This window comes from Micromonospora sp. bgisy143, assembly GCF_057708145.1.
The window spans coordinates 56,172-171,514 of sequence record NZ_JBYIRN010000005.1; the positions used below are offsets into that span (position 1 = coordinate 56,172).

Annotated in this window: 91 protein-coding genes and 1 pseudogene (2 of these 92 cut by a window edge); 44 read left to right on the forward strand and 48 right to left on the reverse strand. The window is 72.1% G+C overall.

All coding sequences use genetic code 11. From position 1 onward, the window contains the following. The 11 genes from AC3EN4_RS09660 to AC3EN4_RS09710 form a co-directional block, all read left to right on the forward strand. On the forward strand, positions 1-50 hold the final stretch of the coding sequence (locus AC3EN4_RS09660) for a sugar transferase (RefSeq protein ID WP_435205573.1). 1,081 nt of this gene lie to the left of the window's left edge; 50 of the gene's 1,131 nt are visible here — the last part of the coding sequence; its start codon lies off the left edge, out of view; the stop codon is at positions 48-50. Next, positions 43-1,608 carry a lipopolysaccharide biosynthesis protein gene (locus AC3EN4_RS09665; RefSeq protein ID WP_435205574.1) on the forward strand — a complete coding sequence of 522 codons (1,566 nt, stop codon included), beginning with the start codon at positions 43-45 and terminating at the stop codon, positions 1,606-1,608. The genes AC3EN4_RS09660 and AC3EN4_RS09665 overlap by 8 nt, the downstream gene beginning before the upstream one ends. Before the next feature lie 29 nt (positions 1,609-1,637). Then, positions 1,638-2,456 (forward strand): class I SAM-dependent methyltransferase, encoded by an 819-nt coding sequence (locus AC3EN4_RS09670; protein ID WP_435205575.1) that lies wholly within the window; start codon positions 1,638-1,640, stop codon positions 2,454-2,456. Further along, positions 2,453-3,304 carry a class I SAM-dependent methyltransferase gene (locus AC3EN4_RS09675; protein WP_435205576.1) on the forward strand — a complete coding sequence of 284 codons (852 nt, stop codon included), beginning with the start codon at positions 2,453-2,455 and terminating at the stop codon, positions 3,302-3,304. Before AC3EN4_RS09670 ends, AC3EN4_RS09675 begins: the two co-directional genes overlap by 4 nt. After that, on the forward strand, positions 3,304-4,611 hold the full coding sequence (locus AC3EN4_RS09680) for a glycosyltransferase family 2 protein (RefSeq protein ID WP_435205577.1): 1,308 nt from the start codon (positions 3,304-3,306) through the stop codon (positions 4,609-4,611). Before AC3EN4_RS09675 ends, AC3EN4_RS09680 begins: the two co-directional genes overlap by 1 nt. Then, positions 4,604-5,764 (forward strand): glycosyltransferase, encoded by a 1,161-nt coding sequence (locus AC3EN4_RS09685; RefSeq protein ID WP_435205578.1) that lies wholly within the window; start codon positions 4,604-4,606, stop codon positions 5,762-5,764. The genes AC3EN4_RS09680 and AC3EN4_RS09685 overlap by 8 nt, the downstream gene beginning before the upstream one ends. After that, positions 5,761-7,077 (forward strand): hypothetical protein, encoded by a 1,317-nt coding sequence (locus tag AC3EN4_RS09690; protein WP_435205579.1) that lies wholly within the window; start codon positions 5,761-5,763, stop codon positions 7,075-7,077. Before AC3EN4_RS09685 ends, AC3EN4_RS09690 begins: the two co-directional genes overlap by 4 nt. Further along, a complete protein-coding gene (locus AC3EN4_RS09695) occupies positions 7,074-8,021 on the forward strand; it encodes a glycosyltransferase family 2 protein (RefSeq protein WP_435205580.1) in 948 nt (315 codons plus the stop codon). Before AC3EN4_RS09690 ends, AC3EN4_RS09695 begins: the two co-directional genes overlap by 4 nt. Further along, positions 8,021-9,220: a glycosyltransferase family 4 protein gene (locus AC3EN4_RS09700; RefSeq protein ID WP_435205581.1), complete on the forward strand. Its 1,200-nt coding sequence runs from the start codon at positions 8,021-8,023 to the stop codon at positions 9,218-9,220. The genes AC3EN4_RS09695 and AC3EN4_RS09700 overlap by 1 nt, the downstream gene beginning before the upstream one ends. Next, the gene (locus AC3EN4_RS09705) at positions 9,220-11,145 is read left to right on the forward strand and encodes a hypothetical protein (RefSeq protein ID WP_435205582.1); all 1,926 of its coding nucleotides are present in this window, start codon (positions 9,220-9,222) and stop codon (positions 11,143-11,145) included. The genes AC3EN4_RS09700 and AC3EN4_RS09705 overlap by 1 nt, the downstream gene beginning before the upstream one ends. A gap of 85 nt (positions 11,146-11,230) precedes the next feature. After that, entirely contained in the window at positions 11,231-12,094 is an 864-nt protein-coding gene (locus tag AC3EN4_RS09710; protein ID WP_435205583.1) for a TylF/MycF family methyltransferase, read from the forward strand. A gap of 315 nt (positions 12,095-12,409) precedes the next feature. On the opposite strand, the gene AC3EN4_RS09715 is transcribed toward AC3EN4_RS09710, so the two are convergent. Next, on the reverse strand, positions 12,410-13,405 hold the full coding sequence (locus tag AC3EN4_RS09715; protein WP_435205584.1) for an LCP family protein: 996 nt from the start codon (positions 13,403-13,405) through the stop codon (positions 12,410-12,412). A 246-nt stretch (positions 13,406-13,651) separates the two neighbouring features. Between AC3EN4_RS09715 and AC3EN4_RS09720 the strand changes: the two genes are divergently transcribed. The 6 genes from AC3EN4_RS09720 (at position 13,652) to AC3EN4_RS09745 (ending at position 19,511) form a co-directional block, all read left to right on the forward strand. Continuing rightward, positions 13,652-13,801, forward strand: coding sequence for a peptidase (locus AC3EN4_RS09720; RefSeq protein WP_421471411.1), 150 nt, complete (start codon positions 13,652-13,654; stop codon positions 13,799-13,801). Further along, positions 13,798-14,343, forward strand: coding sequence for a hypothetical protein (locus tag AC3EN4_RS09725; RefSeq protein ID WP_435205585.1), 546 nt, complete (start codon positions 13,798-13,800; stop codon positions 14,341-14,343). The genes AC3EN4_RS09720 and AC3EN4_RS09725 overlap by 4 nt, the downstream gene beginning before the upstream one ends. Then, positions 14,333-15,871: a glycosyltransferase gene (locus AC3EN4_RS09730; protein WP_435205586.1), complete on the forward strand. Its 1,539-nt coding sequence runs from the start codon at positions 14,333-14,335 to the stop codon at positions 15,869-15,871. Before AC3EN4_RS09725 ends, AC3EN4_RS09730 begins: the two co-directional genes overlap by 11 nt. 6 nt (positions 15,872-15,877) lie before the next feature. After that, the gene (locus AC3EN4_RS09735; RefSeq protein ID WP_435205587.1) at positions 15,878-16,741 is read left to right on the forward strand and encodes a choice-of-anchor P family protein; all 864 of its coding nucleotides are present in this window, start codon (positions 15,878-15,880) and stop codon (positions 16,739-16,741) included. A 6-nt stretch (positions 16,742-16,747) separates the two neighbouring features. Further along, the gene (gene wecB / locus AC3EN4_RS09740; RefSeq protein ID WP_435205588.1) at positions 16,748-17,908 is read left to right on the forward strand and encodes a non-hydrolyzing UDP-N-acetylglucosamine 2-epimerase; all 1,161 of its coding nucleotides are present in this window, start codon (positions 16,748-16,750) and stop codon (positions 17,906-17,908) included. Between the two features lie 130 nt (positions 17,909-18,038). Then, positions 18,039-19,511 carry an acyltransferase family protein gene (locus tag AC3EN4_RS09745; protein ID WP_435205589.1) on the forward strand — a complete coding sequence of 491 codons (1,473 nt, stop codon included), beginning with the start codon at positions 18,039-18,041 and terminating at the stop codon, positions 19,509-19,511. A 94-nt stretch (positions 19,512-19,605) separates the two neighbouring features. Here the strand turns inward: AC3EN4_RS09745 and AC3EN4_RS09750 are convergent, their stop codons facing one another. The 3 genes from AC3EN4_RS09750 to AC3EN4_RS09760 all read right to left on the reverse strand — a co-directional run bounded on the left by AC3EN4_RS09750 (position 19,606) and on the right by AC3EN4_RS09760 (position 23,214). Further along, positions 19,606-21,459, reverse strand: coding sequence for an adenylyl cyclase (locus AC3EN4_RS09750; protein WP_435205590.1), 1,854 nt, complete (start codon positions 21,457-21,459; stop codon positions 19,606-19,608). Between the two features lie 203 nt (positions 21,460-21,662). Continuing rightward, positions 21,663-22,337, reverse strand: coding sequence for a maleylpyruvate isomerase N-terminal domain-containing protein (locus AC3EN4_RS09755; protein WP_435205591.1), 675 nt, complete (start codon positions 22,335-22,337; stop codon positions 21,663-21,665). A 73-nt stretch (positions 22,338-22,410) separates the two neighbouring features. Further along, positions 22,411-23,214 (reverse strand): alpha/beta fold hydrolase, encoded by an 804-nt coding sequence (locus AC3EN4_RS09760; RefSeq protein ID WP_435205592.1) that lies wholly within the window; start codon positions 23,212-23,214, stop codon positions 22,411-22,413. A 109-nt stretch (positions 23,215-23,323) separates the two neighbouring features. On the opposite strand from AC3EN4_RS09760, the gene AC3EN4_RS09765 reads away from it, so the two are divergent. Further along, entirely contained in the window at positions 23,324-26,368 is a 3,045-nt protein-coding gene (locus AC3EN4_RS09765; RefSeq protein WP_435205593.1) for an AfsR/SARP family transcriptional regulator, read from the forward strand. 11 nt (positions 26,369-26,379) lie between these two features. Here AC3EN4_RS09765 and AC3EN4_RS09770 read toward each other — a convergent pair whose 3' ends face one another. From AC3EN4_RS09770 to AC3EN4_RS09815, 10 genes are all read right to left on the reverse strand, one after another. Further along, complete coding sequence (locus AC3EN4_RS09770) at positions 26,380-26,934, reverse strand: dihydrofolate reductase family protein (RefSeq protein WP_435205595.1); 555 nt, start codon at positions 26,932-26,934, stop codon at positions 26,380-26,382. A gap of 73 nt (positions 26,935-27,007) precedes the next feature. Then, entirely contained in the window at positions 27,008-28,876 is a 1,869-nt protein-coding gene (locus AC3EN4_RS09775) for a S9 family peptidase (RefSeq protein ID WP_435205596.1), read from the reverse strand. Continuing rightward, positions 28,877-30,655, reverse strand: a complete 1,779-nt coding sequence (locus AC3EN4_RS09780; RefSeq protein ID WP_435205597.1) for an N-acetylglutaminylglutamine amidotransferase — start codon at positions 30,653-30,655, stop codon at positions 28,877-28,879. 98 nt (positions 30,656-30,753) lie between these two features. Beyond that, positions 30,754-33,423 carry a glutamate--cysteine ligase gene (locus AC3EN4_RS09785; protein ID WP_435205598.1) on the reverse strand — a complete coding sequence of 890 codons (2,670 nt, stop codon included), beginning with the start codon at positions 33,421-33,423 and terminating at the stop codon, positions 30,754-30,756. A gap of 244 nt (positions 33,424-33,667) precedes the next feature. Continuing rightward, positions 33,668-35,038 (reverse strand): cellulase family glycosylhydrolase, encoded by a 1,371-nt coding sequence (locus AC3EN4_RS09790; protein WP_435205599.1) that lies wholly within the window; start codon positions 35,036-35,038, stop codon positions 33,668-33,670. A gap of 96 nt (positions 35,039-35,134) precedes the next feature. Beyond that, the gene (locus AC3EN4_RS09795; protein WP_435205600.1) at positions 35,135-35,986 is read right to left on the reverse strand and encodes a hypothetical protein; all 852 of its coding nucleotides are present in this window, start codon (positions 35,984-35,986) and stop codon (positions 35,135-35,137) included. A gap of 63 nt (positions 35,987-36,049) precedes the next feature. Then, on the reverse strand, positions 36,050-37,306 hold the full coding sequence (locus AC3EN4_RS09800) for a vWA domain-containing protein (RefSeq protein ID WP_435205601.1): 1,257 nt from the start codon (positions 37,304-37,306) through the stop codon (positions 36,050-36,052). After that, the gene (locus AC3EN4_RS09805) at positions 37,303-38,520 is read right to left on the reverse strand and encodes an AAA family ATPase (protein WP_435205602.1); all 1,218 of its coding nucleotides are present in this window, start codon (positions 38,518-38,520) and stop codon (positions 37,303-37,305) included. The genes AC3EN4_RS09800 and AC3EN4_RS09805 overlap by 4 nt, the downstream gene beginning before the upstream one ends. 71 nt (positions 38,521-38,591) lie before the next feature. After that, positions 38,592-39,956 carry a hypothetical protein gene (locus tag AC3EN4_RS09810; RefSeq protein WP_435205604.1) on the reverse strand — a complete coding sequence of 455 codons (1,365 nt, stop codon included), beginning with the start codon at positions 39,954-39,956 and terminating at the stop codon, positions 38,592-38,594. A 227-nt stretch (positions 39,957-40,183) separates the two neighbouring features. Beyond that, positions 40,184-40,786, reverse strand: a complete 603-nt coding sequence (locus tag AC3EN4_RS09815; RefSeq protein WP_435205605.1) for a dihydrofolate reductase family protein — start codon at positions 40,784-40,786, stop codon at positions 40,184-40,186. A 200-nt stretch (positions 40,787-40,986) separates the two neighbouring features. On the opposite strand from AC3EN4_RS09815, the gene AC3EN4_RS09820 reads away from it, so the two are divergent. Continuing rightward, positions 40,987-41,964 carry an aldo/keto reductase gene (locus AC3EN4_RS09820; protein ID WP_435205606.1) on the forward strand — a complete coding sequence of 326 codons (978 nt, stop codon included), beginning with the start codon at positions 40,987-40,989 and terminating at the stop codon, positions 41,962-41,964. 18 nt (positions 41,965-41,982) lie between these two features. Here AC3EN4_RS09820 and AC3EN4_RS09825 read toward each other — a convergent pair whose 3' ends face one another. Further along, positions 41,983-42,729, reverse strand: coding sequence for a YqjF family protein (locus AC3EN4_RS09825; RefSeq protein WP_435205607.1), 747 nt, complete (start codon positions 42,727-42,729; stop codon positions 41,983-41,985). Between the two features lie 170 nt (positions 42,730-42,899). On the opposite strand from AC3EN4_RS09825, the gene AC3EN4_RS09830 reads away from it, so the two are divergent. From AC3EN4_RS09830 to AC3EN4_RS09840, 3 genes are all read left to right on the forward strand, one after another. After that, a complete protein-coding gene (locus tag AC3EN4_RS09830; protein ID WP_435205608.1) occupies positions 42,900-43,823 on the forward strand; it encodes an RNA polymerase sigma factor in 924 nt (307 codons plus the stop codon). A 114-nt stretch (positions 43,824-43,937) separates the two neighbouring features. Then, positions 43,938-44,822 (forward strand): alpha/beta fold hydrolase, encoded by an 885-nt coding sequence (locus AC3EN4_RS09835; RefSeq protein ID WP_435205609.1) that lies wholly within the window; start codon positions 43,938-43,940, stop codon positions 44,820-44,822. Between the two features lie 114 nt (positions 44,823-44,936). Beyond that, a complete protein-coding gene (locus AC3EN4_RS09840; RefSeq protein WP_435205610.1) occupies positions 44,937-45,389 on the forward strand; it encodes a DUF5709 domain-containing protein in 453 nt (150 codons plus the stop codon). Between the two features lie 57 nt (positions 45,390-45,446). Here the strand turns inward: AC3EN4_RS09840 and AC3EN4_RS09845 are convergent, their stop codons facing one another. Further along, positions 45,447-47,027, reverse strand: a complete 1,581-nt coding sequence (locus AC3EN4_RS09845) for a DHA2 family efflux MFS transporter permease subunit (protein ID WP_422735179.1) — start codon at positions 47,025-47,027, stop codon at positions 45,447-45,449. A 297-nt stretch (positions 47,028-47,324) separates the two neighbouring features. Here AC3EN4_RS09845 and AC3EN4_RS09850 point away from each other — a divergent pair, with 297 nt between their 5' ends. After that, the gene (locus AC3EN4_RS09850) at positions 47,325-48,749 is read left to right on the forward strand and encodes an aldehyde dehydrogenase family protein (RefSeq protein ID WP_435205611.1); all 1,425 of its coding nucleotides are present in this window, start codon (positions 47,325-47,327) and stop codon (positions 48,747-48,749) included. Between the two features lie 116 nt (positions 48,750-48,865). Next, on the forward strand, positions 48,866-49,699 hold the full coding sequence (locus AC3EN4_RS09855) for a helix-turn-helix transcriptional regulator (RefSeq protein ID WP_435205612.1): 834 nt from the start codon (positions 48,866-48,868) through the stop codon (positions 49,697-49,699). Here AC3EN4_RS09855 and AC3EN4_RS09860 read toward each other — a convergent pair. Then, the gene (locus tag AC3EN4_RS09860; protein WP_435205613.1) at positions 49,677-50,504 is read right to left on the reverse strand and encodes a helix-turn-helix transcriptional regulator; all 828 of its coding nucleotides are present in this window, start codon (positions 50,502-50,504) and stop codon (positions 49,677-49,679) included. The genes AC3EN4_RS09855 and AC3EN4_RS09860 overlap by 23 nt on opposite strands. A 50-nt stretch (positions 50,505-50,554) precedes the next feature. On the opposite strand from AC3EN4_RS09860, the gene AC3EN4_RS09865 reads away from it, so the two are divergent. Next, entirely contained in the window at positions 50,555-50,977 is a 423-nt protein-coding gene (locus AC3EN4_RS09865) for a DUF2000 family protein (protein ID WP_435205614.1), read from the forward strand. 48 nt (positions 50,978-51,025) lie between these two features. On the opposite strand, the gene AC3EN4_RS09870 is transcribed toward AC3EN4_RS09865, so the two are convergent. Together AC3EN4_RS09870 and AC3EN4_RS09875 are read right to left on the reverse strand one after the other, a co-directional pair. Then, the gene (locus tag AC3EN4_RS09870; protein ID WP_435205615.1) at positions 51,026-53,560 is read right to left on the reverse strand and encodes an FtsX-like permease family protein; all 2,535 of its coding nucleotides are present in this window, start codon (positions 53,558-53,560) and stop codon (positions 51,026-51,028) included. Beyond that, the gene (locus AC3EN4_RS09875) at positions 53,557-54,315 is read right to left on the reverse strand and encodes an ABC transporter ATP-binding protein (RefSeq protein WP_435205616.1); all 759 of its coding nucleotides are present in this window, start codon (positions 54,313-54,315) and stop codon (positions 53,557-53,559) included. Before AC3EN4_RS09875 ends, AC3EN4_RS09870 begins: the two co-directional genes overlap by 4 nt. 147 nt (positions 54,316-54,462) lie before the next feature. On the opposite strand from AC3EN4_RS09875, the gene AC3EN4_RS09880 reads away from it, so the two are divergent. The 4 genes from AC3EN4_RS09880 to sthA all read left to right on the forward strand — a co-directional run bounded on the left by AC3EN4_RS09880 (position 54,463) and on the right by sthA (position 58,872). Beyond that, positions 54,463-55,665 (forward strand): sensor histidine kinase, encoded by a 1,203-nt coding sequence (locus AC3EN4_RS09880; protein WP_435205617.1) that lies wholly within the window; start codon positions 54,463-54,465, stop codon positions 55,663-55,665. Next, positions 55,662-56,300, forward strand: a complete 639-nt coding sequence (locus AC3EN4_RS09885; protein WP_435205618.1) for a response regulator — start codon at positions 55,662-55,664, stop codon at positions 56,298-56,300. The genes AC3EN4_RS09880 and AC3EN4_RS09885 overlap by 4 nt, the downstream gene beginning before the upstream one ends. Positions 56,301-56,389: 89 nt before the next feature. Next, on the forward strand, positions 56,390-57,415 hold the full coding sequence (locus AC3EN4_RS09890; protein WP_435205619.1) for a fibronectin type III domain-containing protein: 1,026 nt from the start codon (positions 56,390-56,392) through the stop codon (positions 57,413-57,415). A gap of 53 nt (positions 57,416-57,468) precedes the next feature. Then, the gene (gene sthA / locus AC3EN4_RS09895) at positions 57,469-58,872 is read left to right on the forward strand and encodes a Si-specific NAD(P)(+) transhydrogenase (protein WP_435205620.1); all 1,404 of its coding nucleotides are present in this window, start codon (positions 57,469-57,471) and stop codon (positions 58,870-58,872) included. A gap of 166 nt (positions 58,873-59,038) precedes the next feature. Here sthA and AC3EN4_RS09900 read toward each other — a convergent pair whose 3' ends face one another. Together AC3EN4_RS09900 and AC3EN4_RS09905 are read right to left on the reverse strand one after the other, a co-directional pair. Beyond that, positions 59,039-60,463 (reverse strand): glycoside hydrolase family 10 protein, encoded by a 1,425-nt coding sequence (locus AC3EN4_RS09900; RefSeq protein WP_435205621.1) that lies wholly within the window; start codon positions 60,461-60,463, stop codon positions 59,039-59,041. Positions 60,464-60,494: 31 nt separating this feature from the next. Further along, positions 60,495-61,880, reverse strand: a complete 1,386-nt coding sequence (locus AC3EN4_RS09905; RefSeq protein WP_435205622.1) for an extracellular catalytic domain type 1 short-chain-length polyhydroxyalkanoate depolymerase — start codon at positions 61,878-61,880, stop codon at positions 60,495-60,497. Between the two features lie 308 nt (positions 61,881-62,188). Between AC3EN4_RS09905 and manD the strand changes: the two genes are divergently transcribed. Then, positions 62,189-63,397 carry a D-mannonate dehydratase ManD gene (manD, locus tag AC3EN4_RS09910; protein ID WP_435205623.1) on the forward strand — a complete coding sequence of 403 codons (1,209 nt, stop codon included), beginning with the start codon at positions 62,189-62,191 and terminating at the stop codon, positions 63,395-63,397. A 10-nt stretch (positions 63,398-63,407) separates the two neighbouring features. Here the strand turns inward: manD and AC3EN4_RS09915 are convergent, their stop codons facing one another. From AC3EN4_RS09915 to AC3EN4_RS09940, 6 genes are all read right to left on the reverse strand, one after another. After that, positions 63,408-65,546 carry an alpha-glucuronidase gene (locus AC3EN4_RS09915; RefSeq protein WP_435205624.1) on the reverse strand — a complete coding sequence of 713 codons (2,139 nt, stop codon included), beginning with the start codon at positions 65,544-65,546 and terminating at the stop codon, positions 63,408-63,410. Further along, positions 65,543-66,232 carry a YesL family protein gene (locus tag AC3EN4_RS09920; RefSeq protein ID WP_435205625.1) on the reverse strand — a complete coding sequence of 230 codons (690 nt, stop codon included), beginning with the start codon at positions 66,230-66,232 and terminating at the stop codon, positions 65,543-65,545. Before AC3EN4_RS09920 ends, AC3EN4_RS09915 begins: the two co-directional genes overlap by 4 nt. A gap of 97 nt (positions 66,233-66,329) precedes the next feature. Then, positions 66,330-67,970 carry an ABC transporter substrate-binding protein gene (locus AC3EN4_RS09925; protein WP_435205626.1) on the reverse strand — a complete coding sequence of 547 codons (1,641 nt, stop codon included), beginning with the start codon at positions 67,968-67,970 and terminating at the stop codon, positions 66,330-66,332. A 45-nt stretch (positions 67,971-68,015) separates the two neighbouring features. Beyond that, positions 68,016-68,954, reverse strand: coding sequence for a carbohydrate ABC transporter permease (locus AC3EN4_RS09930; protein WP_435205627.1), 939 nt, complete (start codon positions 68,952-68,954; stop codon positions 68,016-68,018). Then, positions 68,951-69,943 carry an ABC transporter permease gene (locus AC3EN4_RS09935; RefSeq protein WP_435205628.1) on the reverse strand — a complete coding sequence of 331 codons (993 nt, stop codon included), beginning with the start codon at positions 69,941-69,943 and terminating at the stop codon, positions 68,951-68,953. Before AC3EN4_RS09935 ends, AC3EN4_RS09930 begins: the two co-directional genes overlap by 4 nt. A gap of 9 nt (positions 69,944-69,952) precedes the next feature. Beyond that, positions 69,953-72,334: a beta-xylosidase/alpha-l-arabinosidase gene (locus AC3EN4_RS09940; protein ID WP_435205629.1), complete on the reverse strand. Its 2,382-nt coding sequence runs from the start codon at positions 72,332-72,334 to the stop codon at positions 69,953-69,955. 247 nt (positions 72,335-72,581) lie between these two features. On the opposite strand from AC3EN4_RS09940, the gene AC3EN4_RS09945 reads away from it, so the two are divergent. The 3 genes from AC3EN4_RS09945 (at position 72,582) to AC3EN4_RS09955 (ending at position 75,946) form a co-directional block, all read left to right on the forward strand. Further along, complete coding sequence (locus AC3EN4_RS09945; protein WP_435205631.1) at positions 72,582-73,622, forward strand: LacI family DNA-binding transcriptional regulator; 1,041 nt, start codon at positions 72,582-72,584, stop codon at positions 73,620-73,622. Between the two features lie 15 nt (positions 73,623-73,637). Continuing rightward, a complete protein-coding gene (locus AC3EN4_RS09950; RefSeq protein WP_435205632.1) occupies positions 73,638-74,627 on the forward strand; it encodes an acetylxylan esterase in 990 nt (329 codons plus the stop codon). A gap of 131 nt (positions 74,628-74,758) precedes the next feature. Beyond that, positions 74,759-75,946, forward strand: a complete 1,188-nt coding sequence (locus tag AC3EN4_RS09955) for a cellulose binding domain-containing protein (protein ID WP_435205633.1) — start codon at positions 74,759-74,761, stop codon at positions 75,944-75,946. A gap of 70 nt (positions 75,947-76,016) precedes the next feature. Here the strand turns inward: AC3EN4_RS09955 and AC3EN4_RS09960 are convergent, their stop codons facing one another. After that, positions 76,017-76,550, reverse strand: coding sequence for a GNAT family N-acetyltransferase (locus AC3EN4_RS09960; RefSeq protein ID WP_435205635.1), 534 nt, complete (start codon positions 76,548-76,550; stop codon positions 76,017-76,019). A 54-nt stretch (positions 76,551-76,604) separates the two neighbouring features. Here AC3EN4_RS09960 and AC3EN4_RS09965 point away from each other — a divergent pair, with 54 nt between their 5' ends. Beyond that, positions 76,605-77,213: a TetR/AcrR family transcriptional regulator gene (locus AC3EN4_RS09965; RefSeq protein WP_435205636.1), complete on the forward strand. Its 609-nt coding sequence runs from the start codon at positions 76,605-76,607 to the stop codon at positions 77,211-77,213. Between the two features lie 177 nt (positions 77,214-77,390). After that, the gene (locus AC3EN4_RS09970; RefSeq protein WP_435205637.1) at positions 77,391-78,221 is read left to right on the forward strand and encodes a hypothetical protein; all 831 of its coding nucleotides are present in this window, start codon (positions 77,391-77,393) and stop codon (positions 78,219-78,221) included. A gap of 168 nt (positions 78,222-78,389) precedes the next feature. Here AC3EN4_RS09970 and AC3EN4_RS09975 read toward each other — a convergent pair whose 3' ends face one another. Beyond that, positions 78,390-79,133, reverse strand: coding sequence for an SDR family NAD(P)-dependent oxidoreductase (locus AC3EN4_RS09975; RefSeq protein ID WP_435205638.1), 744 nt, complete (start codon positions 79,131-79,133; stop codon positions 78,390-78,392). Positions 79,134-79,269: 136 nt separating this feature from the next. Here AC3EN4_RS09975 and AC3EN4_RS09980 point away from each other — a divergent pair, with 136 nt between their 5' ends. Further along, the gene (locus tag AC3EN4_RS09980; RefSeq protein ID WP_435205639.1) at positions 79,270-80,052 is read left to right on the forward strand and encodes a hypothetical protein; all 783 of its coding nucleotides are present in this window, start codon (positions 79,270-79,272) and stop codon (positions 80,050-80,052) included. A 68-nt stretch (positions 80,053-80,120) separates the two neighbouring features. Here AC3EN4_RS09980 and AC3EN4_RS09985 read toward each other — a convergent pair whose 3' ends face one another. The 10 genes from AC3EN4_RS09985 to AC3EN4_RS10030 form a co-directional block, all read right to left on the reverse strand. After that, positions 80,121-80,915 carry an SCO6745 family protein gene (locus tag AC3EN4_RS09985; protein WP_435205640.1) on the reverse strand — a complete coding sequence of 265 codons (795 nt, stop codon included), beginning with the start codon at positions 80,913-80,915 and terminating at the stop codon, positions 80,121-80,123. Between the two features lie 331 nt (positions 80,916-81,246). Then, the gene (locus AC3EN4_RS09990; RefSeq protein WP_422735208.1) at positions 81,247-81,711 is read right to left on the reverse strand and encodes a MaoC family dehydratase; all 465 of its coding nucleotides are present in this window, start codon (positions 81,709-81,711) and stop codon (positions 81,247-81,249) included. Between the two features lie 79 nt (positions 81,712-81,790). Then, entirely contained in the window at positions 81,791-84,577 is a 2,787-nt protein-coding gene (locus AC3EN4_RS09995) for a helix-turn-helix transcriptional regulator (RefSeq protein ID WP_435205641.1), read from the reverse strand. Positions 84,578-84,628: 51 nt separating this feature from the next. Further along, positions 84,629-85,240 carry a TetR/AcrR family transcriptional regulator gene (locus tag AC3EN4_RS10000; RefSeq protein ID WP_435205643.1) on the reverse strand — a complete coding sequence of 204 codons (612 nt, stop codon included), beginning with the start codon at positions 85,238-85,240 and terminating at the stop codon, positions 84,629-84,631. Positions 85,241-85,459: 219 nt separating this feature from the next. Further along, positions 85,460-86,746: an ABC transporter substrate-binding protein gene (locus tag AC3EN4_RS10005; protein WP_435205644.1), complete on the reverse strand. Its 1,287-nt coding sequence runs from the start codon at positions 86,744-86,746 to the stop codon at positions 85,460-85,462. 81 nt (positions 86,747-86,827) lie between these two features. Beyond that, on the reverse strand, positions 86,828-87,940 hold the full coding sequence (locus AC3EN4_RS10010) for a branched-chain amino acid ABC transporter permease (RefSeq protein WP_435205645.1): 1,113 nt from the start codon (positions 87,938-87,940) through the stop codon (positions 86,828-86,830). Next, entirely contained in the window at positions 87,937-88,815 is an 879-nt protein-coding gene (locus tag AC3EN4_RS10015) for a branched-chain amino acid ABC transporter permease (RefSeq protein WP_422735214.1), read from the reverse strand. Before AC3EN4_RS10015 ends, AC3EN4_RS10010 begins: the two co-directional genes overlap by 4 nt. Before the next feature lie 32 nt (positions 88,816-88,847). Further along, a complete protein-coding gene (locus AC3EN4_RS10020; RefSeq protein WP_435205646.1) occupies positions 88,848-89,570 on the reverse strand; it encodes an ABC transporter ATP-binding protein in 723 nt (240 codons plus the stop codon). Beyond that, the gene (locus AC3EN4_RS10025; protein WP_435205647.1) at positions 89,567-90,349 is read right to left on the reverse strand and encodes an ABC transporter ATP-binding protein; all 783 of its coding nucleotides are present in this window, start codon (positions 90,347-90,349) and stop codon (positions 89,567-89,569) included. The genes AC3EN4_RS10020 and AC3EN4_RS10025 overlap by 4 nt, the downstream gene beginning before the upstream one ends. 134 nt (positions 90,350-90,483) lie before the next feature. Further along, positions 90,484-91,383: an alpha/beta hydrolase family protein gene (locus AC3EN4_RS10030; RefSeq protein WP_435205648.1), complete on the reverse strand. Its 900-nt coding sequence runs from the start codon at positions 91,381-91,383 to the stop codon at positions 90,484-90,486. Positions 91,384-91,565: 182 nt separating this feature from the next. On the opposite strand from AC3EN4_RS10030, the gene AC3EN4_RS10035 reads away from it, so the two are divergent. Both AC3EN4_RS10035 and AC3EN4_RS10040 read left to right on the forward strand, forming a co-directional pair. Beyond that, the gene (locus AC3EN4_RS10035; protein WP_435205649.1) at positions 91,566-93,827 is read left to right on the forward strand and encodes a catalase; all 2,262 of its coding nucleotides are present in this window, start codon (positions 91,566-91,568) and stop codon (positions 93,825-93,827) included. A 102-nt stretch (positions 93,828-93,929) separates the two neighbouring features. Next, on the forward strand, positions 93,930-94,532 hold the full coding sequence (locus tag AC3EN4_RS10040; protein ID WP_435205650.1) for a hypothetical protein: 603 nt from the start codon (positions 93,930-93,932) through the stop codon (positions 94,530-94,532). Between the two features lie 5 nt (positions 94,533-94,537). Here AC3EN4_RS10040 and AC3EN4_RS10045 read toward each other — a convergent pair whose 3' ends face one another. Then, a complete protein-coding gene (locus AC3EN4_RS10045; protein ID WP_435205651.1) occupies positions 94,538-95,407 on the reverse strand; it encodes an LLM class F420-dependent oxidoreductase in 870 nt (289 codons plus the stop codon). Between the two features lie 159 nt (positions 95,408-95,566). On the opposite strand from AC3EN4_RS10045, the gene AC3EN4_RS10050 reads away from it, so the two are divergent. Genes AC3EN4_RS10050 through AC3EN4_RS10060 form a run of 3 tightly spaced genes read left to right on the forward strand, consistent with a single transcriptional unit; the run spans position 95,567 to position 98,846 of the window. Then, a complete protein-coding gene (locus AC3EN4_RS10050; protein WP_435205652.1) occupies positions 95,567-96,694 on the forward strand; it encodes an acyltransferase family protein in 1,128 nt (375 codons plus the stop codon). Then, positions 96,691-97,830 carry an alanine racemase gene (alr, locus tag AC3EN4_RS10055; RefSeq protein WP_435205654.1) on the forward strand — a complete coding sequence of 380 codons (1,140 nt, stop codon included), beginning with the start codon at positions 96,691-96,693 and terminating at the stop codon, positions 97,828-97,830. Before AC3EN4_RS10050 ends, alr begins: the two co-directional genes overlap by 4 nt. Then, positions 97,827-98,846, forward strand: coding sequence for a D-alanine--D-alanine ligase family protein (locus AC3EN4_RS10060; RefSeq protein ID WP_435205655.1), 1,020 nt, complete (start codon positions 97,827-97,829; stop codon positions 98,844-98,846). Before alr ends, AC3EN4_RS10060 begins: the two co-directional genes overlap by 4 nt. A gap of 16 nt (positions 98,847-98,862) precedes the next feature. Here the strand turns inward: AC3EN4_RS10060 and AC3EN4_RS10065 are convergent, their stop codons facing one another. From AC3EN4_RS10065 to AC3EN4_RS10080, 4 genes are read right to left on the reverse strand one after another with little or no spacing between them, the layout of a single operon-like run. Then, positions 98,863-99,354 carry a hypothetical protein gene (locus AC3EN4_RS10065; protein ID WP_435205656.1) on the reverse strand — a complete coding sequence of 164 codons (492 nt, stop codon included), beginning with the start codon at positions 99,352-99,354 and terminating at the stop codon, positions 98,863-98,865. Then, positions 99,351-100,817 carry an ATP-binding protein gene (locus AC3EN4_RS10070; RefSeq protein WP_435205657.1) on the reverse strand — a complete coding sequence of 489 codons (1,467 nt, stop codon included), beginning with the start codon at positions 100,815-100,817 and terminating at the stop codon, positions 99,351-99,353. Before AC3EN4_RS10070 ends, AC3EN4_RS10065 begins: the two co-directional genes overlap by 4 nt. Beyond that, positions 100,814-101,509 carry a response regulator gene (locus tag AC3EN4_RS10075; protein ID WP_435205658.1) on the reverse strand — a complete coding sequence of 232 codons (696 nt, stop codon included), beginning with the start codon at positions 101,507-101,509 and terminating at the stop codon, positions 100,814-100,816. The genes AC3EN4_RS10070 and AC3EN4_RS10075 overlap by 4 nt, the downstream gene beginning before the upstream one ends. A gap of 16 nt (positions 101,510-101,525) precedes the next feature. Continuing rightward, complete coding sequence (locus AC3EN4_RS10080; protein ID WP_435205659.1) at positions 101,526-102,506, reverse strand: phosphatase PAP2 family protein; 981 nt, start codon at positions 102,504-102,506, stop codon at positions 101,526-101,528. Between the two features lie 285 nt (positions 102,507-102,791). Here AC3EN4_RS10080 and AC3EN4_RS10085 point away from each other — a divergent pair, with 285 nt between their 5' ends. Then, a complete protein-coding gene (locus AC3EN4_RS10085) occupies positions 102,792-103,295 on the forward strand; it encodes a winged helix-turn-helix domain-containing protein (protein ID WP_435205660.1) in 504 nt (167 codons plus the stop codon). Positions 103,296-103,367: 72 nt separating this feature from the next. Here AC3EN4_RS10085 and AC3EN4_RS10090 read toward each other — a convergent pair whose 3' ends face one another. Further along, positions 103,368-107,732, reverse strand: a complete 4,365-nt coding sequence (locus AC3EN4_RS10090; protein WP_435205661.1) for a S8 family serine peptidase — start codon at positions 107,730-107,732, stop codon at positions 103,368-103,370. Positions 107,733-108,063: 331 nt separating this feature from the next. On the opposite strand from AC3EN4_RS10090, the gene AC3EN4_RS10095 reads away from it, so the two are divergent. Next, the gene (locus AC3EN4_RS10095; RefSeq protein WP_435205662.1) at positions 108,064-108,618 is read left to right on the forward strand and encodes a winged helix-turn-helix domain-containing protein; all 555 of its coding nucleotides are present in this window, start codon (positions 108,064-108,066) and stop codon (positions 108,616-108,618) included. 179 nt (positions 108,619-108,797) lie between these two features. After that, on the forward strand, positions 108,798-110,354 hold the full coding sequence (locus tag AC3EN4_RS10100; RefSeq protein WP_435205663.1) for an OFA family MFS transporter: 1,557 nt from the start codon (positions 108,798-108,800) through the stop codon (positions 110,352-110,354). A gap of 12 nt (positions 110,355-110,366) precedes the next feature. On the opposite strand, the gene nrfD is transcribed toward AC3EN4_RS10100, so the two are convergent. From nrfD to fdh, 3 genes and pseudogenes are all read right to left on the reverse strand, one after another. After that, a complete protein-coding gene (gene nrfD, locus AC3EN4_RS10105; protein WP_435205664.1) occupies positions 110,367-111,416 on the reverse strand; it encodes an NrfD/PsrC family molybdoenzyme membrane anchor subunit in 1,050 nt (349 codons plus the stop codon). Next, a complete protein-coding gene (locus AC3EN4_RS10110) occupies positions 111,413-112,456 on the reverse strand; it encodes a 4Fe-4S dicluster domain-containing protein (RefSeq protein ID WP_435205665.1) in 1,044 nt (347 codons plus the stop codon). Before AC3EN4_RS10110 ends, nrfD begins: the two co-directional genes overlap by 4 nt. Before the next feature lie 30 nt (positions 112,457-112,486). Beyond that, positions 112,487-115,343: pseudogene (gene fdh / locus AC3EN4_RS10115) on the reverse strand (formate dehydrogenase) (its annotated part continues 392 nt past the right edge of the window); the annotation flags it as partial.

Sequence of the window (115,343 nt, forward strand, 5' to 3'; positions counted from 1 at the left end):
TGCTGCTGCTGACCGTCGTCGAGCTGTTCCGGGGGTTCCCCCGTGGGTAGCGCCACCGACGCGGTCGACACCCAGGTCACCCGCAACACGGCCAGCATGCTGGGCGCGCGGGTGGTCATGGCGGTGTCCGGACTGGTCTCGGTGCCGGTCGTCTACCAGAGCCTCGGCCCCCGGGAGTTCGGCGTCTGGGTCGTGCTGACCGGCCTGCTGACGATGGCCGCGCTGATCGATCTCGGACTCGGCTCCGCGCTGGTACGCGAGGTGGCCAAGGCCGTGAACGCGACGGACCGTGACCTGGTACGCCGACTGCAGGGGCTCACGCTCGGTTGGGCAGTCCTGCTCGGTCTGCTCACCGTGGGCGCACTCGGCGTCTGCTGGCCGTGGGTCACCGGGCTGCTGCGGCTGGGCGACCTCGCCGACGAGGCGTGGCACGCGACGCTCTGGCTGGTTCTCGGTCTGGTGGCCGGCGCCGTCGAGCTGCCCTGGCGTGCCGTCCTCGAAGGCGGCCAGCGGTACGGGTCGCTCGCGGCGATCAGCGCCGGCACCGCCGTGCTCGGCACCGCGCTGACCATCCTGGTCGTACGCCTCGGTGGTGGCCTGGCGGCGCTGGCCGCCTCCGCCGCCGCCACCGGCGCGATCCGTAGCCTCCTGCTCGCCGGGGCCAGCCACCGGCAGCGTCCGGAGCTGTCACCGCGTTGGGGACGGCTGCGCCTGCGCGACGTGCGCCGCGTCGGCGGGTACGGCATGCGGGTGCAGGTGTCCGCCGGCGCCGGCATGGTCAACGTGGAACTCGACCGCCTCGTCCTCGGCGGCGTCTTCGGTCCCGCCGTCGCCGGCGACTTCGACCTGGGCAGCCGCCTGCTCAACCTGCTGCGCCTGCCGCCGGGGCTAGCCCTGGTCGTGCTGTTCCCCGCGGCGGTCGCCCGCTCGGTCAGCCGCGGCGCCGACTGGCTGGACCGGTTCCACCTGACGGCCACCCGGTACCTCGCCCTGTTCCTCGCGCCGGCCGCCGCGGCCCTGATGGTCAGCGCCGATCCGCTGGTCCGGCTCTGGCTGGGACACCCGGTCGCCTGGGCCACGGTGAACATCCTCGTGCTCACCCCCGCCTACGCCCTCAACCTGATCAGCGGAGCGACCACCGTGGTGGCCCGGGCCGAGGGCCGACCCGGCCTGGAGACCCGGTACGTGCTTCTCTCCGTCGTCCTCAACCTGGCCCTCACGGTGCCGCTGATCTGGCTCTGCGGACCGCTTGGCGTACCACTGTCGACCGCCGTGGCCGTGCTGCTCAGCACCGCGTACTTCCTGGTCGACTTCCACTCGGCGACGGCCCGACGGCTGACGCCGCTGGCCCGGGCGATCTGGCCGCCGGTCGCCGTGGCGGTCGCGGCCGGACTGGTCGCCGGCGCGGCAAGCCGGTACCTGCCGGACGGCCCGGGCCGACTCGACGCCGCCCTCGCCGTCAGCAGCCGGGCGGGTCTGACCCTGCTCGTCGCCGCCGTGTTGCTGGTCATCGGCGGACACGTCAGCGCGAGCGACCGGATGCGGCTGCACCGGCTGCTGCGCGCTCCCGCGGCCATCCTCGCGCCGCCGGCGGGCGGTCCGCGATGAGCGTGGACCGCAGTACCGCCCGGTGCCTCGTGTGTGGACCGCGGCAGGACCACCGGCCCGAACTCGGTGGGCTGCTGCGCCGCTGCGGGGCCTGCGGGTTCGCCTGGACCGCGCAGGAGCAGGCCGAGGCGGACGGCCGCTACGACGAGGACTACTTCGCCGACGGCGGCTACGACGACTACTTCCGGGCCGGGCCGCGCCGGTTCGAGGCGGGCCGCCGGCTGCGGTGGCTGCTCACCACCGCCCGCCCCACCACCCTGCTCGAAGCCGGCTGCGCCGGCGGCTACTTCCTCGAAGCCGCCCAACGAACCGGCATCAACGCCACCGGCATCGAAGTCAGCCACGCCGCCGCCACCTACGCCCGCGACCACCTCCACATGCCCGTACACCAGGGCTACTTCGAAACCATCGCACCCACCCTCACCGCCGACACCATCTGCGCCTTCCACGTCCTCGAACACGTCCAAGACCCCCGCGCCTTCCTGCACGCCGCCCACACCGCCCTCACCCCCGGCGGCTGGCTCGCCCTCGAAGTACCCAACATCGCCTCCGCCGCCGCCCACCGACTCGGCACCGACTGGCCAGGTCTGCAGCCGCGCTACCACCGCTGGCACTTCACCCCCGCCACGCTGGTCCGGCTCGTCACCGACGCCGGCTTCGAGGTGGTCCGACAGGACACCACCGTCTTCCGCTACTACATGCCGCTGCGGTACCGGCTGCGGCACGCGCGCCACCTGCTACCCGCCGACCTGATCGGGCTCCGCTCACCGCGGCTGACCCATCCGCGCCTCGGCGACCTGCTCCGGCTGATCGCCCGGACGCCACGACACCGACGGAGTACCCGATGAAACTGGATGGGATCGAGCTGGTCCGCTGCCGGCTCTGCGGCCGCGCCGGCGGACACTCGCCGACGCTCGGCGACCTGCTCTGGAGCTGCGCCGACTGCGGCTTCGTGTGGACGGCCGGTGACGCGCCGGCCCCGGAGGAGCTGTACGACGAGGCCTACTACACCACCGACGGGTACCAGGAGTACTTCTCCTCGGCCGGCCAGCGCCGGTTCGAGGCGGCCCGCCGGCTGCGGTGGCTGCTCACCACCGCCCGCCCCACCACCCTGCTCGAAGCCGGCTGCGCCGGCGGCTACTTCCTCGAAGCCGCCCAACGAACCGGCATCAACGCCACCGGCATCGAAGTCAGCCACGCCGCCGCCACCTACGCCCGCGACCACCTCCACATGCCCGTACACCAGGGCTACTTCGAAACCATCGCACCCACCCTCACCGCCGACACCATCTGCGCCTTCCACGTCCTCGAACACGTCCAAGACCCCCGCGCCTTCCTGCACGCCGCCCACACCGCCCTCACCCCCGGCGGCTGGCTCGCCCTCGAAGTACCCAACATCGCCTCCGCCGCCGCCCACCGACTCGGCGCCCACTGGCCCGCCATCGCTCCGGCGTATCACCGGTGGCACTTCACCCCGGACACGCTCAGCCGGCTGTTGGTGGAGAGCGGCTTCCGGGTCATCGCCCACGACACGGTCTTCTCGCGGTTCTACTGGCGACCGGCGGCCCGGTGGCGCAACGCGCGGAACCTCCTCGTCGCCGACGTCGCCGCCAGCGGTTCGCCCCGGGTGACGCACCCGCGCCAGGGCGACCTGCTGCGGATCTTCGCCCGCCGGGACGACCGGAGCGTGTCGTGATGGGCGCCCCGCTGCTCTCGGTCCTGCTGATCAGTTGGAACACGCGCGAGCAGACCCGGCAGTGCCTGGAGTCTCTGGCCGCGACCGCCCCGGCCGACCTGGACTACGAGGTGGTGGCCGTCGACAACGCCTCCTCGGACGGCTCCGCCGAGATGCTCGCCGAGCAGCCCCGGGTCCGCCTGATCCGCAACAGTCGCAACACCGGCTTCGCCGCCGCCGTGAACCAGGCGTACCGCCGGTCGACCGGGCAGTTGGTCCTGCTGCTCAACAGCGACGTCCGGTTCCACCCGAAGGCCCTGTCCCGGATGATCGACCATCTGCGCGAGCGGCCGGGCGTTGCCGGGGTCAGCCCGCTGTACCTCAACCCGGACAGCACGTTCCAGCAGCACTACGTCCAGCAGCCCAGTTTCGCGGCCTCCATCGCGCTCGTCACCGCGCTGCGCCGCCTGCCCGGGTTCCGGCAGGCGCTGCACCGGTTCGAGATGCGCGGCGAGGACTTCAGCCGCCCCCGGCAACTCGCCTCCGGTAGCTGCATGCTGCTGCGCCGCGCGGTGCTCGGACGGCAGACCATCTTCGACGAGACGTTCCCCGTCTACTGGAACGACGCCATCCTCGCCCGTCAACTCCAGCAGGCCGGCCACCAACTGTGGATGATCCCCGACGCGGTGGTGACCCACAGTCGGGGAGCGTCCTGCCGGTTGCTCGGACCAACCATCCGCTTCCGGCACCTCCTGGGCAGCATGGTCGGCTACCTGCGGACGACCCAACCCCGGCACCGGATGGCGATCTTCCGGGTCGTGCTGCTCGTCGACCACCTGGTCAAGCGGCTGTTCGGTCGACCCGTGCAGCTGGGAATGGCCGACCTGCTCGCCGCGCTGCGCGGCGATGTCGGCCCGCTGCCCGACGGCGACACCCGCGACTGGCTGGTGCTGTTCAGCCGCACCCGGTGGTCCGTCGACGGACATTCGACGGTGCTGCGCCAGTTGACGCCCGGGCAACGGCTGCTCATCGTCGACCCGCCGGCACGGCGTCCCCGCTGGCGTTGCGAGGTGACCCCGATCGGCTCGGCCGCCTGGCACGCGGTCGTCCCCACCGCACTGCCCTGGGGTGACGCACTGCCACTGATCAACTGGGTCAACCGCCGGATCGCGGCGAACGCGGTACGGAGCTGGCTGGACCGCCACGCCGGCGCGCGCCTGCTGCGCCTGGACGACGAGCGCGCCCGCCCGGTGCTCGGACGGTTGGGCGAGGACGAGGTGCTGCCCTCCGGAGGACCCCGCCCGATGCATCGGTCGAGCCGTGGCTGAGCGCACGCTCCGCCGACCGGCGCCGACCGTCGACACCACGGTCACCGGCGACCGGGACTGGGTGGTCGTCTTCAGCGGCACCCGCTGGGCCAACGGCGCCCACCGTCAGCACGCGCTGGCGCGCGAGTTGACCGTCGACCACCGGGTGCTCTTCGTCGATCCCGCCGGTCACCTCCCCCGCTGGCGGCTGCGCGTCCGCCAGGTGGCCGACGGCCTGTGGCAGTGCGCCGGGCCGGCGCTGCTGCCGTTCGGCCGGCACGTTCCACCGGTCAACCGGGTCAACCGTTGGTTCGCCGCGCTGCGGCTCCGTCGCTGGTTCCGTCGGCGCGCCGATTCGGTACGACTGCTGTGGCTGGACGAGGATCTGGCGGCGCCGGTCGCCGGCCGCCTGGACGCGTCCGCCGTGGTGTACGACGCCACCGACCTGGACTGGACGTTCACGAGACGCTGGAACCGTCGACACCTGCGCCGGGCGCTGGACTCGGCCGTCGGCGCGGCCGACCTGGTGCTCGCCTCGTCCAGCGCGCTGCCGGAACGGATGCCCGCCGTCGACCCCGCCCCGGTGGTCCTGGCCAACGGCTGCGATCCGGAGCACTTCTCGCCGGACGGCCCCGTCGCGCCCTGGTTGACGGGCCTGCGCCGGCCACTGATCGGCTACAGCGGGGCGGTCGACACCCGCGCCTTCGACGGCGACCTGGTCGCCGAGGTCGCCCGGGCGCATCCCGAGTGGACCTTCGTGCTGATCGGACCGTCCACCCGCGCCGGCCGGGCACCGCTGCTGCACCTGTCCAACGTGCAGATGGTGGACGCCGTCGACTTCGCCGAGGTGCCGAACATCCTGCGGGCCTGCGACGTCACCGTCATCCCGTACCGGTTCGGCAGCCTCGTCGACTACGTGCACCCGAAGAAGTGCTACGAGTACCTCGCCCTCGGCAAGCCTGTCGTCGCGACGCCGCTGCCGGCGTTGCGAGCGCTCGCCGACGTCATCGCGCTCGCCGACGACGCGGCCGGCTTCGCCGCCGCCATCGACGCCGCGCTGGACCACGCCGGCACGCCCGAACAGGTGGCCCGACGCCGGGCGGTCGCCGCCCGCAACAGCTGGTCGGTCCGGGGCGTACGGCTGCGCTCACTGCTGGCGGGACTGCCCCGATGAGAGTGCCGATCGTCGCACCGACCGTGCTCCTCGGCGGCGCCGGGCTGGGCGCCCTGGTCACCGTGGTCACCCTGCTGCCCGGGCCGGTCGGCCTGGCCGCCGCAGCCGGCGTGCTCGCCGTTGGCGTCTTCCTGCTCTGGCCCTGGGCGGTGCTGCCGGTCGGCATCATCGGCGGCGCAGTGCTCGGCGTCGTGCTCAGCGGCGGTGACGTCCGGGGATTCATCGCGGTGAAGGTGCTGCTGCTGGCCGCCGGCGGCGCCGCGCTGGCCGTACGGCACTGGCTGCGGGTGGAGGGTCCGACCCGGCGTACCCCCGCCGACGTCGGCATGCTGAGCCTCGTCGGGTTGACCGTCGTGGCCGCGATCTACGGCCTGGCCGTCGGCAACGTCCCCGAGGAGGTACTGGTCGCCGCGTACCAGATGGCCACGATCCCGGTGTACTTCTTCGTCGCGACCCACACCCTGACCACCGCCCGTCGAATCCTGGCGGCCGGGATCCTGTACGTGGTGCTGGCGGGCGCCTTCACCGCCCTCTCGGTCACCACGCCGGGGCGGCACGGCGGACTCATCACCCTCATGGCGGTCCCGCCGCTGATCTGGGCCGCCGGTCGACTGCGGGGGTGGCGTCGCAACGGGGTCCTCCTGCTCGCCGGGTTCTTCGCCGTCGACGTCGTGCTGGCGTCGTACCGGGGAATTTGGCTCGCCGCCGCGCTGACCCTGCTGATCATGCTGGTCCGCGGCGGGCGGGCCGTCCGCACCGGACTGGCCGCGACCGCCGCAGCCGCGGTCGCGGTGGCGGCGGTCCTCGCCCTGCAACCGGGGGTACGGGACCGGGCCGGCGAGATCGCCAAGGGTCTTCAGCAGTCCGCCGGCTACCGGGCCGTGGAGTCGTCGGTGGGTCTGGGCGTCTTCGCCGACCAGCCGCTGGTCGGCGCCGGCCTCGGACAGAGCACACCCGACGTCTACCTGTCCGGCTTCACCTTCACCGACGTCGGGCCGGTCTACCACGCCTTCTACGTCACGGTGCTGGCGAACCTCGGGCTGGTCGGCCTCCTGTTCGTCCTCTGGCCGATCCTGCGCAGCATCCGCGTCGGCCTGCGCGGACGGGACGGGATCACCCTGCCGTTCGCGGCGCTGTCCTGCGGCTTCCTGGCCGCCGCCGTCTTCGCGGCGCCGACCGACGGGCACTGGGAACTGGGCCTGTTGCCGGCGCTGACCCTGCTCACCGCAGAACAGGAAGGTAGGCCGCTCCGACGATTGGCAGGGGTGCCGCTCCTGCGTCGTCCGGTGCACTCCACGGGAGTTCCGGCATGAGTAACGCCGACGCCACCGCCGTGGTGGTGACCCACAACTCGGAGCGGCAGATCGTCGCCGCCCTGACCGCGCTACGGCGGGAAGGACTGCCGGTGCGGCTGGTGGACAACGCCTCCACCGACGGCACGGTCGCGCTCGTCCGACGCCGCTTCCCGGAGGTGACGGTCCTCGCCAGCACAGTCAACACCGGCTTCGCCAGCGCGGTGAATCGGGCCGCGGCGGGGATCGACACCGACGTCGTACTCCTGGTCAACCCGGACTGCGTGATCGGCCCCGGCATGGCCGCGGAACTGGTCCGGGTCATCCGGAGCCGGCCGTCGGTGGGCATCGCGGGACCGCGACTCGTCGACGCGCACGGCCGGATCGCGATCAGCGCGCACCGGTTCGAGTCCCTCGGCACGGTGCTGGCCAGCCGTTTCGGTGGGTCGCTGACGCCGATCGCACTGCGCCGGCTGCTCAGCTGCCGGCGGCGCCGGGCCGCCTACGACGCCTGCGCACGGGGATCGCAGCCGGTGGCGGTGGACTGGGTCTCCGGGGCGTGCCTGGCGGTGCGCACCGACCTGTTCGAATCGGTCGGCGGCCTCGACGAGGGCTACTTCCTGTACTACGAGGACGAGGAGCTGTGCCTCCAGGCCGCCCGGCGCGGCGCCGAGGTGCTGTACGTGCCGTCGGTGACCGCCCTGCACACCGGCGGCGCGAGCAGCTCCGACCCGGCATGGATCTGGCCCCACCTGTACCGCAGCATGCTGCGGTACTTCGCCCGACACCGCGCCGGCACCCTGCGCGCCGTACGCGGTGCCGTGCTGCTGCGCGCGCTGATCGGTATCGGTCTGGCCGGCGTGCGGATGCCCCTGCAACCGCGAGCCGGAACGGCACGGCTGCGGGCCTGGACCCGCATCGGTCGGATCGCGGTCACCCGAACAGAGACGGAAGGAGGAGCGTGATGCACGTCCTGATCACGGTCGTCGGCAAGCGGACCGAGCACTGGACGGACCTGTTCGACGTGCTGTGTGGACAGCCCGACGTCACCCTGACCGTGCTCGCCGCGGACGTCTCCCCGGTGACACGACGCGAGCTGGCCCGGCTCACCGGGCGACACCGTCGACTGCGGTACCACGTCGTGCCGCACCTGCTCGGCGAATCACTGACCGGGCACATGGCCTCGGTGCTGTTCCGGCTCCCCGGCAACCACGGCGTGACCACCAGCCGTCCCGACATCCTGCACGTCATCGGCGAGGCGGCCTATCTCACCACCTGGCAGGCCCTGCGGCTGCGCCAACGCTGCTGGGCCGGGGTGCCCACCACCCTCTACGCCGCGCAGAACGTGGTGACCCGGTTCCCGGTGCCGTTTCCCCGGATCGAGCGGCAGTCCTACCTGTCGGTGGACCACGCCTTCCCGATCACGCCCGCGGCGCTCAACGTGCTGCGCGTCAAGGGTTACCGGGGTCCGGCCACGATCGTGCCGCTCGGTGTGGACACCCGGACGTTCCGTCCGCTGCCCACCGATCCGGCGATGCGCCCGTTCACGGTCGGATTCGTCGGCCGGTTCGAGCCGCACAAGGGCGTCACGGACCTGCTGCGCGCCGCCGAGCTGATCGACTGCGACGTGTCGCTGGTCGGGGACGGCAGCCTGGGCGGCGAGATCGAACGGGCAGCCGCGCGACGGCCCGGCCGGGTGCACCGGCACGGCTGGGCCGGGCACTCCGAACTGCCCGCTCTGCTGAACCGGATGGACGCGTTGGCGATGCCGTCGGTCGAGGTGGTGCAGCGCAACACCCTGCCGTGGATCGGCATCCCGCTGCGCGAGCAGTTCGGCCGGGTGCTAGTCGAAGCCATGGCCTGTGGCGTACCGGTCGTGGGCAGCGACGTCGGCGAGATCCCCTACGTGGTGGGCGACGCCGGCCTGGTCTTTCCCGCCGGTGACGTACCCGCCTTGGCGGCCTGCCTCGCGCGACTGCGCGACGATCCCCCACTCGCCGGCCGGCTGGCCAACCAGGGGCTGCGCCGGGCCGACGCCGAGTTCGACTGGGAACGCATCGCCGACACCCTCTGCGCCACCTGGCGCGGGCTGCGGTTCCCCACTCGCCCCTTTCGCACACCGCCCGCCGAGGCCGGGCACCCAACAAGAGAGGCGATCGCCTGATGAGCGCGTCGATAGATGTCAAGGGCCTGCTCGGTGCCTCCTGGCGCCGCGTGGGCGTACCGCTGATCGGCCTGTGCGCGGGCCTGGCCGCCGCCCAGGGGGTCACCGAACTCCTCCCGGCCCGCTACGAGGCCGAGGCGTCCGTACTGGTCAGCGCTGAACAGACCGACGAGAGCCGACCCGCGGATCTGGCCCTCGCGCAGAACCTCACACCCACCATCGCTCGGCTCGTCGGTTCCCGGGAGGTGGCGATCGAGACGGCACGCACGCTGCGACTGCCCGAGCACGCGGTGCTCGGGCACGTCAGCGGTGAGTACGAACTCGGTCTGCAGATCATCACCGTGCACGCGAGCGCCGGTTCCGGAGCCCAGGCCGCCGCTATCGCGAACGCGGCGTCCCGCGCCGCCAGCGAACGCCTGAGCAAACTGGAGATGGGCGGCTCGACCAGCATCAGCGCCCGGGTGCTCGACACCGCGAGCGCGCCGACCACTCCCGCCTTTCCGAAGCCACTGTTGAACGGGGTGCTCGGTGCCCTGGCCGGACTGCTGGCCGGCTGGGGCGCGACGCTCCTGCGCGACCGGTTCGACAGCCGACTCCGTGACGTCGGGCAGGTCGAGGCGCGCCTGGGCCTGCCGGTCCTCGGCGTGCTGCCGAAGCTGCCGCGCCGCTTCTCCCGCCACCACGCGAGCGCGCTCTACGCGCGCACCGACGTCGTCGACGCCGTACGTGCCACGATCTCGACGCTCAGTGTGCTCACCGCTCCGCTGCCGCGCCGGAGGCTGCTGGTCACCAGCGCCCACGACGACGACGGCAAGGCGCTGGTGACCGCGCTGCTGGGTCTCGGTCTGGCCGACGAGCACTGCCGGGCCACCCTGGTGGACGGGGCGGTACGGGACCCGGTGTTGTCCGGCCACTTCCCGGAGGCGCCGCACACCTGGCAACAGGTCCTCACGCAGAAGCGCTCTCCGGTGCGCCTGGTCGACTTCCCCACCCTGACCGTCCTGCCGGCCGAACCCCGCGAGGGCGCCGACACGCAGGCCCTGCACGACCTGGGCGGACTTCTCAACGCGTTGGGCGAGGACGAGGACTGCGTGCTCGTACACGCGCCGCCGATCCTGGCGGGACGGGAGATCTCCGCCTTCGCCCAGCACACGGACGGGGTGCTGCTGGTCATCCGGGCCGGCCGGACGAACCTCGACGACGGTACGCGGGCCGCCCGGCTCGTGCAGCGCCTCGGGCTTCCCCTGGCCGGTGTCGTGGTCATCGGCGCGGAGGCGCGTAGCGACCACCGGGTGGCCGGTCAGCAACCGACTCCGACACCGGACTCGGTGCACGACACCCTGTCGGTGCCGGCGGCGAGGTCGGGCGCCGTCATCCGGGAACTGGTCAGCGCGCTCGTCGAGGACTCCTCCGGCAGCACGGGCGGGCGGCACCGCCGGGACCCGGGTGGATCGACGCGCACCTCCGCGAGCGGCAGGACGGTCGACGGCACCGCCGTCGAGCGGCCGACGCCGACCGAGCGGGCGGCTCCGGTCGAGCGGGCTGCGGGCGAGGCGAATGGCCGCCTGCCTCGAACGCCGGTCCGGCCGACCCGCATCGAGGATGCCATCACCGAGCCCAACCCGGTGGTGACCGACATTCCGCCCGGTCCCGAGCCCGCGTCTGGCTCGTCCGTCCGGGGCGGCGGGCCCGGCGTCAGCGTGCTCGGACGGCCACTGGCCCGGCCCGAGGCGACCTGGCGGTCGGCGACGGCCGAGGCCGTGACGCCGCCGTCGCCCGCACAGACGCCCATCCCCGACCCGACGGGCCGGTGGTCGACCTACGGGCAGGAACTCCTGCCCGCTGGACGACTCGGTACGGAACGACTCTCTTCCACGTCCATCGTGCTGCGTCGCGCGGTCGCCGTCGGCGACGTCGAACGCTGACGCCGGCACACCAGGGGACGGCTGCTCACACGGTCCGGGACGGTCCGCCAGCAGCCGACCAGAGACACCGATAAGGAGATTGCCGATGAGTGAGATGTTGGCGCCCGCCCAGTCGTCCGACCCGATGCTGGACGATCCCCGCGCGCTCTACTGCGACCTGTTGAAGAAGGCGCTGACCAGATACATCTTCCGCGAGACGTGGATGCCCTACCAGCCACGCCGGGGTTCCCTGCACGGGGAGCTCTTCCAGCGCGGCCGGCACCTGCTGCACCGCAAGGGGCTGGAGCTGGTGCTCCAGTTCCCGTTCGACGCGGAGGCACGGGCCAACGGTCGGGACTGGCCACCGGAGGCCGACACGATGATCGGGCTGCGCCGGCTGGACAATCTGGAGCGGTGCATCGCGGACGTGCTGGACCGGGGCGTGCCCGGCGACCTGATCGAGACCGGCGTCTGGCGGGGCGGCGCGACCATCTTCATGCGTGGGATGCTGCGCGCCTACGGTGACCGGGACCGCACGGTGTGGGTCGCGGACTCGTTCCGCGGTTTGCCGAAGCCGGACCCCAGACGGGTCGAGGACGTCGAGGACGCGCTGTGGCAGGTGCCCTTCCTGGCCGTGTCGCAGGAGCAGGTGCAGGCCAACTTCGAACGGTACGGGCTCCTCGACGACCAGGTCCGCTTCCTCAAGGGCTGGTTCTCGGACACCCTGCCCACTGCACCGGTGGAGCGCCTGTCGGTGATGCGTCTGGACGGGGACCTTTACGACTCGACCATGGTGGCGCTGCGCTCGCTCTACCCGAAGCTGTCGGTCGGTGGGTACGTGATCATCGACGACTACCACGCCGTACGCGGGTGCAAGCAGGCCGTCGACGACTTCCGTGCCGAGCACGGCATCGACGACGAGCTGCACCAGGTCGACTGGACGTGCCGCTACTGGCAGCGGTCGCGCTGAACGAGCGCGCCGGCCGTTCGGTCGGCTGCACGCCGTGCCGACGTGCCGGTGAGCGGTATGCCGCAGAGTCATCGTGATGCCTCTGCGGCATACCGCTCATGCCCGTGTCCACCCGGCGTGATCAGCGACTCCGCCAGCGCAAGAGCCTCGTCGCTGAGACGGCCGAAGCGTCGAGCAGCGTGGCCCAGGCACAGGCCGGCCAGCCCGAGCAGAGGGCTTCCCGGAACAGCCCGCGTTCCGACCTCCCTGCACCAGCGCTCGACGACATCCCCGTACCCCGTTGGTTTTGTCGTGCCGCGCGGCGGGCGGCACGGCTCAGTTGGCCGGCGCCGTCTGCGGGTTGGCCGCGAGCCACTGCGCGACACGGTCCTCGCGTACGGCCGCGAAGAGAGCCGGGGCCTTCACCTCGTCCAGCCGTACCGCGGATCCGGCCGGGGTCTGGAGGTTGGCGTCGCTGAAGGGGGCGGTGACGAACTGGACGGTCTCGGGCCTGACCCGGCGCACCGCGAGGGCGAGGTCGGCCAGGTCCAGGTCACGGTCGACGACGAGCGACTCGGCCGCCGTGGTGAGTACCCGGTCAAGTCGTGTCGGGTTGGTGAGCAGACTCGTCGAGCTGATCCGTTCGGCGAGGGCGCGGACCACTAGCTGCTGGTCGTAGATGCGCCCGAAGTCGCCGCCGGGCACCCCGTGCCGCTGCCGCATCAGGTCGTCGGCCGCCCTGCCGTCCAGGTCGTGGCAGCCGGCGGTCCAGGTGACCTTCGTGTCCGAGGAGGTGACCGTGTACGGCAGGCAGACGTTGATGTTGCCCACCGCGTCCACGAGTTTGCGGACGGCGGCGAAGTTGGCCACCAGCACCCCGTCCAGGGGGAGACCGGTGAGCTTGGCGACCGTCTCGGCGGCCAGCGCGGCGCCGCCGAAGGCGAACGCAGCGTTGATCTTGTTGAGTCCGCCGGACCACACCGATCCGGCCGCGGGAACGTCGACGTAGCTGTCCCGGGGAATCGAGACGACGGTGGCCGCGTCCCGGGCGGCGTTGATGTGCACCAGCATGATGGTGTCCGAGCGCTGCCCCGGGTAGAGGGCCTGATCGGGCTCACCGTCGCGGGAGTCCGACCCGAGGAGCAGCAGGTTCAGGGGCCCCGACTTCCACCGACGCTCGTCGCGGGGACCGGTGCCCTGACCGAGGATGTCCTCGCGCTGCACCCGGCCCTCGTATCGGTGCTTCAGACCGAAGCCGACCGTGACGACGCCCGCGCAGAGCACCGCGAAGACCACGGTCAGCGCGACCATGGCCTTCTGCCAGCGGGCCATGGCGCGCCATCGGGACGTTGCCGCCGGGCCCGTCCTGCGGGGGTATCCGGTCACCATCTTGACCACCTCTGGACCACGTCTCGGGGCTTCGAATCTGTTGCGGCGCAAGGGATGCCGGTAGATCGGCGGCCCCCGCCCCTCCGCAAGGGGTATTTAATCACTCTTTAGGGTTTCTGTGGGTTTTTATCCTGTTTGCCCGATTCTACCGATGCCATCCTGACCTTCGAGTTCACGAGGGGGTTGGCCATGTACGGAAGACCTACCAAGGGTCCACACATCGGCGGAGGGTTGGCGGCAACCGGCGTCGCCATCCAGTCGTGGTTGCTGGTCGGCATCGGCCTGGTCGTGCTCGGCCTGGCGCTGTGGTTCGTCGCCATGCTGGGCCGTGAGCGATGACAGGTTCCTCCACCTGGGGAGCATGGCTACGCGCGACGACCGGCATCCTGTTCGGCGTCGCCGTGGCCGCCGCGACCCTGTGGCGCTGGCACGACATCGCCAGCGGCGAGGCCTGGTTGAACGCCCGCCTCGTTGACGCCGTCGGCCTGGCGCACGCCAGGTCGATCGGCGCGGCGGTCATCTTCCCGCTCGACGAGCGCTGGGTCGGCTTCATGGTCTCCAGTGGATGCTCGGTCGCCATGTTGCTGATACCGCCGATCGTGCTGGCCTCGACGCTCGTCGGGTTCCGGCGCATCTCGGTGTCCCGGGGACTGAACGCCCTGGGAATCGCCACCCTGCTGCTGATCACGGTGAACCAGGTGCGCCTCGCCGCGGTGGTGGTCTCGATGCAGACCTGGGGTTTCCGGCTCGGCTACGAGCGCAGCCACGTGCTGATCGGATCCGTGATCACGACGGCCGGCCTGATCGCCGTGGCCATCCTGTTCGTCGTCCTGGTGAGCCGTACCAAGCGCATGCGGGGGGCGATCGCCGGTGTCCGCTGAGACGCAGACCCTCGCGCTGCTCAACACAGCGGCGTTCCTGCTGTGCGTCAGCTTCTGCGCGTACGTGCTGAGCATCCTGGTCTTCCACCTGAAGACCCGACGTACCCGGGGCGGCAGCCCGGACGGCTTCGACTGGCACATCATCGTGCCGTGCCGTAACGAGGCGTCCGTCATCGGCGGCACGCTGCGGCGGCTGCTCGGCGACTTCCCGCAGGTGACCGTCTGGTGCGTGGACGACGCCTCCGACGACGGCACGCTCGCCGAACTGACCGCGTTCGCCGATGAGCCCCGGGTGCACGTCGTCCGGCGTCAGCTACCGGACGCGCGGCAGGGCAAGGGCGCCGCGCTGAACGCCGCCTGGCGGTGCATCGAGCAGTCGCTGCCGGCCGACGTCGACCGCAGCCGGGTAATCGTCGGCGTCCTGGACGCGGACAGCCGGCTCGACCCACAGGGGGCCGTCGCCCTGTCCGGCCGGCAGTACTTCGGCGCGGCGGACGTCGGCGCCGTGCAGGTGGAGGTGCGCATGCTCCAGTGCGCGCCGCGTCGGTACGCCCCGGCGACCGAGGTCAGCCGCTGGGGACGGCTGCTCATCCGGCTCCAGGACATGGAGTTCCGCGCGCCGATCGCCGCCATGCAGTCCCTGCGTCGGCACACCGGCAGCGTGGCGATGGGCGGCAACGGCCAGTTCACCCGCCTGTCGCTGCTCAACGACATCGCCGCCGAGCACGGCACCCCATGGCACGGCGCCCTGCTCGAGGACTTCGAGCTGGGCCTGCACATCCTGCTGGCCGGCGGACGCACCGAGTACTGCGCGGAGAGCTGGGTGGCCCAGGAGGCGCTGACCCGGATCGGACCGCTGGTGCGGCAGCGGACCCGCTGGGCTCAGGGCTCGATGCAGTGTGGCCGCTATCTGGGCCGGGTGCTGCGCTCCCCCCGGATCAGGAACTCCGCGACGCTGGAGATCGCCCACTTCCTGGCCGCGCCGTGGACCCAACTCCTCGGCACGCCGATCTACGCCGCCTGCCTGGCGGTGATGATCTGGTACGTCGACCGCACCGCCGGCGGGTTGGCCGGCTGGTGGAACAGCGGCGGGTGGGGCGTACCACCGTTGGTGCTCGTCTTCGGCGTCGGGCCGTTCGCCCTGTGGGGGATCGTCTACCGGATTCGCTGTGAGCCGCAGTTGTCGGTGGGCAAGGCTCTGCTGCTCGGCGTCTGCCACTGGCTCTACAGCTACGCCCAGTCGCTCGCGGTCTGGCTGGCCTTCGCCCGCATGGTGACCGCCCGCACCGACTGGCAGAAGACCGCCCGCGCCGCCGACCCCAAGCCACAACCGGCTCCGGTCCGGGCCATCGGACGAGTGGCCGTGGCCGTACCGGCCCAGCCCCAGCCACGGCGGGCGCATCCGGCGCGCGGTTCGAGCCGTGTCGCCGGACCTCGCTCGATAAGACCGCCACGGCACCTGGTCCACCTCACGCACCTCACCACCCCCACCACAGACCGCCCCACAACCGCCCACGTCAGAAAGTAGACATCTATGCCACGAGTCAGATCCGGTCTCGCCCGTACCGCTGCGGTGCTGGCCGGTGGCCTCGCCATGGCCGTCCTGGCGGCCTCCCCGGCGTTGGCCGACACATCCCAGTCCTCGGCCTCCGCGCTACAGATCAGCCTGCTCGGTGGAGGTCTCGCGAGTTCCGGCACCGCGTCGGCGACGAACGACGGCACCACCGAATCGATCTCCGGTAACCAGAACCCGCCGTTGGCGGTGCTCGGCGGTCAGACCGTCATCACCGCCGGGGTGTTGGCGCAGAACGTCCGTGCCTTCAACGACGGCACCTCGGCGGCCTGCGCCGGCGTGCTCGGCGTAGGGGGCACGGTGTCCATCGGCGCGGGTGGCTCATGCCTCGTCACGCCCGGCGCGGCGGTGACGCTGAACCTCGGCACCAACGGTCTCGCCACGATCGCCCTGGTCGCCGATGCCATCTACTCGTCCTGCACCGCCACCAGCAGCCCGTCCGCGACCGGCACGACCACCCTGGTCAACGCCCGCATCACCTCCACCCTGCTGGGCGTCGAGACGACGCTGCTCAACCTGCCGGCCAACCCGGCACCGAACACCGGGCTGAGCGTGCCGGGGCTGATCGACCTCACCCTCAACGGCCAGAGCAGCTCGGGCGTCGGTCAGCTCAGCGTCACCGCGCTGAACCTCACGGCTCTCGGCGGGGCGCTGGCGGGCGTCACCATCGGCACGTCGAACTGCGGGGCCAACGCGGTCGCGCCGCCCATCCCGGTGATCCCGCTCGCCGGGGCACCACTCGCACTCGGTATCGGCGCGCTCGCGGCGGGCACCGTCGGCGGGTTCTCGCTCCACCGGCGTCGCCGCGCGACCGCCAGGAGCTGACCCACCATGTGTGCGAGCAGGTCGTCGACACGAGAGGTTCTGATCCTCGCCGGCACCAGGCCGGAGGGGGTGAAGACCGCGCCTCTGATCCGCCGTCTCCTCGATGCTCCGAGGTTCACGGTGCGGGTGGCGGACACCGGCCAACAACCGGGACGCGTCGCCGAGGCACTCCTCCCGTTCGGCCTCCGCCCCGAGGTGAGCCTGTGCCCACAACGGCGCAGCGGCTCGCTCGCGGAGTTGGCGGCGGCCCTCATCACGGGGGTCGACGACCTGCTCGCACACGACCGTCCGGCGGCGGTCGTGGTGCAGGGGGACACCACGACCGCCCTGGCCGGCGGGACGGCCGCCTTCTGGCGACGCATCCCGATCGTCCACCTGGAAGCCGGCCTGCGGACCAACGACCTGGACCGGCCGTTCCCGGAGGAGGCGAACCGCGCGATGCTCGCCCGGATCGCCGCCCTGCACCTCGCGCCCACGGAAGCCGCCAGGGCGAACCTCCTGCATGAGGGCATCGCCTCCGAGGCGATCACGGTGACCGGAAACACCGTCGTGGACGCGCTCGAGGACCTCGTCGAGCGCGGCGCGGCCCGGCCACCGGCCTGGGTCGAACCGACCCGCAAGCTGGTGGTGGCGACGGTGCACCGCCGGGAGAACTGGGGCCAGGGAGTGGCGGACACGATAGACGGGCTGCGCCGCCTGGCACGGCAGCGCCCCGACGTCCAGGTCGTCATGGTCGCCCACCCGAATCCCCGACTCAGCGCCGAGGTCAGCGCGGGCCTGGCGGGCATCGCCAACACGCGGGTCACCCCGCCGCTGCCCTACCCGCAGATGGTCGGGCTGCTGCGGATGGCAGACCTGGTCGTCACGGACTCGGGCGGCCTGCAGGAGGAGGCGGCCACCCTGGGAGTACCGCTGCTGGTCACCAGGGACGCCACGGAACGTCCGGAGGCCCTGGCAGCGGGGCGGGGCGAGTTGGTCGGCACCGACCCGGAGTTGCTGCTGTCGGCCGGCCTCCGGCACCTCGCCACCGAACGCGCGCCGATGGCCGGCTCACCGTTCGGCGATGGACGGGCCGCCGAGCGGTGCGTCGCCGCCATAGCGCGGCTCCTGAACGTGTCGGACCGGCGCGTCACGCAGGTTCGTCGAACGATCGGCGCCCCCGTCTGACGGCACCGTCAATTCGGACAATCATCCGGTTTGTCGGACAAAAATACCCATAGCGCCTGATAATTGGCCCATCGATCGGCAGCGTTTCGAGCCGAGATCGTCACAGTTCAGTGATCGAAGGAGTCGTCAGGTGCAGGCGTTGGTCAACGGGCAGCAGTCCCCGACTCTGCAGGACAGGTTCTCCGCCCAGCACAACGCCTTTGGCGTACTTCGCCTGGCGATGGCCTGCGGCGTGATCATCGCGCACGCCGGGCCACTGGGCTTCGGTCGGGCGAACATCGGCGCGGCGACGTTCGGTCGACAGAGCGACCTCGGCACCATGTGCCTGTACGGCTTCTTCCTGATCTCCGGCTTCCTCATCACCGACAGTGCCCTGCGCTCCACCCTGCGCCAGTACGTCCGCGCCCGGGCGCTGCGGGTCTTTCCCGGGTTGTGGGTCTGCCTGCTGGTCACCGCGTTCGTGTTCGCCCCGCTGGCGGCGCTGTACGAGAACGGCAACCTCGACGGGTTCTGGGGGCACCCGGACGGCCCGTTCGCCTACGTCACGACGAACGTCCTCGCCTCGATGGAGCAGTTCCCCATCGCGGGGCTCCTGGCCGACACCCCGTACGGACAACTCGTCGGCGGACCGAGCGCCTTCGACGGGTCACTGTGGACACTTCGGTACGACCTGGCGCTCTATGCCGTCGTCGGCATCCTCATGGTGACCTCGGTGCTGCAGCGCGCTCCTCGCGCGGTGCTCGTGCTGACCGGCGGTTGCTACGCCCTGATCCTGGCGGACTTCTTCGCGGCGCCCGACTGGAGCTCCCGGCCGCCCCAGCACGGCGCGGTCGGGCCGTTCCCGCTGATCGGGGCATTCGCCGCGGACTGGACGTTGATACTCAGCTTCCTGTTCCTGGTGGGAGCCGCCGCACGTCTCTACGCCCGCCGGGTCCCGATGAACTCCACGCTGGCCGTGCTGGCCGCCGTCACGCTGGTCGGCTCGCTGTGGCTGGGCGGATTCTTCGCGGTCGGTCTTCCGGCGTTCGCCTACCTGGTGCTGTTCGCGGCGGTCGCGTTGCCCAGGAGGTGGTCCCGCGTCAGCCGCCGGAACGACTACACGTACGGGATCTACATCTACGGGTTCCCGGTGCAGCAGATGGTCGCCCTGCTCGGCGGCACCCGGTTCGGGATCATCGGCTACATCGCGCTGAGCCTGCTCGGCAGCGTCCTGTTCGCCGCCCTCTCCTGGCACCTGGTGGAGCGCCCCGCACTCGGGTTCAAGACCGGCAGCGGTCGCGCGCGGCACCGGGTCGTCAAGCAGGCCGCCCGGCAACGCCCACAGCGCGCTGCCGGGCCGGTGGGCGCCGGCAGGGCCGCGGCCCGCCCGTCGACGGGACGGCACCAGGCCGGCACACGGCACGGCCGTCCGACGCAGCAGATTCCGAAGACGGGGGTCGCGCTGCGCCGCGCCGGCCGGTCCCGTACGCCGGACCTGACGTTCCTCGTCCCGCCGGGCCGGGCCACGACGGCAACCGCGTCGGGTAGCACCATACCGGGCATCCCGGCCATGACCCCGCCGTCCGGGCGCGCGCAGACCACCGCCACGACGTCGCCTGAGTGACACCGCCGGGGCCGCAGCCGGTGGCTCCGGCCCGACGCGGGAGGGCCGGAGCCGTACGTCGGCTCCGGCCCCTCCTTTGGTACGCCTTGAAGCGTTACGACACCGGGTACTGCGCGAGGTAGACCGGCACGCCGACCTTCGTCATGTCGGCCGCGTCGCCGACACCGTTGACGACGTGGTCGATCGTGCCCGCGCTCAGGTTGACGGTCATGATGTGGTGCAGCCGCACACCCGGCCGGTTCGGCGCCTCGAAGCCGTTCTCGGTGTGGATCGACGGGTTGTTCTGGTTGAACACGTACACCCCACCGCCGTAGAGGTCGTGGTGGCGTACCCGGTCGCCGACCTTGTAGCCGGCGTACCCCTCGACCGGGCCGTTCATCCAGTCGGCCTGCGTCGGCGGGTCGTACGGCAGCTCGTTCTGGTAGAGGACCGTGGTGCCGTGCTCGCCGTTCCACACGGTGTTGTAGCGCTGGAAGTGCTCGACGAACAGGCCGGTGGCGGTCACGTGATCGCCGTTGATGACCGCGCCGTACCGTCCGGTGTTGGTGCGCCAGCGGTCGGTGTCGCCGTTGACGCCCTCGGTGAAGCCCTCGACGCCGTGGTCGCCGCGCCACACCCAGGTGTGGTCGATGAGCACGTTGTCGCTGTTGACCTCCAGCGCGGTGTTCGTCCGGCCGATGTGCGGGCCGCCGACCCGGAAGTACACGTCGGACAGCGTCGTCGGGTTGGCCGGGCTGCTGGCGTCGTGGCCGTGCTGCCGGCCCACCCGCAGCAGCACCGGCGACTCGACCGTACCGGCGTCGATCGTGACGCCGGCGACGATGACACCCGGCACGTTGGCGACGTCCAGCGGGACGGCGCCGTTCACGGCGGTGAGGGTGGCGTGGCCGATGCCGAGCACCACCGTGTTGGCCCGGCGGATCTCGATGCTCCGGGCGATGTCGTAGACGCCGGGGGTGAGCAGCAGGTGCTTGCCGCGGGCGAGCTGCGCGTTGATCACACGGACCGGGTCGGACGGCTTCGCGATGAAGAAGTCGTCGATCCCGATGGTCCGTCCGGGGGTCATGCCGTTCGCCCAGGAGACGCCCCGGGTGTCGCGCTGCGCCGCCGGCACCCGCACGTTGTAGCGGCCCTTGGCGTCCACGAACAGGTACGGCTTCTCCCGGCTCACCGGGGTCGTGTCGAGGGTCGTGTACGGCGGGTCGGGGAAGGTGGCGTCGTCCGGCGCACCCTCGACGCCCGCGAACACCTGGTTCCACACCGCGTTCGACCACCCGGCGACCTCGCTGTTGCGGGTCAGCCACTGCTGCTGCGAGCCGTTGGTGGTTGCCGGCAGCCGCGAGTCGGCGATGAAACCGCCGCTGGCGTACTGCGGGCCGGCCGTACAGTAGTCCATCAGGGACAGCCCACCGCCGGTGATGTTGAGCCGGCGCATCGAGACCGCCTGGGACACCGCCCAGAAGTTCGCCGTCGAGCGGCAGCCGTCCTGGCCGGCGGCGTTGACGGTGAGCGACAGGTTCGACAGGGTGCGCCAGAAGTTGACAAGCGCGAGGCAGTTGCCGGTGCCACCGTCGGCGAGGCACCGGTTGTAGACCTCGATCTTGCCGTTGACGGCGACGTCGGTGGGGGACGCGCCGAGGCCGGCGACCTCGGTGTAGTAGCCGACCTTGGCCTGCAACGGCTGCTCGGCGGTGCCGTAGCTGCCCGGCGTGAAGAGGTACGCGTGCCGCGCGGTGCCCATCTCGTTGTCGACCTGGCGGGCGTGCGCGGCGTCGAGGGTCTGCTGGATCTGGGTGACCGGCATGGACGGGTCGAAGATGGTCACGTTCGGCCCGAAGTCGGGTGCGCGGTGCGTCGGGCGACCGGCGCTGGCCGCGGTGCCGCTGATGGCGACGGCGGTGGTCACCAGCAGGGCAAGGGTGAAGGTACGTCGGGACGGGCTCGTCATGTGGTTCGTCCTATCGACTGGGCGGACCATGGGCGCACTCGGCGGTGAGAGCGCTCTCTGACCCCGTTTCTACCCTCTGGACGCCCGGTACGCCATGCCCCCCGGCCCTTCCCCCGCGATCTTGCACTTTGTGTCGACGATTCGTGCCCTTGGATGGGCTTTGTCGCGACAGAAAGTGCAAGATCGCGGGGGGCGGGGGCGGGTCAACCCAGGGTCAGGGGGCGCAGGCCCAGACTCTTGAGGGCTTGGGCCTCGTCGGGGGTGACGGGGGCGCGGCCCGTTGCCCTGCGCAGGAGGGTGGTCGGGTTGGGGGCGATGGCTTGCGCTGTCGGCCACTGTGGGCCGAAGAGCAGGCGCAGCAGGTGTTCGGTGGCGGCCCGGGTGAGCCACGGCTCGCGGGCCACCGCGTCGGCGACGTCGAGGCCGTGCAGGGCCACCTCGACCAGGCGGGTGGTCAGGAAGTCGGACAGCAGCATGGCGTCGCCGTGCCTGGTCCGGACCACCCGGTCGACGGGCTCGTCGCGGCACACCTCGACGACGGCCCGCCCGGTGTCCGCGAGATCCCGCACGAGTGTGGCCGCGTCCGGGTCGGCCGCGCGGCGCTGCGCCGTCCGTACCCGCTCGTCGTTCGTGTCGTCGCTGAACCGCCCGTCCGCGCGGTAGTACTCCGCCGCGGTGGTCCCGGCCCGCCCGGGAGCGGGCGCCGCGACCATGTCCGGCACCCGCGAGAGTACGACGATGACGTGCCCCACCACGTCACGTACCCGCCACGGATCGCAGCGCGAAGGCTGCTCCCACCCCGCCGGCGGCATCTCGGCCAGGGCCCCGGTGAACGCGTCGATCTCGCCGGTCAGAACGGACAGGACATGCTCAGTCATGACCCCATCCTGCCCCGCCCTCCCCTCCCCCGCGATCTTGCACTTTGTGTCGACGTTGTGCGGCATTCGCGCGCTATGCCGCGACAGAAAGTGCAAGATCGCGGGGAGGAAGGGGGGCCGCCTCGGGGTCGTCGAGGAACTCGTCGATCATGGGGGCCAGCCAGTCGGCGCGGTGCGGGATCGTGGTGTGGGTGGTGCCGGGGAGGATGGCCAGGCGGCAGGCGGGCAGGCCGGTCAGGTCGCCGGGCACCGCGCCGCCGAGCAGCCGGAACATCCGTACCGCGTGCTCGGGCTGGACGATGTCCGAGTCGGCGAGCACGATCATGGTGGGTACGGGCAGGGCGGCGATCTGCTCGGGCGTCCACCGGGGCAGGTCCGCGTCCAGCACCTTCATCTTGGTCACCAGGTTGGCCCAGCCCGCCGGGTCCGGGGCGGTCCGCAGGTACTCGTCGTGGAACTCCGAGCCGTGCAGGTGCTCCGGTTGCAGGTCCTGGATGCCGTCGAGCAGCCCGGGGTGCAGGCCGGCGTCGTCGAAGCTCACCGAGGCGAGCACCAGCCGTCCGACCCGGTCGGCGTGATGGGTGCCCAGGCGCAGCGCCACCGCCGCGCCCATGCTCCACCCGTACATGTCCGCCCGGTCGACACCGAGGCGGTCGAGCAGTTCGACCACGTCGGCGGCGAAGTGCTCGACGGTCAGCGGACGGTCGACGTCCGGGGTGTGGCCGTGCCCCTGCAACTCGACCGCGATCACCCGCCGGGACCGGGCGAGGAGCGGCAGGATCGTGCCGAACGAGGTGCCGATGCCGGAGAGCGCGCCGTGGATGAGCACCAGCGGCCGGCCCTCGCCGTTGCCGTGAATCTCGTGGTAGATGTCCATGACGTCACGGTGCGCCCGCCCACTTACGGTCCGCTTCAGGTCGGCTTACCGGCGTTCGGAACTGTGCGAAACCGTTCGGTCCGACCGAGGACGGCGATACCGCCATAGGATGATCGCCGTGCAGTTCGGGGTGCTCGGGCCGCTCGCCGTCACCACCGATGCCGGCGAGCCCGTGGTGGTGCCCGGCACCAAGGTCCGCGCCCTGCTGGCCGACCTGCTGACCAACCGCAACCAGGTGGTCTCCGCCGACCGGCTCATCGACGACCTGTGGGGTGACGACTCCCCCGCCAATCCCACCGGCGCTCTCCAGGTGCGGGTGTCGCAGCTCCGCAAGGCGCTCAACGACGCCGAGCCGGGCGCCCGTGATCTGGTCGAGTCCCGCGCTCCCGGTTACCTGCTGCGGGCCGGCGCGGTCGACGCCGACCGGTTCGCCGAGTTGGCCCGGCACGCCGACGTCGGCCGGCTGACCGAAGCCCTCGCGCTGTGGCGGGGCGAGGCGTACGCCGACGTGGCCGACGCCGAGTTCGTCCGCGCCGAGGCGACCCGCCTCGCCGAGCAGCGGCTCGCCGTACACGAACGGCTGGCCGAGGCGCGGGTGGCCCGGGGCGAGCACGACCTGGCCGCCGCCGACCTGGCCGAACTGGTGGCCCGGCACCCCCTGCACGAGGGGCTGCGGGCGGTGCAGCTGCGCGCGCTGTACGCGGCCGGTCGCCAGTCCGAGGCGCTGGACAGCTACGCCGACCTGCGGGACCGGCTCGCCGACGAGTTGGGCCTCGACCCGAGCCCCGAACTGGTCGCCCTGCACCGCCGGATCCTCGAACAGGACGCCGGGCTGAGCGCGCCGCCGAAGGCCGCGATCATCCGCAACAGCCTGCCGGCGCAACTCGACGAGCTGGTCGGCCGGGCCGAGGCGTTGACCGAGCTGCGGACCCTGCTGCCCGCGCAGCGGCTGGTCACGCTGGTCGGGCCGGGCGGTGTCGGCAAGACCCGGCTGGCCACCGAGGCCGCCCGTACCCAGTCTCCGCCGGACGGCGTCCTGCTGGTCGAGCTGGCGTCGCTGCCGGCCGGCGACCCGGGCGTCGCCGAGCAGGTGCTCGGCGCGTTGGACGTGCGCGAGGCCGCCGGCGCCAGCCTGTCCCCCACCGACCGGCTCGTCACGGCGCTGCGACAGCGGCACCTGCTGCTGGTGCTGGACAACTGCGAACACGTCGTCGAGCCGGTCGCCGCGCTGGTCGCCCGGCTGCTGCGCGACGCGCCCGGGGTGAGCGTGCTCGCCACCAGCCGGGAACCCCTCGGGCTGACCGGGGAACTGCTCTGGGACGTACCCCCGCTGTCGTTGCCGTCGTTGGACGGCGACCCGGACGCGGTCCGGCGCTCCGCGGCGGCCCGGTTGTTCGCCGCCCGCGCCGCCGCCCAGCAGCGCGGGTTCCGCCTCGACGAGCGCACCGCGCCGGCCGTGGCCCAGCTCTGCCGTCGCCTGGACGGCCTGCCGCTGGCGTTGGAGCTGGCCGCCACCCGGGTCCGCGCGCTCGGCGTGCACGGCGTGGTGGAACGGCTCGACGACCGGTTCCGGCTGCTCAGCACGCAGCAACGCGACGTGCCGCCGCGCCAGCGGACGCTGACCGCGGTGATCGGCTGGAGCTGGGACCTGCTCGACGAGGCCGACCGGCGGGTGCTCGCCCGGCTCGCGGTGTTCCGCGACGGCTGCACGCCGGAGGCCGCCGAGCAGATCTGCCGGACCGACCTGGACGCCCTCGCCCGGCTGGTGGACCGGTCGCTGGTGGTGTTGGACGACTCGCCGGAGGGTCCGCGCTACCGGCTGCTCGAATCGGTGGCCGCGTTCTGCCTGGACCGTCTGGAGGACGCCGACGACGTCCGGACGCGGCACGCCGCCTACTACACCGCGCTGGCCGAACGCGCCGACCCGGAGTTGCGCGGGCCTGACCAGCGGCGGTGGCTGGCGGTGCTGGACGCCGAGACGGCGAACCTGCGCGCGGCGCTGGCCCACGGCGGCGGATTGCGGCTGGCGGTCGCGCTGAGCTGGTACTGGTATCTGCGCGGACGGCTCACCGAGGCGGGCCGAGCCCTAGCCGTTGGCGGCGACCCGGAACAGCAGCGGACCGCCGCGCCCTGGCGGGTCGGTTTCGCGCTGCTGCGCGGTGCCGCGGTCGCGGCGGCGGACGTCCGGGCGGCGGTCGCCGCGGAGCCGGCCGGCCGGGGCGCGTGGTTCGCCGCGAACGCGCTGATCGACAACAGTGACCTGACCCTGGCGGCGGAGTTGCTGCCCAGCACCGCGGCCGACACCTGGACCGAGGCGGCGGTGCTCGCCTCCCGGGCGAAGATCGCGCACGTCGCGGGCGACCAGGCGACCCTGGAACGGGCGGCGACCCGCAGCGCGGCGCTCTTCGCCGAGCTCGGCGACCGGTGGGGTCGGCTCCAGGCCACCGAGTGGGTGGGTGGACTGGCCGAACTGCGCGGCGACCACGAACGCGCCGCCGCGCTGCACGCCGAAGGGCTGCGCTGGGCCGAGGAGTTGCGGCTGTGGCCGCAGGTCGGCACCGAACTGTCCTGGCTGGCCTGGCTGGCGGTGCAGACCCGGGACTATCCGCAGGCCCGGGAGCTGGCCGAACGCGCGTACCACCTGGCGGTGGAGCAGGACGCCCCGGGCGCGCTCGTCTTCGCCGAGCTGAGCCTCGGACTGGCCGCCCGCCGCGACGGCAAGCTCGACCTGGCCGTCACCCACCTCGGCAACCTCGCCGAGCGGGGTCGCGCCGAGGCACAGCCCGCGCTGTACCTGCCGCCGGTCCTGGTCGAGCTGGGGCACGCCGTCGAACAGGGTGGCGACCCGGACGCGGCGCTGGCCCTGCACGTCGAGGCGTTCGAGACCGCCGAGGCGATGGCCGCGCCCCGGGACGCGATCTTCGCGCTGGAGGGGATGGCCTCGGCGGTACGCGTGCCGGAGGTCGCGGCCCGGCTGCTCGGCGCGGCGGCCGCCGCCCGGCTGGAATCGGAAGCGCCGTGCGCGCCCGCCGAACGCGACGAGGTCGACCGGGTGACCCAGCGGGTCCGGGCCGCCCTCGGGTCGGAGCGCTTCGACGCGCTTGTCAACGAGGGCGCGAAGCTGAGCCCGGGCGAGGCCCGGGCTCAGCTCTGAGGCGACGTCGATCAGGCGGCGGTCTTCGGCCGGTACGTCGCGACGATCACGCCGCTCTTGTGCACCTGGGTGTCGACCAGGTCGAACGATGCCGTGAAGCCCTCCAGCGGCGTCGTCACGCTCGACGCGCCCTGCAGGACGGGGTGGATCCAGAAGCGGACCTCGTCCACCAGGCCCGCGTCGACCAGTTGGGCGGTGACCGAGCCGAAGCCGTACTGGATGATGTTCTTGCCGTCCTGGGCCTTGAGCGCCCGGACCGCCTCCACCAGGTCGCCCTGGAGCACCTCCGTGTTGTTCCAGGTGGGGTCGGTGAGGGTGGTCGAGGCGACGTACTTCTTGACGTTGTTGAAGTAGGCCGCGCCGGTGGTCGGGTCGCTCTCGTCCTGCTGCGGCCAGGCGACGGACATGCCGTCGTAGGTGGCCCGGCCCATCAGCATCGCGTCGGCGGAGTCGGTCAGCTCGCCGGCGAGGCCGATAGCCTCCTCGTCGAAGTAGGGCGCGGTCCACATCGGGTTCTCGATGACGCCGTCGAGGGTGATGTAGGTCGAGTTGACGAGCTTGCGCATCGGTATCTCCTGGGTGTCGGTCGTGTGCTCCGGTGACACCCAGAACACTGCCGGCACCCGCTTACGATTCGCTTCAGGTGCCCTTGCGGGCGTCCGAAAGCAGCTCCACCAGCGGCAACGCCGGGGTGGCCGCCGCGAGGTGTCGGGTCAGCCAGGAGGTGGTGGCCGTACGCGCCGCCTCGGCGTTGTCCCGGGCCAGGAAATCGTGCCCCTCACCGGCGAGCACCAGGTGAGCGTGCGGCACGTCCCGGGCGGCGAGCGCCTGCGCCACCTGCGCCGACTCCCCCGCCGGCACGTTGGTGTCGTTCGCGCCGTGGATCAGCAGCACCGGCACGTCGAGCTGGTCGATCCGGGTCATCGGCGACAGGTCACGCAGCAGCTCCGCGTCGCGCACCGGGTCGCCGTACTTGCTGACGGCGGCGGCGGCGATCCACGGCTCGGTGCCGGCGTAGAAGGTGCGGAAGTCGGAGATGCCGCACTCGGCCACCCCGGCGGCGAACAGGCCGGGGAAGTTCACCAGCACCGCGAGCACCAGGTAGCCGCCGTAGGAGCGACCCAGGCAGCCGAGCTGGCCGGGGCGCGCGACACCGCTGTCGATGAGGTGGTCGGCGCAGGCCGCCACGTCGGCGATGGCCCCGTACCGGCCGGCCAGGTTGTCGGCGGCGACGAAGGAGCGGCCGAAGCCGGACGAGCCGCGCACGTTCGGCGCGAACACCGCGACGCCCTGCGCCACGAGGGCCTGGAACAGCGGGTTGTAGCCGGGCCGCTCCTGCGCCTCGGGGCCACCGTGCAGGCTGATCGCCGTCGGCCACGGGCCGGGGCCGGCCGGGCGGTAGAGCCACCCGGACAGCGGCAGCCCGTCGCGGGCGCGCAGGTCCACCAACTGCGGTGCGACACCCGCGCCGGTGCGCGCGGCGTCGGTGTCCGGCCGCAGCGGGCGCGGGGTACCGGTCGCCGGGTCGACCAGCCAGACCTCCCGGGGCTGCACCGGCCCCTGCGCGGTGACGCAGAGCAGGTCGCCGCCGTCGGCGAAGACGGCGTCGTCGAGCACCTCCCCGGGGGCGGTGACAGCCCGTGCGACGCCGGTGGCGAGGTCGTACAGGCTCAGCTCGCTGCGCCCGCCGTAGGTGTTCCACAGCAGCGCGGCCCGCTCCCGCCGGGCGTCGAGCGCGACGTACTCCAGCTCCGCGTCCGCCCGGGCCGCGACGCGCGTCGGGGCCGGTGTCGGTTCCGCGAGGTCGATGCGCACCAGCGCCGCCAGCTCCGAGAACGCGTCGGTACGCGCCAGCACGCTCGTCCCGCCCGGACCGAACCAGCCCTGGTCGGTGCTGCCCCGACCGGTGTCCGGCAGCAGGCGTACCCGGTCGCCGGTGGACACGTCGAGCAGTTCCAGCCAGCGGGCGTTGCGGGGACCCCGGCGCAGCAGGGCGGCGCGGGCATCGTCGGTGACGTCCAGGAGGGTGAGCAGGTCGTCCTCGGCGAGCACCCGCCGCTGCCCGGTGCCGGCGTCGACCAGCACGGCCGCGTTCCGCTCGGCGGTCTCGGTGACCGCCATCAGCGCGCCGCCGGGCAGCCACCGGGACAGGCTCGCGCTGTGCCGGCCGAAGCCGGCGACCTGGCGGCGTTCCGTGCCGTCCGGGCGCAGCACCCACAACTCGGTGCGGGGCGCACCACCGGGCGCGACGACGCAGGCCAGCCACTTCCCGTCCGGTGACCAGCTCACCGACAGGACCGGCTCGTCGCCGCCGGGCAGCGCGACGGCGTCGGCGGCGTCCACGTCGCGCACCCAGACGGTCGGGGTGCCGGACCGGTCGGACACGTACGCCACCCGCCGGCCGTCCGGCGACGGCGCGGGCGCGAAGTCCTCGCCGGGCGGCAGGATCACGGTCGGCCGGCGCCGCGCGGGACGGTTCCGGCGCGGCACCTCGGTCCGTACGCTCATCTAAACCCCGATCCGCTGCAACCAGAGCTCCAGCAGCCCGAGCTGCCAGAGCGCGTTGGCGCCCAACGTGGTCCGCCGGGCGTTCGGCGTGTCCAGCAACTCCTCCAGGTAGTCCTTGCGGAACAGGCCGCGCTCGCGCGCCGGGCGCGCGGTCAGCGCGTCCCGGACGTCGTCCAGCAGCGGGCCGGAGAGGTGCCGGATGGCGGGCACCGGGAAGTAGCCCTTGGGCCGGTCGATCACCTCGTCCGGGACGATGCCCCGGCTCGCGGCCTTGAGCACGCCCTTGCCGCCGTGGGCCAGCTTGAGCGCCGGTGGGCAGGCTGCGGCCAGCTCGACCACCTCGTGGTCGAGGAACGGCACCCGGGCCTCCAACCCCCACGCCATCGTCATGTTGTCGACCCGCTTGACCGGGTCGTCGACGAGCATCACCAGGCTGTCCTGGCGCAGCGCCGCGTCGAGCGCGGTGTCCGCGCCCGGCGCGCCGAAGTGGGCGGTGACGAACTCCAGGCTCGCGTCGTGGTCGAGCATCCACTCGGGCGCGAGGTGGCCGGCGAGGGCGTCGTGCCGACGATCGAAGAACACCCGGGCGTACGCCTCGACGGCGTCCGCGCGGGAGACGTTGGCCATCGGCGGGTACCAGTCGTAGCCGGCGAAGATCTCGTCCGCGCCCTGGCCGGACTGGACCACGGTGATCCGCTTCGAGACCTCCTCGGAGAGCAGGTGGAACGCCACGCAGTCGTGGCTGACCATCGGCTCGCTCATCGCGGCGACGGCGTCGTGCACGGCCGGTACGAAGCGGGCGGCGTCGATGCGGATCTGCTGGTGGTCGGTGGCGAAGTGACGGGCGATCAGGTCGGAGTAGTGGAACTCGTCGCCGGTCTCCCCCGCCGCCGCCTCGAAGCCGATGCTGAAGGTGGCCAGCCCGGTCTGGCCCTGCTCGGCGAGCAGGGCGACGATCAGGCTGGAGTCGAGGCCACCGGAGAGCAGCACGCCGACCGGCACGTCGGCGACCATCCGACGTCGGACGGCGGTGCGCAGCGCCGCCATAATCCGTTCCTGCCACTCCTCGGCGGACATGGCCGGCGCGGCGGCGCGGTTGAACTCGGGCCGCCAGTAGACGGTGTCGGTGCGGCGGCCGTCGGCGGTGATCACCCGTACGGTGGCGGGCGGCAGTTTGCGGACGCCGGCCAGGATGGTGCGCGGCGGCGGCACCACCGAGTGGAAGCTCATGTAGTGGTGCAGCGCCACCGGGTCCAGGTCGGTGTCCACGTCACCGGCGGCGAGCAGCGCCGGCAGCGTGGAGGCGAAGCGGATCCGGCCCGGCGTCTCGGCCAGGTAGAGGGGTTTGATGCCGAGCCGGTCGCGGGCCAGCACGAGGGTGTTCGTGGCCAGCTCGACCAGGGCGAACGCGAACATCCCGAACAGCCGCTCGACGCACGCCGTTCCCCACCGGTGGTACGCCTTGAGGATCACCTCGGTGTCCGAGGTGGACCGGAACGAGTAGCCGGTAGCGGTCAGCTCGTCGCGCAGCTCCCGGTAGTTGTAGATGCAGCCGTTGAAGACCAGGGCGAGGCCCAGCTCGGCGTCGACCATCGGCTGGGCGCCGGTGTCGGACAGGTCGATGATCCGCAGCCGGCGGTGCACCAGCGCCGCCGGACCGTGCTGCCACCGCCCCTCGCCGTCCGGACCGCGTGAGGACAGGACGGGGAGCATCCGCTCCAGGGCCGCCAGGTCCGGTGGCGCCCCGTCGAGGCGGAACTCGCCTCCGATACCGCACATGGCACACACCTCTCATCGGCTCGGTCCGCTCGGGCCGCTGACCGGTCCAGGCTTGGTGGACCGGGTTGCGTCCCGATGACATCCGCATCAAGCGTGGGTTACACCGAGGGTTCCCCGGCTCCGCCGAGCAGCCAGGTGTCCTTCGACCCACCTCCCCGCGACGAGTTGACGATCATGCTGCCGGCCGGCGCGACCCGGGTCAGGGCCACCGGCGCCACCTCCGCAGTCTCGCCGAGGAACACGAACGCGCGCAGGTCAACGTGGCGAGGCGCGAGCGCCGTACCGTCGAAGACCGGGTGGGTGGTGAGCGTGACCATCTCCTGGGCGATCCACCGGTGCGGGGCGGCGAGGATCTGCTCCCGGACGGCGTCCAACTCCTCCGCCTCGGCGCGCGGGCCGATCACCACCCGGTCGCCGCCATACCCGTCGACCGGCTTGAGCACCAGCTCGTCGAGCCGGCCCAGCACCTCGGCGCGCTGCTCGGGCAGCCCGCACAGGTACGTCGGCACGTCGCCGAGCAGCGCCTTCTCCCCGAGGTAGTACTCGATGAGCCGGGGCACGTACGCGTACAGCGCCTTGTCGTCGCCGACGCCGTTGCCGAGCGCGTTGGCCAGCGTGAGCCGCCCGGCGTGCACCGCCGCGAGCAGCGGCCAGCCCAGCGGCACCCCGTCCGCGCCCGGGGCGTGCAGCAGCGCCTCCTCGTCCATCCGCAGGTAGATCACGTCCACCGGGCTGCGGTGCCCCTCGGAGACCATGTGCACGCGGCCGTCCTGGACCAGCAGGTCACCGCTCTCGGTCAGCGGCACACCCATCTCGTCGGCGAGCAGCCGGTGCTCGAACCAGGCCGGGTCACCGGGGCCACTGCTGAGCACCACCACGGCGGGCTCGTCGGCGGCGGCCGGCGCGGCGGCGACCAACGCCCGGTGCAGCATCGCCGGTGTCTCGTCGGCGGGCAGCAGGTCGGCGGGGACCGGCAGCTCGGGCAGCACCGCCCGGGTGAGCCGCCGGTTCTGCACGGCGTAGCCGATGCCCGAGGGCACCCGCAGGTTGTCCTCCAGCACGTACCAGCCGCCGCCGGGGTCGCGGACGAGATCGGTTCCGGACACCTGGGCGCGGGTGCCGTGCCGCCCCATCAGCGCGCCGGTCGGGCGCAGCCCCGGCGAGGACTCCACCACCCAGGCCGGTACGACCCCGTCGGCCACCACGGCCCGGTCGGCGTACACGTCGCGCAGGAACGCGTCGAGCGCGCGGGCGCGCTGCACGAGGCCGGTACGCAGGGTCCGCCAGTCGTCGGCGGGTACCACCCGGGGCACCAGGTCGACCGGGAAGAGGCGGGTGCTGGCCTCGCCGGCCACGCTGAAGGTCACGCCCCGGGCCCGCTGCTCCTCGTCCCGGTCGTGCTCGCGCTGGCGCAGGCCGACCGCACCGAGGGAGCGCAGGGCGGCGAGCAACGGGCGGTATCCGGGCGTCGGCCCGGCCGGACCGAAGACCTCGTCGCCCGCGTCGGCGTACGTGGGCAGCGCGGGCGGTGGCGGCGCGCCGGGCAGCGGGGCACGTACCCGGCCCCGGGTCTCGTCGAGCAGCAGGTCGACCACGTCGGCCAGCCGGCCCCGCCGCTCGTACGCGCGCCGCTGCCGGGCGGCGGAGCTGCCCCGGTCGAGGGCGTACCGAATCAGCTCGCTGACCTGTTGCCAGTCCCCGGTCGCCTCGAGTTGCGGGCGCAGGTCGGTCACCAGGCGGCGGACCGCCTCGGCGGCCGGCACCGGCCGGGCCGAGCGGGGCAGGTCGAGCAGGTCGCCTTCGAGGCCGGAGCGGGCGGCCCGCCACACGGCGGCGCGCAGCACCGGCGGACGGACGGCGGTGCGCTCGACGCCGGCCCGCAGGGCGGCTACCTCGCGTCGCACGAGCGCCCGGAACAGGCCGGTGAGCAGGACGATCGTCTCGACGTCGGCGTTGGCGTCGGTGATCCGCAGCTCGACGGTGGGCACGTGCGCGGACGGCCGGACGTCGAAGTAGATCATCGCGGGGTCGGTGATGGTCTCGGAGGCGATCAGCTCGGCGACCAGGGCCTCGTGGTCGGCCGCGCTGGTCACCTCGCCCGGGTCACCGGCGGTGGGCCAGCGCTGCCAGACCAGCGAGCGGACGCTGGCGTAACCGCTGTCCTGGCCCATCCAGTACGGCGAGCTGGTGGAGAGGGCGAGCAGCACCGGCAGCCACGGCTGGACGCGGCGGGTGACGGCGACCGCCAGGTCCCGGTCGGAGACGCCGACGTGCACCTGCGCGCCGCAGATCAACTGCTCCCGGGCGAGCAACTGGTACTCGTCGACCATCCGCCGGTAGCGGGACGTGGGGGTGACGCTCGGGTCGCCGTCGGCGCGCAGCGGCACCGTGCCGGCCGCCACGATGCCCAGCCCGGCGCGGTCGGCGACCTGGACCGCCGCCTGCCGCAGCCGGGTCAGCTCGGCGCGGATCTCGTCCAGGGTGCGGCAGACGGCGGTGTTGGTCTCCACCACGCTGCGGTGCAGTTCGGCGGTGTACGACGTGGCCGGCAGCCGGTCGAGCAGTTCCCCGGCCCGGGGCACCAGCTCCCGGGTGTGCAGGTCGACGACGTGGAACTCCTCCTCGACACCGATGGTGGCGAGATCCGCCGGGTCGTCGTCGTACGCCGGCGGGGCCGGTGCGGGACGGGCCGTGGGCACGGCCCGGCCGTTGCCGGACCGGCCCACCGGCCCGTCGAACGTCGCCGCGTTCGTGGTGTTGTCGGCCATGGTCACCCCGGTTCGCGTGTCGGTGCTCTCGGCTGTCCGACGAGCGTTCCCAGGCTTGGTACCGGGGGTGTTTCCGGCGCGTTAAGGTGACGCGCCGTTCCGCCTCGTGGTCACCGAGTGACCGACGCACTCTGATCATTCTTGGACACCTGATCCCGCAATGGGATCGCCGATGTCGGGGCATCCCACTGGCTCGGATACCCCGACATCGGCGATCTGGAGTTGATCAAGCGCGCGGGCAGCGTCAGCGCATGTTGGCGACCACGAACGGCGCGTGGCCGTGCAGGTAGTTGTTCCATCCGCCGGTCACCGGCGCGCCCGGGCTGAGCAGGTTGGTGGTGTCGGTGCCGACGTCGAGTTTCCAGGCGGTCCAGGAGATGCCGTTCGCCCTCATCCAGTCGATCCAGGACTGCGCCTCGGGCAGGCAGGCCCGACCGTCGAGGCCACCGTCGGCGTTGCTGGCGCCCCACTCGGTGACGAACAGCGCCAGGCCGGCCCGGATCGCCGCGTCACCCTTGGCGCGCAGCGACGCGCCGTGGGTGCAGGAGTAGAAGTGCAGGGTGTACATGAGGTTGGTGCCGGACAGCGGGCTGGCCGCTGCGGCGTCCACGTCCTGCGACCACGTCGGCGTTCCGAGCACCACGATGTTGTCCGGGTCGGCGGCGCGGATCGCGGAGACCACCGCCTGGTGGTACGGCTTGATGACGCCGGTCCAGCTGAACTGCAACGGCTCGTTCCACGTCTCCCAGATCACGTTGGGCAGGTGACCGTAGCGGCGGGCCAGGTCACCGAAGAACGCCACCGCCTGGGACTGGTTGTTCTGCGCCTCGTGGGCGTGCCAGTCAACGATCACGTACACCCCGGCGCTGACCGCGTTGTTGATGATGGTCTCCACCTGCGCCCGCGCCCTGCCCGGATCGCTGAGGTACGCCCCGGCCGGCTCGACGCCCATCGCCGCGCGGATCACCTGGAGGTTCCAGTTGTCCCGCATCCACCGCAGCGCGGACAGGTTCTCGGCGTACGGGGCGGTCTCCCAGTTCAGCCACATGCTGCTGACGCCACGCAGTTGCACCCGGGCGCCGGTACGGTCGCACATCGTCGTGCCGCAGACCCGCAGTTGTCCGTACCGCTCGACCGGCGTGCCGGTGGTCGGCGGCGGGGTGGTGGGCGGTGGCGTGGTCGGGGGTGGCGTGGTGGGCGGCGGCGTGGTCGGGGGCGTGCCGCCGGAGCAGGACACGCCGGCGCCGTTGACGGTGCAGTTCACCGGGGTGCCCGAGCCGTTGACGAGGAAGCCGAACGACGTGGACGCGCCGGCCGCGAGGGCGCCGTTCCACGTCGTGTTGCTGAAGGTGTAGTGGCTGCCGGCGGTCACCTGCTGGGCGTTCCACGACTGGCTGATGCTCGTGCCGGCCGGGAGGTCGAACTCGACCCGCCAGCCGCTGATCGGCGCGGAGGTGTCGTTGGTGACCGTGACCTGGCCCTGATAGCCACTGCCCCAGCTGTTGGTCACGGAGAACGCGGCGGTCGCCGCGCTGGCCGGCGTGGCGATCGTCGCCACCGCTCCGGCCAGGAGGCCGGCGACGGCCAGCGACGTGACAAGTCTCAGTGTGCGCATGCGGAACCCGCTTCGGATCGACGGTGGTGGTCTGCGGCGGGGCGGCGCCTTCGCGCACAGTATCGATGGATGACGATTCCATGCAAGCCGGACGGGTCAGCGCCGCCAGCCCCAGCGACGCGAACCGGTCGTACCCTTCTCCCGGGCCAGCATCTCGGTCGCGATCCGCAACTTCTGGGCCGGCTCGGCGGCGGCCGGGCCCAGCGTCTCGACGAACCGATTGCCCATACTCAGCACGATGGCCGCCCGGTCCAGGTCACCGATCAGGACCAGGCACTGGGCGTACACCCCGTAGGTGTTGGCCATCTCCCAGAACGACAGCGGACGCGTCATGTCCAGCAGCCCCTGCCGCAGCTCACAGGCGCGCGACGCGGCCAACGCCGCCTCCTGGGCGCCCTCGGCCGACGACGGCCGGGTGAGGTGCCGGTGCAGCAGCGCCACCGCCTGATTGTGGTAGGCAGTCCCCATCGCCTCCCGGGTCCGCGGCCCGGCGGACGGCGGTTCCCCAGCACAGGTCAGGCCCACCGTCACGGCACGCTCCAACAGGTCCCGCCGGGTGGCGGGCTGGCCGGCGGCGAACGAGACCTCGGCCAGATCCACCAGCGCGGTGATCAGTTCGGCCAGGGCCTCGTCCCGGGGCGTGGCGAGCACACTCGCGAACTCGGCCGCCACGGCGTCGTACACCCGCTCGAAGACGACGACCGCCTCGCCGCCGGGCGCCATCGCGTCGGCGGCCCTGCCTCGCGCGGACAGCAGCATGCTGTGCCGCCACAGCGCCCGGGCCAACTGCTGCTGGTCCTCCCGCGCCGCCCGGCCGGGCTCCCGCACGGCCTCCCGGTACGCCTCGACCACCCGGACCCACAGCCGGTCGGCCTCCGCCCACGTCTGCTGTCGCGTCGAGCGCTCCCGCGCCTGCTCGAACAACCGTCGCCGCTCGTCCGGTCCCATGCCGCACCGCCCTTCGTGCCAGCCCCCAGCCCACACCAATAAAAGCAGTGAGCACTGTCGATTCTAAGTCGGACCGATGGTCACCACCCGCGCCCACGCCGGCGGTCGGGTCGGCACCCGGTCCACCTCCTCGCTCCACGACGCTCGGTGTCGGGGAAACAGCCCGACCACGGTCCGCGCCGACGGGCGCGTGGACGGCCAGGGCGTCTGCCCGTCGGTCAACGCCACGACGACGTCCGGTCGAGGCCGCACCCGCAGCGCTCGGGCGAACCCGGCACGCAGGTCCGTCCCGCCACCACCGATCAGCGGGATCTCCTCCGCGCGGCACAGCGGGTGCACGACCCGGGCCGCCGCGTCGCACGGCAACACGCTCACCAGGTCCCGTCGACCGCAGACGGCCCGGGAGATCGCCGCCACCTCGAGCAGCACGCTGCCCAACTCGGCGTCGCTGACCGACCCGGACGTGTCCACGATGACGCACACCGACGGGGGACGGCGGCGCAGGCTCGGCAGAACCACACCGGGTAGGCCGACCGACCGTCGGGACGGCCGCCCGTAGGTGTGGTCCGACCCGATCCCGGAGGCCACCGCCGCCGAGCGGACTGCCGCCCCCAGCAGGTCCCGCCACGGCTGCGGAGGGTGGAAAGCCTGCTCCGCCCAACGCCGCCACCCACGCGGAACGGAACCGGGATGCCCGGTGATGCCCTCCGCCACCCGGTGCCGCACCAGGTCACGCTCCTGCTCGCTGAGACCGTGCGCGCCCTCGGGCCCCAGGTCCCACCCCCTCGCCAGTCCGTCCGCGCCGCTGCCACAGTCCAGCCAGACCAGATCCTGGGTGCGCGGCCCCAACCCGAACTGGCGCAGGTAGTCCTCCATCAGCTCGCCGGGAGCGAGCCCGAGCGACGCCGGCTGGACGGCACCCGCCGGCATCACCAGACCGTCACCGAACACGTCGTCGTTGATCTCGCAGTCCGCGGCGATGTTCATCCGCAACCGCTCCCCACAACCGCTCAGCCCTCGCGCGCGGGCCACCCGGTCGCTCCTGCCGTGGTGGTCACGCAGCAGGTGCGACACCTCGTGCACCCACACCCCGGCAAGCTCCTCCAGCGGCGTACGGGCGACGAAGGCGGGCGAGACGTAGCAGCGCCAGTACCTGTCGACGGCCATCGTCGGCACCTGCCGTGACGCCACCGGTCGCAGGGCGAACAGCGCGGTGGCCAGGTAGGGGCGCACGCGGGCGGCGTGCAGTCGGGCGGCGTACAGCTTGTCGACGTCCAGCGGCACCGGGTCGCCCGCCGTCGTCGTACCTCCGCCGGTCATCGCGCGCCCGTCGCACCGGCCGCGATGCGCGCCGCCACCTGGTCGGCGCGGCGCGAGAGCGACACCGCCCCCGAGAGGCGTTCGATGGTGGCGGGCACCTCCCAGTCCTGGCGGCGCAGGGTGGCCAGGGTGGTCGCGGGAACCACCACCAGGTCGGGCGCGCCGGTCTCCACCGCGCGGGCCAGCAGCGCCCACGCGGCGTCCCACCGCGAGCGTTCGGGGCGGTTGCGGACCGCCGCGACCACGGCGTCCAACGTGGCCTGCCGCAGGTCACCGCGCTCGGGCAGCACCGCAGCCGCCGGGTCGGCCAGCAACTCCTCCGGGTCGGGCAGGTCCATCCTGTCCATGCTGGCCAGCAGTTCCAGACCGGGGCCGTCCCCGACCGTGCCCCGCACCAGCATCGACAGCACCTCGCGCGAGACGCCCGCGGCGGTCGCGAAGGCGGTCAACCGCAGCGCCATCTCCCAACTACGGGGCGACGGCCACGGCCCGCCGCGCGCCACCTCGGTGCTGGGCAGCCGGTGCACGAGATCCGGCCGCACGGAGAGCAGGCCGCACACCGCGCGCCGGGCGAAGGCGACGGCCTCCGGCAGCAGGGCCGGGTCGAGGCGGGGCAGCGTCGCGAGCGGCCAGGTCCCGCCGAGTCCACGGACGACGACCTCGTGGTCATGGGTCCACTGCAGGTGTACGAAGCGGTTCGCCAACGGTGGGCTCAACTCCCAGCCGTCGGCCGCCGACGAACGTGGATTGGCGGCGGCGACGATGCGGACGCCGGGTGGAAGCCGCAGCGCGCCGACGCGCCGCTCCAGCACGAGGCGCAGCAGGGCGGCCTGGACGGCGGGCGGCGCGGTGGACAACTCGTCGAGGAAGAGCAGGCCCCGGCCGGCCCGGACCAGGCGTACCGCCCAGTCCGGTGGGGCCATCGGAACGCCCTGGGTGGCCGGGTCGTCGCCCACGATGGGCAGTCCCGAGAAGTCGGACGGCTCGTGGACGCTGGCCACAACAGTGGTCAGCGGCAGGTCCAGGGTGGTCGCCAGGTTGGCCAGGGCGGCCGTCTTGCCGATGCCGGGCTCCCCCCAGAGCAGTACGGGCAGGTCGGCGGCCACGGCCAGGGTCAGGGCCGCCAGCTGGTTGTCCGGACGGGACTCGGTGGTGGTCGCGTTGAGCAGGGCGACCAGGTCGTCGGCGACGTCGAGCTGAGCAGATACGGGCATGAGTCATCACCTTGTGTGGGTTGTCGGCGGGTGGGAGAAGCCGCCATCTCGGAAGGGGCGGAAGGCGCGGGTCAGCGCGCGGTCGCGTGCCGCGAACGCCGGCGTCGCTCGCCGTGACGCCGGGGTCCCTCGATGGTCGGGCCCGGCCCGGCCCCGATGAGGCCGGCCCGGAACAGGCCATGGGTTATCCGCCGCTGCGCGGCGGTCTCGAGTTCGTCGCGCAGCGGGCCGTCCGGCAGGAGCGCGGCAGGCCCGAGCAGCGCCTCGACGGTGCCCAGCGCTCCGGCGGCGTCGCCGTGGTCCAGCCGTGCCCGCACGTCGGGTAGACACTCCGGATCTCGGTGCGCCTCGTCGATCGCCCGCAGGCAGGGCAGCGGAGTCCCGGTGAGCGCGCTCAGCAACTCCTCCCGGCGGATCTCCGCCGGATCGTGGTCCAGCGCGACGAGCACCCCGTCGACCAGGTCGATGCGATGGTGGGCGCCCCGGCAGGAGACCAGGCGCGGTAGCACGGGCCGGGCCGGCACCGTCGCACCGACGACCACCCGATGCTCCGGTACGAGCGCCGACGCCACCAGGGGATGGAGTTCGTCGGCCTCGATGAGCCCCGCACGCAGCAGCGCCAGGTCGGGCAGCACCCAGGTCGCCGCGTCGGGCAGCACCGGCGCTCGCCTGCCGTCCTCCGGCGCCACCAGGCGCGCGGTGGCAGGCGAACCGACCGCCTCCGCGCTGACGTGCAGGACGATCCGCCGTCGGACGCCGAGCCGCACCACGACGGGCCCGCTGGACCGACCCTCGGCGCGAAGCAGGAGCGCCGCCTCGGCCGTCCACCGGTCGATCGCGTACCCGGCCGGTCGCGCCTCCCTCGCGAGAACGTCGGAGACACCGTCGGGGGCGACGTCGGCGGCACACCGCTGCGCGCCGGATCGCGCCCCCAGCTCAGCGGCCCGACGCACGTCCCACAGGTGGCGGTGCAGGTCGAGCCGGAATCGCTGGTCGGGGTGCGGACCGGAGTCGGTCGCGTCCCACAACCCGAGGCTGATCCGCTGCCCGGCGTCGGCCCAGCCGGGCGGGGTCCGGGCCACCAACTGCACCGTCCCGGCACCGGGCGACCCCGGGTCGTACCGGGCCAGCGCCACGGTCGTGTCCGGACGCAGCAGACCGTCGGGGGCGATCCTCGGCAGGTGCCACCGCAGCAGGTCGGGTGCCAGGTGTCGGAGGTCGGCCCGGAGCCGGGCCGCCAGGTCGCGCCCGTGGCGGTTGGCGACCGTACGCAGGTTCACGTCGAGACCGATGCGCGCGGCGGCGCACGCCCCGGCACAGTCACCGACCAGGCGACGAGCGGTGGCACGTTCGATCATGGAGGGCGGCACGGCGAAATCGCGCACGCGACGCCAGAGGGAGAGTCGAGAATCCGCATTCGCGGCCCGGGAGCGCATCAGCACTCACCGTTCGCGGATCGGACCTCCAATCTGGGGCGAGAGGAAGTGATCATCACGCCGGAGCATACCGCCGGGACGTCGGCTCCGCCATGGCGGCAGCGCCACTCTGAGTTCCAGAACCTCGCCGCGCGGTTCCTGCGCGACGTGCCGGGTGGTCCGGGGACACCACGTTGCCGGGCCAGTCGAGGGGCCGGCCGGTGCGGGCCGGCCCCCGGGCCGGGCGGTCAGCCCGCCGGGCGTACGCGGTAGGCCAGGTGGGTGACGCCGTCGCCCTCGACGACGCGGAAGGGACCGTCGAGTTGCATCGGCGCAATGGTCAGGCCGGCGAAGAGCGGTATGCCGGCGCCGAGCACGACCGGAACGAGGTCGACGTGCACCTCGTCGAGCAGGCGGGCCTCGACGACCTGGGCCGCAATGGTGCCACCGTTGACGCCGACCTCCTTGTCCCCGGCGAGCGCCTTCGCGCGGTCGATGGCGCTGACGATGCCGTCGGTGACGAAGACGAAGGACTCGCTCTCCCGCTCCCAGCCCTCCGGCACGCTGTGTGTGACGACCACGACGGGCACGTCCATCGGGTGCCGGCCGCCCCACCCGTTGGTCATGTCGAACAGCCGCCGGCCGACGACCAGCGCGCCGGTACGTTCGTTGAGCTCCCGCAGATGATGGGCGCTCGCGGCGGACGTCCGGAACGTCATCTCGGGGTTCGCCGTCGGCGTCTCGACATCGCCGCTGCCGTACCACTGGAAAAGGTGCTCGAAGCCGCCGTGTGAGGCGTCCGCGATGTAGCCGTCCAACGACATCGTCGCCCCGGTCGTCACCTTCGTCATCGGTCCACTCCTTGGTTCGTGCGGTGTCAGCCTGCCGGTGGGGCCGGTCGTGCCCGGCCCTCAATCTCTGGTCGAAGCAGGCGCTGCGTCCTCGACATGGCCGCCGAACTTTTCTGGCCGGGTCGGACCGCCGCCGGTCACCCCTGGCCGAGTTGCACGGCGGTCGGCGGTCGGCGGTCGGCGGTCGTAGCGTGGGGGTCATGCGAAACACCACGCTGGGCAGTGCGGGGCCCGAGGTCGGCGTCATCGGTCTCGGGTGCATGGGCATGAGCCACGGATACGACATCACCGGCCCGCGCGACGACGACACCTCGATCGCGGTGATCCGGCAGGCGCTGGACCTGGGCGCCACGCTGATCGACACGTCCGATGTGTACGGGCCGTACACCAACGAGGAGCTGGTCGGGCGGGCGCTGGCCGGCGGCCACCGGGAGCGGGCCGTCCTGGCGACAAAGGTCGGGCTGGTCGCGGCGTCCGCGACTGGCGGCCCCGGCAACTCACCGAAGCTCGGCAACAACGGCCGGCCGGAGCACATCCGCGCGGCGATCGACGACAGCCTGCGCCGCCTCGGCACCGACCACGTCGACCTCTACCAACTGCACCGCGTCGATCCCGAGGTGCCCATCGAGGAGTCCTGGGGCGCGATGGCGGAGGTCGTCGCGGCGGGCAAGGCGCGACAGATCGGCCTGTCCGAGGTGACGGTGGCCCAGATCGTGCGGGCTCAGGCGGTGCATCCGGTGGCGTCGGTGCAGTCCGAGCTGTCGCTGTGGACCCGGGACCCGCTGACCGAGGTGCTGCCGTACTGCGTCGCGCAGGGCATCGCGTTCCTGCCGTTCTCGCCGCTGGGCCGCGGCTTCCTCACCGGACGGTTCGCGTCGTTCGACGACCTGCCGGCCGACGACTTCCGCCGTGGCCTGCCGCGCTTCCAGCAGGACGCGCTGCGCGCCAACCTCGCCATCGTCGGCCGGGTCCGGGAGATCGCCGACCGGGCCGGGGTCAGCCCCGCGCAGGTCGCGCTCGCGTGGGTGGTCGCCCAGGGCGACCGGGTGATCCCGATCCCCGGCACCAAGACGCCGAAATACCTGGTGGACAACTGCGCGGCCGGCGACGTGCGGCTCGGCGCGGAGGAACTCGCCGACCTCGACGCCCTGCCCGCTCCGCAGGGCGGTCGCTACTGAGCGACCGGCGGCCCGGCGTCATCCGCCGGGCCGCCGGAGCGCCACCGGCGGGCCGAACCGCACCCCGACGCCGGGCGAGTAGAGCACGCTGACCGGCGGTCCCACCGGTGCCGGCAGGCCGGCGGCGGCGACCAACCCGTCGTCCAGGCGCAGCAGTTCTGCCCGGTGCAACGGCCAGCGGGGATGCCAGTTCGGCAGGTGCAGCGTGCGACCGTACGCCCGGGTGTGCAGCCCCCAGCGGGCGGTGAGGAAGTGTTCGACGGGCGTGGGGTCGACGATCCGCTCCCCCACCCGCACCTCCATCCGGCTCGTCGTACCCGTCGGGCCGGGCCAGCGTCGCCGGCACCGGTAGGTGAGTCGGTCACCGTCGCGGTCCAGCCGCATCGACGACCAGAGGTACGGCAGGCGCAGCGTCGCCCGCGCGACGAGCACCGGCACCAGTCGGGACGCGTCGAGCGACCGGAACACGACGGCCCGCCGTCCGGTGTGGTCGACCGAGTAGAGCCGGACGTTCGTCTCGGCGAAGGTGCCGAAGTACGGCACCCCCGGCCCGCGACCGAACCCCAACCCGACCATCCGGAAGCCGATCAGCCCGACGAAGCACACGCCGTCCAGCGTGTCCGGACGGGTGCCGGCGGGCAGCAGCGGCGCGACCAGTTCCGGAGCGACGGTCCAGTGCAGGAAGGTGAGATCCTCCCAGCGCTGCCGCAGGACCGTCCGGCGGAACGCCTGCCGGGGTGCGCCGTCGACCGGTTCGATATCCACGCCCCTCATCCTGACGCAGCCGCCCGGCCCCACCGCACGGCCCGCCGACGGGGCGGGTAGCTGCGACGGATCGGCCGTGCGCTGCGCACCGCCCGCGGTGGCGGCCCGCCGGCCCGCCGTACGCTTGATCAACGGACGATCAGAACGGGCGATTCGGGGAGGAACGGGGCATGACGCTGGGTGACGTCGAACTGGTGACGCTCGCGCAGTCGGGCGACGCGGGGGCGCTCGGCGTGCTGTTGACCCGTCACGAGGCGGGCATGCGGGCGGTCGCGGTGAGCTTGCTCGGCTACGGACCGGACGCCGAGGACGCCGTGCAGGACGCCCTGGTGACGGCGCTGCGGCGGGTCGGCGAGATCCGCGACCCGGCCGCCGTCGGCCCGTGGCTGCGCGCGATCGTCCGTAACAACGCCCGGATGACCCTGCGCGCGCCACGGCCGACACCGGTCGCCGACCCGCACTGGTTCGCCCACCCCGGCACCGATCCCACCCCCGAGGAGGCCCTGGACGCCGGCGCGCTGCGCGACTGGGTGTGGCACGCCATCGGGGAGCTGTCCGAACCCGACCGCCTGGTCACCCTGCTGCGCTACTTCAGCGACGCCTCCTCGTACGAGCAGATCGCGGCCGTGTGCGGGGTCCCGGTCGGCACCGTCCGCAGCCGCCTCAGCCACGCCCGGCGGGCCCTCGCCGGCGGCCTACGCACGGCCGCGACCGCCGCGCACCCGGACGTGCGCGCGGCCGGCGACGCCCGGTGGCGCGAAGGCGCCGACGTGATCGCCACGGCGATGCGGGGCGACTTCGACCAGGTGGTGTACGACACCTGGTGGCCGGACGCCCAGATCGTCGTTGCGGGCGGACCTCGCGGTGACCGCGACCTCGCGATCCGCGGCATGACGGGCGATCTGCAAGCAGGGGTACGACAGCGTCTGCGCAACGTCGTGGCCAGCGGCGACGTGCTGATCTGGGAGACCGACCTGATCAGCCCGCCGGACGACCCGGAGCACTGCCCGCCCGCGGCCCTGTGGGTGCAGATGCTGCGCGAGGGACGGGTGCGTCAGCTCACCCTGTTCCACCCGGTCCCGGCGCGACTCTGAATAAACCTTCCCGCCAAGCGAACTTTCCCGGCGACCCACGCATCTGGTCCGTGTCCAGCCACCAGTTACCGTCGCGGCACCCCGCCGCACGGGTCACGGATCGGGAGACAGCTCATGGGTTCCACCCAGCACGACGTCGGCGCGCTCGCGCCCGGCGCCCACTCGTTCACCGTCGACGGAGTGCGGCAGGTCTACCACGTCGCCGGCACCGGCCCGGTGTGCGTGGCGCACTCGGGCGGGCCCGGCATCGAATGGTCGTACCTGCGGGCGCCGAGCCTCGAGGAACACTTCACGATGGTGTACGTCGAGCCGGTCGGCACCGGCGCGTCGGGACGACTCGACACTGCCGACGACTACCGGATGGCGACGTATGTCCGTTTCCTGGACGCGGTTGTCACGCACCTCGGCGAGCCCCGGGTGTACCTGCTCGGGCACTCGTACGGCGGTTTCGTCATCCAGCGGTACGCCCTGGAGCACCCGGACCGGGTCGCCGGGCTGGCCCTGTACGACACCTCACCGCGCACCGGCGCCGACTTCTGGGCCGACGCGATGGCCAACCTCGCCGCCTACCCGCAGCGGCACCCGGACCGGCCGGAGGCGGCGGAGATCCCGGCCGCTCTCCAGCAGGCTCTCTCCGCCACCGACGACGAGACGCTGAGCGCGGGCCTGGGCGCCGCACTGCCGGTCTACTTCGCGGACTTCTGGGCCCGGCAGGCCGAGTTCGCCCCGTTGCAGGCGGGTCTGCGGGCGTGGGCGACGCCGGCCGGCGCGCAGGATCCGGAGCCCTTCGACGTACGCGACCGGCTCGGTGAGATCACCGTGCCGGCCGTGGTGATCGTCGGGGCGCACGACTTCATCTGCGGCCCGCGCTACGCCGAGGAACTGCACGCGGGACTGAAGGACTCGCGGCTGGTGCTGCTCGACAAAAGCGGGCACTTCGGGCACATCGAGCAGCCGGCGGAGTTCACCGAGGCCGTGGTGGAGCTGCTGAAGCGGTGACACCCGCGCCGCCCGGGAGGTCCGTTCGTCACAGCGGGCAGTCCTGGGAGGCCGGCCGTGTTGCACGGTCTTAGGCTTGGCACTTCGCTGCGCCGTGACGAAGGAGAGACCGCCGTGAGCCAGACGGATTCCGTCGACGAGTGGAACGTGGTCGAGGACGACGGGGTGCTGGACGCCTCCGACACTCTCGACGACGACCGGGTCGGCGACCCCCTCGACACCGGCATCGTCGCCGCGGACCACTGGACGGCGGCGAACCGGTTCGGCACCACTCCCGCCGAGGAGCGGGCGGGTGAGTCGTTGGAGCAGTACCTCGCCCAGGAGGAGCCGGACGTCGACCCGTACGCCGAAGGTGGCGACGACGAGGACGAGCTGACCCGCCGGGGGTACGAGACTGAGCCGCGCGCGGGCCGACTCGTCGAGTACGACGAGGGTGTCCGCGAGGACGACGAGGCCGACTCGGTGGCCTGGGACGCGGGGATCGACGCGGGCGGCGCCAGCGCCGAGGAGGCCGCGGTGCACGTGGTCGACGACCCCGACGGCCCCGGCGACGGTCCCCTGCGCTGACCGGCACACCGCCGCGCTCGACCCCGTGACGGGTGTCGAGCGCGGCGGGCGCGTCGGTCAGTGGATGACGACCGGCGTCTTCGGCGCGTCGGTCTGCTCATCGCCGAGCGGCTGCGCGGGCGTACGCCGGCGCGGCAGCAGGGCGGCCGGAATGAAGGTGGCCAGCACGAGCGCGAACCCCACCCAGAACGTGTGGGCGAACGACTTCGCGGCGAAGTCGAGCCCGCGCTCGATGATCGACGGGTCGACCTGCTGGAGCAGCTCCGGCCGCTGCTGGGAGGCGATCGCCAGCCCGGCCTCGGTGACCGGCTTGCCGGTCTCCGGGTCCACCAGGCCGGGGATCGGCCGGGAGCCGTTCAGCTCGTTGGTCAGGATCACCGACATCACGGCGGCACCGACCGAGCCGCCGATCTGCTGCAGGATGTTGACCAGCGTGGAGCCGCGGGCGACCTCCTGCGCCTGCAACGTCCGCAGCGCCGAGGTCATGATGGGCATCATCGTGCCGCCCATGCCCAGGCCCATCACGAACAGCGACCCACCGAGCAGCCAGTACGACGTCTGCGGGTCGACCTGGGTGAAGCCGAAGAACCCGACGACGATCAGGGCCAGCGCGAACGGGACGGTACGGCCGATGGGCACCCGGTCGGCGAGCGTTCCGGCGATCGGCATGGTGATCATCGCGCCGATGCCCTGCGGGGCCATCAGCAGGCCGGCGGCGAGCGTGGACTCACCCCGCACCTGGAGGAAGTAGCTCGGGAAGAGCAGGCCGGCGCCCATGAACGCGATGATGAACACGAACAGCGTGGCCGCCGCGATGGTGAGGTTGCGGTTGCGGAACAGCCGCAGGTCGAGCAGCGGGTGCCGGGGCGTGAAGGAGTAGAGCACGAACGCCACCACCAGCGCGCCACCGACCAGCATCGGGGCCCAGACCTTGGTCGCGCCGAAGGTGCCCGCCTCGGGCAGCGACGAGACGCCGTAGAGGAAGAGCGCGAGGCCCGGGGAGAGCATCAGCATGCCGAGGAAGTCGAAGGACTCCGACGGTTCGGGCGCGTCCTTCGGAAGGGCGAACTGCGCGTAGATCAGGGCGATGACACCGATCGGCAGGTTGATCAGGAAGATCCAGTGCCAGCTCGCCGTGTCGATCAGCCAGCCGCCGAGGATCGGGCCGCCGATCGGGCCGAGGAGCATCGGGATGCCGAGGACGGCCATCAGCCGGCCGATCCGGTGCGGTCCGGCCGCCCGGGTCATGATCGTCATGCCGAGCGGCATGAGCATGCCGCCGCCGAGGCCCTGGAGGACGCGGTAGCCGATGAGCTGGCCGATCGAGTCGGCGGTGGCGCACAGCCCCGACCCGATGGTGAACAGGGCGAGCGCCACCATGTAGAGGCGCTTCGTGCCGAACCGGTCGGCCGCCCACCCGCTGAGCGGGATCACCGTGGCCAGGGCCAGCGTGTAGCCCGTCATCGTCCACGCCACCCGGGCGTAGGACGCGTCGAACTCGGTCTGGAACGTGGGCAGCGCGACGCTGACCACCGTCACGTCGAGGATCGACATGATCGCGCCAAGGACGACGACACCCGCCACCTTGAGCACCGCGGCGTCGAGCTTGTCCGATGTCGCGACGGATTGCTGTGTCACTAACTCTCCTGAAGTCGGTTGGTCCGGCGGATGGTGGGCGGTGGCGGCGGACGCCGCGCCGACCAGGCGCGGGACGCGACGTGCCGAGGCAGACTATCCGGGGACTGTGACAGGTCGCCGCCCGTTTTCGTCACCAGCGCGTGGCGGCGTCCGATCAGCTGACCGATTGGACCCGGTCGGCGGGGTGTCGGGTCGACGGCGGACCGACCGCCGGGTCCTCGACGCTCAGCCAGGGAGAGCCGGACCGGGGATGAACCGCACCTGGTTGGGCCTGTGCGCCGGTGCCACGGTCGGGGCATGACCACTTACCCGCACACCGTCACCGGCCACTGGATCGGTGGCGAGACCGTCGCCGGCTCGGCCGGCACGCTTGCTGTCGTCAACCCCGCCACCGGGGACGTCGTCGCCGAGACCCCGGCCGGTACCGCCGCCGACGTCGACCGCGCCGTCGCCGCCGCGCGCGCCGCCTTCCCCGCCTGGTCGGCCACCACCCCGGCGCACCGGGCGGACGTCCTGCGCCGCCTCGGCGCGGGGCTCGCCGCCCGTACGGAGGAGATCGCGTCGGCGATCACCGCCGAGATGGGCTCTCCGATCACGATGTCGCGTACGGCACAGGTCGGCTTCCCGGCGGCGGTGATCGACTCCTTCGCCGGCCTGGCGGACGGCTTCGCCTGGACCGAGGAGATCGGCAACTCGCTGGTCGTCCGGGAGCCGATCGGCGTCGTCGGTGCGATCACGCCCTGGAACTTCCCGCTCCAGCAGATCGTCTCCAAGCTGGCGCCGGCGCTGCTGGCCGGGAACACGATGGTGTTCAAGCCGTCGGAGAACGCCCCGTTGACCGCGCGGATCCTGGCCGAGGTCGCCGCCGAGGCGGGCGTACCGGCCGGTGTGTTCAACGTCGTGTACGGCACCGGCGCGGTCGTCGGCGAGGCGATCTCCGCCCACCCGGACATCGACATGATCTCGTTCACCGGCTCTACCCGGGCCGGGCAGCGGATCGCCGCGGTGGCGTCGGCGACGGTCAAGCGGGTGGCGCTGGAGTTGGGCGGCAAGGGCGCGAACATCATCCTGGACGACGCCGACCTGCCGAAGGCTGTCACCACCGGCCTGGCGATGGCGTTCTCCAACGGCGGGCAGGTCTGCGGCGCGTGGCCCCGGATGCTGGTGCCCGCCGCCCGCCAGGACGAGGTCGTCGCGCTGGCCGTGGGGGCGGCGCGGCAGTACACCGTCGGCGACCCGACCGACGAGGCCACCCGGGTCGGTCCGATGGCGTCGGAGGCGCACCGGCGCAAGGTGGTCGGATACATCGAGCGGGGCATCGCCGACGGGGCACGGCTCGTGTTCGGCGGCCCGGACCGGCCCGCCGAGCTGACGGACGGTGCCTACGTCCAGCCGACGATCTTCGCCGACGTGGACCCGACGTCCGCTATCGCCCAGGAGGAGATCTTCGGGCCGGTGCTCACGATCATCCCGTACGCCGACGAGGAGGAGGCCGTGTCCATCGCCAACGGCACGTCGTACGGGCTGACCAGCGGCGTCTTCGGTGCGCCGGAACACGCGCTGGCGGTCGCGCGGCGGCTGCGCGTGGGCCAGGTCGACGTGAACGCCGGCCGGTGGAACCCGCTCGCCCCGTTCGGCGGCTACAAGCAGTCCGGCAACGGCCGCGAGTTCGGCCGGCTGGGCCTGGAGGAATTCCTGGAGACCAAGTCCATCCAGCGTTGACGGGATGATCCGGCCGGACCGCTCACACCCTGGTCCGGCCGGAACACCTCCCCCCGTTACGCGTGTTGCAGCCAAGGTGCCGGCCGGCGCCGGCAGCCCACCGATCGGAGATCACCGTGAACCGCGCCCGAATGGCCAGCTTCCTGCGGACCCGCCGCGAGGCGCTCCAGCCCGAGGACGTCGGGTTGCCCCGGGGACCGCGCCGACGCACCGGTGGCCTGCGCCGCGAGGAAGTCGCCGCCTTGAGTGGTATGTCCACCGACTACTACAGCCGGCTGGAGCAGCAGCGCGGGTCGCACCCGTCGGAGCAGATGCTCGCCGCCCTGGCCCGCGGCCTCCGGCTCTCCCGGGCCGAACGGAACCACCTGTTCCAACTCGCCGGGTACGCCGTGCCCCACCGCGCCGTCCGGGCCGACCACGTCAACCCGGGGATGATGCGGATCCTCGACCGACTGCACGACACCCCGGCCCAGGTGGTGAACCACCTCGGCGAGACCCTGGCGCAGACCCCGCCGGCCGTCGCGCTGCTCGGCGACGAGACCCGGCACACCGGGCTGGCCCGCAGCGCGCACCACCGCTGGTTCACCGACCCGAGGGCGCGGGCGTTGCACCCGGTCGAGGACCACGAGACGCAGAGCAGGCTGCTGGTCGGGCACCTGCACGCGGCGTACACCCGGGACGGCCGGGGTTCGCGGGCGGCGACGCTCGTCGACGACCTGCTGGCCACGAGTACGGAGTTCACCCGGCTCTGGCAGGAGCACCCGGTGCCGGCCGGTTACTGCCCGCCGAAGCGGTTCCTGCACCCCGAGGTGGGGCCGGTGGAGCTGCACTGCCAGACGCTCGTCGACCCGGACGAGTCGCAGACGCTGCTGGTGTTCACCGCTGTGCCCGGCTCGGAGAGCGACGACAAGCTGCGGCTGCTCACCGTCATCGGTGGCCAGCTCGTCTGAGCCTCGACGCCGCCGGGTAGCGGGACGGAGTGACGCCGAGGAAGCGCCGGAAGTGCCGGGTCAGGTGGGCCTGGTCGAAGAACCCGGCGGCGGTGGCTGCCTCGGCGGGGCGCTGACCCGCGAGGAGCAGGCGACGCGCCAGCTCGACCCGGCGGCCGGTCAGGTACGAGTGCGGCGGCAGCCCGTGGGCACGGGTGAAGGCCCGCACGAGGTGGGTCGGGTGGGCGTGCAGCAGCTCGGCGGCCTCGCGCAGGGTGACCCCGTCGACGGTCCGCGCGTCCAGCAGCTCGCGGAGCCGGTCGGCGAGGCCGGACCCGGCGGGTACCGCACTGGCCGACGTCCGCTCGTGGAGTCGGACGCGCAGCCGGTCCAGGATGAGCGCGAGGCGGCTCTCGGCCTCGAACTCCTCGCCCGGGGCGGCGAGCACGTGGTGCAGGTGGTGGATCCGGTCCCGCAGCAGCGGATCGGCGAGGTCCGGCTCGTCCACCGCCCGACCGATCAGGTCGGGGGCGAGGGCCGAGGTGTCCAGGTACAGGACGCGTTTGCGGAAGCCGCTCGCCGTGGCGGAACGGCCGTCGTGCGGCACGTACGGCGGCAGCAGGGTGACCGACGTGCGCAGCGCGCCGTGCCGGTGCCGGTCGAGGTCGAAGCGGACCGCGCCGTCGTCGACGATCAGCAACGTCCACACGTCGTGGACGTGCCGTGGGTACGCGTGGTCCACGAAATGGGCGTGGAAAACCTCGGCGACCCCGGCGACGGCGGGTCGCCACGCGCTGACCTGCGAATCGGTCGGCCGGGCGGCCATGCTAAGAACGTACAAGACCGGGGGGCGCACGCGCCGGCAGGCTGACCGGCATGAGCGAACCGATCCGCTTGCCCACCAAGATCGCCGTGCTGCTCCGCGACGACCTCGTCGGCTGGCAACGCCTCAACGTCACCGCCTTTCTGGTCAGCGGCATCGCGCACGCCGAACCAGAGCTGCTCGGCGACGAGTACCGCGACGCGGACGGCACGGCGTACCTGCCGATGTTCCGCCAGCCGGTGCTGGTCTTCGCCGGCGACCGCGCGACCCTGAGCGACGCGCACTCGCGGGCTCTCGCGCGCGGACTGCGGCTCGCGGTCTTCACGTCCGAGCTGTTCGCCACCGGCAACGACCGGGACAACCGGGCCGCCGTGCAGGCGGTCGGCCGGGACAAGCTCGACCTGGTGGGGTTGGCCCTGCACGCCGGGCGCAACGTGGTGGACAAGGTCCTCAAGGGAGCGACCATGCACCCGTGACGGCGCCGGGGCGGGCCGGCGTCGAACCCCGGCCCGCCCCACCGGGTCTCAGCCCTCGACGCCCAGCGCCACCACCGGGCTGACCCGCGCGGCCCGCCGCGCCGGCAGCACGCCGGCCAGCGCGGTCAGCCCGACCAGCGCCGCGAAGAGCCCGACCAGCGGTAGCACCGGCAGCGTCAACGGCGCGTCGAGCCCCAACGCCCGCACCGCCAACCAGGCGTACGGGACGCCGAGCAGCAGCCCGAAGGTCGCGCCGATCACCCCGTAGAGGCCGGACTCTACGGTCAACATCGTGCGCAGGCCGGCCCGGGACAGGCCGACGGCGCGCAGCAGCCCGGACTCGCGTACCCGCTCCACGACCGAGAGCGCGGTCGTCGACCCCACCCCGACCACGGCGATCAGCACGGTGAGACCGACCAGCCCGGCGGTGATCCAAACCAGGGCGCTCAGCACCGCGTCGTTCCGGTCCCGCTCGTCGGCGAGCACGCTGATGTGCAGCCCGGAGGCGTTCCCGATCGCCTGCCGCAGCGCCCGCACCCCGGCGGTACGGCCGTCCTCGCCCGTCCGGGACGCGTCCGCCAGCAGACCGGTGTACGCGGTCGGTCCTCCGATCCGGTCCAGGTCGGCCCGGTTGGCGAGGATGCCCGCGTACAGGGGGCCACGGCCGGGCAGGACCGCCGCCACCCGCACCTCGACGGTCGACGTGTCGCGGCCGAGGGTGACCGTGTCGCCGGCCCGCAGCCCGGTGACGCGGGCGACCTGGTCGCCGAGCACGACCCGGCCGGGTCCCCGGTCGGCGAGGCTGCCCTGCGCCACGGGCAGGTCGGCGAGGGTCGGCAACGCCGACAGGTCCAGGTCGGTCGTCGAATACCCACCCGCGGCGTCGCCCAGGCGCTTCCCGTCGCGCGACAGCGCGACGTCGTGGACCATCCGGTACGGCACCACCCGGGCCAGCGCGGCGCTGGTCGTACGCGCCCGGGACAGGACGGCGACCGGCAGGGACGCGCCCTCGCTGGAGGCCACCTCGAAGTCGGCCGGCGCGGAGAGGGCCAGGTCGCGGTCGGCGACCACCCGCATGGACGCGCCACCGATGATCACCCCGGAGATCAGCGTCACCCCGAGCGCCACCACCACGGAGACGGCGGCGGCCCGGCGGGGCGTACCGCCGATCCCGCTGACCGCCAACCGCCCGAGGGCGCCGAGCTGACGCAGCGGCCAGCCCGCCACGGCCAGCACCGGCCGCACCAGCAGCGGCCCGAGGGCCACCAGGGCGAAGAACGCCAGCGCGCCCGAGGCGACCAGCAGGAGCAGCCCGGCCATCGGGTCGTAGGATTCCGCGTCCGGTGTCGGCATCCGGCGTACCGCCGCGACCCCGGCCAGCAGCGCACCGAGGACCAGCAGGACCCCGAAGACCAGGCGCGCCGGTCCGATGCCACGCCGCCCGGCGGTGACGCTCGACGCCCGCAACGCCTCCAGCGGCGACACCCGGGCAGCGGAGAACGCCGGGGCGAGGACCGCCGCCACGGTCAGGACGACCGCCCCGACCACCACCGCGACCGCCGCCGTCAGCGGCAGCCCCGGCGACGACACCACGGTGCCGAAGGCGCGCAGCAGCGGCGGGAGCGCCTGCCCGACGGCCAGGGCGGCGGCCACCCCGACGACACCGGCGACCAACCCGGTCAGGGCCCCCTCGGCGATGAGCGCGCCCACCAACGCGCCCCGACCCGCGCCGACCGCCCGCAACAGCGCGAGGTGCTGCATCCGCTGGGCGAAGACGATGCGGAAGGTGGAGGTGACCACCAGGGCGGCGGCCGCCACCGCGATCCCGACGAACATGCCGACCAGCGCGAACAGCCGCCCGACCTGCTCGGCCGCCGCGTCGGCCTCGGTGTCGCGGACCTCGGCCCCCGAGCGGACCGGCACCCCGGCGGGGACCGTCGTGGTCAGGCGCTGACGAACCGTCTGCGTCGCGCCCGGGGCGGCCCGCAGGTCGATCCGCTCCACGGTGCTCAGGTGAGCCCACCCGGTCACCACGTCGTCCGGCGCGTACGCGTTGGCGCCGTCGTCGGCGGGGGTGTCGACCACCCCGGTGACGGTGAGCGGCGTCTCGGTGCCGAGTTCGCCGCCCCTTCCGGTGGTCACGGTGCCGACCGTCAGCCCCATCCGTTCGACGGTCCGGGGGCTGACCGCGATCTCGCCGGGCCGGTCGGGGTAGCTGCCCTGGACCAGCCGGACCGTGGCCAGCGGGCCGGTACCCGGGTCCGCCTGGAGATTGACGTATCCCCCGCCGACCGAGACACCGATGGTCACCCGACCCACCGCCTCGACCACGCCGGGCACGGCCCGGACGGCGTGCAACGCGGTCAGGGCGGGCGGCGGCTGCTCGGGGTCACCGATCACCAGGTCGGTGGCGGCCGGTGTGTCGCTAAGGGTGTCCCGGGCGGTCCGTTCGGTGATGTCCTGCGCCAGCACCACGCCGAAGACGACGAACGACGCGACGAGGACGGCCAGGCCGGTGAGGATCAGCCGGCCCGGCCGTCGGGCCGCGGCGATCACCTGGGTACGCAGCACGGTCGCCCTCATGCCGCGACCGCCAGGGCACGCAGCGCGTCGGTGACCGAGCCCTGGTCCGGCTCGTGGACCTCGCCGGCGATCCGGCCGTCGGCGAGCAGCACCACCCGGTCGGCGTACGCGGCGGCGATCGGATCGTGGGTGACCATGACGACCGTCTGGCCCAGGTCCCGTACCGAGTCGCGCAGGATGGCGAGCACCTCCGCCCCGGAGCGGGAGTCGAGGTTGCCGGTCGGCTCGTCGGCGAAGACGACCTCGGGACGCGACACCAGAGCACGGGCCAGCGCCACCCGCTGCTGCTGGCCGCCGGAGAGCTCGCTGGGCCGGTGCCCGAGCCGCTGGCTGAGGCCCAGCACGTCGACGAGGTGCGCGAACAGGTCGCGGTCGACGTCCCGGCCGGCGAGGTCCAGCGGCAGGGTGATGTTCTGCGCGGCGGTGAGCTGCGGCAGCAGGTTGAACGACTGGAACACGAACCCGATCCGGTCGCGGCGTGCCCGGGTCAGCGTCCGGTCGGACTGACCGGTCAGTTCCGTACCGCCGAGCAGGACCCGACCGGACGTGGGCGTGTCCAGCCCGGCCAGGCAGTGCATCAGCGTCGACTTGCCGGAGCCGGACGAGCCCATGATCGCGGTGAACTCGGCCCGACCGAAGGCGACCGAGACCCCGTCGAGGGCACGGACGGCGGTGTCGCCGCCGCCGTACACCTTCACCAGGTCGACGGCCGCGACGGCCGCCTGCCCGATCTGCGGTGGGGCGTGGGTTGTCATGGGTTCCTCCAGTGGCTGCGGTGTGACCGGGGAAGCCTCGCCCGCGCCGGGCGGCGATCGCATCGGCCCGCGGTCGGGGAACGCGGGCGGCGGGTCTGTCTTTCGGCCGATCCGTCCCGGCCGCCCGCGTGGCTACGCTGGGTCACGATGAACGCGCCGATCTTCTCGACCTGGTGGGTACGCCTGGGTCAGCTCGCCGGACTGACGGCGCTGGCCCTGCTGTGTGCCTTCGACTTCCGGTACGGCATCGCCAGCGGGATGGGCATGCTCGATGCGCTGCGGGCCCTGGTGCAGGTGGGGTTGGCGGCGGCGACGGCGGTCATCTGGCTGCCCGTGCACCGGCAGGGCTCCCGGGCGTTGCCGGTCGCGGCGCTCGCGCTCGGTGTCGTCTCACTCAGCGTCACCGCGTTCTTCCTGTTGCTCAGCACGCGTGGGAGTTACCTGCTGGGCGGCACCTGGGGACTGGCCGAGTCCGCCGGGATGGTCGCGGTGGTGTTCGTGGTGAGCCGGTGGGGCGCGGCCCGGCTCGCCCCCTGGGCGGCGGTGGTCGCCGCGCTCGCCGCCGCCGCACTGCCGCTGCGCAGCGGCGTCGAACCCGTCTTGGTGATCTTCGGGCTGCTCCAGGCGCTCGGCGCGGTCGGCGCGGCCGCCGTCGGGATCTACCTGCGCGTCGTCGCCACCGGCCGGGAGCGGGCCATCGCGCTGGTACGCGCCGAGCAACGCGCCGAGTTCGCCCGCGACCTGCACGACTTCATCGCCCATCACGTCACCGGCATCGTGGTGCAGGCGCAGGGCGCCCGGTTCGTCGCCGAACAGGACCCGCAACGGGTGATCGTCGCCCTGGAGCAGATCGAACGGGCCGGCGCCGAGACGATGGCCTCGATGCGACGGATGGTCGGCGTACTCCGCAATCCGGATGCCCCGCCGGACGCCCCGCTGGCCCCGCTGGCCGGGGTGGCCGACCTCGCGCCGCTGCTGGAGGGGCACAACGGCACGACCGACGCGCCGGCCCGACTCTCGGTCGACGGCCCGCTCGACGGGCTGCCGGTCGAGGTCTCCACCTCGGCGTACCGGGTGGTGATGGAAGGGCTGACCAACGCCCGCCAACACGCGCCGGACGCCCGGTCGGTGGCGGTGTCGGTGCGGCGTACGCCGGACTGGCTGCTGGTCCGGGTCGCCGACGACGGCGCGACCCCGCGCACCGCGCCCATCCGGGGGCACGGCTTCGGCCTGGTCGGCCTCACCGAGCGGGTACGCGCCCTCGGCGGCACGGTCACCGCCGGACCGGGCGTCTCCGGCGGCTGGGTGCTCGACGCCGCGTTCCCCCTGCGCCCGGCGGTGCCCCGGTGATCCGGGTGCTGATCGCCGACGACCAGGCCATGGTCCGGACCGGCTTCGGCATGATCATCGGGGCGCAGCCGGACATGGCGGTGGTCGGTGAGGCCGCCGACGGGATCGCGGCCGTCGAGATGGCCCGTCGGTTGCGCCCGGACGTGGTGCTGCTGGACATCCGGATGCCCCGCCTCGACGGCCTGGAGGCGCTCCGGCTGCTCGCCGGGCCGGGCGTCGCCGACCCGGTGCGGGTGGTCGTGGTGACGACCTTCGACCTCGACGAGTACGTGCACACCGCGCTGTCCCACGGCGCCTGTGGCTTCCTGCTCAAGGACTCCGGCCCGGCGCTGCTCGTCGAGGCGGTCCGCGCCGCCGTCTCCGGCGACGCGCTGATCAGCCCATCCATCACCGTACGGCTGCTGGAACACCTCAGCTCGCCCACCGCGCCGAAGGACGACGCGGGCCTGTCCCCACGGGAACTGGACGTCGTGAAGCTCGTCGCCCGGGGCCTGACCAACGCCGAGATCGCCGGCCAGCTCTTCATCGCCGTCGGCACGGTCAAGACCCACCTGGCCAGCGTGCAGGCGAAGCTCCCGGCCCGGAACCGGGTGGAGATCGCCGCCTGGGCCTGGGAACGCCGCCTGGTCAGCTAGACGGGGCAACCTCAGATCGTCCGCTGTCCTAAAATCGACGGCAGTGAATCGCCGGCCCGCTGCGGACAACCGGAGGCGAGGGATTCATCGTGCACCCAATCCGACCATGGCCCCGCTCGCGGGCCGTCGCCCTGGCCGTCGCCGCGCTGGTGGCCGCCACCGCCGCGCTGGGCCCCGGTGGTCCGGCGTACGCCGCGGACGACACCGAGCGCCCCACCGCCCCTGGCCCGATCACGGTCACCGACATCGACACCACCTGGGTCGAGCTGACCTGGGCCGCGTCGACCGACAACGTGGGAGTGGTCGGTTACGCGGTCTCGGCGTTGTTCGAGGACACCGGCCGGGCGTACTCGACCGACACCACCAGCATCCGCATCACCGGCCTGCTTCCGTCCCGCACGTACACCCTCAGCGTCGCGGGGCTGGACGCGGCGGGCAACCGGTCGCTGTCGAACCCGACGCTGCGGCTGACCATGCCACCGGGTGACACCCAGCCGCCGAGCGCGCCCGGCCAGCCGGTCGCGTACGACGTCGCCGCGACCCTGGTGTGGCTGCGGTGGACCCCGTCGACCGACAACGTCGTGCTCGACCGGTACGAGGTGTACCGGGTCGACGCCGGCGGCGCGTTGACCCGGGTCAGCGAGGTCTATCAACACCCGCCGGGGCGTACCAGCACCCAGGTCAGCGGGTTGACACCGAACACGACGTACACCTTCGTGGTGCGCGCCCGCGACGAGGCGGGCAACTGGTCGGCGCTGTCCCCGCCGGTCACCGTGACCACCCTGCCGCCCCCGCCGAGCTGCGCGGTCCGCACCGTCGTCCGACAGTGGCCGGACGGCTTCGTGGCGTACCTCGCCGTCGAGAACACCGGCACGACGGCGGTGAACGGTTGGACGATGACCTGGCGGTTCTGGGCCAGCCAGGAGGTGCGGGCGCTGTGGGGCGCGCAGGTCGTCGACCGGCCGAACAACAGCTACCTACGGGTCCGCAACACCAGCCACAACGCGGTGATCAGACCCGGCGGCACGGTGTCGCTGGGCATCGTCGCCACCGGCACCCAACTGCCGGAGGAGGTCACGCTCAACGGCGGCGTCTGCGTGGCGGCAGACGAGTAACGCTCGCGTCCGGGGTCTGGTGTCGACGGCGACATCTTGCGACGCTAACGATCGTGTATGACTACGACCTGTTGGTGCTGGGCTCCGGACCCAGCGGTCAGAAGGCCGCGATCGCCGCCGCCAAGCTCGGCCGGCGGGTTGCCATCGTGGACCGCCGCGACATGCTCGGTGGGGTGTGCATCAACACCGGCACCGTCCCGTCCAAGACGCTGCGCGAAGCCGTGCTCTACCTGACCGGCCTGAGCCAGCGTGACCTGTACGGCAGCAGCTACCGGGTCAAGGAGGAGATCACGGTCAGCGACCTGGCCGCCCGGACCCAGCACGTCATCACCCGGCAGACCGACGTCATCCGCAACCAGCTCGCCCGCAACCGGATCGCGATGATCACCGGTACCGGCCGCTTCGCGGACGCGCACTCCATCTGGGTCGACGCGGGCTCCGGGCGGGAGTCGAAGGTGACCTTCGACAAGGCCGTCATCGCGGCCGGCACCCGCCCGGCCCGCCCGGACAGCGTCGACTTCGACGAGCGGACCATCGTGGACTCCGACGGCGTCATCAACCTCCAGGCCGTACCCCGCAGCATGGTCGTGGTCGGCGCCGGTGTGATCGGCATGGAGTACGCGTCGATGTTCGCGGCCCTGGGCACCAAGGTGACAGTCGTCGAGCGCCGCGAGCGGATGCTCGACTTCTGCGACGAGGAGATCGTCGAGTCGCTGAAGTACCACCTGCGCGACCTGTCGGTGGCGTTCCGCTTCGGCGAGGAGGTGGCCGCCGTGGAGAAGCACCAGACGGCGGCGTTGTGCATCCTCAAGAGCGGCAAGAAGATCGTCGCGGACACCGTGATGTACTCGGCGGGCCGGCAGGGTCAGACCGACGACCTGGCGTTGGAGGCGGCCGGGCTGACCGCGGACCGACGCGGCCGGATCAGCGTCGACGCCCACTACCGGACGTCCGTCGAGCACATCTACGCGGTGGGTGACGTGATCGGCTTCCCGGCGTTGGCGTCCACCTCGATGGAGCAGGGTCGACTGGCCGCCCAGCACGCCTGCGGCGAACCGATCCGGGAGATGCACGGCCTGCAACCCATCGGCATCTACACCATCCCGGAGATCAGTTTCGTCGGCCAGACCGAGACCGAGCTGACCGAGGCGTCGACGCCGTTCGAGGTGGGCATCGCCCGCTACCGCGAGTTGGCCCGTGGCCAGATCGTCGGCGACTCGTACGGGATGTTGAAGTTGCTGGTCTCCCCCGAGGACGGCCGGCTGCTCGGCGTGCACGTGTTCGGCACCGCCGCCACCGAGATCGTCCACATCGGGCAGGCGGTGATGGGCTGCGGCGGCACCATCGACTATCTGATCGACGCCGTGTTCAACTATCCGACCCTGGCCGAGGCCTACAAGGTCGCCGCCCTGGACGCCTCCAACAAGATCCGCAACATCACCCGCATCGACGGCTGACCCCCACCCCGCCCCCACCCCCACCCCCACCCCCACCCCCACCCCCACCCCCACCCCCACCCCGGTTGATCATGAAGTTATTGCCGCCGGTGCCGGCGTGTCGTGACAATAACTTCATGATCAACGCGCTTGGGGCGGGGGTGGGACCGGGAGGTGGGGTTTGAGGTTAGGCTGCTGCGCAGGTGGGGGTCAGGGTGCCGGCGGTGCCGGTGCCCTGGAAGCCGAACTCGGTGGACTGTCCGGCGCCGACCTGGCCGTTGTAGGAGACGTTCCTCCAGTTCGTCGTGCCGCTGTTACCGCTGCGCTCGGCGCTCCAGGCGTTGGTGACGGTCGCGCCGGACGGCAGGTCGATCGTCACGGTCCACCCGTTGAGGGCCGAGGAGCCGGCGGTCACCCGGACGTTCGCCACGAAGCCGCCGTTCCACTGGTTCACCGACACCGAGGCGGAGCAGTCACCCTGTCCCGGCGGCGGAGTCGTGGGCGGCGGGGTCGTGGGCGGCGGGTCGCTGGGCGGTGGGGTGGTCGGCGGTGGAGTGGTCGGCGGTGGAGTGGTCGGCGGCGGGGTCGTCGGGTTGGTGCCGCTGTTCAGCGCGGCGAGCACGGCGTCGTACGCGGGCTTCTTCTGCCCACTGTTGTTGAACAGCAGCGGCGACTGGTAGGACCGCCACGAGTCGCTGTCCCGGATGCCCCACACGGTGATGCCGTTGCAGCGGGCCACCGCGAGGCAGTCCTCGACCACGCTGCGGTACGTGTTGGCCGGGGCGCCCTCGATGTCCAGCTCGGTGATCTGCACGTCCACGCCGAGCGCCGCGAAGCTCGACAGCGTGGTGCGGTAGTTGCTGACGTACGGGGAGTCGCTGTTGAAGTGCGACTGGAAGCCGACGCAGTCGATCGGCACGCCACGGGACTTGAAGTCGCGGACCATGTTGTAGACGCCCTGCGTCTTGGCCCACGTCCAGTTGTCGATGTTGTAGTCGTTGTAGCAGAGCTTCGCGCCCGGGTCCGCGGCCCGGGCCGCCCGGAACGCGGCCTCGATCCAGTCGTTGCCGGTGCGCTGGAGGTTCGAGTCGCGCCGACCGCCGGAGTTGCCGTCGGCGAACGCCTCGTTCACCACGTCCCAGGAGTAGATCTGCCCCCGGAAGTGCGTGGCGACCTGCGTCACGTGGTTCAGGATCGCCTGCCGCAGGGCGGTGCCGCTCATGCCCTGCATCCAACTCGGCTGCTGGGCGTGCCAGGCCAGGGTGTGCCCGCGTACCTGCATGCCGCGGCTGCGGGCGTGGTTGACGATCTGCTCGGCCGAGCCGTAGCTGAACCGGTTCTGCTGCGGCTCGGTGGCGTCGATCTTCATCTCGTTCTCGGCCGTCACCATGTTGAACTCACGGTTCAGGATCGTGGTGTACGCGCTGTCCGAGAGCTTGAAACCGGCCACCGCCGTACCGAAGTAGCGGCCCTTCTCGGCGGCGGACGCGCCGAGCGTGGTCCCGGCGGCGGCGGGCGCCGTCAGGACCAGCGCCATGCCGGCGGCGAGCGCGCCCGCCCCGGCCAGCGCGACGGCGGCTCTGGACGCCGCCCTCCATCTCGTATTTCGCATTCGGGTGACTCCTTCTGGGTGTGCGCAGGGGTCAGGAGACCGAGCAGGTGGCCCCGTTGAGGGCGAAGGCCGTGGGCTTGCCGGCGTCACCGGTGTGGGTGGCCTGGAAGCCGATGTCGACCGAGGTGTTCGGGGCGATGGTGCCGTTGTAGGAGACGTTGCGGGCGGTCACCGCGCCGCTGGTCGGCGAGTAGCTGGCGTTCCAGCCGCCGGTGATGGTCTGACCGCCGGGCAGCGTGAAGGTCAGGGCCCAGCCGTTTATCGCGCTGCTGCCCGTGTTGGTGACCGAGACGGCCGCGGTGAGTCCGTTGTTCCAGGCGTTGACCGTGTACGTCACCCGGCAGGCGCCCGCGCCGGGCGGCGGCGTGGTCGGAGGCGGCGTCGTGGGGGGCGGCGTGGTCGGCGGCGGCGTGGTCGGCGGCGGCGTGGTGGGCGGCGGCGTCGTGGGCGGCGGGGTCGTCGGCGGAGGCGTCGTGGGCGGCGGGGTCGTCGGCGGGGCGGTGCCGTCGAGGCCGAAGAAGCGGATCACCTGGGCGGCGTCGACGGGGATGTTGTGCGTGACGCCCTGCATGCTGATCGCCTCGACCGGGGCCATCGGGCCGCTGCTGCCGTATCGGGTGCGGGTGTAACCCGACTGCGGGGAGTCGGTGTACGTCGGGGTCTGGCTCAGACCGTGCACGTTGGTCCACTGCTTGACCTGCTCACCGAAGTTCGGGTAGCGCAGGGTGTCGTCGCTCGTGCCGTGCCAGATCTGCATCCGCGGCCGCCGGCCGCTGTAGCCGGGGTACGCCCCGCGGACCAGGTCCCCCCACTGCTGGGCGGTCTTGATGAGCTGCCCGTTCGCGCACTGGCTGTTCCACTCCGAACTGCCCCCGGTGGCGAAACAGGCGAACGGCACCCCGGCGAACGACGCGCCGGCCGCGAACACGTCGGGGTAGTCGCCGAGCATGACGTTGGTCATCATCGCGCCCGACGAGGTGCCGGTGGCGAAGACGCGGTCCGGGTCGGCGGAGTACCGCTGCTTGACGTAGTCGATCATCGAGATGAGCCCGACCGGGTCGCTGCCCCCACCCCGGCGCAACGCCTGCGGCGAGGCCACGTCCCAGCACTTGCTGCTGCGGGTCGCCGACGGGTAGATGACGATGAAGCCGTACCGGTCGGCGAGCGAGGCGTACTGCGTGCCGGAGTAGAAGGCGGGGCCGGTGCCGGTGCAGTAGTGCAGGGCGAGCAGGATGCCCGGTCGGGACGACACCCGGTCCGGGACGTACAGGTGCATCTGGAGGTTTGTGGGGTTGTTGCCGAAGCCGGTCACCTGCGTGAGCGTCGCGGCCGACGCGGGCGTGGCAAACGCCAGCGCGGCGGCGGCGACCGTCGCGACCGCCGTGAGGACGCCGAGCAGCCTTGTCTTGAGTGTCATGGTTCGCGATTCCTCGGGAGAATGGCGCATGGAAGGGGGTTAGTCGAGGACTGCCCTTCGCCCGACCGTGACCGCGGCTCGCGTGACCGATGTCAGCTTCAATCGAGCCCACTCGATTGTCAAGGTTCTCGGAAACCTTTCGGCGCAAGGGTTTGCGCAGTCACCTGCACGCTCGTTCCGGTCGGCGGGGGCGTTCGACACCTGCCGATGGCGGGATATTATCGGCAGGTTCCCGATAAGCAGACCGCCCTCGCGCCCACCCCCTGCGAGCGTCCCCACCCGACTCCCGCGGGCCCCAAGGAGATCGAGTGAAGATCGTCGACGCCCGGGTCATCGTGACCTGTCCGGGCCGCAACTTCGTCACCCTCAAGATCGTCACCGACGAGGGGGTCACCGGAGTCGGGGACGCCACCCTCAACGGCCGGGAGCTGGCCGTCGCGTCGTACCTGCGCGACCACGTGGCGCCGCTGCTGATCGGCCGGGACCCGGCCCGGATCGAGGACACCTGGCAGTACCTGTACCAGGGGGCGTACTGGCGGCGCGGTCCGGTCACCATGAGCGCGATCGCCGCGGTGGACACCGCCCTGTGGGACATCAAGGGCAAGGTGGCGGGGCTGCCGGTCTACCAACTGCTCGGCGGTCGGTCCCGCGAGGGCGTCACCGTGTACGGCCATGCCAACGGCGAGACCGTCGAGGAGGTGCTGGTGGAGGTCGCCCGGTACGTCGACCTCGGCTACCGGGCCGTGCGGGTGCAGTGCGGTGTGCCGGGCCTGCCCAAGACGTACGGGGTCAGCGCGGACAAGCTCTTCTACGAGCCGGCCGACGCCGCGCTGCCCAGCGAGGCCACCTGGTCGACGCAGCGGTACCTGGCACACGTGCCGGGCGTGTTCGCGCGGGTACGCGACGAGTTCGGCCCCACCCTGCGGCTGCTGCACGACGTGCACCACCGGCTCACCCCGATCGAGGCGGCCCGGCTCGGCCGCAGCCTGGAGCCGTACGCGCTGACCTGGATGGAGGATCCGGTCCCGGCCGACCTTCAGGAGGGCTTCCGGCTGATCCGGCAGCACACCACCACACCGATCGCCGTGGGCGAGGTGTTCAACAGCGTCGTCGACGCCGCCCAGCTCATCCGCGAGCAGCTCATCGACTACATCCGGGCCACCGTGGTGCACGCCGGCGGGATCACCCACCTGCGCCGCATCTTCGACCTCGCGGCGCTGCACCACGTCCGCAGCGGCTCGCACGGGGCCACCGACCTGTCGCCGGTCTGCATGGCCGCCGCGCTGCAGCTCGACATCTCGATCCCCAACTTCGGCCTTCAGGAGTACATGCGGCACACCGCGGAGACCGACGAGGTGTTCCCGCACGGGTACCACTTCGCCGACGGCTACCTGCACCCCGCCGAGACGCCCGGGTTGGGCGTCGACATTGACGAGGAGGCGGCGGCCCGCTACCCGTACGCGCCCGCCTACCTGCCAGTGAACCGGCTGGAGGACGGGACGGTGCACCCCTGGTGAGCCACCTCGGTCAGTAGATCCGCCGCCCCCGCGCGTCGGGCACGCCGGACTTGCGGAAGAAGTACGTGTTGATCTGATCCCGCCACTCGGTGGCGCTGCGCACCTGCTCGTCGAGGCGCTCGGCCACCCGCTCGTACACGGCCGGGTCGATCATCCCGTTCAGGGTCTGCCACCGGCGGCGCATCACCGCCACCTCCTCGACGCCCGCGAAGTGGGTGTCGTAGATGTGCTGGATGACCGTCGACCCGCTGTGCAGGACGTGGTCGTACGGCACGTGGTGGAAGAACAGCAGCAGCTCGTCCGGGCAGGTCTGCGGCGACTCGTACACGTCGGCCCAGTACGGCGGGTACTGGGCGGCGAAGCCGGTGCCCGAGGCGCGACTGCGGTCCACGCCCACGCCGTCGCGGTCGGCGAAGTGGTAGGTGCCCCACCGCGAGTACTCGTACCCGTCGACGTCCGGGCCGTAGTGGTCGCCGGGGTGGACCATGAAGCCGACACCCAGCGGGGCGGTGTACCGCTCGTAGGTGCGCCAGGAGTCGTCCATGATCTCGTGCAGCGTCCGCCGGACCAGCTCCGGGTCGGCGGTCGCCGACGGTGGGAATGTCAACGTCATCCACTCGTCGAGGATCTTCGTCGGGTCGAGCCGCGGATTCCAGGCGAGCCGGCCGACCGTGTAGAGGTTGGCCTGCGCCAGCGGATGTCCGGTCCAGAAGGGATCGTCGCCGGTGTTGGCGACGGCGACCAGGCCGCCACCCATGCCCGCCTCACCGGTGATCACGTCGGCGATGGTGCGCCCACCGGGCCCCCACGGCGCGAAGCTCAGCACCTCGCCCCAGCACGGGCCGAGGTGGCAGACGTGCCGCTGCTGACCGGTGTACTCCTGGGTGACCTGCACCTCCACGGCGACCCGGGTGGCCGGCATGGCGGCGAGCACCGGCGACACCGGCTCGCGCGTCTGGAAGTCCACCGGACCAAACTTCACCTGCAAGACCACATTGGTACGGAACCGACCGTCGAGCGGGGTGAAGTGGTCGTACGCGGCCCGGGCGCGATCGGTGGACCGGTCCCGCCAGTCCTGGTGGTGGTTGTAGACGAACGCCCGCCAGTGCACCACTCCCCCGTACGGGGCGAGTGCCTCGGCGAGCAGGTTCGCCCCGTCGGCGTGGTCACGCCCGTAGCTGAACGGGCCGGGCTGCCCCTCCGAGTCGGCCTTCACCAGGTAGCCGCCGAAGTCATCGATGCGCGCGTAGACGCGCCGGGTGGTGGCCGCCCACCAGGCGCGGACCTCCTCGTCGAACGGGTCGGCGGTGGGCAGTCCGCCGAGGACCATCGGCGCGGCGAAGGTGACCGCCAGGTGCACCCGGATGCCGTACGGACGCAGCACGTCCGCGATCTGGGCCACGTCACCGAGCCGGTCGGTGAGCAGCAGCGCCTCGGCCCGGCCCACGTTGACGTTGTTCACCGAGATGGCGTTGATGCCGCTGGCGGCCAGCAGCCGCCCGTACTCCCGGATCCGGGCCAGGTCCCCGCGCGGACGGCCACCGGCCCAGAAGATCGAGCCGCCCGCGTACCCCCGTTCGACCTGGCCCATCACCGGGTGCACGGCCACGTTGTCCCAGTGGTTGAGCATGCGTCGGCGCAGCGCGGGCCGGTGCAGTTCGGGTGGACGGGCCGGGTCGAACGCCGCCGCGCAGAGCCGTACGACGTGGAACAGCCCGTACAGGAGGCCGGCGGGCGCGTCGGCCAGTACCACCGTCGTCTCGCCGCTGCGGGCCAGCAGGAAACCCTCGTCGCCGAGCGGCTCACCGTCGCCGACGTCGGCGAGCGCCGCCTCCCCCGCCGCGCGGGCCGCCTCGACCGCCGAGCTGGGCAGCTCACCCGCCCCGCGCAGGGTGAGCACCAGGTCGACGTCGACGTCCCAGGAGGGTGAATGCCACACCCGCCCGCCATAGCGCGTGCAGGCGCGGGTCACCTCGTCGAGAACGGTGTCGACGAGCAGCCCGTCACCGTGCACGAGGACGCGCCGTGCGCCGAGGGCCCGGAACGCCTCCGGCGGCAGCCAGGCGGGGTGTACGCGTGGATCCTCGACGTCGGGCGGCTCCGCCACGAACACCGGCTCCTCCAGGTCCATCGAGTCGTACGCGCTCACGCGGTGAACTCCTTCCGGATCAGGTGGACCATCGGGTCGGCGACGCGCAGGACCCCCAGGGCGATGACCGAGGCGAGCAGCGCCGGCACCGCCTCGGAGAAGACCGCGGTGATCCCGGCCGCCGCCGCGAGCAGCAGGGCGTTGCCGACGGTGACGCCGGGGGTCCGGACGAGGAAGTGCACGGCCAGGCGCAGGACGTCCCGGGTGCGGAACTCGAACAGCGAGGTGATCACCAGCGCGTTGAGCGCGCAGAGGATCACCCCGACCGCGACCAGCACCAGCGGCACCACCCACCAACTCGGCAGGCCGACCGCGTCGCGGTAGGCGAGGTTCAGCGCGAGCACCGTCAGCCACAGCAGCGCCGGCGTCCAGACCCGCAACGCGCCCCCGACGTTGCTCCGGTAGCCCCGCCAGAACAGCGCGGCGGGTCGCAGGTCGGTCAGGTCGGGCCGCTGGTGGCGCAGGGCGTACAGGGCGGCGGAGATCGCCGGCCCGACCGGCGTGAGCAGCAGCGCGACCAGCGGCAGGTTGCTGGGGTCACGGTCGAGCAGCAGCAGCGCGAGCAGGGCGGGCAGGGTGGTGAGCAGGAGCAGCACCTCGACCACGAGCAGGATGTAGACGCGCGACGCGAACCGGGACAGGGGTCCGTCGCCGAGCTGCCGCCCGGCGTGCGTCGTGTCGTTCACCGTCGTCCTCCTCCCGGGTCGGTGCGGCGACCCGCGCCGGTCGCGCGGGCCGCCGTGGTCGGCCGGTCCGGTGCGCGCCACCGGACCGGCCGACACCTCAGCGGTGGTCCTTCTGGTAACGCTCGTACGCCTTGTTGACCATGTCCAGGTAGGCGTCCATGTTCTTGCCCTTCAGCTCGGCCAGGTAGGCGTCCCACTGGGCGAAGTCCCGCTGGCCCAGCGCGAACTGCAGGGTCGCCTGGTAGACGGCGTCCTTCAGCGGCGTCTCCCACAGGGACGCCTGCTCCCGCTCCTCGTCGCTCAGCGGGTGCGGCGGGGGCACCGCGACCGGCGTACGGGCGTTCATGACCTTCTGGAACTCCTGCTCCTCCGGCGAGAAGAAGCCCTGCACCAGCTCCGGCTTGCCGCCGTAGGCGAAGACCCCGTTGTAGAAGCCGAAGTCCTTCTGCAGGTGCTTGGTGGCCTTGGGGTTGAGCCCGATGACGTTGACGTCGGGCGCCAGCGTGGGCTTGCCGGCGGCGTCCCGGACGAAGGTCGTGCCCTCGACGCCCCACTTGGCGAACTCCTGGCCGGCGTCCGAATACCAGAGCCAGTCGATGAACTGCATCATCGCCACGAAGTTCTTGCTGTCGCGGGCCTTCGAGGAGATCATCACGCCGTTCTCCATCCGGCTGGCCGGGTTGACCTCACCGGCCGGCCCGATCGGCAGCGGAATCTTGGTGATCTTGGCCTTGGGGTTGGTCTTGGCCAGGTCCGGGCGGTAGTCGTTCACCACGGCCTGCGCGTTGGCGCTGATCACGAAGGACTTGCTGTTGGCGAGCTTCTGCCGGGCCTGGTCGTCGGTCTGGGTGAAGCTCTCCGGGTCGAGCAGCTTCTCCGTCACCAGCTTGTTGAGGTACTGGAGCATCTGCTTGTACTTGTCGCTCGCGCCGGTGTAGACGAACTTCTTGGTGTCGGCGTCCCAGCTCGTGTGCTGGAAGTTCCAGCCCGCGCCCTGGAGGCCGTACGACACGGCCAGGAGGTTGAGCAGGTTACCGGCCGGGTTGGGCTTGCTCCACCGGTCCGAGAACGGGTAGACGTCCGGGTACTTGGCCTTCATCGCCTTGAGCACCGTGTACAGCTCGTCCCAGGTCTTCGGCGGGCTCAGCTTCAGCTCGTCGAGGATGTCGGTGCGGATCGCCAGCGAGTAGTCGTGCCAGGGCTTCTCGTGCAGGCCGGGCAGCAGGTAGAACTTGCCGTCCTCCTGACGCCGCGTGTCGATCTCGGGCTTCAGGTTCCACTTCGAGATCTTGTCCTGGAGGTTCGGCATGAGGTCCAGGTAGTCGCTGACCGGCAGGATGGCACCCGACGAGACGTACGCGTCCTCCTGCGCCGGGTACGTCTTCGGGATGATCATCGGCGCGTCACCGGCGCCGATCAGCAGGCTGCGCTTCTGCTCGTAGTCGCTCAGCGGCACGGCGACCGGGGTGAGGGTGACGTTCGTCCGCGACTTCAGCTCCGACCAGAAGAGCCAGTCCTCGCGCAGCGGGTAGTTCGGGTGGTTGTTGTACAGGATCGAGAAGGAGACCGGCTCGCTCGCCTTGAACTGTTTGCCGATGCCGTAGTCGGCCATCGCACCGGCTTTGTTCTCCGACAGGTCCTTGGCGTCGGACGGGTCATCACTGCAGGCGGCGATGCTGGTCGCCGTGAGCAGCACGGCTACCGCTGTCGCGACGCGGCGCCACGATCGGTGGAGCATGGCGGTCCTTTCGGGTTCGGTGGAGGGAAAGGGTGGACGGGCTGGCTAGCCCTTCACGGCGCCGAGCATCACGCCGCGGACGAAGTACCGCTGGACGAACGGGTACACCAGGAGGATCGGCAGGGTGGTGAGCACGATCGTCACGGACTTGAGCGTCGCCTCGGCCTGCACCTCGTCGGCCTCGGCGATCGCGCCGACGTTCTCCGCTCCGGTGGCCCCGGCGATCAGGTTGCGCAGGTAGACGGTCACCGGCCACAACTCCTGCCGGTCCATGTAGAGGAAGGCGGCGAACCAGGAGTTCCAGAAGGCGACGGCGTAGAACAGCACCATGGTGGCGACGATCGCCTTCGACAGGGGCAGCACGATGCGCAGCAGGATGCCGTACGTGTTGAGCCCGTCGACGGCGGCGGCCTCCTCCAGGTCGGTGGGGAGCGACTCGAAGAACGCCTTCATCACCAGCAGGTTGAACACGTTTATCGCGTTGGGCACCGCGATGGCCCAGACGGTGTTCTTCATGCCCAGGCTAGTGACGAGCACGTAGTTGGGGATCAGGCCGCCGGTGAAGAACATGGTGAAGACCGCGATGCCGATCAACGCCGTACGACCCCGCAGGTGTTTCTTGGACAGCACGTAGGCGTAGCAGGTGGTCAGCACGATCGAGATGACCGTGGCGACGACCGTGTAGAAGACGGTGTTGCGGTAGTTCGTCCAGAACAACGAGTCGTGCAGCACGAGCCGGTAGGTGTCCAGGTTGAACCCGCGCGGCACGAGGTTGACCTGGCCGGCGATGATGTACCCCTCGTCGCTGAGCGAGCGGGCCACCACGTTGACGAACGGGTAGAGGGTCGCCACCACCACGATGGTGAGCACGACCGCGTTGACGGCCTGGAACACCCGGTAGCCCCGGGTGGGCCGGATACCGCGGGGACGGACGCGGGCCGGCAGGTCGCCGGCGCGGGCCGGGTCGGCGGCGTCGACGGTCACCACAGGCTCGTCCCCACCGTGCGTCGGGCGATCAGGTTCGCCGTCAGGACCAACGTGAGCCCGATGACCGCCTCGAACAACCCGATGGCGGCGGCGTAGCTGAAGTTGCTGGACCCGAAGCCCATCCGGAACAGGTACGTCGAGAGCACGTCGGCGGTCGGGTAGGTCAGCGGGTTGTAGAGCAGCAGGATCTTCTCGAACCCGACCGCCATGAAGGTGCCGATGTTGAGGATCAGCAACGTGACCATGGTGGGTCGGATGCCCGGAAGCGTCACGTGCCAGGTCTGCCGCCACCGGTTGGCACCGTCGATGCGGGCCGCCTCGTACAGGTCGTCGTCGACGGTGGTGAGCGCGGCGAGGTAGAGGATGGTGCCCCAGCCGACCGTCTGCCAGACCTCGGACGACACGTAGATCGTCCGGAACCACTCGGCGCGTTGCAGGAACGGCACCGCGTCGCCGCCGGCGGCCTGCACGATCTGGTTGATGGTCCCGTCGACGGAGGTCAACTGCATGACCATCGCCGCGACGATCACGATCGACAGGAAGTGCGGCAGGTAGGACACGGACTGCACGAACCGCCGCAGCCGCCGGGCACGTACCTCGTTGAGCAGCAGCGCGAGGATGATCGGCAGCGGGAAGCAGAACACCAGGGTCAGCGTCCCGAGCACCAGGGTGTTGGTGAAGACGTCCCAGAACGTCGGGTCGGTGAGGAACATCCGGAAGTACCGCAGCCCGACCCAGTACTCACCGAAGATGCTCCCGCCCGGCTTGAAGCGGCGGAACGCGATGATGTTCCCGATCATCGGGAGGTACCGGAAGACCAGGAAGAACAGCAGCGGGAGGATGGCCAGCGAGTAGAGCTGCCAGTCCCGGCGCAGCGACTGTCGCCAGGTGCGACGCCGACGGGGCGCGCTCGGGGCGGGGACGGTGGCCTCCAGCGCGGCGTCGGGTGGCGCCGGCGGCGGGGGCCGTAACGTCTCGGATGTCATCCTCGCCTCCTATGCGGAGTGCGGAACGGCCACCAGCGGCTCGATCCGCACCGACGTGAGTAGGTCCCGCTGGTGCCCGACCTCGCGCTCGGCCCCGGTGAGCCGCAGCGCCACGGCGTCCACGATCTCTGCGCTGGAGCGCCCGAACCGCAGTTCGACCGCGCCGGGCTCGACCACCCGCCGGCCGGACCGACCGGTGAACGACGTGACGTCGGCCGGTACGTCGAAGGTGACGTGCGCCCGCGCTCCGGGCTCCAGCGGCACCCGGGCGAAGCCGACCAGCCGGTGCACCGGCCGGGTGGTCTGCGCCACCGGGTCGTGCAGGTAGAGCTGCACCACCTCGGTGCCGGCCCGGTCACCGGTGTTCTGGACGGTGATCCGCACCTGGACCGCCCCGTCGACCGGCCAGTGGGACGCTTCGTCCCGCGCCGCGCCCACGACGGTCGCGTCGGACCACTCGAAGGTGGTGTAGCTCAGGCCGTGGCCGAACGGGTATGCCGGGGTCGGGTCGATCGAGGACACCTTGTTGCGTCGCCCGAGTGGCGGTGACAGGTAGGTGCCCGGCAGCCCGCCGGCGTCGCGGGGCACGCTGACCGGCAACCGCCCGGACGGGTTGACCGCGCCGGTGAGCACCTCCGCGAGCGCCTGCCCGCCGAGTTGGCCGGGGAAGAACGCCTGCACCACGGCCGCCGCCGGGTCGAACTCCGGGCCGAGCGCGTACGGGCGGCCGGTCAGCAGCACCAGCACCACCGGGGTGCCGGTGGCCAGGACGGCCCGGACCAGGTCGGCCTGCACGCCGGGCAGCCGCAGGTCGGCGGCGTCGCAGCCCTCGCCGGAGGTGCCACGGCCGAACATCCCCGCCCGGTCCCCGACGGCGAGCACGCACACGTCCGCGTTGGCCGCCGCGGCGACCGCGGCCGGGATGCCGGACGCGTCGTCGCCGGTGACGGCGCAGCCCGGTTCGTGGACCAGGAGCGGGACGCGGCGGGCCAGTTCGTCGCGCAGCGTGGGGATCTCCACCCCCAGGCCGTGCTCGGGGTGGTTCACGCCGACGTGGTTGGGGAAGGTGTAGCAGCCGAGCATGGCCATCGGATCGTCGGCGAGCGGACCCACCAGGGCGACCCGGTTCGCGACGGGCAGCGGCAGCACGCCGGTGTTGCGCAGCAGCACGACGGACTCCCGGGCCAGGCGTACGGCGACGTCCCGGCCGGCCTCGTCGTCGAGGCGCAGCGCCGCGACGTCGTCGGGCAGGGCCTGCCAGCCCTCGTCGAGCAGTCCGAGTTCGATCTTCTGGATCAGCACCCGGCGCGCCGCCCGGTCGACAAGCGCCACGTCGACCGCACCGGCGTGCACCGCCTGCACGAGGGCGTCGCCGAAGGCGTCCACGGTGGGCAGTTCCACGTCGATGCCGGCGCGCAGGGCGAGGCGGGCGGCGTCCACGGCGTCCCCGGCGACGCCGTGCAGGGTCTCGAGGAACCGTACGGCAAAGTAGTCGGCGACCACGACGCCGGTGAAGCCCCACTCGTCGCGCAGCTGCCCGGTCAGCAGCTGCTCGTCGGCGGCGGCGGGCATGCCGTCGATCTCGGCGTAGGAGTTCATCACCGACCGCGCCCCGCCGAGTCGCAGGGCCATCTCGAACGGCGGCAGGATATGGTCGGCCAGCTCGCGCCGGCCCATGGACACCGGGGCGAGGTTGCGTCCGCCCCGGGAGGCGGAGTAGCCGGCGAAGTGCTTGAGGGTGGCCACGATGCCGGCGCTCTCCAGACCCCGCACGTACGCCGCGCCGGTGGTGCCCACCAGGTACGGGTCCTCCCCGATCGTCTCCTCGGTACGCCCCCAGCGGTAGTCGCGGGTGACGTCGAGGACGGGCGCGAGGCCCTGGTGCACGCCCGCGGCGCGCATCGACGCGCCGATCCGCCCGGCCATCTCCTCGACCAGCTCGGGGTCGAACGAGGCGCCCCAGCCCAGCGGGGTCGGGTAGACGGTGGCCTTGAAGGCCGCGAACCCGGTCAGGCACTCCTCGTGCACCTGCGCGGGGATGCCGAACCGGCTGGCGGCCACGATCTGCTCCTGCGAGGCGGCCAACGAGCGTGCGCCGAGCACCGGGTCGACCGGCGCGGTGCCGAACGGGCGGGTGAGCTGACCCAGCCCGTACCGGATGATCGTGTCCCACGACGGGGTGTTGGCGACCATGTCGGACTGGTGCGGCGCGACGCCCTCACCGGACGCCTCGGCGCCGACCCAGACCCCGAAGAGCTGGGCGACCTTCTCCTCGACGGACATCAGCGCGAGCAGCGCCTCGGCCCGCTCGGCCGGCGACCGCCCGGCGTCGCGCCATGGTGCGGCATCGCGGGACGCCGGTTCAGCGTCGGCGGGCTGCTGACTTCTCATGCCGAGACCCCTTAGCTCGGCCACGAACCGCGCCGTCGTGGGACCGGTTCGTGGCGCGCGGTTCCACAATCCGAAACTTTCCGGAAACCAGAGCAACCTTTTCGGCAACCTAAGTCCGCCGCCTGGGTGTGTCAAGAGTTTCGATGCGTCGTGGGACGCCTACCAGGCCGCCTAGCTGCATCGACGGGAATCGTCGACTGATCGTGTTAGTGTCGTCCGAAACTTTCGGATGCTGTACGAGGCTGCGATGACAGAGCACCACCCGCTCGGCCCACCCGGCTCCACCACCACCATCGCGACGATCGCCCATGACGTCGGCGTGTCGGTCGCGACGGTCTCCAAGGTCCTCAATGGACGCGAGGACGTCTCCCCCGGCACCAGAGCGCGCGTCGAGGAGAGCCTCGACCGGCACCAGTACCAGCGGCGCAACCGGCGCTCCTCGTCCGCCACCCGCCGGATCGACCTCGTCTTCCACGAGTTCGACACCGGTTGGGCGATGGAGGTCCTGCGCGGGGTCGAGGCGGTGACGAGCGTCGTCGGCGTCAGTCTCGCCGTGTCCCAGCTCGGCGGCGCGCACCGTCCGGCGGCGCGCTGGCTCGACACCCTGCTCGGTCAGCGTCCGCTGGGCGTGCTGCTCGTCCTCTGCCACCTCACCGACGCGCAACAGCAGCTCCTGCGGCGTCAGGGCGTACCGTTCGTCGTGATCGACACCGACAGCGCGACCTCGGCCTCCGTGCCCACCGTCGGCTCGAACAACTTCAACGGCGGCCTGCTCGCCGCCCGACACCTCATCGAGCTGGGGCACCAGCGGATCGCCGTCATCTCCGGCCCACCCGACATGCTGTGCAGCAGGGCCCGGGCCGCCGGATTCCAGTCCGCGCACGAAGAGGCCGGCCTGACCCTCGACCCCGATCTGGTCCGCTACGGCAGCTTCTCCGCCGGGGCCGGGCACACCCACGGACTCCAGCTCCTGCAACGACCGGACCGACCCACGGCGATCTTCGCCGGTTCGGACATCCAGGCGATGGGGGTGCTCCGGGCCGCACGTCGGTGCGGCCTGCGCGTCCCCGAGGATCTTTCGGTGATCGGGTACGACAACCTGCCGCTCGCCACCTGGACGGACCCGGCCCTGACGACGATCAACCAGCCGTTGCGCGACATGGCCGGCATCGCCACCCAGATGCTGCTCGACCTGTCCGCCGGCACGGTCCCGGCGACCAGCCGGATCGACCTGGTGACCGAACTGGTCGTCCGGGAGAGCACCGCGCCCCCCGCCCCGCCGCGCTGACCCCTGCGAGGAACCGTGTCCGACGCCGCTGTCCGCCTCGACGAGCTCGAGCGATACTCCCCCACCGTCACCGAACCGGAGGACTTCGACCGGTTCTGGGGCGACACGCTCGCCTCGGCCGCCGCCCGGCCGGTGCTCGTCGACGTCCGTCCCGAGCGGACCGGCCTGCGCGTGCTCGACACCTGGGACGTCACGTTCGCGGGCTTCGACGGTGACGAGGTGCGGGCCTGGTTCACCCGCCCGGCGGGCGTACCCGAACCGCTGCCCGCCGTGGTGGAGTTCGCCGGCTACGGACGCGGCCGTGGCCTCCCCCACGAGCGGCTGGTCTGGCCGGCGGCCGGGTACGCGCACCTGTTGATGGACAACCGGGGCCAGTCCGGCCTGTACGCCGTCGGCGACACCGCCGACCCGCACGGCGCGGCCGGCGGCCCCTGGCCGGCGACCTGGGGCATCCTCGACCCGTACGACTACCACTACCGCCGGCTGATCACGGATGCCGTCCGGGCCGTCGAGGCGGTGCGCGCCCTGCCCGGCGTCGACGCGAACCGGGTCACGGTGCTCGGCAACAGCCAGGGCGGCGGCGTGGCGCTGGCCGTCGCCGGCCTGGTCGACGACCTCGCGGCGGTGCTGGTCACCGCGCCGTTCCTCTGCGACGTGCAGCACGCCATCGCGCTCAGCGACGCCTCGCCGTACGGTGAGATCGCCCGGTACCTGGCGGTGCACCGGGAGGCCGAGGACGCGGTCCGGCACACGCTGTCCTACGTGGACGGGGTGACCTTCGCCCGGCGGGCCACCGCGCCGGCGCACTTCGGCATCGGCCTGCGCGACACCGTCTGCCCGCCCAGCACCGGCTTCGCCGCCTACAACCAGTACGGCGCCGCGTCCGGCCGACCCGACGCGCCCCGGCGGGAGATGCACGTGTACCCGTTCAACGGTCACGAAAGCGGCGAGGCCCTGCACGTCCGGCGGCAACTGCGCTGGCTCGCCGCGACACTCGCGGGCTGAGCCCGGCCATGGTCGGCGATCGATGCATTGCCGGTGTTAGCGATAACAAGCTATGGTGCGTCCGGGCGGGGTGAAGGGCACATCCCGACGTCCGGGTTCCTGGTCGTCGAACCACCACCCGAGGAAGCCCCATGAGCACTGTGACGCTTGGTAAACCCGTACCCCCGACACCCGACAGGCCCGCGACGCGCCCGAGGCCCCGCCGGGCCCGGCTGTGGTGGGCGGCGCTGGCCGCCGTCGCGGCCATGGCCGCCGCCGTGCCGGTGGCGACCGCGCCCGCCAGCGCCGAATCCAACGGCGGCGTACGCGTCATGCCCCTCGGCGACTCGATCACCGACGGCTTCAACGTCGCGGGCGGCTACCGGATCGAACTCTGGCAACGGTTCACGTCCGGCGGCTACCGGATCGACTTCGTCGGCTCGATGTTCAACGGCCCGTCCAGCCTCGGTGACCACGACCACGAGGGTCACTCCGGATGGACCATCGCGCAGATCGACGCCAACATCGTGAACTGGCTGCGCGCCACCAACCCGCGCACCGTGCTGCTGCACATCGGCACGAACGACATGTACGGCGACACCTCCGGAGCGCCGGGCCGGCTGGCCACCCTGGTCGACCGGATCACCAACACCGCACCGAACGCGGACGTGTTCGTGGCCACGATCATCCCGAAGTCCGGCGCGGACAACGTGGTACGGGGCTACAACGCGGCGATCCCGGGGATCGTGCAGACCCGGGCCGCGGCCGGCAAGCGCGTCCACCTGGTCGACATGTACCGCGCGCTGACGCTCAGCGACCTGGCCGACGGCGTGCACCCCAACGCCACCGGTTACCGCAAGATGGCCGTCGCCTGGTACGACGCCCTGCGCGCGGTGCCCGGCAGCATCGGCGGGGACACGCCACCGACCACCACGCCGCCGCCCACCACGCCCCCGCCGACGACCCCACCGCCCACCACCCCGCCGCCGACCACTCCCCCGCCGACCACGCCGCCGCCCGCGGCGGGCTGCCGGGTGACGTACACGGTCAACGCCTGGAACAACGGACTCACCGCGGCAGTCTCGGTCACCAACACGAGCAGCAGCGCGATTAACGGCTGGGCTCTAGGGTTCACGCTGCCGAGTGGCCAGACCATCACCGGCGGCTGGAACGCGGACTACTCGCCGACCAGCGGCGCGGTGACCGCCCGCAACGTCTCCTACAACGGCACCATCGCCCCGAACACCTCGGTCGACATCGGCTTCCAGGCCACCCACACCGGCAACGCCGGCAAGCCGACCGCGTTCACGCTCAACGGCACCGCCTGCACGGTCGCCTGACCCACGTCCCGAACACCGAACGCGGGGGCGGCGAGAATGCCTTCTCGCCGCCCCCGCAGCTCACGGCTCATTACCTGACGGTCGGGCTTGGCTGGTCGAGGTCGAGAGTCCAGGTCTGGCCGACGAGGTCGTGGCCGAAGCTGTGGTGTGGTTCCTCGGCGGCGAGGGTGAACCCGAAGGCTTGGTAGATCCTGCGTGCGGACACGAGTACGTCGTTGGTCCACAGGACGACACGCTGGTAGTGGGCGTCGCGCGCGAAGGTGAGGCATTCGTCGACCAGGCGGGTGCCGAGGCCGAGGCCGCGGGAGGCCGGAGTGACCAGCAGGATACGCAGCTTGGCCGTCTCGCGTTCGTCGCCCGAGACCAGAAAGACGCATCCGGCGCGTTCGCCGTTGACCTCGGCGATCCAGGCCGCTTCGCGGGCCGGGTCGTGGCCGGCGGCGAAGTCGCCGACAATCGTGGCTACCAGCGCCTCGAAGTCGGTGTTCCACCCGAACTGCCGATCGTAGATCTCACCATGGGCCATCACCACCCATCCCAGGTCGCCGGGGCGGTCGGCCCGGCGGACGGTCACGTTCGCCGACGGCGGGGTCTGCTGCGCCATCAGAAACCCCTTCCAGTACTGACACGACTGTTTCAGTGGACGTAGGCTACGCCCGTGTCCGAGGAGACGACAACCGCGTCCGCGCGGAAGATCGAACTGCTGGAAGCCGCCTACCGGTACTCGCTCGCGCACGGCCTGGCCGACCTGTCACTACGTCCGCTGGCTGCGGCGATCGGCTCCAGCCCTCGGGTGCTCATGTTCCTGTTCGGCAACAAGGACGGCCTGTTGCGGGAGTTGTTGGCGCGCGCTCGCATGGACGAACTCGCGGCGCTGGACCACATTCGACAGGCGAGCAGCACGACGGCCATCGGCCTGACCGCCGCCGTCGAGCGCGTCTGGGCGTGGCTCGCAGTCGACGAGCATCGGCAGCTACTGAAGCTGTGGGCCGAGGCGTACGCCCGCTCCCTGACCGAACCCGACGGGGTGTGGGGCGGCTTCGCGGCCACCACGGTCAGCGACTGGCTCGCCGTCCTGGCCGCATGCCAGCCACCGCACGAAAGGGACAGCGAGGAGGGCGCGGCCCGCCGCACTCTGGCTCTCGCCGTTCTCCGCGGCGCCCTGCTCGACCTGCTGGCCACCGCAGACCACGACCGCGTCACGGCCGCGGTTCACCACCAGCTCACCCTGTTCCAGACCCGACATGCCGCAGTACGCCGACCCTGACCACCTGCGCCAACACGATCACACACACGGACCTGCCGCGCACAGTGCGCCGGAGACGACCGGATCTGCCGATGTCAGCCTGTTCGGCCGGCGACCGCCAGGGCCGGCATTCTGGAAGCTAGAGTGGGTCCCGTCCGCGGGCGCCAACCCTGGGATCCGCCTGTATAACCTGTGCGTATGCCGTCAGCGAAGCAGCTTCTGCTGCTCCTCGGGGCCATGCTGCTCGCCGTCGTGGGCGCGCTGTTCGGATCCCCCTGGGCGACCGGGGCCGGCGGCGTCGTCGTGCTGGGCGTCCTCGCCGTCCACCCTGCGGTGACCGGTCCCGCCGTGCCCCGGTCGACACGTCTGCTGCTGCAGGGTGGACTGCTCCTCCTCGCCCTCGCGGGTGTCGTGGAGATGTGGGGATGGGCGTCCTCGTCACTCGGCGACGCCCCACCGAGCGCGAGCGAGCTGATCGCGCTGGTGACCGACCCGGCACGGCAGCGGACGCAGTTCCTGCGACAGCTCGCCGTGGCAGGCTGTCTGGTCCTGGCCTGCGTCTGCCTCGGCGTCGCTATCGGGCGGTTGCCGCGGGAGAGGCTGCGCCGGCTCGGCCGGGCCGCGCCGGCCGTGTGCGTGCTCACGCTGGTCACCCTGGTATTCGTCGCCCTTCTCCCGGCGGGGCTGACCGCCGTGCTCGGCTCGTTCACCAATGTGGCCGTGGCGGTGTTGCTCGTGCTCGGGGGGTATGCCTGGGTCGTGAGCCGCGCGGTCCGGCACCATGGCACCGCCCCGATCGCCGCGATGGGTGCCACGCTGCTGGCCACGGCGGCCTGGCTCGCGGTGGACGATGCCTGGCGGAGCCGGCCGGAGCCGCGCGGCAGCGACACCTTCTACCAGACGGGCGTCAGCGTGTCCGTGGCCGTCGAGACCGGACCCGACGTCGAGACCGCCGTCGCCGTCGCGGCGCTGCTGCTCGGAGCCGCCCTGACCGTGCTGGCCTGCGCGAGGCTCAGCGAGACGCCCTGAGCCTGACCCCTCCTGCGGTGACCTTCATGGCAAGCGCGCACACCTGCCGAGTTGAGGATGCTCCGGCTTGCGACTTGAGCGGCTGGGAACAGCTGCGGCCCGTCCCGGGAAGGGTCGGGCCGCAGCTGTGGGTGAGGGTGAGGGCGAGCAGAAGGGGTGAATCGGTGGTCAGATGGTGAAGCCGCCGTCGACGTTGACCGTCGCCCCGGTGATGTAACGCCCGTCCGGGCTGGCGAGGAACGCCACCGCAGCGGCCACGTCGGCTGGCGCAGCGTAGTGGCCGAGGGCGGTGAACCCGTTGATCGCATCAGCGTTGGGGCCGTCGGCTGGGTTCAGTTCGGTGTCCGTGGCCCCTGGATTTACGAGGTTCACGGTGATCGCCCTGCCGCCGAGTTCGCGTCCGAGGGCCTTGGTCAGGCCGATCAGCGCGGTCTTGCTCATTGCATACAGCGAGAAGCCCGGGAAAACGGCCCGCTCGGCCATGTTGCTGCCGATGTTGATGATCCGGCCACCGGCCGACATGTGCTGTACTGCGGCTTGCGAGGCGACGAACGGTGCCCGGATGTTGACCGCGACTGTCTGTTCGAACTCTTCCAGGCTCAGTTGCTCGAGCGGTCCGAGTAGGAACGCGCCAGCGTTGTTGACCAGGATGTCCAACCGACCCAGCTCACCGGCGACCCGGTCGACCGCGTCGACGACCGCCGCCGGTTCGGCACTGTCGGCCTGCATCGCGATCGCCCGCCGCCCCATGGCCTTGATCTGGTCCACCACGTCGTCGGCGCGTTGCTGGTTCCGCTGAAACGTCAGCGCCACATCGGCACCTTCTTCGGCTAGGCGCAATGCCACGGCAGCGCCGATGCCACGACTGCCACCGGTAACCAGAGCTGTTCTGCCGTCAAGTGCGTTGTTCATAACGCGAAGCCTGGTCGATAAAGGCGCGGCGGTCTGGCGGCGATCGGACGTTGCGTTCGCTGGTACTCGCGGCCTCACGCGGCCGCCCACCCGACGGGAACCCGCCCTGTGCCACGTGCGCGCTATCCTGCCGTGCGTGGTCGAGGGTTTCGTGTACGTCAGCGACGACCGGCCCGGCCCTCTGACAGGTGCGAGGGCTGGCGAACGGGTCAAGACGCCCTCCTGGGATCCGCCATGGATCGTGCTCGCTCACCATCTTGACGCCGTTATCGTGCCGCGATGGCCGGGTCGGCTGTTTCGCGTCAGAAGCGTTCCGCCCAGCAGCGACGAGGAACGAATAGCCCTGGCGCGGGCTGCCGCGGGAGTGAAGGCCGATGCGAGCTACACCCGGGTGTTCGCGGTAGACGTCCTTGCCGAACTGCGTCCCGGGATCCTGTTCGGCCCGAACGGCGACGCGGTAGCCGAGGTTCTGGAGTGCGCCCGCCTGCTCACCGAGCCCGTCGCGTACGAGCTGGCAGCGGCACGGCATCCGAGCGCCGATCACGCGTACAGCCGCGCGTGGCAACGCTGGTTGAGCGAGCAGCCCAATGGCGCGCAGTACGGCAGCAGCGATCACAGCAATGTACTGGCGACGCCCGGAGCCGGTCCGGTCAGTTCGCCGATCAGACGCGGCTTCACCGTCTTGTGGACGCGTGTGGTCGACAGCGCCCGGCAGCGTGCCGGTTCAGCGGCGTTCACGATCGATGCCGAGGACGACGAACACGAGGAGGTGCTTCTGGACCCGTGGACGACGGCGGCCTCCGCGTTGCTGGATGCGGCCATGGCTCTCGGTGCGCCCGACCTGGTTGATCCCGCGGACGCGGCCGTACTCACCGCAGCATGGCAGGTCATTGCCCGCTGCCCGAGGAGTACCCGCTAGTCGGCAAGCAGGTCGACGCGGTCGTCCAGGAGATCGAACCGGCCAGCCGTCGTCATTTGCCTCCCCGCTCAGTCGTCGACTTCCTGTGCCGCGGCGGCGATCGGCTCGAGGGCGGCGATCAGCTCGTCGAGCTCGTCGGCGGTGAGCACGTCGTACGCCGGCGCCGCCAGCTCGTCGGTGAGGGCCTCGATCCGCTCCTTGGTCTCCCGGCCGGCGTCGGTGAACCCGCCGGCGGCGTCCACGAGGCCGCGGCGGCGCAACCCGTCGACGACACCAGCCAGCTGAGCCTTCGGCAGGTGGTGGATCCGGCCGAACTCCTCCGCCCTCATGCCGAGGGAGAGAGCGAGCAGGACGTGGGCCTCGGTGCCGCCGATGCCGTGAGCGAGGAGGGCGGCGTTGTGGCCGTCACCGCGGTGCTCCCGCAGCAGCGTCGCCGCGTGCCAAAGCCTGGCCACCGGTTTCTCGGGCACGTCGAGCGCCCGCAGCCCGGCGTACAGCGCGCGGCCCTCGGTCGGCGCGCTGACCGCTGCCCGGGTGGCCAGGTCGGCGACCCGCACCAGACCGGGGGAGTCGGCGAGCTGCCCGATCAGCTGCCGCAGCGCTGCGGCGCTGCCCCGCTCGCGCACCGCGATCGCCTCCTGCGGGGTGATCTTCCCCCAGACCCACGGGATGTGGCGCGACACCTCACCGTCAGCGAAGTTGTAGAAGACCGCGTGCACCACCTCGGCCGGTGCCATCCCCAGCGGCGCGGCCCGGCCCGCGAAGTACCCGTCCCAGTAATTGCGCATACCCACGGCCAGGAACGCTTCGTTCGGCACCTCGGAGAAGGTGACGGTGGCGATCGGCTCGACGAGCTCGAACATGCGGTGGATCTTGGACAGCGGGTGCGGCATCGGTCGGCATCTCCTGTGGTTGTGACCGCCCCTCGTGGGCGACCGCTCACCTTGGCTACGAACAACGCGGCCCGGATACGACAGCTTCGCACGACATCGATTCAGCCAAGATCAGCCAAACCGGGGCGCTGACCATCCGTGGTGGCTGGACGCCGGGTCGATGTGCTGGTGGGCGTGATGCCGCAGAGGCATCAAGATGACTCTGCGGCATCACGCTCACGAACGCATCCCCCCTCAGCGAGGTGACCGAGGGTCATGGCCGGTCGCGCTGTTCGCCGCGACCGACGACCATCGGCCGACCTCAGCGGCTCGCCGCGCGGTAGAGGCGGCTCACCGTCTCGGCGACGCAGACCGGCTTGTCGCCGCCGTCGCTGTGCACCGTCACCGCCGTGACCAGCTGCACCCCACCGCTGACCGGCGACACCTCGGCGATGACCGCGCTGGCCCGTACCGCCGCGCCGACCCGCAGTGGCGCGGGGAAGCGCACCCGGTTCAGCCCGTAGTTGACCCCCATGGCGACGCCCTCGACGCGGTAGAGCTGGGCGGCCAGCGCCGGCACCAGCGACAGGGTCAGGAAGCCGTGCGCGATGGGCGCGCCGAAGGGGCCGGCCGCCGCGCGTTCCGGGTCGACGTGGATCCACTGGTGGTCGTCGGTCGCGTCGGCGAACAGGTTCACGCGGTCCTGCTCGATCGGCTGCCACGGGCCGGGACCGAGGGTCTCGCCGACCGCGGCGGTCAGCTCGTCGACGGAGGTGAAGACGCGCATGCGGGTGTCCTTAGTGCTGGAGGGTGCCTGACGCACAAACTAGCGGTGATAGTTAACGCCGTCCAGAGCGGAACACCGCTCAGCGTTCCACGGCCAGTCCGGCGTGCTGTTCGGTGGCGAACGCGCGGGCCAACTCGGTGCGGGAGCGGATGCCGAGCCGGTGGAAGACGTTGCGCAGGTGATGGTCGACCGTCCGGGTGGACAGGAACATCCGGGCGGCGATCTCCCGGTTGGTGGCGCCCTCGGCGACCAGGCGGGCGATCCGGAGCTGCTGACCGGTCAGCAGCCGGGCCGCCGGCAGGTCCGGCGGCCCGACCGACTCCCCGGCGGCGCGCAGCTCGGCGGTGGCCACCTCGGCCCAGCGACCCACGCCGAGCAGGGTGAACGCCTCCCGGGCGCGGTGCAGGTGCGCCCGGGCGTCCCGTGGTCGCCGGCTGCGCCGCAGCTCCTGGCCGAAGAGCAGCTCGGTCCGGGCCCGTTCGAACGCGCCAGCCTCCAGCGGGTGCAACCGCAGCGCCGTCTGGAACTCCCGCTCCGCCTCGACGCCGCCCCGGGGCGCCAGCAGCGCGTGGCACCGGGCCGACAGCGCCCGGCGCAGCGGGCTCGCGGTGCTGCTCGCCCACCTGTCGAAGGCCGCCAGCGCGGCGGTCGCCGCCGGGCGGTGCGGCAGGTGCGCGGCGGCCTCCACCAGGTACGGCGTTGCCATCACCTGGACCAGCACCTGACCCCGACCGGTGCCGAGCCGGGCCAGGGACGCGAGGCGGGCCGCCGCCTCGGCGTGCCGACCGTCGACGAGGTCCAGCACGGCCAGCGCCCAGCCGGCGAGGGCGTGCGGTCGGCTGCCCGGTGCCGGCGTCGTACCGATCTCCCGGATCCGCCGCAGGCTGCTCTCCCGGTCGGCGCGGATGGCGGCCAGCACGGCGAGCATCCCCAGGTGGACGTCGGCGCAGTTGGACTGCCCGGTGGCCCGCGCCACCCGCAGTCCCTCGCGGGACGTCTCGGCCGCCGCCTCGTGCCGGCCGAGCCAGTACTCGGCGACCGCCCGCAGCTCCAACGCGCGGGACAGCATGGACAGCTCACCGCGCTCGCGCGCCAACCCGACGGCACGCTCGGCGAGGCGGTGCGCGGCGCCGTCCACGGCCACCACCAGCCCGGCCGCCGCCGCGCAGGCGAGCGCGGTCGGGGTCAGTTCCGGCCCGGTGAGGCGGCCACCGAGCACGACGGCCCGCCGCAGCTCGGGGCCGGCCCGCTCGTGGTCGCCCCGCAGGGTGGCCGCCACCCCGGTGACGAGGCAGCCGGCCAGCTCCACGGCCGGCGGGTCGTCCCGGCCCCGGAGCGCGGCGGCGTGCCGGCCGACCTCCGCGTACCGGTACTGGTCGCCGGCGAAGCAGACGGCCTCACCGGCGCGGGCCAGCCCCTGGATGGCCCGGGCACGGTCGACGGCGGCCACCGTCCGCGCGGCGGACAGCAGGGTGGCCGCCGCGCCGGTGGCGTCCTGGCAGCGCAGGTCGATCTCGCCGCGCAACAGCCCGGCCTGACCCTCGACGACCGGGTCCGCGCAGGTCGCGCGGAGGCGGTCGAGCAGGAGGCGGGCCTGGCCGGGTTGCCCGCCGGCCCAGGCGTAGCGGGCGGCGGCGAGCAGGCGGGCGGCGGCGTCGCCGGGGCGGTCGCTGAGCGCGGCGGCCCGGCACAGCGCCGCCGACGCCACGGCCCAGCCGTTGCGGCCACCGGCCGCCGCCCGCTCCAACTCGGCGGCGAGGACCGGGTCGGCGCCCGCGGTCGCGTCGGCGAGGTGCATCGCCCGGCGTAACCGCTGGCCGAGCGGATCGAGGACGCCCGCGAGCAGCCGGTGCGCGGCCCGCCGCTGCGTGAGCGGAGCGCCGGCGGCGACCATGGCGCGGGCCAGGGGCTGCGCGAAGGTGACGCCGCACGACTCGACCCGGACCAGCCCGGCGGCCTCGGCCGGGGCGAGCGCGTCGAGGGTCGCGCCGGTGGCTTCGGCCGCGCGGACCAGGGTGGCCGCGTCGTCCGACTCGTCGAGCGCCGCGAGCAGCAGCATCCGGCGGGTGTCCGGCGGCAGCCGGTCGAGGCGGGCCCGGTAGGAGCGCCCCAACGCGCCGTCGGCCGGTGGCGCGACCGGAAGCGGCTCCTCCCCGCGCCACTGCGCCGGGGTGAGCACGTCGGCGAGGTCGACGAGGGCCTGCGGGTTGCCGCCGCCGACGGTGGCGAGCGCGGCGGCGACCGGGGCGGCGGGCCGCTCGGACAGTCGGTCGGTGAGGACAGCGATGCTGTCCCGCTCGTTCAGCGGTGCCAGCCGGTGGGTCACGAGACCGCCGACGGTGGCGGTGGCGTCCGCAGTGAGCAGGACGACGACCGGCAGCTGCCGCAGTCGGCGGGCCACGACCGCGAGCACCTGTGTGGTCTGCGGGTCACCCCGGTCCACGTCGTCCATGGTGGCGAGCAGCGGACGTTCCCGGGCGGTCGCGGCGAGCAGCCCGAGGACGGCCACCGACAGGGCCAGCCGGCGCTCGGGCGGGCAGCCCTCCCCGTCCATGACCCGGTACAGCAGGCGACGGCGCTCCTCGGGCAGGGCGGTCGCGCGGTCGCGCACCGGGTCGAGCAGGCGTTGCAGGCCGGCGTACGGCAGCATCGCCTCTTCCGGCAGCCCGGTCGCGGCCAGCACGGCGCGGTCCTTCGCGTACCGGTGGGCGTAGGAGATCAGCGCGGTCCGGCCCGAGCCCGGCTCGCCGTGCAGCAGTAGCGCGCCGCCACCGTCGGTGACGCCGTCCAGCAGGCTACGGACAGCCGCGCACTGGTCGTCCCGGCCGCGCAGCACAGTTATTTGCACTTGTGATGCAGTAACCATGCGTCACAGTGTCACTCATCCATAAGCGGATGGAAAGAGGACAGGCTGGGATCAGTCGGCCGCGACCTCGGCCAACAGCGCGCCCACCGTCCGGGTCATCACCGCGCGGGCGGCGTCCACGCCCAGCCCGAGGCCGTACCGCAGCATGGACCAGGCCGGCCACATGCTCGCCGCCACCACCGCGTTGAGCAACTGGCCGCGGTCGCGCCCGGCGCGCGCCAACTCGGCGGCGAAGAGGTGCTCGACCTCGTCGCGTACCCGGTCGACGTGCTTGCGTCGGTTGCGGCGCAACTGCTCGGAGACGGGCTCGCGCATCTGCGCGGCCCGCGCCGACGGCGCGATGAGCTGGAGCAGGCGCGCCCGCTGCCGGCAGTACGCGTCGACCCGCTTGGCCAGTGGCAACGTGGTCGAGATCGGCCGGTAGGCGGCGTCCTGCTGGCGCAGCACCTCCGCGCCACTGGCCTCGAAGAGGGTTTCCATGTCCTTGAAGTTGGTCCAGAGCGTCCGCAGCGAGATGCCGGCCCGTTCGGCGATGCGTTCACCGGTGGGCCGCAGGTCTCCCTCGGCGATGAGCGCGAGGTGCGCCTCGACGATGGCCGCCCGGGTGCGCTCGGCACGGGCCGTCCGTCCGTCGACCCGCGCCGGCGTCTCGACCCTGTTCATCCGCCCCCGCCCCTTCACCGACACGGTGTCGTCCGGCTCTGCGACGAGTCTAGACAGGCGGTGATCGAAACGGTTCGGGTACGCGTGGGCGGCGTCATCCGGGCCGGCCGGATTGCATTCACGGTGCAAATAGTATGAGAGTCGGAAGGTGTTGGTCAACGCGTCGTCGTACGGCCCGGACGGGGTGACCGTCGGGCCGTACGACGACGTGGCGCACGCTCAGGAGGCGGTCGGCACCCCGTTGGCGGGCGGCGCGACCGGCGCGGCGGTGTACTCCCGGACCGGACCGTCCCGCTCGTCGGTCTCGTACGTCGGCCCGAAGTAGCTCTGCACTCCCCCGCTCACCCGGCTCAACCGCTGCCCGCCGTAGCCGGAGTGGTCGTCGGCGGCGAAGCGCAGCGGCGCGAGGCCGGGGCCCTGGAAGCCGCCCTTCTCGACCGCGTCGACGACCTTCTCGCGGGTGACGTCCTTGCCGGCGGCCAGCAGCACCTGCACGAACAGGTAGCCGACCGACATGCCGTACACGGTGTTGCCGTCGAACGGCGCGTCCCCGTTGTGCGACTTGTTGATCTTCATGAAGAGCTGGATCCACGGGTTCGCGGTGTCGTTCTGCATCGGCAGGTAGTTGGTACCGACCATGCCCTCCAGCAGCGGCGCGGCGGCGCCGAGCTGCTTGGCCAGGGTCGGCTGGTCGGCCCCGACGTTGGACACCAGCCACTGCGGCTTGAAGCCCAGTCGCGCGGCGGTACCGATGGACAGGGCGGTGAAGCCGGGCACGGTCGCCAGCACGACGACCTGACAGCCGGCCGCCTTGAACGCGCCGATCTGCGGCGCGACGTTGGTGTTGCTGGTGACGTACGTCTGCTTGACCGCTACCGCCCCGGCGCCGAGGACCTTCTCCACGCCGGCCAGGCTGTCCCGGCCGAAGTCGTCGTCCTGACCGAGGAAGCAGACCTTCTGGCCGGCCAGGGTCGACTTCGCGTAGTTGGCGAGGATCTTGCCCTCGACGGTGTAGTCCGGGTTGAAGCCGAACGTGCCGGGATAGGTATCGGGCTGGTCCCAGCTCCGGCTGCCGGAGGCGACGAAGAGGTCCGGCACCCGGTTGCTCTTGAGGAAGTCGAGCACGCCGCTGTGCGTCGGCGTGCCGAGGCCGTTGAGGATCGCGAAGACCTTGTCCTGCAACACGAGCTGGCGGACCACCTGCTGGGTGTTCGCCGGGTTGTAGCCGTCGTCCATCACCTTGTAGGTGATCTTCCGGCCGTGCACGCCACCGTTGGCGTTGACGTAGTCGAAGTACGCCTTCGTCGCTGGTGCGATCTTGGAGTAGCCGGCCGAGGCCGGCCCGGTGAGCGGCATGTGGGTGCCGACGACGATCTCGGTGTCGGTCACACCCGGCACCGACCTCCCGCCGGAGGTGGGGCCGTCGTCGCCGCCACAGCCGGCGGCGGCGATGAGCAGGGCGATGGAGCTGGCGATCGCGAGACCGCGTCGCGCCGAAGGGTGCATGGGAGACACCGACCTTTCTCGGTCCGGTTGGGTGGGAGCGGTGTGGTGGGGCGCCCGGCGGAAGCCGGGCCGGGAAACAGGTCAGGAACGTCGCGCCGGCCAGCGGGCCAGCAACGTCCGGCCGAGCCGGGCCAGCAGGCCCTGCACACCGCCGGGCGCGGCGATCATCACGACGATCAACGTGACGCCGAAGATCGCCAGCGGGAGGTTGCCCTCCAGCCGCTGCGCCACCGCCGGCGAGAGGGTGAGCAGCTCGGTCACGGAATGGGTGAGGTCGGGCAGGGCGACCAGCAGCACCGCCCCCCAGAGCGCGCCGGCGAGCCGGCCGAGACCGCCGATCACCACGGCCATCAGCAGGAAGAGCGACAGGGTCAGCGAGAACGCCCCGGGCGACACGCTCTGCGCCAGCACCGCGAGCAGGCCACCACCGAGCCCGGCGGTGGCGGCGCTGACCACGAACGCGAGAACCTGCGTACGGGCGACGTGGATGCCCGCGAGTCGGGCCGCCACCTCGTCGTCGCGGACGGCCCGGAAGGTCCGCCCGTACCGGCTACGGACCAGGTTCGCCAGCAGCAGCAGCGCCAGCAGCGTGGCGGCGCCCGCGATCCAGAGCTGCCACCGCTCGTACGGGAAGTAGGCCCCGAGCGCCAGCGGCGGCGGCTCCAACGGCACCGACAACCCCTGCTCGCCGTTCAGCACGCCGTCGAAGGTGACGGCCAGCGCCGGCACGACGACGGCCACGGCGAGCGTCACCCCGGCCAGGTAGGGGCCGCGCAGCCGGGCCGCCGCCACCCCGACCACCGCGCCGACCACGACCGTGCCCGCCACCGCCGCGACCAGCGACAGCACCAACAGCCAACCGCCGGTCCAGCCCTGGTCGAGGAACGCGTTCTGGCACAGCGCCACCGTGTACGCCCCGGTCGCCATCAACGCCCCGTGCCCCAGCGAGAGCTGCCCGTTGAGTCCGGTGAGGACGGTCAGCCCGGCGGTGGCGCAGAGGTACGCGGCGATCGTGGCGAGCTGGAAGTTGCGGAATGGCTCGACGGCGTAGCTGACCGCCACGAGCAGCGCCCCCACGGCGAGCGCCACGGCCAGGTGCCGCAGCAGCGTGGAGCCCCGTCGCGGCTCGGGCGGGCGTTCGTCGGTGTCGGCCGGTCGCTGCTTCGGCGGCAGGACCGCCCGGGTGGCGCTCACACCCGCCTCGCCGCGACCGGGGCGAACAGCCCGCCGGGGCGCACCAGCAGCACCGCCAGCAGCAGGAGGAGCACAGCGAGGGGGGTGAGGTCGCTGCCGGCGTACCCGCTCACGTAGGAGAGCAGCAGGCCCACGGCGAGGCCGCCGACGACCGCCCCCGGTGGACTGTCCAACCCACCCACCACCGCCGCGGTGAACGCCGAGACGAACACCAGGTCCATGGCGTGCGGGTGCAGACCCAACTCGGTGGGGATGACCAGCATCGCGGCGAGCGCGCCCACGCCCGAGGCCAACGCCCAGCCGAGCGTCAACATGCCGCCGACGTTCACCCCGAGCAGGCGGGAGACCTCCGGCGCGAACGCCGCCGCCCGCATCCGCAACCCGATCGAGGTACGGGCGAACATCCAGCCCAGCCCGCTGACCACCACGGCGATCGTGGCGAAGACGAACAGATCGTACGGCGACAGCACGGCGATCCCCCCGACGGTGAACGCGGACCGGCTGAACGGGACATCGGCGGGGCGGAACTCGTTGCCGTACACCATGCCCAGCACCGCCTGAATCAGCAGCACCAGGCCGAGCGCGACGATGACCGGGTTGAGCGGCGACGCGTGGTCGACGTGCCGCATCACCACCCGGTCCACCAGTGCGCCGAGCAGCAGTCCGGCGACGATCGCGACGACGAAACCCAGCCAGTACGAGCCCGTCGCGGCGGACACCGAGTACGCGACGTACGCGGCGGCGACGGCCATCGCGCCCTGGGCGAAGTTGACGACCCGGGCCGCCCGCCAGATGAGCACCAGCGCGAGCGCGAACGCGGCGTACACCGCGCCCCGGGACAGGCCGTCGACAGTGAGGAAGACGAAGCGGTCCAACTGTCCTCCCTCCGTGGGGACTTCGATGCTGGTCAGAAACCGAGGTACGCGTGACGCAGGTCGGCGTCGTCGCGCAGCGTCGCCGCCGGGGCGGCGATCACCACCTGGCCGAGGGACATCACCACGCCCTGGTCGGCGACGGCGAGGGCGCTGCGCACGTTCTGCTCGACCAGCAGCACAGTCAGGCCGGTCTGGTCACGCAACTGGCGCAGCAGGGCCATGATCCGGGCGACCACCCGGGGCGCCAGGCCCAGCGACGGCTCGTCCAGCAGCAGCAGGCGCGGCCGCCCGACCAGGGCCCGGCCGAGCGCGAGCATCTGCCGCTCGCCGCCGGAGAGCTGGTGGCCGTGGTGGCGACGACGCCGTGCGAGCGGCTCGAACAGCTCGTAGACCTCGTCGAGGGCGCGCCCGGCGTCCGCCCGGTCCCGCCGCCACAGCCCACCGAGCCGCAGGTTCTCGTCGACCGTCAGCTCGCCGATCACGCCCCGCCCCTCCGGGACGTGCGCCATGCCGCGCCGCACGAGCTGCTCCACGGGCGTACCCCGCAGATCCTCCCCGGCCAGGACGACCTGGCCGGCGGCCGGCCGGATCATGCCGGAGAGCGCCCGCAGCAGCGTCGTCTTGCCGGCGCCGTTGGCGCCGACGACGGCGGCGATGGTGCCGGCCGGCACGGTGAGGTCGACGGCCCGCAACACCGGCGCGGCGCCGTAACCGGCCACCAGTCCCCGAACCACGAGCAGATCCGGCGCGCTCATGTTGTCTCCTCGACGAGGGCGCCCAGGTACGCGTCGGTGACCGCCGGGTCGTCGCGGACCTCGTCCGGGGCGCCGGAGGCGATCACCCGGCCGAAGTCGAGCACCACGATCTCGTCGCAGACCTCCATCACCAGGTCCATGTGGTGCTCGACGAGCAGCACCGCGCAGGGGTCGACGTCGCGCCGGGGCAGCTGCCGGATCAGGTCCGCCAGCTCGGCGATGTCGTCCGCGCCGAGGCCGCCGGCGGGTTCGTCGAGCAGCAGCAGCCGGGGTCGCGCGGCGAGCGCGCGGGCCAGGGCGACCCGCTGGCGTACGGCGAAGGGCAGCGTGCCCGGCGCGGCCTCGGCGTGCGCGGCGATGCCCAGACCGTCGAGGACGTCCAGGGCGTGCCGGCGCAGCCGGCGCTCGTCGCGGTCGCTGCCGGGAAGCCCGAACAGCGCCGCGCCGAAACCTGCACGGGCGGTGTGGGACGCGCCGGTCATCACGTTCTCCACCACGCTGAGCCCCGCGAAGAGCCCGGTCCCCTGCAGGGTCCGGGCGATGCCGAGCCGGGTCAGCCGGTGGGGCTGGGGGCGCAGCGGCCGACCGTCGAGGGTGAGCGAACCCGTCTGCGGTGTGACGAAGCCGCAGACCACGTTGAACAGGGTGGTCTTGCCGGCGCCGTTGGGCCCGATCACGCCGACCACCCGGTTGGGTGGCACCCGGAGCGAGACGTCGTCGAGGGCGGTGAGGCCGCCGAAACGGACGCCGATGTCGTGCAGTTCGAGGCCGCGCTCCATGCACCCATCCCTCTGCCGTGGCGGGTGTTATTTACACTCGCAGTGTACGTTTCTCGGTGATCGCGTCAAGACCCCTCGATGCGCCCGAACGGCCGGGACGGCCGCCGTGGGGCGACCGTCCCGGACGAGTGCGCTCAGGCGCTCGGGCAGGTGTTGCGGTACTCCTGGATCTGCGACCCGCTGGGGCCCGGGCAGAGGAACTGCTCGTAGCGGGTGTCGTCGTCGACGAACCGCTTGAGCCAGGCCACCATCTGCCGCGCCGTCGGGGTGTTGACGGTCTGCGGGAAGAAGTGGCTCGCCCCGTTGAGTTCCAGGTAGGCCTTCTCGGCCGAGGACGGGATGCTGTTGTAGAACGGGATCGAGTGCGTGGCGACCGGCGCCACGCTGTCGCTCTCGCCGCCGATGATCAGCGTCGGCACCCGCAGCTCGGACCAGCTCTTGTCCAGGTTCCACGGCGCGAGCGGCACCGCGGCCTGCAACGATGGCCGGGACGAGGCCGCCTCCAGGCTGCCGCCGCCGCCCATCGAGTGCCCGGCCACCGCGAGCCGGCTGCTGTCGATCCGGCTCCGCACCGAGCTGCGCTCGGTGAGGTAGTCCAGCGCGGCGAGCAACTGCCGGCCGCGGCTGTCCGGCTGGTCCAGTCGGGTGTTGGTCTCGATGCCGATCACCACGAAGCCGTGCGAGGCGATCCGCGGGCCGAGCCAGCTGATGCTGGACCACGCGGCGGTGTAGCCGGGCGAGATGGCGACGGCGCCGAAGGTGCCCTCGCTGGTGCTGGTCGGGTAGTAGATGACCCCGCCGCCGAAGCCGGTCACGCTCAGCGACGACACGCTCTGCGAGGCGGTGGCGAAGGGACCGCGGCTGGCCTCCAGGATCGCGGTGGTCGGGGCCGGGCCCCGCTCGTACGGGCCGGCCGCCTGCGCGGCACCCGTCGGTCCGACGAGGACGCCGGCGACGAGCAGGGTGGTAGCCAGCGCGAGCCGGGCGACCCGGGCGGGCAGGGAACGGGGACGGGTGGTGGTTGGTGACGACACGTCGGGCACTCCCTAGGGTCGAGGGATATCGACGCTCGTCAGTGTTGGTGGCCCGGGGCGACCGACACATCGGTGAAATCACCAGTCCTGCCGAAGGAGCGGATTTTTCGTGCGTTTCGGCCCTCCGACCAGGGGTAGGGGTGCAGGGGCCTGCTCAAACGCTCCAGGGAGAGGTCCGCTCAGTGGATTCCAGCAAGCCCGCCGAGGCCGTCAAGAACGTCGTGAAGACCGCCTCCGAGAAGATCGCCGACGCCCTCACGCCGGACGTGCCGGGCGCGCCCGGCAACGCACCGCCGACCGTCGAGGAGCCGACCTCGCCCCGCGACCCGCTGCCGCCCAAGACGGAACAGGGCGCCCCGCAGACGCGTACGCCCACCGGTGTCGAGACCGGTGCGCCGACGACCGCGAACGGTCAGCAGGGCGCGTACCTGACGACGGCGAACGGGGCACGGCTGCGCGACACCGACCACTCGCTCAAGGCCGGCCCCCGGGGACCGGTCCTGCTCCAGGACCACCACCTGCGCGAGAAGATCACGCACTTCGACCACGAGCGCATCCCGGAGCGCGTGGTGCACGCGCGGGGCGCGGGCGCGCACGGGGTGTTCACCGCGTACGGCACCGCCGAGGCCGTCACCCGGGCCGGCTTCCTCGCCAAGGGACGCGAGACCGAGGTCTTCGTCCGGTTCTCCACCGTCCTCGGCTCGCGTGGCTCGGCCGACACCGTCCGGGACACCCGAGGCTTCGCGACCAAGTTCTACACCGACGAGGGCACCTTCGACCTGGTCGGCAACAACATGCCGGTCTTCTTCATCCAGGACGCCATCAAGTTCCCCGACATCATCCACGCCGCGAAGCCGCACCCGGACCGGGAGATCCCGCAGGCGCAGAGCGCCCACGACACGTTCTGGGACTTCGTCTCGCTGCACACCGAGGCGCAGCACCACACCATCTGGAACATGTCCGACCGGGGCATCCCGCGCTCGTACCGGACCATGGAGGGCTTCGGTGTGCACACCTTCCGCCTGGTCAACGAGGCCGGGGAGACGGTGTTGGCCAAGTTCCACTGGAAGCCGAAGCTCGGCGTGCACTCGCTGACCTGGGAGGAGGCGCAGCTGCTCGGCGGCATCGACCCCGACTTCCACCGCCGGGACCTCTACGACGCCATCGAGGCGGGCGCGTTCCCCGAGTGGGAACTCGGCATCCAGGTCTTCCCCGACACCCCCGAGGAGACGTTCGCCGGCATCGACCTGCTGGACGCCACGAAGATCGTCCCGGAGGAGTTGGCGGAGGTGCAGCCGATCGGCCGGTTGGTCCTCAACCGGACACCGACGAACTTCTTCGCCGAGACCGAGCAGGTCGCCTTCCACCTCGGCCACCTGCCGCCGGGCATCGACGTCACGAACGACCCGCTGCTCCAGGGGCGGCTCTTCTCGTACGTCGACACGCAGCTCACCCGCCTCGGCGGCCCGAACTTCGCGCAGATCCCGATCAACCGTCCGCACGCGGCGGTCAACGACATGCTGCGCGACGGCTTCCACCAGCACGCCGTGCACGCCGGAGTGGCGCCGTACCGGCCGAACTCGCTCGACGGCGGCAACCCCTTCGAGGCCGGCGACGCCGAGCACGCCTTCGTCGACGTGCCGGTGACGGTGGCGCAGGCGCCGAAGGTCCGCGCGAGCCCCGCGTCGTTCGACGACCACTACAGCCAGGTACGACTGTTCTGGCTGAGCATGTCGCCGGTCGAGAAGGAGCACATCATCCGGGCGTACACCTTCGAGCTGGGCAAGTGCTACCACCAGGCGATCAAGGAACGCCAGCTGCAGTGTCTCGCCAACATCGACCCGGTGCTGTGCGAGCAGGTGGCCACCGGCCTGGGGCTGCCCGCGCCGCAGCCCACGGTGCCGCCGGTCGACGTCACGCCGAGCCCGGCCCTGTCGCAGGTCGGCCGGGAGTGGCCGGCCGACGGCCGTACCGTCGGGATCGTCGTCGACCCGGACGGCGACCTGGACGACGTCGGCGAGGTCCGGCGGGCCGTCTTCGAGGCCGGCATGGTGCCGCTGCTGATCGCCCCGCACGGTGGCATGGTGGGCGACCTGCCGGTCCAGCGGACCTTCGCCACCGGCCGTTCGGTGGAGTTCGACGCGCTGCTGCTGGCCGGGGCGCCGGTGCCCGCGCCCGACGCGCTGCCCGCCCGCGACGCCAAGGCGGGCCGGCCGGACGCGGCGACCGTCGACCCCCGCGTGCTGCTCCTGGTCGAGGAGTGCTGGCGGCACGCCAAGGCGATCGGCGCGTGGGGCGCCGGGGTCACCGTGCTGGAGCAGGCCGGGGTGGCCGGCACCCCCGGCATCGTGGCCGCAGGCTCCGGCGCGGAGGCGCTGACCGGGGTGCAGCGGTTGATGGCCGCGCACCGGGTCTGGGAGAGGTTCCCCGTCTCGGTCGGCTGACACCGCCGGCCGTGAACGAGGGCTGACCTTCGGCACCCCGAAGGTCAGCTCTCGTTCGCTGCGGGGCGCGGCAGGGTTGCAGCACGTTCGTATCATCCAGTCATGGCGGCGGAGGAAAGCGGCGCACCAGTTCCTTCCGACCTGACGAATCGAAGAATCATCGACACCGCCCGCTGGCACATCCTGCGGTACGACGGTCTCCGTAGCTCTATCGCGAATCGGGCGTCCTTCGTCATCAGCGCCAACGCCGTCGTGATCGGCGGCGTCGCGCTTCTCTTCCCCGCAGCCATAGGCCAGGACATCTTCGGAGGTCGGGCGACGCTGCTCGCCGTGGGGTGTGCCTCACTCGCAGTGCTGATCCTCGCGGCCTTGTCCATCGTCGCGGCGACCAACGCTCTCCTCGCCAGCAAACGATGGCGGGAGCTGTACGGATCGGAACCGCCACCCGGCATGTTCTACCAGCACTCAGACACCTTTCGAGTCGTCTCCACCTTCCGGGACTTCGAGACGGAGTTCGCCGCGCAGACCGCCGACAGCGAACGACTCTCGGCCACCGTCACGCTGTGGATCGTCATGCAGACGCAGAACTATCGGTACGAGTTTCTGCGCCGAGCGACCCGCCGCCTGCAACAGAGCTTCGCCACGCTCTGCTGCTCGATCGGCGCCGTGATCGTCCTGTCGATCATCGACCTCTGGCGTCGGTAGGGCGGTCAGCCGATGTCAGCGAGCCGCGGCAGCACCTCGTCGCCGAGCCGCCGGGCGAACTCCACGGGGTGCCGGTCCGGCGTGACCTGCACCTCGGTGACGCCGAGCGCGGCGTAGTCGGACACCTCGGCGAGGAACGCGTCGAGATCCTCCAGCGGCGGCTTGGAGGCCAGCACGGTCTTGGTAATGCTCTCGTAGTCACGGCCCTCGGAGGCGCAGTGCGCGCGCAGCACGTCCAGCTTGTGCGCGATCCCCTCGGCGCCGGTGCCGAACAGGTTGCAGGCGTCGGCGTACCGGGCGACCAGCAGCAGCGTCTTCTTCTCGCCGCTGCCGCCGATCATGATTGGCGGGTGCGGACGACTCAGCGGCTGGGGCGAGTTGATCGTCTCGGTGAGCTGGTAGTGCCGCCCGTCGAACGGCCCGTTGTCATCGCTCCACATCTGCCGGCAGATCCGCAGAGTCTCCTCCAGCCGCTCGAACCGCTCGGCGACCGGCACCACCGGCACGCCGAGCCCGCGCTGCTCCCGCTCGTACCAGGACGCCCCGATGCCGAGCCGGGCCCGGCCTCCGGAGAGCACGTCGAGGGTGGTCACGGTCTTGGCCAGCAGTCCCGGATAGCGGTACATGACACCGGTGACCAGCACACCCAGCGTCATCCGGCGGGTCTGCGCCGCGACGTAACCCAGCGTCGTGTACGCCTCCAGCATCGGCTCCTCGGCCGGGGCCAGCGCCTCCATCTGGAAGAAGTGGTCCATGACCGTGAACGAGGACACGCCTGCCGCCTCGGCGACGGTCGCCGCCTCGGCGAGGGTCGGCGCGATGGCGGTCGGATCGGCCGGAGTCGAGAAATTCCAGTAGTGCAGCCCGAGCTTCATGTTCGGCACCTCCGCGATCGAGCCTAGTGGCGCTCCCCCGGGTTCCGACGCGTCGCCGGCGATGATCGTGGGTCCCGTACGACGAGCCGACGGAGTCCATTACCGGATCATGACAATTCGAGGATCAGGCGCGGATATCCCGCTGGCACCTTCTGCTGAGTGATCCAAGAGCTGTCTCGCACCGAGCCCCGACCGGAGGAGCACGACGCACGCGTCCGGTTCCGCCACCGACGGCGGGCCGACACCGGCGGACCGCAGCGTGTGCAGTGGGCCGACGCCGCGAAGGGCGTGTGCATCCTCCTCGTCGTCGGCTGGCACATCGTCGTCAAGGACTACCTGCGGATCGACTGGCACGTCGGCGTGCCCGTGCCGGGCCTGTGGGGCACGCTGGGTGAGCAGTTGCTGCCGCTGCGCATGCCGCTCTTCTTCACCATCAGCGGTCTCTTCGCGGCCAACGCCGTGCACCGGCCCTGGCGCGCCGTCGCCCGTGGCCGCATCGCGGGGTTCCTCTACCTGTACGCCCTCTGGCTGCTGATCCACACCGCGGTCCTCGCCGTGACGCCGGACTTTCCGACCGACCGGGCCACGTCCGTCGTCGGACTGCTGGCACAGCTCACCGTCACTCCCTCCAACCTCTGGTACCTGTACGCCCTGGCGCTCTACTTCACGCTCGCCAAGGCGGCCCGTCGGCTGCCGTCGTGGCTCGTCGTCGTACCCGCCGCGGTGTTGTCCGCTGTCACGGCCGCCGGCCTGCTGGCGGCACCGGGCAACCGGGCCGGCCTCTACCAGAACCTGGTCTTCTTCCTGGCCGGCCTGTACCTGCGGTCTCCCATCCAGCGTTGGGCCGCCACCGCGACCCGGCGTCGACTGGTGCTGACCGGCGGGGCGTACGCCCTCGCGCTGGCCGCGATGGCGGCGGCCGGCGCCCAGCGGTGGTTCGGCGTCTGGCCGGCGGTCTCCGTCGTCGCGGTGGCCTTCGGCGTCACCGCCGCCGCCCGCCTGGTCCGGTGGCCCGCCCTCGGCGACCGACTGGCCGCCCTCGGGCGTGTCACGCTGCCCGTCTACGTCATCCACCTGCCGCTGGTGGCGCTGCTGCACCGCCTGCTCGTCGCCCCGGTCTCCGAGCTGGACGCGGGCGCGCAGGGCCTGATCGTGCTGGGCTACCCGGTCGTGCTGACCGCGCTCGTCACCGGTCTGAGCCTCGCCGCGCACCGGGGGCTGCTGGCGGCCCGCGCCCGCTGGCTGTTCGCGCTCCCCGGCACCCGCCGTCCGGCGGTGACCGGATGACCGCCCTGGCCGAGGCGGTGGTCGACCTGGGGGCGATCGCGGACAACGTCCGGACGGTCGCCGCGGTCACTGGCACCGACCTGATGGCGGTGGTGAAGGCCGACGGGTTCGGCCACGGGGCGGTGCCGGTCGCGCGGGCCGCGCTGCGTGCCGGGGCCACCTGGTTGGGCGTGACCTCGACGGCCGAGGCGCTGGCCCTGCGCGCCGCGGGCATCACCGCGCCCACGTTGAGCTGGCTGCACCGCCCGGACGACGACTTCACCGAGTTGATCCTGGCGGGCGTCGACGTGGGTCTCTCCACCCTCACCCACCTGCATTCGCTCGTCGACGCGGCGGTGCGGCTCGGCGTGCCCGCGACGGCGCAGCTCAAGGCGGACACCGGTCTCACCCGCAACGGCGCCGGCCGGGACGAGTGGCCCGAGCTGGTGGCCTGGGCCCGCAAGTACGAGGTGCAGGGCGCGCTCCGGGTACGCGGCGTGTGGTCCCACCTGGCCGACGCGGACGTACCGGGTGCGCCCGCGCTGGCCGGTCAGCTCCGGACGTTCACCGAGGCGCTGCACGTCGCCCGGGCCGCCGGCCTCGACCCTGATCTCGTCCACCTGGCCAATTCGGCGGCCGCGTTGTCGGCGCCCCGGACCCGCTTCGACCTCTGCCGGATCGGGCTGGCCCTCTACGGCGTCGATCCGTTCGGCGCGGTCGGTCCCGGCGCGTTCGGGCTGCACGCCGCCCTGACGCTGCGCACGACCGTGGTGAACGTGAAGCGGGTGCCGGCCGGCACGGGCGTCTCGTACGGGCCGGAGCACGTGACCGCCGCCCCGACGACGCTGGCGCTGCTGCCGCTCGGCTACGCCGACGGGCTGCCCCGGGTCACCGAGGGTCGGGCCGAGGTGTGGCTCGGCGGCCGGCGCTGCCCGGTGGTCGGGCGGATCGCCATGGACCAGTGCGTGGTCGACGCGGGTGACCTGGCGGTGCGGATCGGCGACCCGGTCGTCGTGATCGGCGCGGGACGCGACGACGACGCGCCGACCGTCGCCGAGTGGGCGCGCTGGGCCGGCACCAACCCACACGAGATCTTGACCGGAATCGGGGCGCGGGTGGGCCGCGTCCATCTCCACGAAAGGGCGGACGTCGCATGATCACGCGACTGGCAGTGCTGTACGGCGGGCAGAGCGGCGAACACGACGTGTCACGGCGCTCCGGGGCCGCCATCCTCGCCGGTCTGGACCGGGACCGGTACCAGGTCACCGAAGTGCTCATCGACACCGACGGCGGCTGGCACGTGGACGGTAGGCCGATGGGTCTGCCGCAGGCGTTGCGGGTGCTGCGCGCCCAGGACGTGGTGTTCCCCGCCCTGCACGGCCCGTACGGCGAGGACGGTACGGTCGCGTCGCTGCTGGAATGGCTCGGCGTGCCGTACGTCGGCAACGGGGTGTTCGCCAGCGCGGCGGGCATGGACAAGGGTGTCACCAAGCGGCTCCTCGCGGCGGAGGGCCTGCGGGTCAGCCCGGGTGTGACCCTGCGGCCCGAGGAGGCCCTGTCGCCGGCCGACCAGCAGCGGCTGGGCCTGCCGGTCTTCGTCAAGCCGGCGCGGGCCGGGTCCAGCCTGGGCGTGGTCCGGGTGACCGAGTGGTCGGCGCTGCCCGCCGCGCTCGCGCAGGCCCGCCAGGTCGACCCGAAGGTGCTCGTCGAGCAGGGGGCGCACGGTCGGGAGATCGACGTCGCGGTCCTGCAACACCCCGACGGCCGGGTGCAGGCCGGGCCGCCGCTGGAGATCCGGGTCAGCGGGGCGGGCTTCTTCGACTACGACGCCAAGTACGACGGTGGCGCCGTCTTCCAGATCCCGGCGCAGCTCGACCCGGCCACCACCGAGGTGCTCCAGGACCGGGCGATCCGCGCCTTCGACGCCCTCGACTGCCGGGGACTGCTGCGGGTCGACTTCTTCCTCCCCCACGAGGGCGCCGAGCCCATCGTGAACGAGGTCAACACCTTCCCCGGCTTCACCGCCGCCTCGCAGTATCCGCAGATCTGGCAGCGGGCGGGCGTCGAGTTCCCCGCCCTGCTCGACATCCTGATCTCCGGTGCGCTCGCCGAACGGGATCGGGTCCTGGCGCAGCGGCTGCCCGAGCCGGGGCGGGCGGTCGACCTGGTCTGAACGGACAGCGCCCCGGTCAGTCGAGCGGGCAGGACCAGGGCGGCCGGGTGCCGTCCGAGCCGACCAGGGTGACCGGGGCGTAGTTGCCCTGCTGGCCGGCGAGCGTCACGGTGCAGACGATCTGGTTGACCGCCAGGGTGGAGAGCGGCAGCACGGCACCCTTCATCCGCACCGTGACGCCGGGCTGGTCGGCGCTCGGTGTCACGGCTGCCGGACCGATGTCCGACGGCACCTCGCTGGTGAGCCCCGCGTCGCGCTCGCTGTCATCGGGGCCGGCGGCGAGCAGCACGAGTGTCTCGGCCGGCGACCGGGGGATGTTCTTCACCGGCCGGAGCGCCAGCGCCAGCTCGCCGTCCGCGATCAGGTAGATGCCCCCGTCCGCGGACGGGCCGCTCACCGCGGAGCGGCCGGTGATGACGTCGGTGGGCCGCACTCCGCAGCCGGCCGTCAGCACCGCGACCAGGAGCCCGACCGCGAGCGAGGCCCGCGCCCCGCGACGGCGGCTCACCGTACGCCTCCGGCGGGCGTCGTGTCGGACGCCGTCCGGGGCAGCCGGAGCGTGAACACCGCCCCGCCCTGCGAGCCGTTGCTCGCCACCAGGCTCCCGGCCTGCCCGGCGTGCCGGTGCAGGCGCGCGTTCTCCCACGCGATCGCGAGTCCGAGGCCACTGCCCTCGGAGCGGGTCCGGGCGGTGTCCGCCTTGTAGAAGCGGTCGAACACGTGCGGCAGCACCTCCGGGTCCAACCCCGGGCCCTGGTCGGTGACCTCGATGGTGAACCAGTCGGGTTCGGCGACAAGACGGACGGACACCGGCTCGGTGCCGTGCCGGAAGGCGTTGCCGACCAGGTTGGCGACGATGACGTCGAGCCGCCGGGGATCGAGCCGGGCTACGACACCGGCCGGCAGGTGCGCCCGTACCCGGTCGGTCCACCCCCGCAGCCGCAGCGTCGCGGTGACCGCGGCGGCGACGTCGACGTCGTCGAGGGCGAGCCGGGCGGTGCCGGAGTCGAACCTGCTGACCTCGATGAGGTCGTTGACGAGCTGGGTGAGGCTCTGCGTCTCCTGGCTGACGAGCCGGGCGGCCCGGCCGGCGTCACCCGGTAGCCGGTCCGCCTCCTCGTCCAGCACGTCGGTGACCGCCGTCATGGCGGCCAGCGGCGTACGGAGTTCGTGGGACACGTCGGCCACGAAGCGCCGAGCGTCGGCCTCCATCCGCCGCAGCTCACCGACCTGACGCTCGATGGTCGCGGCGGTGTCGTTGAAGGTGCGCGTGACGTCGGCCAGCTCGTCGACGCCCCGGACGGTCAGCCGGGTGGACAGGTCCCCCTCGCCGAGCCGGCGTGCCGCGCGACCCAGCTCGCGGACGGGCCGCAGCACCCCCTGCGCCGCCAGCAGGGCCAGCAGGACCGCGAGGATGAGGGAGAGTCCGCCGGTCACCCAGGCGAGCGTGGCGAGCCGGTCGATGCTCTCCTGCTCGGAGGCGAGGTTACGCACCGAGTAGACCTCCACTCCGGACGCCACGGACATGCCGTCGGGCCGGTCGAGCCGGAGCTGCGTGCCGATGAGCAGCACCGGCTGTCCGGCGCGCTCGACGCGTTGCCAGGCGATCCGACCGGAAGCCACCTCCTGCCGCAGCTGCGGAGTGAGCTCTTCGGTGCCGTCGACGCCCGACGACCACCGTTCCCGGTAGTGGACCAGGGTGTAGCTGTCCCGGTCGGAGAGCTGCCCCGCCAACAGGTCCAGCTCCTGCTGGCTGGGCGGCAGGCGCAACACCGGGTACACCTTCGAGAGCTGGTCGGTGAGCGAGGCCACCGCGGCGTCCTGCGCCTGCTGGAGGATGACGGTACGGGCTTGGAAGTAGCTGCCACTGGCCACCACCGCCGTGGTGGTCACACCCAGCAGGGCGAATGCCAGGAGCAGCCGGGTGCGCAGGCCCAACGCCATGGCGCGGGCCCGGTGCCAGGGGGTCACAGCGGCCCGAACCGGTATCCGAAGCCGCGTACGGTCTGGATGTAGACCGGCGCCGACGGCTCGTCCTCGATCTTGGCGCGTAGCCGCTGGACGCAGGCGTCCACCAGCCGCGAGTCGCCGAGGTAGCCGTGCTCCCAGACGGCCTCCAGCAGTTGCTGACGACTGAGCACCTGGCCCGGCGTGTGCGAGAGTTCGAGCAGCAGCCGCAGCTCGGTGGGGGCCAGGCCGACCGGCACGCCGCCCTTGCTGACCACCAGCGCGGCCCGGTCGATGGTCAGGTCACCGTGCCGGTGCAGCCCGGGTCGATCGGCGCCGGGGCGCCGCGAGTCGCCACCGGTGCGCCGCAGCACCGCGCGGATGCGCGCCTCGAGCACCCGGGCCTGCACCGGCTTGACCACGTAGTCGTCGGCGCCCGCCTCCAGACCGGCCACCACGTCCATGTCGTCGTTGCGGGCGGTGAGCATGATGATGGGCAGGTCGCCCTGCTGCCGGATGCGACGGCACACCTCGAACCCGTCCATACCGGGCAGCATGATGTCGAGGACCACCACGTCGGACGCGGTCGTCCGCAGCCGCTCCAGGCCCTGTTCACCGGTCGCCACGGCGACGACGGTGTGGCCCTGCCGGGTGAGCGCCAACTGCAGTCCGTCGCGGACCGTCTGGTGATCTTCGATCAGCAGGACCTGGGGCATGCCGTCAAGTATCCCATCACGAGTGTTGTTCACGTTCGTCGATGCTGTGCGCCCGTCGACCCGCCGGTCGGGTCGAGCCGACGAACTCCATCGAGCGGACCAGGAACGCCGCCCCGCCCACCGCGAGCACCGTCAACCCGGTCGCCGCCAGGACGGCCACCAATGGCCCCCACCGCAGTTCGGCGGCCAGACCCGGCAGCAGCACCCGAACCGCCCAGACCAGCACGAGCAGTCCACCCGCCCCCTGAGCCAGCGCGCGCCAGACCCGGCCGGACCTCGGTGCGGCAGCCGGCCGACGCGTGTCGCCACCGGGCCGGACCGCCAGCCCGGCGGCCGCCAGGCAGAACAGCGTCAGGCTCACCAGAACGCCCCCGAGCACGTCGCTGAACCGGTGCCATCCGGCGATCATGGTGGCCGCGCCGATCACCGAGACGCCCGCCGCGCCGGGCACCACCAGCCACCGTCGGGCCGCGCCGGGCGTCACCAGCAGGAAGGCCAGCGCCAGTGCCGTCGCGACCGCGACGTGACCACTGGGGAAGCTGTTGTGGGTGGTCGAACCCGCGACCGCGAGTTCCGGGCGGGGCAGCGCCGACTTCGCCGCGCCGGCCACCAGCACCGCGCCGAGCACCAGACCGACGCCCACGACGCCGGGCAGCAGCCGGCGGCCGAGCGCGCCCACCACCAGCACGGCGGCGAGCAGGACGGCCAGCAGCGCCGGGTGACCGAAGTGCCGCAGGACGACCGTGGCCGGCTCGAACAGCCCGCCGGGCTGCGCGTACCCCCCGCCCCGCTCGGCGCGCGGCAGCAGCAGTCCGTCGAACCACTGGCCGGGCTGGGTCCACACGAAGACCAGGCCGACCAGACCCAGCGCGAGCAGGCAACAGACGCCCGCCGCAAGCAGTCGGAGCGCCGGCTGCACCGCGAGGGCCGGGCCGGGCGGCACCGCCGGTGTCGGCACCGGCGACCGACCGATGAAGTACGACGATGTGTGGGACATGCGACCATGCTCGGCCGGTGAGATCCGGGCGCTGTCCGCGGATTGTCTTGGTTCTGTCACAACCGGCGCTCGTACTGGAAATACCGGGCGATCCTCCCCCACGAACGCCCGCCAGCGCGCCCTGTCATGACGCCGACCGGACGTGAACCGGCATTCACATGCTTACATGCAACTATGTTTAACCCGCCCGAGACGAGCCGTCACTAGGGTCAAGACGCCGATCGATCTTCTCGGCGGTGCGTAAACCATCCGGAGTGTTCGTGGGGAACCGGAAGGGGTTGGGCAATGCATGGGGTTTCGGTCGCGCCACTCGTCATCGGCATCGCGTCCTCGCCGGCCGAGCGCCGGCAGTTGGCCCGCCTGCTCGGCGGGAGCGACGCCTTCCTGATCGTCTCGAACGTCGAGCAGGCACGGGAGTTCCTCGGGGTGGGCGAGGTGCCCCCCGTCGCACCTCCCCCGGCCCCGCCGGTGCGCGCGGAGGTGGCGCAGCGCCCACAGCCGCCGCCCGACCTGAGCGTCGACTCCGACCGCCGGGTGCTGCGCTGGCGCGATCAGGAGATCGACCTGACCCGACTGGAACACGACGTGCTGCTCTGCCTGGTCGACGCTCCCGGGCAGGTCTGGACGTACGAGCGGCTGCACCTCGAGGTCTGGGGCAACCGGCACCTCGGCCGTGGCTCCGACATGCACTCGGTCGTCCGTCGGGTCCGCCGCAAGCTCGCCCGACTCGACGCCGCCGCCACGATCCACTCCGTCCGCGGCGTCGGCTTCCGGCTCGCACCGATCTGACCGACCCCGAAGACGGCCGGCCCGCCTGGTCGAGGACCAGGCGGGCCGGCTCACTGCGCTACCGCTCGGGGGTCAGCACCGGATCGGCGACAACCCGAAGTTCTCCACCGTGGGAGTGGTGACGTTGACCTTCGTCTGACGGGTCTGGGGCTTCCAGCCGTCCTTGGCGACGATCATGGTGAGCGGATTGTTCCGACGGTCCATCCAGTAGGCGTAGTTACCGGCGGCATCGGTCGTGAACGTGAACGACATCGCCCACGAGTCGACCTGGACCACCGCACCGGCGATCGGCGCGGCCGCGCCCCCGCAGCTCGTCCCGGTCACCGTACCCATCAGCTTGCCCCAGGTCTTCGGGGGCGTCACCGTCATGGTCACCGCCACCGGCGGCACCGAGTACGGCGTGTTCTCCCGGATCGTGACCGCGGCCGAGTAGGTGCCCGGCTGGTCCACGCTCGCGGTCAACCCGACGGTGACCGTGACCTTCTCCCCCGGGGCGAGGGTGGCCGTGGTCTTGTCGATCGTCATCCAGCTGACGTCGGCCGCCGCCTCGGCGCACCCCTCGAAGCCCGGCAGCGCCTCGCTGTCCGGCGCCGCGTCGAAGCTGCCCGAGGAACCACCGATCTTGTAGAAGCCGCACGCCGCGCCACCCCGGTAGCGGGCGGTGTTGGCGTTCGGCAGGTTCGACCAGGAACTGGTGGCCGGGTCGAACGCGAAACCGGCGTTGGTGATCGCGCCGCCCTGGGAACCACCCACGACCAGGAGCTTGCCGCTGGCCACCGCGTACGAGCTGGCCCAGTTGTCGGTCGGCGCGTCCGCGATCGCGGTCCAGGTGTTGGCGCCCGGGTCGTAGGCGTAGCTGGCCTTCTGCGCCGCGGTGCCGTCGTTGCCACCGGTGCAGTAGAGGACGCCGTCGATCCCGCCGCAGGAGGCGAAGGCCACCGACTTCGGGTAGTTGGCCACCGTCTCCCAGGTGTCGGTGCCGGGGGTGTAACGGACCACGGTGTTCGACATCGGCACGCAGGCCGCGGTCGTGCAGCCGCCCACGGCGTAGAGCTTGCCGTCGACGACCGCCTGCCCGGCCGCCGCCCGCGGCGCGGGGTTGTCGGCCAGTTCGGTCCAGGTGTTGGCCGCCGGGTCGTACGACCAGGTGGCGGCGTCCGGGCCCGCATCGCCCCAGCCGCCCGTTGCGATGATCTTCCCACCGACCACGCCGACGGTCAGCGCGTTGCGGGCGCCGGGAAGGTCGGCGGCCGCCGTCCAGGTCTGCGCGACCGGGTCGTAGGCGTAGGTCTTCACGGTGGAGGCGGTTCCGTCGCCACCACCGATCGAGTACACCTTGCCGTCCAGGGTGACCACCCGGTTGTCCATGATGTTGCCCGGGTAGTCGGTGATGTCCGTCCACGGCGCGGCCTGCGGACCGGCCGCCGCGGGCGTCGCGGTCTTCGCCTTGCCGGACGCCTTGGCCGCGACCGACGTCGGGACCGTCAGCCGTTGCTCGGGCGCGCCGACCGCGCCGAGCGCCTGCTGCCGGCTCACCCGCGAGCCGTCGGCCCGCAGCAGCTCGAAGCCGTCGTCCCGCTCACCGAAGGCGACCTCGACCGGAGCGCCGCCGGTGTTGGTCACGGTGAACGTCTTGGTCGCCTTGCCGCCGGGCATCTGGAGCGTCGCGCTCAGCGCGGCGGGTGTCACCGACAGGCGGCCGGCCGCGAGGACGAAGTTCGCGGTTGTCGCCCAGTCGGGCTCGACGTCGACCTGCTTGCTCTGGCTGACGTAGCTGCCGGCCGTCGCGGTGAACTTGTGGGTGCCGGTCAGCGTCGAGTAGATCCAGTAGAACCCGTCGGGCAGCCCCGGGTCGTCCGGGGTCGCCACGGTGACCGCCTTCTCGGCGGGCCGGTCGTTGCTGGTGACGGTGGCGCCGTTGACGTAGCTGTTGTCGTTCTTGTCGCGGACGTTGCCGACGACCAGGCCGCCGTCGACCGGCACGCAGAGAACCTGGCTGCCGATCAGGACGTTGTCGACCTCCCACCACCAGTCGAACCTGGCGTCGTAGTAGTGGAACCGCACCTGGACCTGCGACTTGCCGGCCGCCTGCGGGATCGGGATCTCGGTGAGCTTCGGTCCCCGGACGTCGGTCTCCTGGCGCAGGACGTTCGTCCAGGTGGCGCCCCCGTCGATGCTCAGGTCGACGTCTGCGGTGTCGTCGTTGAGCTGGTTGAAGTCCTGGTTGAACCGGATGACCGGGGCGCTGACGGCGGTCAGGTCGACGACCGGGCTGACCAGGGAGCTGTCCTGGCTCTTGCCCGCGCCGTAGTCGTCACTGTCGATCATCGCGAAGTTGCCGGTGCCACCGGTCAGGTTGCCCCGGTCACCGTCGTCGGTGAACTTCCACACCTGACCCGCGCCCACGTTGTCCACCACCGACCAGCCGGCCGGAGTGGTCGTCGCGTCGAAGCTCTCGTACACGCCGTCGGAGCCGAACGTGTAGCCGGGTGCCGTCGTGCATTTGGTGGTGTCCACCGGCACCGCGACGTTCGCCGTCACGTTGCGGGTGCCGACCACGACCTCCTTGGTGACCTTCTGGTAGCCCGGGTACTGCACCTCGTACGTCAGGGTGTACGTCTGACCGGCCGGCAGCGTGATGCTGTAGCGGCCGTTCGACGGGGTCGTGTAGTCGTACACGCCCGCCGGGCCGCTCACGCTGACCTTGGCGTACAGCGGCCAACCGTGGCCCGAGCCGTCGGTGACCGAGCCGGTGACGTTGACGCGCGGCACCGCCGTCAGGGCGACGTCGAGCGTCGTGGTCGTACGGTTGGTGACGGTCGCCGACTTCGTGACGCTGCCGTACCCGAACGCGGACACGACGACCTGGTAGTCACCGGTCGGGACGAGGGTCGAGTACGTGCCGTCGGCGCCGGTGGTGATCTCCCGCGAGGTCGGACCGGTCAGCGTCAGGGTCGCGCCGGCGATCGGGGCGCCGGTGGCCGCGTCGGTGACCGTGCCGGCCAGGGTGCCGACGTCGCCGGTGGGGGCGGCGTTGAGCAGCGCGAGGGCGTCCAGCCGGCCCTCACCCCAGACGTTGTTGTCGGCGGCGGTGCCACCGCACTGGTCGTCGGCCTTGTCGATCGCGGTGCCGTTGAGCAGCGCGCGGGTCGCGTCGACGTCCCCGACCAGCGACGGTGCCGCCGAGTACAGCAAGGCGATCGCGCCCACCAGGTGCGGGGCGGCCATCGACGTGCCGCTGGCGGTGCCGTACCCGTTGCCGGGGATGCTCGACCGGACGTTCACGCCGGGCGCGGAGATGTTCGGCTTGATCTCGCCGTTCTGCCCGACGCCGCGCGCCGAGAAGCTGGCGATGGTGTTGTTGACGTCGTACGCGCCCGCCGAGTAGTTGCTGGCGAGGCTTCCCGGCGAGCCGCTGGTCTGGCACGCCGGCCCGCTGTTGCCGTTCGAGAACACCCCGAAGATGCCCGAGGCGGCCCAGGCCAGGGTCACGTCCTCCATGAACGGCTCGTTGGACGGCAGTCGGGTGCCCCAGGAGTTGTTGATGATGTTGGGGCGCTTGCTGGCGTCCGGGTTCTGGCCGTTCGAGTCGGTCGGTTCGAGCATCCACTGACCGGATTCGATCAGCGCCTCGTCGGTGGGGCAGCAGCCGTTCGCCGCGATCCACTTGACGCCGGGCGCGACACCGATCTGGTTCGCGCCGGCGGAGCCGGCCATGGTGCCCATGGTGTGCGTACCGTGGCCGTCGTCGTCGCAGGGCGCGCCGTCGCAGGTCCCGGCGGCGTCGAACCAGTTGTAGTCGTGGTCGAACGTGCCGTCGCCGTTGTTGCCACGGTAGGAGTTCACCAGGGCGGGGTGGTCGTACTGCACGCCACTGTCGATGCTCGCGATGGTGACGCCCTCGCCGGTGACGCCGTACTGGGACCACACGTCGTCGGCGTTGATGTTGGCGACGCCCCACTCGACGGCGTTGACGGTCTTCTCGTCGGTTCCCTTGGTCAGCTTCGGCAGCTCGTACGCGACCGGCGCGTAGAGGCCCTCGACCTCGCTGTGCGCGGCGAACTGCTGGGCCATGGCCAGGGAGCCGCTGTTCACCTTGATGGCGTTGGTGGCCCAGAAGCTCTGGTACTTCGTACCCGAGCTGTCAAGTTCGGCGCGGACCTTGCCCTGGCTCGCGGCGGCGCTCTCGCGCAGCGCCTGTGCCACGGCCGAACCCCGCTTGGTCCAGTCCTTGATGGCGCTGGCCTTGCTCAGGTCCGCGCGGTCCTTGAACCGAATCCAGAAGTCCCCTGCGCTCTTGGCCTGGAACTGCTTGGCGAGTTCCGGCCGGATCTTGTCCCCGACGGCGGTGCCCGTCGAGCCGGGCGCGGCCTGCGCGCCGGAGCCGAAGCTGGCCAGGCACGTGACGGTGAGGACCAGCGCCGCGCCGGCGCTCACCACCGATCTGGCCGTGCGTCTCCGTTGTGGACGTCTGAACATCGGTGCCGCCTTCCTCAGAACGACCCAGGGGTGTAGTGGGCCATGGTGGGAAGTGCACGAGATCCACTCGACGGAACCGAGCGAACGGACCCCTCATGCCTCCCCCATGCACCGCGCGGGTCACGCCGGTTGCCCGAGTGGACACTATGATCGAGAGGAAAGGACGATCAAGAACTTGCTGTGAGCATCTTGTCGCTACCGGTTGCCCTGCTGGCGACGCGCTTGCCAAACATTGTCAGCACCATGACGATAGGTCGGCAGGGATGCCCATCGATTCGCAGGCGGTGCGGTGGCCGAGACCGACGACGCGGCGTTGGACGGGGGCGACCCGCCTGACGAGGAGTTCCCGCTGCTGATCGCGGTGACGCCGTCAGCGCGCGAGCGCATCCGGCTCGCGGAGCGGCTCGACGGCGTGGCGCCGCTGCTGCTGGTCGCCGACCTCGACGAGCTGCGCCGGCTGATCGGGGCGCCGCCGCAGCGGCCCGGACCGCCCGACGAGCCGCCGTCGGACCGTACGCCCGCCGCCGAGCCCGACCCCGCCCTGGTCGTCGACTCGGCCCGGTGCACCGCCCGGTACGGGGCGCGCGAGGTCGACCTGACCCGGCTGGAGCACGACCTGCTGACCTGCCTGGCCACCGAGCCGCTGCGGGTGTGGAGCTACGCCGAGCTGCACCGGTCGGTCTGGCACGACGAGGGGCGCGGGCGCAGGGCGGACGTCCAGTCCCTGGTGAAGCGGCTGCGCCCCAAGTTGCGGGACCTCGGCACCGCCGCCACGATCGAAGTGGTCCGTGGTGTCGGGCTGCGGCTCACCGACCGGCAGGACCCACGGATCGCCCGCGCCTGACTGCTGCCTGACTTGGGCAGGTTCTCAGCAGGGCCCGGCCGCCCCGATCCGGGGTCGGCGCGTTTTCCGGTATCCGAGAGCCACGCCCGGCGAGCACGTAACGTGAAACACAGCCGATCAACGGCGAACGCCGGACGCGCCCGCCGCCTGCCCGCTCACCCGCAGGAGGTGCGGAGCTCATGCTGTCGGTATTCGATCCCCGGCACACCGTCGCTCCCCCGGGATACAGCCGCTGGCTCATCCCGACCGCGGCGCTGGCCGTGCACGTCTGCATCGGTCAGGTCTACGCGACGAGCGTCTACAAGAACTCCCTCATCGCGCACTTCCACACCAGCCAGACCGCGATCGGGGCGATCTTCAGCATCGCCATCGTCATGCTGGGGTCGTCGGCGGCGGTGGGCGGCCGCTGGGTGGAGCGCAACGGCCCACGGCGGGCGATGTTCGTCTCCGCCTGCTTCTGGGCCACCGGCTTCCTGGTCGGGGCACTGGGCATCGCCACGAAGCAGTTGTGGCTGCTCTACCTCGGCTACGGCGTCATCGGCGGCATCGGGCTCGGCATCGGCTACATCTCACCGGTCTCCACGCTGATCAAGTGGTTCCCGGACCGCCCGGGTCTCGCCACCGGCCTGGCGATCATGGGGTTCGGCGGCGGCGCCCTGGTCGCCGGTCCGCTCGCGCGCCAACTGCTGTCGCTCTACGACGCCGACTACAACCCGGCGAACCCGGCGGCGGTGGCCTCGGGGGGCGCCCTGGTGGGGCTCTTCGTCACGTTCGGCATCGGCTACTTCGTGATCATGATGTTCGGTCCGTTCAACGTGCGGGTGCCACCACCCGACTGGCGGCCCGCCGGGTTCGACCCCGCCCGCGTCGCCACCCGACCGCTGGTGACGAGGGCGAGCGTGTCCGCGTCAAACGCCGTACGGACCCGCTCGTTCTGGCTGCTGTGGATCGTGCTGTTCTGCAACGTCACGGCGGGCATCGGCATCCTGGAGCAGGCCAGCCCGATGATCCAGGACTTCTTCCGGGACAACGGGTCCACCGCCGTGTCGGTGTCGGCGGCGGCCGGTTTCGTGGGCGTGCTGTCGCTGTTCAACATGGCCGGCCGGTTCGTCTGGTCGACGACGTCCGACCTGATCGGCCGTAAACCGATCTACCTGGTCTACCTCGGCGTCGGCATGGTGCTCTACGCGCTGCTCGCGGTGGCCGGGCACGCGGCGACGGCGCTCTTCGTGCTGATCGCCGCGCTGATCATCTCGTTCTACGGCGGCGGCTTCGCCACCATGCCCGCGTACCTGCGGGACCTCTTCGGGACCTTTCAGGTCGGAGCCATCCACGGGCGGCTGCTGACCGCCTGGTCGGCGGCGGGCGTAGCCGGGCCGTTGATCGTCAACCGGATCCTCGACACCCAGGGCAAGCCCGGGACGCTCACCGCGTCGGCGTACCGGCCCGCCCTGTTCACCATGGTCGGTGTGCTCGCCATCGGCTTCGTCGCCAACCTGCTGGTCCGTGCCGTGCCCGACCGGTTCCACGAGCCGGACCGGGGGTCGACCTCGCCGGTGGCGAAGGCCAGCGTCACCGAGCCGGTCGCCCTCGGCCCGCAGAGCACGCCACCGGTGCCCGACCACGTCGGTGACCAGACCGGCCGGCTCTGGCTGTCGTGGCTGCTCGTCGCGGTGCTGCTCGGCTACGGGATCGTGCAGACCCTGAGCACGGCCGCGAAGCTGTTCACGAGCTGAGGCGGTCGGCGTTCACCGCACGTCCACCGCCGGGCCGCCGTCGGCGAGGCGTTCCCGCTGGGGTACGACGGTGTACTTCGGATCGCGCGCGGACACCGCGCCCGCCTCGAAGATCCCGAACCGGGTGGCCAGCGACGAGGCCACCAGGGCCGCGCCGGAGAGCACCGACAGGAGCCGGCTGCGTCGGGAGAACAGCGCGGCGACCGCACCGACGCTGAGCAGCACGTTGCCCGCCCGGACCAGGCGGCCGCTGTGACCGCTGCGGTAGGGCTCGCCGGTGATCCAGAGCCGCTCCATCCGGTGGCCACCGACCAGCTTGATGGCCGCGCCGGCGGCGGCGAGCCGGCGCAGCGGCCCGGTCTCGGCGGCGGGCGCCGCGATGAGACCGACCCCGGCGGCCGCGGCGAGCGCGCTGCCGCCGAAGACGAACGGGATGAAGGGGTACGCGTCATGCCAGGCCGGTACGGCGGTGTCGGCGAGCAGGACCCCGGTGTACGTGGCCAGCGCCGGGGCGGTGGCCGCCGCGGCGAGACCGGCGACGTCACCGACGCCGGGCGCCAGCCGACGGGCGAGGCCCAGCACCCCGTGTCGCGGTAGCCGGGGCGCGAGTTCGGCGACTGCGGCCACCCCGGCGGCCGGGCCGAACGCGGTGAGGATCCAGGTGCCCATCGACATGGGAGAGGTCGGTTTGGCGACCCGGAGCATGTGGTGGAACCGTTCCGGCCGACCGAGGTCGTGCACCAGCAGGTACGCGCTGGCGAGGGTGCCGCCGAGGGCCGTCCAGCGGCCCACCCGGCGCAAGGCGGGGCGTCCGGTCAGTTGGGCGCCCGCGCCGATCAGGGCGCCGCCGGCGGCGAGGCCACCGGTGAACAGGTATCCGCCGATGTCGCGCTTCCACACCGGCGCCTTGAGGATCGGCCGACCGTAGTAGGAGCTGAAGTCGGCCGGTGGCACGGTCAACTGCTCGCCGCCGTGTCCGCGCCCGCGCCGCCCGCCGGGCTGGTCGAGGCGGGCCTGGTACGCGCGGAACCGGTCCCCCACCGGTGTTGTCGGGTCGGTCATGGCCGCCTGCCGAGGAACGCGACCACCGTGGCGGCGGCCATCGTCAGGGCGGCGACGCCGGCGCGTTTCCACATCGCCGGTAGGTCCCGGGTGGTCACCACCGGATCCGGTGGCAGCCCGTACACCTCGGGCTCGTCCAACAACAGGAAGAACGCCCCGTCACCACCCACACCATCGTTCGGGTCATGCCCGTACAACCGCGCCTCGGGCACACCCCGCTCGTGCAACACCCGCACCCGCGCCGCCGCGCGGTCCCGCAACTCCTCCAGGGGCCCGTACTGGATCGACTCGGTCGGACACGCCTGCGCACACGCCGGCGTCATCCCCGCACCCAGACGGTCATAACACAGCGTGCACTTCCACGCCCGACCATCACCCCGACGCTGATCGATCACCCCGTACGGACACGCCGAAATGCAGTACCCACACCCGTTACAGATGTCCTCCTGCACCACCACCGTCCCGAACTCCGTCCGGAACAACGACCCCGTCGGACACACATCCAAACAAGCCGCATGCGTGCAGTGCTTACACACATCCGACATCATCAACCAACGAAAATCACTGCGACCCTCCACACCGGTACCCCGCCCCGGCGGCTGCGCCCCCGGCATACCCAGAAACTCCGGGCCGCCGGACATGCGGGTGGCCGCGCCGGGCGAGCCGGGTGGCAGACCCGGGTCCGTACCGGTGTCGGCGTCGGTCCGCGCCCCGACGGCCGCCGTCGCCGGGCTGACCGCCGGTCCGTCCGGGTAACCGGCGAACGCCGGGGTCGCCCAGCCGGCCCCGCGCGGCTGCTCCACGAACGCGACGTGCCGCCACGAGTTCGCCGTCAACGCCCCCGTGTTGTCGTACGACATCCCCAACAGATCCAGACCACTCTCCGGAACCCCGTTCCACTCCTTGCACGCCACCTCACACGCCTTGCACCCGATACACACACTCGTGTCGGTGAAGAACCCCATCCGCTCCGGCGCGTCCACATAACCCGCGTCCGGGGCCGGATCGAGCGGCCCGTACAGGGCGTTGGCGTGCGGCATCGCTCAGTCCTCCTGGTCGCTGCTGCTGTCGGCGACGTCCGTCGTGACCAGCGGTGGGTAGCGGTGGCTCAGGTTGCCCGACCGTCGCCGGTAGTCGACGACGAGGTCCAGCAGCTCCTGCCCTCTCGGACGCCGGCCGGGCCGTATGTCGCACGTGCCGACCTTGCTCTCCTGGATGAGGACGTTGGGGTCCAGGGTGATGCCGAACAGGTCGTTGGCCGAGTCACCGGTGACCAGACCCTCGAAGCCGAAGTGGTACGGCAGCCACACCTGGTGCAGGATCCGACCGTCCACCCGTAGCGGCGTCACGCGGTCGGTCACCAGCACCCGCGCCTCGATGGCCGCGCGGGTGGTGACCAGGTGCGCCCAATCCAGGTGACTCAACCCTCGGTCGACCGCCAGCTCGGGTGACACCTCGACGAACATCTCCGGTTGCAACTCGGCGAGGTGCGGCACGGTCCGGCTCATCCCACCGGCGGTGTGGTGCTCGGTGAGCCGGCTGACCGTGAACACGTACGGGAAGACGTCGCTGTGCTGCTCCGGCGGGCTCGGGTTGAGGTTGTTGATCGGGTGGGTGTAGACCTTGCGGGTCGGGTTGGCCTGCTGGCGGTAGAGCGGGTTGCGCACCGGCGACTCGACCGGCTCGTAGTGGGTCGGCAGCGGCCCGTCCAAGACGCCGCTGGGCGCGTACAGCCAACCCTTGCCGTCGCCCTGGAGGATGAACGGGTCGTCACCCGCGATGCCCGCGACGCCCGAGGTGTTCGGCGGGGGCCGGTACGAGGGTGCCTTGGTCTTCTCGAAGTCCGGTACGTCGTAGCCGGTCCACTCGCCCTTGTCCGGGTCCCACCAGACGTACTTCTTGCGCTCGCTCCACGGGTTGCCGTCCGGGTCGGCCGAGGCGCGGTTGTAGAGGATCCGCCGGTTGGACGGCCACGCCCAACCCCATTCGAGCGCCACCAGGGACTGTTCCGCGCCGGGCTTGCGGCGGGCGGCCTGGTTGACGCCGTCGGCGTACACGCCGGTGTAGATCCAGCAGCCGCCCGCCGTGGAGCCGTCGTCGGTCATCTCCGTGTAGCTGGCGAGGGGTCGGCCGCTGGCGACCTCGTACCCGTTGATCTCGCGCAGGACCGCCTCGGCGCTGGGCTCCGCGTTCGGACCGTGCGTGGGGTAGTCCCAGGTGAGGTCGAGCAGCGCGCGGTCCCGGGGGCGGGTCGAGCGCGCCAGGCGTTCGCGGATGATGCGGCCGAGGTGGTAGAAGAACCACAACTCGGAGCGGGCGTCGCCCGGCGGTTCGACGGCCTTCTCCCGCCACTGCAACAACCGCTGCGTCTGCGTGAACGTGCCCTCCTTCTCCACGTGCGACGCCGCCGGGAGGAAGAACACCTCGGTCCGGCACTCCTCGGGCACGATCTCGCCCGTCTCGATCTCCGGACCGTTCTTCCAGAAGGTCGCGCTCTCGACCATGAACAGGTCCCGCACGACCAGCCAGTCGAGGTTCGCCATGCCGAGGCGTTGCGCCCGGCCGTGCGCCGAACCCACCGCCGGGTTCTGCCCGAGCAGGAAGTACCCCTTGATCTTCCCGTCGATCATGTCCAGGACCTGCTGGTACGTGCCGTGGTCGCCGGTCATCCGGGGCAGGTAGCCGTAGCAGAAGTCGTTGTCGGCGGTGGCCGCGTCACCCCAGTACGCCTTGAGCAGGTTCACCCCGTAGGCGCGCGCGTTGCCCCAGAAGCCCTTCTGGTCGGGATGGGCGATGCTGTTGATCCACTCGTCGAGGGTCGGGTGGTCGGCGTGGTGCGGCATGGGCAGGTAGCCCGGCAGCAGGTTGAACAGGGTCGGGATGTCGGTGGAGCCCTGGATGCTGGCGTGCCCGCGCAGCGCCATCACCCCACCACCCGGGCGGCCCATGTTGCCCAGCAGGAGTTGGATGATCGCCCCGGCGCGAATGTACTGCACACCGACGCTGTGCTGCGTCCAGCCGACCGAGTACACCAGCATGCCGGTGCGTTCCCGACCGGAATTCTCGGTCCACGCCCGCGCCAACTCCAGGAACTTCTCCTGCGGAATCCCGCAGACCCGCTCCACCATCTCAGGGGTGTAGCGGTCGTAGTGCCGCTTGAGGATCTGGTAGACGCAGCGTGGGTGCTGCAACGTCTCGTCCCGCTGCGTCTGCCCGCCCACCGGCGCGCCGTGCGACTCGTGCTCCAGGCCGGCCCCCGTCTCCCGCTGCGTCTCCGTGTCGCGGGTGGAGATGTTCTCCGGGGCGCCCTCGTACTGCCAGCTGCTCTGGTCGTAGCTGGCGTTCTCCTCGACGAAGCCGGAGAAGAGCCCGTGCATGTCCTCGCAGTCCCGGAAATCCTCGCCGACGATGGTGGCCGCGTTGGTGTAGGCGAGGACGTACTCGCGGAAGTCCAACTCGTTGTCGAGGATGTAGCGGATCACCCCACCGAGCAGCGCGATGTCCGTGCCCGCCCGGATCGGCAGGTACGCGTCGGCCAGCGCGCTCGTACGGGTGAAGCGCGGATCGACGTGGAACACCTTGGCGCCGCGGCGCTTGGCCTCCATCACCCACTGGAAACCCACCGGGTGCGCCTCGGCCATGTTCGAACCCTGGATGACGATGACGTCGGAGTTCGACAGGTCCTGCTGGTACTGGGTGGCGCCGCCGCGACCGAAGCTGGTCCCCAGACCGGGGACGGTGGCGGAGTGTCAAATACGCGCCTGGTTCTCGATCTGCAACGCCCCCATCGCCGTGAACAACTTCTTGATGAGATAGTTCTCCTCGTTGTCCAGCGTGGCGCCACCGAGACTGGAGATCCCCAGCGTCCGGTTCAGGGGCCGGCCCTGCTCGTCCACGTCCTCCCAGGTCTCGTCCCGGGCCGCGAGG

Bases quoted from the DNA above. Each gene is read 5' to 3' on its own strand.
- AC3EN4_RS09675 (WP_435205576.1), top strand. From the start codon at position 2,453: ATGAAACTGGATGGGATCGAGCTGGTCCGCTGCCGGCTCTGCGGCCGC.
- AC3EN4_RS09680 (WP_435205577.1), top strand. From the start codon at position 3,304: ATGGGCGCCCCGCTGCTCTCGGTCCTGCTGATCAGTTGGAACACGCGC.
- AC3EN4_RS09690 (WP_435205579.1), top strand. From the start codon at position 5,761: ATGAGAGTGCCGATCGTCGCACCGACCGTGCTCCTCGGCGGCGCCGGG.
- AC3EN4_RS09695 (WP_435205580.1), top strand. From the start codon at position 7,074: ATGAGTAACGCCGACGCCACCGCCGTGGTGGTGACCCACAACTCGGAG.
- AC3EN4_RS09700 (WP_435205581.1), top strand. From the start codon at position 8,021: ATGCACGTCCTGATCACGGTCGTCGGCAAGCGGACCGAGCACTGGACG.
- AC3EN4_RS09705 (WP_435205582.1), top strand. From the start codon at position 9,220: ATGAGCGCGTCGATAGATGTCAAGGGCCTGCTCGGTGCCTCCTGGCGC.
- AC3EN4_RS09710 (WP_435205583.1), top strand. From the start codon at position 11,231: ATGAGTGAGATGTTGGCGCCCGCCCAGTCGTCCGACCCGATGCTGGAC.
- AC3EN4_RS09715 (WP_435205584.1), bottom strand. From the start codon at position 13,405: ATGGCCCGCTGGCAGAAGGCCATGGTCGCGCTGACCGTGGTCTTCGCG.
- AC3EN4_RS09720 (WP_421471411.1), top strand. From the start codon at position 13,652: ATGTACGGAAGACCTACCAAGGGTCCACACATCGGCGGAGGGTTGGCG.
- AC3EN4_RS09725 (WP_435205585.1), top strand. From the start codon at position 13,798: ATGACAGGTTCCTCCACCTGGGGAGCATGGCTACGCGCGACGACCGGC.
- AC3EN4_RS09735 (WP_435205587.1), top strand. From the start codon at position 15,878: ATGCCACGAGTCAGATCCGGTCTCGCCCGTACCGCTGCGGTGCTGGCC.
- wecB (WP_435205588.1), top strand. From the start codon at position 16,748: ATGTGTGCGAGCAGGTCGTCGACACGAGAGGTTCTGATCCTCGCCGGC.
- AC3EN4_RS09750 (WP_435205590.1), bottom strand. From the start codon at position 21,459: ATGACGAGCCCGTCCCGACGTACCTTCACCCTTGCCCTGCTGGTGACC.
- AC3EN4_RS09755 (WP_435205591.1), bottom strand. From the start codon at position 22,337: ATGACTGAGCATGTCCTGTCCGTTCTGACCGGCGAGATCGACGCGTTC.
- AC3EN4_RS09760 (WP_435205592.1), bottom strand. From the start codon at position 23,214: ATGGACATCTACCACGAGATTCACGGCAACGGCGAGGGCCGGCCGCTG.
- AC3EN4_RS09765 (WP_435205593.1), top strand. From the start codon at position 23,324: ATGATCGCCGTGCAGTTCGGGGTGCTCGGGCCGCTCGCCGTCACCACC.
- AC3EN4_RS09770 (WP_435205595.1), bottom strand. From the start codon at position 26,934: ATGCGCAAGCTCGTCAACTCGACCTACATCACCCTCGACGGCGTCATC.
- AC3EN4_RS09775 (WP_435205596.1), bottom strand. From the start codon at position 28,876: ATGAGCGTACGGACCGAGGTGCCGCGCCGGAACCGTCCCGCGCGGCGC.
- AC3EN4_RS09780 (WP_435205597.1), bottom strand. From the start codon at position 30,655: ATGTGCGGTATCGGAGGCGAGTTCCGCCTCGACGGGGCGCCACCGGAC.
- AC3EN4_RS09785 (WP_435205598.1), bottom strand. From the start codon at position 33,423: ATGGCCGACAACACCACGAACGCGGCGACGTTCGACGGGCCGGTGGGC.
- AC3EN4_RS09790 (WP_435205599.1), bottom strand. From the start codon at position 35,038: ATGCGCACACTGAGACTTGTCACGTCGCTGGCCGTCGCCGGCCTCCTG.
- AC3EN4_RS09795 (WP_435205600.1), bottom strand. From the start codon at position 35,986: ATGGGACCGGACGAGCGGCGACGGTTGTTCGAGCAGGCGCGGGAGCGC.
- AC3EN4_RS09800 (WP_435205601.1), bottom strand. From the start codon at position 37,306: ATGACCGGCGGAGGTACGACGACGGCGGGCGACCCGGTGCCGCTGGAC.
- AC3EN4_RS09805 (WP_435205602.1), bottom strand. From the start codon at position 38,520: ATGCCCGTATCTGCTCAGCTCGACGTCGCCGACGACCTGGTCGCCCTG.
- AC3EN4_RS09810 (WP_435205604.1), bottom strand. From the start codon at position 39,956: ATGCGCTCCCGGGCCGCGAATGCGGATTCTCGACTCTCCCTCTGGCGT.
- AC3EN4_RS09815 (WP_435205605.1), bottom strand. From the start codon at position 40,786: ATGACGAAGGTGACGACCGGGGCGACGATGTCGTTGGACGGCTACATC.
- AC3EN4_RS09820 (WP_435205606.1), top strand. From the start codon at position 40,987: ATGCGAAACACCACGCTGGGCAGTGCGGGGCCCGAGGTCGGCGTCATC.
- AC3EN4_RS09830 (WP_435205608.1), top strand. From the start codon at position 42,900: ATGACGCTGGGTGACGTCGAACTGGTGACGCTCGCGCAGTCGGGCGAC.
- AC3EN4_RS09835 (WP_435205609.1), top strand. From the start codon at position 43,938: ATGGGTTCCACCCAGCACGACGTCGGCGCGCTCGCGCCCGGCGCCCAC.
- AC3EN4_RS09850 (WP_435205611.1), top strand. From the start codon at position 47,325: ATGACCACTTACCCGCACACCGTCACCGGCCACTGGATCGGTGGCGAG.
- AC3EN4_RS09860 (WP_435205613.1), bottom strand. From the start codon at position 50,504: ATGGCCGCCCGGCCGACCGATTCGCAGGTCAGCGCGTGGCGACCCGCC.
- AC3EN4_RS09865 (WP_435205614.1), top strand. From the start codon at position 50,555: ATGAGCGAACCGATCCGCTTGCCCACCAAGATCGCCGTGCTGCTCCGC.
- AC3EN4_RS09870 (WP_435205615.1), bottom strand. From the start codon at position 53,560: ATGAGGGCGACCGTGCTGCGTACCCAGGTGATCGCCGCGGCCCGACGG.
- AC3EN4_RS09875 (WP_435205616.1), bottom strand. From the start codon at position 54,315: ATGACAACCCACGCCCCACCGCAGATCGGGCAGGCGGCCGTCGCGGCC.
- AC3EN4_RS09880 (WP_435205617.1), top strand. From the start codon at position 54,463: ATGAACGCGCCGATCTTCTCGACCTGGTGGGTACGCCTGGGTCAGCTC.
- AC3EN4_RS09900 (WP_435205621.1), bottom strand. From the start codon at position 60,463: ATGCGAAATACGAGATGGAGGGCGGCGTCCAGAGCCGCCGTCGCGCTG.
- AC3EN4_RS09905 (WP_435205622.1), bottom strand. From the start codon at position 61,880: ATGACACTCAAGACAAGGCTGCTCGGCGTCCTCACGGCGGTCGCGACG.
- AC3EN4_RS09925 (WP_435205626.1), bottom strand. From the start codon at position 67,970: ATGCTCCACCGATCGTGGCGCCGCGTCGCGACAGCGGTAGCCGTGCTG.
- AC3EN4_RS09935 (WP_435205628.1), bottom strand. From the start codon at position 69,943: ATGACATCCGAGACGTTACGGCCCCCGCCGCCGGCGCCACCCGACGCC.
- AC3EN4_RS09940 (WP_435205629.1), bottom strand. From the start codon at position 72,334: ATGAGAAGTCAGCAGCCCGCCGACGCTGAACCGGCGTCCCGCGATGCC.
- AC3EN4_RS09945 (WP_435205631.1), top strand. From the start codon at position 72,582: ATGACAGAGCACCACCCGCTCGGCCCACCCGGCTCCACCACCACCATC.
- AC3EN4_RS09955 (WP_435205633.1), top strand. From the start codon at position 74,759: ATGAGCACTGTGACGCTTGGTAAACCCGTACCCCCGACACCCGACAGG.
- AC3EN4_RS09960 (WP_435205635.1), bottom strand. From the start codon at position 76,550: ATGGCGCAGCAGACCCCGCCGTCGGCGAACGTGACCGTCCGCCGGGCC.
- AC3EN4_RS09970 (WP_435205637.1), top strand. From the start codon at position 77,391: ATGCCGTCAGCGAAGCAGCTTCTGCTGCTCCTCGGGGCCATGCTGCTC.
- AC3EN4_RS09975 (WP_435205638.1), bottom strand. From the start codon at position 79,133: ATGAACAACGCACTTGACGGCAGAACAGCTCTGGTTACCGGTGGCAGT.
- AC3EN4_RS09985 (WP_435205640.1), bottom strand. From the start codon at position 80,915: ATGTTCGAGCTCGTCGAGCCGATCGCCACCGTCACCTTCTCCGAGGTG.
- AC3EN4_RS09990 (WP_422735208.1), bottom strand. From the start codon at position 81,711: ATGCGCGTCTTCACCTCCGTCGACGAGCTGACCGCCGCGGTCGGCGAG.
- AC3EN4_RS09995 (WP_435205641.1), bottom strand. From the start codon at position 84,577: ATGGTTACTGCATCACAAGTGCAAATAACTGTGCTGCGCGGCCGGGAC.
- AC3EN4_RS10000 (WP_435205643.1), bottom strand. From the start codon at position 85,240: ATGAACAGGGTCGAGACGCCGGCGCGGGTCGACGGACGGACGGCCCGT.
- AC3EN4_RS10005 (WP_435205644.1), bottom strand. From the start codon at position 86,746: ATGCACCCTTCGGCGCGACGCGGTCTCGCGATCGCCAGCTCCATCGCC.
- AC3EN4_RS10020 (WP_435205646.1), bottom strand. From the start codon at position 89,570: ATGAGCGCGCCGGATCTGCTCGTGGTTCGGGGACTGGTGGCCGGTTAC.
- AC3EN4_RS10025 (WP_435205647.1), bottom strand. From the start codon at position 90,349: ATGGAGCGCGGCCTCGAACTGCACGACATCGGCGTCCGTTTCGGCGGC.
- AC3EN4_RS10040 (WP_435205650.1), top strand. From the start codon at position 93,930: ATGGCGGCGGAGGAAAGCGGCGCACCAGTTCCTTCCGACCTGACGAAT.
- AC3EN4_RS10045 (WP_435205651.1), bottom strand. From the start codon at position 95,407: ATGAAGCTCGGGCTGCACTACTGGAATTTCTCGACTCCGGCCGATCCG.
- alr (WP_435205654.1), top strand. From the start codon at position 96,691: ATGACCGCCCTGGCCGAGGCGGTGGTCGACCTGGGGGCGATCGCGGAC.
- AC3EN4_RS10060 (WP_435205655.1), top strand. From the start codon at position 97,827: ATGATCACGCGACTGGCAGTGCTGTACGGCGGGCAGAGCGGCGAACAC.
- AC3EN4_RS10075 (WP_435205658.1), bottom strand. From the start codon at position 101,509: ATGCCCCAGGTCCTGCTGATCGAAGATCACCAGACGGTCCGCGACGGA.
- AC3EN4_RS10080 (WP_435205659.1), bottom strand. From the start codon at position 102,506: ATGTCCCACACATCGTCGTACTTCATCGGTCGGTCGCCGGTGCCGACA.
- AC3EN4_RS10085 (WP_435205660.1), top strand. From the start codon at position 102,792: ATGCATGGGGTTTCGGTCGCGCCACTCGTCATCGGCATCGCGTCCTCG.
- AC3EN4_RS10100 (WP_435205663.1), top strand. From the start codon at position 108,798: ATGCTGTCGGTATTCGATCCCCGGCACACCGTCGCTCCCCCGGGATAC.
- nrfD (WP_435205664.1), bottom strand. From the start codon at position 111,416: ATGACCGACCCGACAACACCGGTGGGGGACCGGTTCCGCGCGTACCAG.
- AC3EN4_RS10110 (WP_435205665.1), bottom strand. From the start codon at position 112,456: ATGCCGCACGCCAACGCCCTGTACGGGCCGCTCGATCCGGCCCCGGAC.